This window comes from Fluviicoccus sp., from assembly GCF_030646115.1.
Lineage (GTDB): Bacteria > Pseudomonadota > Gammaproteobacteria > Pseudomonadales > Moraxellaceae > Fluviicoccus.
Genome location: NZ_JAUSMX010000002.1, coordinates 342298 through 457640 on the forward strand (window position 1 = coordinate 342298; position 115343 = coordinate 457640).

Consider the following 115343-nt stretch of genomic DNA (forward strand, 5'->3'; position numbering starts at 1 on the left):
ATAGCGGCATCCGTTGACGAATTTCAAGCAACTCGGACAGGTCACATCCGACATTGAGCAGACCGGGAGTCAGTTCTTCACGACAGCCCAGTACAACTCCCCAAGGATTAACCACCATGCTGTGCCCCCAGGTTTCTCGCGAGGCATTGTGCCAGCCTGCCTGAGCGGCACCGATGACAAAAGTCTGGGTTTCAATAGCCCTGGCCCTAAGCAGGATGTCCCAATGCGCCGCCCCGGTGACAGCCGTAAATGCTGCGGGCAAAGCCAGAAAATCGGCTCCGGCCTGCTGTAATTGCTGGAACAGGCTCGGGAAACGCACATCATAGCAAATAACCAGACCCAGTTTGCCCCAAGGGGTGTCCACCGTGACGACCTGATCACCCGGTTCAAAGACGGCGGACTCCCGATAACTGCCCTGACTATCCGCAACATCCACATCAAATAAGTGAATCTTATCGTATCGGGCGCGAAGCTGGCCATGATCATCCAGCACGAAACAGGCTGAACGTACCCGCCCGTCCGGAACTGGCTCACCCGAAGGCCTCTGCAAACAGGGCATGCTGCCCGCCACCATCCACAAACCATGACGGCGGCAAGCCTCTTGCAACCAATCCAGAATCTCCGGCATGACTTCGGCGGAGCGGTACTGGCTTTCAGCCCCGAATATCGCGAAGTTCTCCGGCAATACCACCAGTTGGCTTCCAGCATTCGAAGCTTGCTGCAACAGGCCTTCCAGCTGTTTCAGGTTAGCCTGCCGGTCATTGCCGCTGGTCATCTGGATTGCGGAGAGCATCACTTTCATGGCTTGGCCTTCCGGTTTTTTCCTGTTCTTCCCGGCAGGCGCCAGGGAATCAACGGTTTTTTCACCCGGTCAATGACCGGATTATTCCAGTCACCGGTAATTTGGTAGTTCAGCGCTGTCATCTTGCGTAAGGATGAATCCAGCACCGATTCAGCCGCCACCAAGGCCCCACCCACCAGTGGCCCGGCCACCAGTGCTGCCGCTACCGGCAGCGCACTGGCCAAGGGCACCGCAATTTGTACGCGTTGATCCAGCACCTTGCTGCGTAAGTTCACCGCCCCGCCCCCCTTGACGGTCATGGACGGGCTGTCCATGGCAAAATCATCCAGCAGCGTTCCATTGGTCAGAATGGCACTTAACCTGAAGTGGTCAAAAGCCATACCTTTACGGGTAATGTCACTGAAATCGAACTGCATGCGCCGTTTGATGTTTTCAGTATCCAGTACACCAAACAAACGCGACAGGCTCACGGTCCGGTTAAGTTTCATTATCCGTCCTTTCTCCAGATTCGCTTCGATTTCGCCCTCCAGATGCTCTATCGATAGCGCAGTAGGATCACCCGGCCAGTTCAGACTGAAGGTGGACTCTGCCTTGATACTATTTACTATGGGCGGATAGTCGAATGCTGAGAACAATTTGGCAATATCACCGGTTTTGATGTTGCCATTGAAAGAAGTCGTGATCCGGGGCTGACGATAGCGCCAATCAAGCCTGCCGCTCAAGGTCAATGCGTCATGCTTGAGCAAGAGATTGTCCAGTCGCAACCCTTCGACTGATGGCCGGATCATGGCTGTGAGAGCCCCATTTCCAAGCCCGGGCCAATCTGAATAAGATAACTGGCGGATATCCAGATTGACCGGCGGCAGTTCCCAGTCATTGTGTGGTGAGATCAACGCCGTCGATCCGGAGGCCTCCGGAAGCGGCAGAATCAAGCGATAAAGAGTCAGCGCCACCGGGCCGGTTCCCGTTCCCGACAGGCGGGCCTCTCCGGCAATGCGCTCGCTTTCCAGTTGCACGCGCCACCTGCCTTCCGCCGCTTCATCCGGTTCCGCCCCCAGTCGAACCTGATTAAGCCGGTAGCCGCCGGCTGTAAAATCACGAATAGTCATGGTGAAGCTTTCCAGCTCCGGGAAAACCGCTTCCTCCACTTCACGCTTGCCGGGACGCGGGCGCAGCCAAGGCATCCAGTCATCCAGATTCAGTTTATCCAGATTACCACGAACCCAAAGGCCATTGGGCGGCAGCTCGGCCAAACGCCCCTCTCCCAATTGCACCATTGCCCGGGATATCCGGCTGCCATGCACGGCAAAATTGCTTTGCAACCGCTTTTCAATGCTCAGGGAAGCCAGACTTTCCGAGGTCCCCATTTCCATTTCAAAATGCAGCGGCACTGCTTCGGCCTGTTTGCCAAAAGGTTGCGGCAAATCCATGTACCAACCCGCTAGGTTGGCATCCAGCGCCAGATGCACAGGATCATCCTTGACCGGTATGGCCAAGAACGCCTTGAATCCGGTTGAACCGCGCATATGGCCGGTCAAAGCACCCATCCACGGTTTGAGGCTGGCGGGCGTCAACTTGCCATCCGCCTGCACTTGAACCGCGACGACATTGCCTTCATCCAGCACACTGTGAAACTGCACAGTCAGCGGCTGCCCCAGGAAAAAGCCGCTCAGGGGGCGACTGGTCAGACCTTTGCCGGTTTCATAACGAACCATACCGTTTAGCCATAAGTCAAAAGGTTCAGCCTCTTTCAATATCACCGGGTTACCCGGCAATTCGGCCTCAACCGCCACCTTGACGTTATCGGTATTGGCCAATGGCATGGACATAGACAAATGCCCGCCTATTTCCCCCTTGACCGACATCAAGGAGGCCATGCGCCCGGCGTCATCCTTGAGTGGTGATTCGCGGAAAAGCCGGAAAATATCCTCGCCAGTGCTATCCACGTCCGCTTCTATCCGCAACACCGGTTCCATCAACTCCGGGATTACCGCCGTAATATTCCGGGCAATACTTTCGTAGATTTGCCCTTGGCTGGCCTTGACTTGCAGATGTCGATTATTCAAGGTTACTTCAGCCTTTAGCTTATGAATTTCTGGCCAGCCGGGGGCATAAGCCAGAGTCGCCTCTTCCAGCGCAAACCGCATCTGCATTTGAGAGGGAGGAAGTCCGGGCCGGTCAATCAGCGGGCCTTCATAGAGGAAATCGCCCTGCACCAGCCGGCCTTCACGCAATGCGCGCTGCAACCAGTCCAGCGTGTCGTCCCCGGCGGAGGGCCAGGGCACATACCGCCATACGCTGGCCACGTTTCCGTCATGGATGCCTGCCAGCAACTGCAACCGCGCATCGGCAGGATTTTGTCGCGGAATCCAGACACTGAGCAGTGCTTCACCCGCCGCATCGGGATTACGCAGCTGTATGCGGTCACTGCGCACCAGCCAGGCATCCGCAGTTTTCCGGATACTGAAGCGGGCATTGAGCGAGTCCACGGGGGTGGGCTGGCGGAAGGCCTGACGCAGGTCCAGCACGCCCTGCTCCATGCGGATACCGGCCTCACCTTTCCCGTTCTGCCATTGAACCCAGGCATTAACACCGGTGGCGCCAGGCAAATGGGTTGTTGCCGACCAGGATGCCTGCCGGATATCGGCTTTCAACGTGCTTAAGACCCGCTGACCTGCCGGGCCGTCAACAACCGCCATCAGACTGGAAATATAACCCTGGGGTTGAAGCTCGCGCAGTTTCGATTGGGTCTCTTCGCCCAAAGGCAGGGTTTGAACAACAATCGACAGGTTTTGCAAATGCACGGCTTGAGCCGCGATAGTATAACGTTCCCCAACCTCCCGGCGGACTATCAGCGTCTTCAGCGGGAACACCTGTCCATTCAGCTGCCCGGAATTAGGCATGAGGCCTACTTCCCAACCCTGGCCTCTTTTTTGAGCAGAAATATCGGCAGACACTTCCGTCAGGCTTAACGGAACATTGCGCCAGTTCAGGCTGATGCGGCTGGAGTGCACGCGGGCATATCCAGAAGAAGGTGCCCCATTCATCCAGTTTGTCCATAATTTCAGACCTGCCACCGCTTTTACACGATCAATGTCCGGCAACCCCGTCGGGATCCACGGACTCCAGTCTGCTTGAGGCAGACTTAGGTAGCTGCTGCCTTCCCAGTCCGAGGGCTCCAATACCCGCCTGGCCTTCATGTCGGCCATGAAGCTGAAGACCCCGATGCGGTCAATTTGACCTTGGACACGGAGTCGGTGAGCCTGTCGACTGTTGCGGTTGGTAATCTCCAGACCGGTCAAGGACAGCGCCGGTTTGCCATAAGGACGAATGCGCAAGGCAGCGGCAGCCAACTGCCATTCCCCTTGCTGCAACAGCCAGTGCAGGGTTTTCTGCCGGGACGCAGGGTCACTTGCCGGTAGTGAGGACAGCTCTTGCACACGCCATTGACCGGGAGCAGCTTCTTCCAGCGTCAGCGACAGTCCCAGAATCCTGACGGACAAACGAGGACTCAGGCTCAGCAGGGTTTGCCGCAAGGAAGGTTCGACGCGGATATGGGGAATGGCTAGCCAAGTGACATCAGGATTGGCCGGGTCGTGAATATGCAGGTCAAGCAAGCGGATTTCAGGTTTAAGTCCGCTCCACTCTCCCTCCAGCCGCCGGATACTGACCGGCGCCCCGACCGCCCGGGCAATTTGCGCCTCCAGCAGCGGACGATATTCATCCATGCGGGCGAATAACTGCAAGGCCAAAAGGTAAGTCACGGCCAGCAAAGCCAGCATCACAAGACACAGCCGGAGACCCCACCGCAGCCACGTCTGGATGCGCGGCCAGTGTAAGGTCTTGAGTCGGGCCAGCTTGGTCAATCTTGTTTCCGAATGCGGTAGGCTAAAGCGGCCCATTATCCGGTAACGGACGTTGGACGTCTGTTTGTCTCGGGTTATTGACGACGGCTAGAGCAGCACGATGTCGTATTGTTCCTGCGTATAGAGGCTTTCCACCTGGAAGCGGATCGGCTTGCCAATGAACAGCTCCAGATCCGCCACGGCTGGTGACTCCTCAGACAGCAGCCGGTCCACGACTTTCTGGTTGCCGACGACCATATAACCGTTGGCGGCATCGTAGGCGCGGGCTTCACGCAGAATTTCCCGGAAAATTTCGTAGCAGACGGTTTCCGCAGTTTTGACCGAACCGCGTCCCTGACAAGTCGGGCAGGCCTCACACAGCAGATGCTCCAGTGACTCCCTTGTCCGCTTGCGGGTCATTTCAACCAGGCCCAGTTCCGACACCTGGGTTATCTTGGTTCTGGCGTGATCCCGGGAGAGCATTTTTTCAAGGGATTTCAACACTTGCAGGCGATGCTCGGCTTCCTGCATGTCAATAAAATCAATAATGATGATGCCGCCCAGGTTACGAAGGCGCAGCTGCCGGCAAATCGCGTGGGTTGCTTCCAGATTGGTCTTGAAAACCGTGTCTTCCAGGGTTCGCGTACCGACAAAGGAACCAGTGTTGACATCCACCGTGGTCATGGCCTCGGTCTGGTCAATAATGAGATAGCCGCCTGACTTGAGCGCCACTTTCCGCATCAGGGCTTTCTGCAGGTCTTCCTCAATATTGTTCAGGTCGAACAACGGCCGCTCACCGGGGTAATGCTCTACCTTGTCTTCCACACCGGGAACAAATTCAGCGGCAAACTCCAGCACCCTGGTATGGGTTTCACGGGAGTCAATCAGGACACGATTGATTTCCGGCGTCACCAGATCACGGATGACACGCTGGTAAAGCGGCAATTCTTCATAGATCAGGCTGGGAGCGCTTTCCCGCATCTTGCGGTCACTGATGTGCTGCCAAAGCTTGATCAGGAACTGCATGTCGTGCCGCAGTTCCTCCTCACTGACCCCTTCCGCCGCCGTGCGGACAATGACACCCCCCATAAGGCTACTGGCGATTTCATCGCGCAAACGGCGAGTCAATGTTTTCAGGCGGTCACGTTCGCCTTCGCCTTCAATCCGTTGGGATACACCAATGTGTTCGCCATAGGGCATGTACACCAGATAGCGGGACGGGATGGATAGATCTGTGGTCAGCCGCGCGCCCTTGCTGCCCATCATGTCCTTCATGACCTGCACGGTCAGCGCCTGGCCTTCGTGAAGCACTTCCAGAATTCCGGGTGGGTCCTGGCTTTCCTGGCTCCGCTTCGGCCAGACTATGTCGCTGATGTGCAGGAAGGCGGTGCGACTGAGGCCCATTTCCACAAAAGCCGCCTGCATGCCCGGCAATACCCGCACCACCTTGCCTTTGTAAATATTGCCGACCAGACCGCGCTTGGCGGTTCGCTCAACAAACAACTCCTGGACAATGCCGTTCTCGACCAACGCGACTCGGCATTCCATGGGGGTGACATTGATCAGGAGTTCTTCGGACATGGTATTGTTCTGATTGAATTTTGCAGGCGTCAGGCCTGTGACCAGACACTATACCCAAAGCCGTCAAGCATTTCTGCGGTTTCCGCCAGCGGCAAGCCCACGACATTGCTGTAACTGCCGGAAATTCGGTCAACCCAGACCGCGCCGCGCCCCTGGATGCCGTAACCGCCAGCTTTGTCCCTGGGTTCGCCGGTGTGCCAATAGGCCTCCATTTCTGCTGGCAGCAACTCCTTGAAATGGACTTCGGTAGTCACTACCCGATGGGTCACCAACTCACCCCGGGCGAGCGCCACTCCGGTCAGCACCTGATGACTGCGCCGGCTCAGGCTCTGCCAGATGGCGACTGCCTCCTCCAGCGACTCCGGCTTGCCGATGATGCGGCCGTCGCAAACCACTGTGGTATCCGCCCCTAGTACTATGTCACCGGAGCTGACCAACTCCATGGCTGCGCGAGCTTTGGCCACCGCCAGGCGGGCCACATATTCCGCCGGGGTTTCGTCTTCCAGCGGCGATTCATCCACCGAAACTTTCAGCACCTCGAAAGTGAGACCGATCTGTTGCAGTAACTCCCGTCGCCGGGGTGAGGTGGAAGCCAGATAAAGCATCAGTATTTTCCCCATCGTTGCAGTGCAGCCATCACCAGCGGCCAGCACAGGGCGCTGCTGATGACGGGTAACCAAAAATCAGCGGTCAGCGGACGGCTTCCCGGCAGCAGCAGCTCCAGCCCTGCGCGCACAGCCAGCGCCAAGGCTGTCAGCACCGCCACGACGCCGGACGTGTTCAGCAAGGACAGGTTGCGCATGCGTCGTGGGGCTAACCGGGCCAGCCAGGCCACGGTAACCATTGACACCGGATAAACGCCAAAACGCGTGTTCATCATCAGGTCCAGCATCAGACCCAGTATAAAGGCCGTCCAGATGCCGACAATAGACGGTTGGTTCAGCACCCAGAATACCAGCAGCATCAACAGCCATTCCGGCCGCCACCAGATCAGAGCCTCCGGCAAGGGCATCAACGTCAGCAGGACTCCGGCCAAAAAACTGAGGGGAATCATCAACAGCGGTTCAGGGCGTTGCATCGGGCAACTCCTGCCAGTTCAGGCTGTCGGGCGGCGTGTCGGCCGCGTCCGGTGCAAAAGGTGACGGGAAGAGCACCACCACATGCCGGCTTCGCCCCAAGGCAGCCATTGGTCTGGCTTGAACCGCGGCAAACTCACCGCCTCCTGAGCGGAAGACCTCCGTCACGGTTGCGACCGGATATCCGGCGGGATAACGCGCACCCAATCCGGAACTCAGCAGCTTATCCCCTTTCTGGATATCGGCTGACTCGGGCACATAATCCATCTCAAGCCGGGCGTTTTCTCCCGTTCCCCGTAAAATACCACGTGTACCGCTGCGGGCGTTGCTGACGGCGATGCCATGGCGACGGTCGGAAATCAGCATGATATCCGAGCTTTTTTCATTTATTTCAATTACCTGCCCCATGATGCCGCTGGCATCCAGCACTGGTTGTCCGACCTGCAAACCGTCCATGCTGCCCTTGTCGATGGTCAGCACCAGCCGATCCGGATTGGGATCGGCGCGAATGATTTCCGCCAGCAGCATGCGGCCGGTGGTGACCAGGCCGGAGTCCAGCAAGCCCCGCAACCGGGCATTTTCCGCCGACAGTTCGGCCAGACGTTGCAGCCGCACTGCTGTCAATTGCTGTTCCGCCCGCAGTGCGGAGATTTCGCGGCGCAAACCGGTAGTGGTGCGCGCCTGATCCTGAAACCAGGAAAACAGTTGTCCCGGATACGTCACTGCAGCTTGCAGGGGTTGCAATCCGACACGGCCCTGTTCACGAATCATCCGGAAAGATTCGGGATAGCGACCTTCCGCCAGCAGCAGTACGGCGGCCAGCCCCAAGGCGGTCATGAACCGGAATCCACCCGTTGGATTCCGGGAAAAAATGCGGTCTTCGATGACAACCCCCGTGACGAGTCAGTGCACCTGCCGGAGCCTGTCAGCCGACATAAAGCATCTCATAGGCCGGGTCGTCCAAGAAATCCAGCGCCCGGCCACCGCCCCGCGCCACGCAGGTGAGCGGATCTTCAGCAGCAAATACCGGCAGGCCGGTTTCCCGGCTGAGCAATTTGTCCATATCCCGGATCAGGGCGCCTCCGCCGGTCAGAACCATGCCGCGCTCGGAAATATCGGCGGACAACTCGGCCGGGGTTTGCTCCAGCGCACTCTTAACGGCGGAAACAATGCCGTCCAGTGAATCGCGAATGGCCTCATAAACCTCATCGGAATTGACCATGAAGGAGCGGGGCACCCCTTCCGCGAGGTTACGGCCACGGACTTCGATTTCCTTGAACTCGCCGCCGGGCAACGCCGCCCCAACGGCAATCTTGATGCGTTCGGCGGTCGCCTCACCAATCAGGCTGCCATGATGGCGGCGGACATGGGTGACAATGCAGTCATCCAGCAGGTCGCCGCCAATCCGCACTGAATCGGAATAAACGCAGCCCGAGAGGGAAATCACGGCAATTTCGGTGGTGCCGCCGCCAATATCGACCACCATGGAGCCAATGGCCTGCTCAACCGGCAGACCGGCGCCGATGGCCGCCGCCATGGGTTCTTCCATCAGCCGGACTTCGCGGGCACCTGCGCCCAGCACCGATTCCCGGATGGCGCGCCGCTCCACCAGCGTCGATTTGCAGGGCACGCAAATCAGCACACGCGGCGCCGATGGCAGGAAGCCTCGCGAATCCACCTTGCTGATGAAATATTGCAGCATCTTCTCGGTGACTTCGAAGTCGGCGATGACGCCATCCTTCAAGGGCCGGACAGCCGTGATGCTGCCCGGTGTACGGCCCAGCATGCGCTTGGCGTCGGCGCCCACCGCAACCACCGTTCGCCGTGCGCCGTTGTGGCGAATGGCCACCACGGAAGGCTCGTCCAGCACGATGCCGCGGCCGGGTGCGTAAATCAGGGTATTGGCGGTTCCCAAATCAATGGCGAGATCGGAAGAAAACAGGCCAAACAGGCGTTTCAAAGAAATCATGGGTGAATCCGACGCTAACCGGCAAGGCGGCAAATGAAGGGGCAGTATAGCAAACAGGACCGCTGCTGCCGAAAGCGTCAGCAAACTTTCCGTTGTACTTTTTTGCTTTGGCCAAACCCGGAACTGTGTTAATTTTCTTCCCATTTTTTACGGCATTGCCTGCGAGCATTTTCATGTCACTGACCACGGAAAACATCGACAAGATCGCCCATCTGGCCCGGCTCGGGCTCTCCGGCGACGACCGCACCCGCTATACCGACAGCCTTAACAGCATCCTCGGGCTGATTGACGACCTGCAGGCCGTCAACACCCAGGGCATTGAGCCGCTGGCCCATGCCTTTGAAGTGAACCAGCCGCTGCGTAAAGACATGGTCAGTGAGCAAAACCGCCGCGACGATTACCAGAAGATAGCTCCCGCCGTGGAAGCCGGTCTGTACCTGGTGCCGAAGGTGATTGAATAACGGGATCTTCCCCCTTCTCCCGGCCCTCTCCCCCATGGGTGAGGGAGTTTCCCCGCAAGGAACGAATTGGAATAACGACGACATGTTGCATACCCTGACTCTGGCCGCGCTGCGCGACGGCCTGGCGCGCAAGGAATTTTCCGGCCGCGAACTGACCCAGCACTTCCTGGACCGCATTCAACGTTTTGACGGCGGGCTGAACAGCTTCATCACCGTCACGGCCGACCAGGCCCTGAAACAGGCCGACGCCGCCGACGCCGCCCGCGCTGCCGGTACCGCGCACGCCCTGGCCGGGATTCCGCTGGCCCAGAAAGACATTTTCTGTACCCAGGGCGTGAAGACCACCTGCGCCTCGAAAATGCTCGACAACTTCATCAGCCCGTATAACGCCCACGTTATCAGCCAGTGCGAAGGTGCAGGTCTGGTCATGCTAGGCAAGACCAACATGGACGAGTTCGCCATGGGCTCCTCCAACGAAACCAGTTATTACGGCGGCGTGAAAAACCCCTGGGACACCACCAAGGTTCCCGGCGGTTCTTCCGGCGGCTCGGCTGCTGCGGTTGCAGCACGTCTGGCGCCGGCAGCCACCGGTACCGATACCGGCGGCTCCATCCGTCAACCGGCCTCGTTGTGCAACCTGACCGGCCTGAAGCCGACCTATGGCCGAGTGTCGCGCTGGGGCATGATTGCCTTCGCTTCCAGCCTGGATCAAGCGGGTCCCATGACCCAGACCGCCGAAGACGCCGCGCTGCTGCTGAACGTGATGTCCGGCCACGACCCCAGGGATTCCACCAGCATCGACCATCCGGTGCCCGACTACACCGCCCCGCTGGGCAACGACATTCGCGGCCTGCGCATCGGCCTGCCGAAACAGTACTTCAGTGAAGGACTGGACAGCGGCGTTGAGCAAGTGGTGCGTGATGCGCTGAAAGAGCTGGAAAAGCTGGGGGCGCAACTGGTGGAAATCGATCTGCCGAACACCGGACACTCGGTTCCCGCCTATTACGTCATTGCCCCGGCAGAAGCGTCCAGCAACCTGTCCCGTTTCGACGGCGTGCGTTTCGGCTATCGTTGTGAAAGCCCGAAAGACCTGACCGATCTCTACAAGCGTTCGCGTCAGGAGGGATTCGGCAGCGAAGTGAAACGCCGCATCATGATCGGCACCTATGCCCTCTCCGCCGGTTACTACGATGCCTATTACCTGCAGGCCCAGAAAGTGCGCCGCCTGATCCAGCAGGATTTTGCCGAAGCCTTCAAGCACTGCGATGTCATCGCCGGCCCCACCTCTCCCTGCGTGGCCTTCGGTCTGGGTGAGAAGCAAAGCGACCCGATCGCAATGTATCTCTCCGACATTTACACCATCGCCACCAACCTGGCCGGCTTGCCGGGCATGAGCATACCGGCCGGATTCAGCCGCAACCTGCCCGTAGGCCTGCAACTGGTGGGCAACTACTGGCAGGAAGGGCAATTGCTGAATGTGGCGCACCGTTACCAGCAAGTGACGGATTGGCATCAGCGCATGCCGGAAGCTTATAAGTAAAACCCCCTGGCCCCCTTTCCAAGGGGGGAACTTTCCCTGGTGGCGCTGGGCGCGACAGGGATGTTTGTACATATTTGAGTGAGGAGCGGCTTTCATGTGGGAAACCGTCATCGGGCTGGAAATCCATGTCCAGCTGAACACCAACAGCAAGATTTTTTCGGGTAGCGACACCACGTTCGGCGCCGAACCCAATACCCAGGCCAGCCTGATTGACCTGGGCATGCCCGGCGTGCTGCCGGTGCTGAACAAGGAGGCCGTGAACATGGCCATCCGTTTCGGGCTGGGCGTGGATGCTGAGATCGGCCGCAAGAGCGTGTTTGCGCGTAAAAACTACTTCTACCCCGACCTGCCCAAGGGCTACCAGATTTCCCAGTTTGAACTGCCCATTGTCGGCAAGGGCTTTCTGGACATTACGCTGGATAATGGGGAAACCAAGCGCGTGGGCATTACCCGCGCCCATCTTGAAGAAGATGCGGGCAAGTCGCTGCACGAAGACTTTGCGGGCATGACCGGCATCGACCTCAACCGCGCCGGTACGCCGCTGCTGGAAATCGTTTCCGAACCGGACATGCGTTCCGCCAAGGAAGCCGTGGCTTATGTGAAGGCCATTCACTCCATCATCCGTTACCTCGGTATTTCCGATGGCAACATGGCCGAAGGCTCCATGCGCTGTGACTGCAACGTCTCCCTCCGCCGCAAGGGTGAGGAGAAGTTCGGCACCCGTCGTGAGGTCAAGAACGTCAATTCCTTCAAGTTCATTGAAAAAGCCATCAATGCCGAAGTTCAGTGGCAAATGGATGAGTTGGAGTCCGGCCGCAGTATTGTGCAATCCACGGTGCTGTACGACCCGGCCAAGAACGAAACCCGCGCCATGCGCAGCAAGGAAGAAGCCAACGACTACCGTTACTTCCCCGACCCTGACCTGCTGCCGGTGGTGATTACCGAACAGCAGATTGACAGCGTACGCGCCAGCCTGCCGGAACTGCCGACCGCCAAGAAAGCCCGTTTCATTGAAGCCTACGGACTGCCAGAATATGACGCTGGGGTGCTGGTAGCGGAACGCGATCTGGCGGCCTACTTTGAAGACACCGTCAAGGCGGCAAACGGTCAGGCCAAGCTGGCTTCCAACTGGATCATGGGCGAATTGCTGGGCGCCCTGAACAAGGCGGAAAAGGAACTGGCGGACTCACCGGTGACGGCGTTGCAACTGGGCGGGCTCATCAACCGCATCACCGACAACACCATTTCCGGCAAGATTGCCAAGCAGGTGTTTGAAGCCCTGTGGAACGGTGAAGGTGAAACGGCGGATGCCGTCATTGAATTGAAGGGTTTGAAGCAGGTGACCGATACCGGTGCCATTGAAGCCATGATTCGTGAAATCATTGACGCCAGCCCGGCCCAGGTCGCGGAATATCGCGGCGGCAAGGAAAAGGTGTTCGGTTATTTTGTCGGCGAAGCCATGAAGCGCTCCAAGGGCAAGGCCAACCCGGCGCAAGTGAACGAACTGCTGAAAAAGCTGCTGGCCGGTTGAAGCCGGTTTCGGGGAGAACAATCCGGTTCTCCCCGTCCTCATGCAAAGGAAGCATCAGGCATGAACAAGTCCTCTACCATTGCCACCCTGCTCTGTGCCCGCCTGCAATCGCTGGCCGGCAAGCTGATGGACGCCCAGTCCCGCCTCACCTCCCCTGATCCGGAAGCCCTGCACGATTTCCGCGTCGCCCTCCGTGAGTTGCGCAGTCTGGTGCAGCCGGTGCGCAAGGCCTTGTATGGGGCGGATGAGCTGGATGCCTTGGCCGCAACCTGCGCCCGCCCCACCAACCTGTTGCGTGACCGCGAAGTGCTGTGCCTGGAACTGACCCGCAAGGGAGAACATGCCCTGCACGACATCCTGCAAACGCTGATTCAGGAAGACCTGCAGGACCTGGCGTCTCGCCAGCCCGCCGAAGCCCTGACTCAACGCCTGCTGAGCCTGACGGTTTATTGGGAAAAGTATCTGGTAGGCAAGGACTGGGCGCGGGTGGACAAATGCCTGCGCAAATCCCGGGACAAGCAGCGGCGGCGGCTCAAGAAAGCCTTGCGTGCCGCTGACACCGACTTGCACCGGTTGCGCATCTGGATCAAGCGTTACCGCTACTTTCTGGAAAGCTACCGCAGCCTGTTCCCGAAGACACGTCCTGAGCTGATGAAATCGATCAAGGACGCGCAGGAGCTGACGGGCAATTGGCACGACCGGCATGTTTGGATTCAGGCCGTCAATGCCCATCCGGAACTGCAAGCGCTGGTGACCGGCTGGATGGATGAATCGCTGCAACTGCAGTTCCCGATTCAGGAAATCCGTTTGCAGTTGCGCAACTTGCTTTAGTGAAAGCGTGAGAAATCCGGCTGCCGCTTCTCGCGGAAGGCCTCCAGCGCCTCCTTGGCTTCCGGTGAGTGCAGCCGCGCCAGAAACAGTTCCCCTTCATGCCGCAGGGTTTCGGCAATCAGCGTCTTGTCGGCTTTCTTCAACAGCTGCTTGGTGAGGCGGATGGCGGGCGCCGGTTGCACGGCTATGGCCAGCGCCTGCCGGCGGGCATGCTCCCGCAAGGCGCTTTCATCCTCCAGCACCGCACACACCAACCCGATATTCTGCGCCTTGGCGGCATCAAACACCTGACCGGTCAGCAGAATTTCCGAGGCGCGCTGGAACCCGGCCAGTCGCGGCAACAACACGCTGGAGGCGGCCTCCGGGCACAGGCCCAACCGGGCAAAGGGCAGCTGGAACTTGGCGGTGGCATCGCAATAGACGATATCGGCATGCAGCAGCATGGTGGTGCCGATGCCAATGGCCAAACCGCTGACCGCCATGATGACCGGTTTGCTCATGTTACTCAGCCGGTCCAGGAAACGGAACACTGGGCTATCGAGGTTCTGCGGAGGGTTGTTGAGAAACTCGCCCATGTCGTTACCGGCTGTGAAGACACCCTGGCTGCCCATTACCACCACTACCCGGATTTCCGGCTGCGATTCCGCCTGTGCCAGCGCCTGTTCCAGTTCGCTGTACATGGCATGGGTCAGCGCATGCTTCTTGTCCGGGCGGTTGAAGGTGAGGGTCAGGATTCCTTGCTGAAGGTCGCTGAGGATAAGTGAGGACATGGTGAGGCTCCGGGCTGTTTTTTCAGGCCCGCATGATAAACAGTTCGGTGTCCGGTTGTAGACGGTTGTCTATAAAAAGGTGGGGAAATACACGCCCGCCATTAACGATATTGCACTCTGGCCTCAAGGCTGAAGCCCCACTTTCAGACCCGATTCTCAATCACCCTCACCAGACTGGAAAGCCGCTGCACCGGAATCGGCAACACTCCGTAATAAGACTCGGGAATATGCACCCGGCATTCCCCAAACCCCACCCCGGTAAACCCCTCCCGAATCGCCGCTTCCGACCCGAAATGCAGACTCACCCGGCTGCGGGTGACAAAAGCCAACCCATGCACAAAGGTATCCACAAACCGCGTCACCGGATGCCATTTAAAATCCGGGTACAAGTCGGTGATATAAAACCCCGCCGGAAACCCTTTCAGCACCGCCGCCAGCCGCTTCCAAAATCCACTAATCGTCGGCAAGTCGAAATAATTGATCAGCCCTTCCGTAATCACCAGCGTCTTGCGCGCCTGGTCCAATTCACGGCCAAAGACGCTCGCCAGAGCATCCGGCGTGTTTTCCTCCAGGATATTAATGGAACAAACCCGATGCCGCTGCGACAGCAACCTGTTTTTCTCCAGCAGAGTCTGCTTGTGCGCTGCCATGCCCGGCAAATCCGTTTCCAGATAATGCAGCTCCGGAAACTCCTCACAGAAGCGCGTGCCGCGTGGCGACAAGCCGCAAGCAATCTCGACAATCTGGGTCACGCCTTCTTCACGGATGGCCCGCCGCACAATGTCATCAATAATATGATGCCGCTGCAGCAACATGATGTCGTTGCTGACGCCCAGCACATGCTCGGCAAATTTCTCCACCGGGCGGCCCAGCCACCATAAGGTCTTGGCGGGAAGAAAATCAAAAGCCGGCGAGGACAAGCCGTGCTGCCGCCAGACCTGGCTGGTGTAATACGCGGTAAAACTGATGCCGGAGCTGTCAGTGTCAGCCATGGAAATCCTCGGGGATGAAAAGTCATGATTAGAAGCATAACGTTAAACAATGCCGCACGCACGGCATAGGGCTGAAGGGGACAATTCATCTGTCATCATGCTCCGCCCTGCCGCAAGGATCCCGGTTTCAGAACCAAGCCTCCTCCATATCCAGGCAGGTTGAATCCATCCGGTTCAGCAAATCGGCCATGGGCCCGGTTTCCGGTAATTCCCAGTGGAAGAAATAGCGCGTGGCGTGCAGCTTGCCCTGATAGAAATGCCGGTCCGCTTCCGGCAACCCTTCAACAGACAACCCGTTGGCCGCAACCACCGCCTGCTTCAACCACAGCCAGGCCATGGTCACTCTTCCAAACAGGTCCAGATATACCGTGGCGTTTGCCAAGCCCAGATCCGGATTCCCAGCCATAACGTTCAACAGGTTGCGGGTGACACCGTCCAGCATCGCCATGGCCGTTTGCAAGGGGGCCGCAAACTCGCGCACGGCCTCCACGCCCTCACTCTCGGCAATGGTTGCGCCCACGGTGTCCCGGAATACCTGATACCCGGCCATCTGCTGCTGGCCCACCTTGCGGCCCAGCAGGTCAATACCGTGAATGGCTTCAGCGCCTTCATGAATCGGGTTAAGGCGGTTGTCGCGGTAAAACTGCTCCACCGGATACTCGCGGATATAGCCCGAACCGCCCAATACCTGCATGGCCAACTCGTTGGCCTTGGTGCCGTATTTCGAAGGCCAGGATTTCACCACGGGCGTCAGCAAATCCAGCAACAAGGCGGCGCGTTGACGGGCTTCGGCGTCGGGAGCGGTGGACTGGTCCTCAAACAGGCTTGACGCCAGCAGGCACAGCGCCAGCGATCCTTCCGCATACACCTTTTGCGCCAGCAGCATGCGTTTGACATCGGCGTGGGCAATGAGGTTGACTTGCTTCGACAACGGGTCCTTGCTGGAGGGCAGACGGCCTTGCGGGCGGTTGCGGGCATAATCCAGCGAATGGTTGTAACCCTGATAGGCCAGCGCCGCCGCTCCCAAACCCACGGCAATACGGGCCTCGTTCATCATCTGGAACATGTAGTTGAGGCCTTTGTGCGGCTCACCGACCAGATAGCCCACGGCCCCGTCCTGCTCACCAAAATTCAGCACGGTGGAGGTAGTGTTACGCCAGCCCATCTTGTGCAGCAATCCGGCCAGGGCGACATCATTGCGATTGCCCGTCGTACCATCCTCATTAACCAGGAACTTCGGGCAGATGAATAATGAAATCCCCTTCACCCCCGCCGGTGCGCCCTTGATACGTGCCAGCACCATGTGGACGATGTTCTCGGTCAACGACTGGTCGCCGCCGGAAATGAACATCTTTTGCCCGAACAGGCGGTAAGTACCGTCGTCCTGCGGTACAGCATAGGTGCGGATATCGGCCAGCGCCGAGCCTTGCGCGGGTTCGGTCAGGGCCATGGTGCCGGCAAACCGGCCTTCCCGCATGGGCGGAAGGAACCGGGTTTTCTGTTCCGGTGAACCAAAGGCATGAATCAGGTTGGCCGCACCGATGCTGAGGAACAAATAGCCGGTAGTCGAGATGTTGGCGGCGTTGGTATAGGCCATGGCCGTACGCAGGATCACTTCCGGCAGCTGCAGGCCGCCTTCGTCATAATCGTAACCCGCTGCCAGAAACCCCGCGCCTGAAAACGCATCCCAGGCTTCCTTTGTTTCAGGAATCAGGTGAACGTTTTGGCCGTCAAATGTCGGTTCGTTGGCGTCGCCTTTGGCGTTGTGGTTGGCGAAGTATTTTTCGGCAATGGTGCGGGCGGTTTGCAGCGTGGCGTTGAAGATGTCACGGGAGTGTTCGCGGTAACGCTCACGCAGCGGCAGGCTGGCGGTGTCCAGCAGTTCATAAAGCAGGAAGGTGATGTCACGTTCGTTCAGCAAGGGGGTGTTCATGACAGTTCGATCTGGCAAGAGGCTAGTTTCGGTTTTACCGCCAACCCTCATGCTAATCAAGCGCCGACGTGACCGGAACATGGTACGGTCGGGCCAATTATCCGGATTCGTAGCCCGCATGCTAATGCGAGGCAACTCTCCGACCGGAGACAATCCCCGTGCTGCCACGCTGGGCTACAGACTCTTCTTCTTCCATCCTTCTTGCTGCAAGAACGTCAACCTGACCGCCACGCGCCACGCCAGCACATACAACACCCCGTAACCGGCATACGCCGCCAGCATCCAGTGCTGGCCCTGCAACCAGTCGCCCACCGTCACGGCCCTCTCCAGTTCCACTACCGCCATCAGCTTGCAGACATTGGCCGCAATCAGCGCGAAGGTACAGGCGGGAATGCTGTAACGCAGGGTGAGGTGGGCATGATCGGGATGGGCGCTGCCGTCAAACAACTCCCGCAACATGCGAGAGGCAGTCAGTAAACCGCGCGTGATCCGGGCCAAGATGCCGCGATCGTCTCCGGCCTCCCCGTTCATGGCCATCAGGTTTCGGAACGCCGCCAACAGCCAGCCGAAGCAGAAATACATCAGAAAGATGAGTGTCGCGGTGATCTGGAGCACCCGCAATTGCTTGTCGTTATGCAGTATCTGTTGTTGGTCTGCTGCCAGCTCCGCCAAAGGCTGCATGTCCGGAAATGTATTCAGCCAGTCACTGCTTTCCAGCCCATGCACCAGGCCGCGCACCGTCAGCAGCAACGGCGGCAGGATCAGCCAGCCCAGCATGCGGGTTGCAGGGGTCAGATCCTCATACCGCAACGGGGCGGCCATGCGTCAGGACAGCGTCAGATTAACGACATCCAGCCGGTTGGCAGCGGCCGGACTGCCATCGTCTTCCGACTTCGGGGTTACCTTCAGATTGACGAAATCGAACAGCTCGCGGTCGGCCAGCTGTGACGGCGCGACATTGCCAATAGCGGTGAAAATGCTTTCCAGACGGCCGGGATGTTTCACATCCCACTCGCGCAACATATCGTTGGTCAGGGCGCGCTGCAGGTTTTCCTGAGAACCGCACAGGTTGCAGGGAATAATCGGGAAAGCCTTGGCCTTGGCGTATTCAATGATGTCCTTCTCGTCACAATAGGCCAGCGGGCGGATCAGGATGTTCTTGCCGTCGTCCGACAACAGCTTGGGCGGCATCGCCTTCAGCTTGCCGCCATGGAACAGGTTCAGGAACAGCGTGGCGATGATGTCATTGCGGTGGTGCCCCAGCGCCACCTTGGTGGCCCCGATTTCCTGGGCAAAACCATACAGACTGCCGCGACGCAAGCGGGAACACACAGCGCAGTAGGTCTTCCCTTCCGGGGTCAGTTCCTTGACGATGCTGTAGGTGTCCCTTTCCAGGATGTAATGCGGAATACCGCGTTCGGTCAGGTATTTGGGCAGCACATCTTCCGGAAAGCCGGGCTGTTTCTGGTCGAGGTTGACCGCCACGATCTCGAACTTGACCGGGGCGCTGATCTGCAGGCTGAGCAGGATGTCCAGCATGGTGTAGCTGTCCTTGCCACCGGACAGGCAGACCATGATTTTGTCACCGTCCTCGATCATGTTGAAATCGGCAATGGCGCGGCCGACTTCACGCCGCAAGCGCTTTTGCAGCCGGTTGAACCCGGTGCGGCTCTTGGGATCGGTGGCGGATGATTCTTCCATGGGTGCGGGCTGGGCTTGCGGGGCAAAGGTTTCAACGGTCATGGCGGTGCAACTGCGGCGGCAAATCGGAAGCGGCGGATTTTACCCTATTTCCGGCCAGAAAATGAAAAAGGCGGACCGGAGTCCGCCTTTCATTACAGCATGCCAATCAGGTTGTCAGGGAATACAACTTTGGTTATTAACACCATCCAGAATCGAAGTGACTGTGGTTTTCAGCAGCTTTCCGGCCGAATTGATGCGGTAAGAAATCGAGTTTCCCACCGTATTGGCGGCAATCAGGCGATCGCCTCCGGCCAGTAGGCTCAAGCTGTCACCGGCTTCTGCATCGAGACTAGCGGTGATGCTTTTGCCATTCAGATTGATCGTGACATTGCCGCCGTTTTTGGTCAGCGTGCAGTCTGTGCCGCCGTTCTCCGTTTTGAGGTTGTTGATGCTAAAGTCATTGGTGGTCGTGACACCGCAGTTCTGACGCAAGGTGGAAATACTGCCGGAACAAGCGTTTTCATTCAGGGTGATGGTGACGCCCGCCGGAGGGGGGGCCACCACATTGCTGACGCTGACACTGTCATCGGCATTCAGCGTTATGTTCTTATCACCGGCAGTGACCGCCTTCAGCACTGCCACACAGTTGTTGGCGTTGTCATCAACCATCACCATTCTGTTGTGCATGCCGGTAGCAGTGAAACTGGTGCCATTGAGCAAGTCGCCACGCTTCAACTCGTTCCTGCCAGTGTTACTATTGAAGACGTAGATGGCGGATGACCTGGAATTACCACGCTGGTTGATGAAATTCAGACTGACGTTGGAGGTGGCACCGCCGCTGGGGATCTGCCTCCAGGTTGCGCAATTATAAAACTCAACACCGTTTTCAATGCGAATCGGGGCATTCGGGTCGACCGCGACCGGATGAATAACAGATCCGGATACCAGCGTCAGCGGTTGGGTGCCAGCCATTCCCGGTTTCGGATCCAGCACAGTGTTGCTGAAGACGAACTCCTTGTTGTTGACGCCATCCCGGAAGTCAATACCCGTACATGCGCGTTCGCCAAAGGCGCCGCACCCAAACGAATAATTCGAGCTTTCAGCCAGTACATTCTTCAGGACACCGTTCTCGTAATTAATGACCAGGAAGCGGATATCAGCATCTGCGGTTCTGAAGGAGTAGGTTTGGGTGCTGCCACTGGTGATGATCTCGGAAACGGCGCGGGTGAAACCGCAGAAATCATCCGGCGCATTGGCAAAGCCGATCTTGTTGTCAGCACCCTGCGAAGTACATCCTTGGGTTACGACTGCTTTGGCGAACTGGCCATAGTTCAGCCCAGCCTTGGAGGTGTCAAACAGGTTAATGGCCTGCAGGATACCGGTCGTGGCATCGGTCACGGCATATTCAACCGGGCCGTCAGTCCAGTAAATGACCGTGGGGCTGGCGGCGCGGATATTGGGGTTGGACAGGGTCTTGCCGTTGATCGTCAATTCACCGGTTGCCGAGATATTGCCCGCGACAGTGGCATTATTGGCAAACGGACCACCGGCATTGAACTCGCTGTACTTCAGGTTGTAATTGCCCACCAATCCGGCCGGGACGGAAATTCCCCCGCCGCCAGCACCGGCCAGCGTCGTCGTGCCATCGGCATTGAGGGTTATGGTTTTCTTGCCGGTGGTAGTAGCAGCGAAGATGCCCTTGCACTCCCCGGCGCCATTGGTCAGCAGCCAGGGATGCATCAGGAAGGTGCTGCCTTGCTGGTAGGTATTGCCAGTGGTCAATGCAGTGCGGTAGCGCACTGACTGGCCGGTAAAGTTGATCCAGTCGATGTTGATGGTCTGGCCACTGTTGTTGACGAAATCGATATCCAGCTGGGTATTCCCCTGCTGTGACTTTATCCGGTTACGGTCGGCGCAGGCATATTCCGCAATGCCGTTGATGATGCGCACTGGCGTGGCGCCGCCTACCGGCGGAGTGCGGTCCAGCTGCAGATTGGTGGCGAGGGTGTTAAACAGATTAGTCAGATCGGTCAGTTGTGCCTGCGTCAGTGCGCCCTCGCCCAGCCCCAGCTTAATCGCAGACAGTAACTGGGTCATGGCATTTCGCCATGCTGTCAGGAAGACATTGAAGTCGTAAGGAACTCCATCAATGCCGACACCGTTGCGCTTGCCGTCGAGAGCGTTGTCGCGCGACAAGTCTTCCGAAAGCGCCTTCATCATGGTCAGCGCCGGGGTGGGATCGGCTGCGTTGGCGGTGCGTGCCTGTTGCGCCAGCGCCGCGAGGCGCATGGCGTAGTCACGGGCGGCGGCATTGGAGGCGCCGATCAAGCGGTCGCGGTAATCGGTCTCGTCATCCAGCAACACAGGCACCTGATGGACGCTCGCAATCTTGAACACGCTCTCGATAAAGGCATTGGCCGCATCAATATAATCAGCCAGCGAGCCCGTTCCCGCCAGCGCCAGCGCGCGGCTCACAGCCGCCTCGGTCAGGGCGGTCATCGCCACCCGGCCCTGGGCATCCAGATCCGCCTGACGGAAGGCGACGCGCAGGGTCTGCGTCAACGGAAAGGCGGGATGGGATTCATCAATGCCAGCAGTGGCGGGGTTATCGGCAACCCCTTCATCAAAATAGGTGGTTTGGTTGGTCGGCTCCAACTCGGCCAGCAGCTCCGGGACAGTGGCGGGTACCTGGAAGGTTACGCTGCCATCGGCGCGAATCGGCAGGCTGTCGCCCAGCGTACCGCGCCGGTCGGCGGGATTGCGGGCATTGCGCAGCACCACGCGGCCGTTGGATATCTTGCCCAGCGATGGGACGATAGTGACTGATTTCATGGCTACGGCAGCGCCGGGCAGAGAACCGTCATCATCATTGGAATTACAGGCTGTCAGCCCGAGCGTTGCGGCCAGAATGGCCAAAGTAAGTGCATGCGGTTGTGTAAAGGTCATATCCTTTCCTCGTCAACACGGTTTAACAAATCAGTTGATCATGTAGATCAGGGCGGCTTCGGATATACCGCCCTATGATCACGTTGCTGTCTATTCTGCTTAAGGCTTCGTGATCGACTTCACTCCTCCGACACCCACAATAATGCTGGAAGAGCCTGCAACTCCGGCAACTGTTCCCTGCTGCCCATTGAGGGTTGACTGGTGTTCAAGTGTCCAGGAGATACCATCGGTGGAAGACATCATCATGCGGTTGGACTGACCGTTGTCCCCTCCCCCATAAAGCTTGCTGCCATCCCAGAACACTGAACGGAAGGAATTCAAGGCAGGAGCGTTGGCGACGGCATGCCGCGTCCACGTGACCCCGTCCGGAGACGTCATGGTGACGGCGCTGGCGCCAAAGTTAGCATCCGAGGAGCCGACAGCCACGAATTGATTGCCTGCCCAAACGACATCACGAGGAAGGAAGTCCGTCATGTCGCTGGCAACGGGAGTCCAACCGGTACTGTCATTGCGGATGATCATGCCCCGGAATGCACTGTTGCGGCCGACGGCGACCCGTATCGCGCCGTTGGCGGCCAATCCGAAGAACTCACTGACAAAAGTAGTGTTGTTGTTGATCTGGCTTTCGCTGACCCAAGTAATGCCACCGTCTGACGAGGTGATAATAGTGCCATTGGCTCCGCCGGCCGTCAGCAAGCCATTACTGAGCATGATGTCGTTCAGCCGGGTTTCCGGTAAATTAACAGGAACATTCCAGGGGCGCGTCGTCCAGGATGTGCCGTCCGGCGAGGTCGCAATCAGGGGCGAGGTCAGGCCTTGATTGAGGCCCGTGCCGCCAACCGTAATGAATTGCGAGCCATCGTAAATTACCGACCTCAATTCCGGCGAGTTTGCATTGCCGCTGTTCTCCGTAGTCCAGGAAATACCATCCGTGGAGCTAAAGATACCCTTGGCGGCCCCGACAACGACAAACTTGCCGTTCCCGAAGGTAATGGAATTCACTACGAACGCACCGGGCAACGTACGCTCAGTCCAGGTATTGCCGCCACCGCCACCGGCTTGCACGGTGAAATTCCCGGTGGAGTTGTTGGACAAGCCAGTCGTGCTGTTGGTCACGGTAATGGGACCTGTAACGGCATTGACAGGCACCTTGACCACCAGCTCGGTCGTCTTGGAGCTGACGATTTCGGCGGCAATATTGTTGCTGAACTTGACCACCATGTGAGACAGGTCTGCGTCAAAGCCGGTGCCGTTGATAGTCACTGTCGAACCGACGATGCCGCTATTCGGCGCAAAACCGCTCACAGCTACCGGCACGCTCACAACAGCCCCCTGCTTCGAGCCGAAGTATATCGTGTTCTCCGCGCCGGCAAAGCTCACCCCTTCCACAGACAGCACGCTGCTGTTGTTCTTGAACAGATTGACAGTGGCCCTAGCGGTTTTCCCCAACTCGTTACGATCAGTAATGATCAGATAACTGGTGCCGTTACTCTGCGCGTTCGGGCCGCAAATTTCTGTCGGATGCGCCATCTGGGCGTCGAGGGTTACATTGCCGTTGGCGGCAAGGCTGAACGTGGCCGTTCCCGTCTTCCCGGAAGATCCGTTAATATCCACGGTAAAGTTGCCGACAAACTCGGACAAGGCGGCCGCATTGGTCTTTGGCAATTGCAGGCTGGCGCAGGTAACCGGCGCGACAACCGCATTGGGATCAGGATTGAAATTGAGATTCTGGGCCAGCGCCGTAAACAGGCTGTTCAGTTCGGTGATCTGTTGCTGAGTCAGTCCACCCTGGATATTGCCCAGCACCGCCGTGACCAGCGCATTGACGGCAGCTGCCCAGCTCAGGGCGAAATCGGCGGCATAGGGAACGTCACTGGCCGGGAAACCGGCCCCGGCGCGATCCAGCTTGCCGTCAGAAAGGTCGCTGGCCACGGCATTCATCATAGCCACGGCCGGAGAGTTAGCGGCAGGCAAGGCATTGTGCGCCTGGCGGGCCAGAGCGGCCAATCGCATGGCGTAATCGCGACCGGCTGGGTTTGCCGCATTCAGCAGCTGGTTATAGTCGCTGTTACTGCCAATCAGTACCGGCGCCTGCAAGATGTTAGCGACGCCAAACGCCTGGTTGACCAGCGCATTGGCCTGAGCAATCTGCGCAGGGGTCAGCACCGGGTCTGCACCGCCGCCGGCCAGGAACTGGGCGCGACGCACAGCGGCTTCGGTCAACGCCGTGATACCCACTTCACTAACTGCATTGGCCAAGGTAAAGGCCGCGCGCAGATTGGTTCCAGCGGGTAAAGGCTGATTGGTGCCCGTACCTTCATCAAAATAGGTAGGAACCGGCCCCCCAATCAGGGGAACCACTTCGGCAATGACCGCCTGGACACTGGACGGGACTTGAAAGGTGGCGCGGCCGCTGCCATTCAGAGGAGCGTCGCCGATCGGTTGATGGTTGACGGCATTGCGCAACACGACACGGGCGTTGGAAATACGCCCCAGCGAGGGAGCCACGGTAACGGTTTTCAGCGTGGGGGCAGTTGGTGCAAGGCTGCCGTCATCATTGTTGCTGTTACAGGCGGTAAGACCGCCCAGGGAGGCCAGGATGGCCAGTGTCAGAATGCGGGGGCGCGGGAAAGTCATATCCTTAATTTCCTCAGTTTACTTATTTGAGTCGGGCGGGGAAAAACAAGGCAGCATTCCTCCGTCACCACAGCGGCATCGATATCATAATACCGATAATGACGGGATCAGGAACCCCACTCCGGTAGGGAAATGACTGAAATTCATCCCCGAATATTCTGCGTATAGGCGTCAGTTGCGAATCTGCTGACTCAAGACCAGTTCCAGTCGGTTGCGCACGGCAAAAATAGCCAGAATGGCCGTGACATGCTCCTTGACCGTATGCTCGCTGATGCCAAGAGTCCTTGCAATCTGCTTATTGGAGAGGCCAGCCAGCAGCGCATCAAAAACCGTGCGCTGCCGCTCAGTCAAAACGGGATTCCACGCCTGTTCGTCCCCCACCCGGTCAAACACCTGCTCCCCCTGCTGAATGCGCCGGAAACCCTCCAGCACATGTTCCACATCTGCGTTTTTCAACAACAGGCCGCGTACACCCCTACTGCGAGCCTGCGCCACCGCCGCCGGTTCCGGCGCAGCCGAGATCAGGATCACGCGGTTGATCCAGGGCGCCAAGTGTTCCAGCAAGCCTGAAAAGCCGATATCCGGAAAATGCATGTCCAGGAAAATATAATCCGCCAACCGGGCCGGGGCCTCTGCTCCCTTCACCGAATGGCAGGTGTCGATCACCGCGTCGGGATAACAGGCCTGAAGCAGGCTGCCCAGTCCGGCACAGGTCATGGGGTGATCATCAATTATCAACAGGCGCATGGTTAATCCTGTATCCGCAAGGGCCTTGGTGAGTTTCAGGCAGTATAGCCATATGCCCGTTGCCTGCACTCCCCCCTGAAGTAGGGAAGGCTCATCGCAGCAATCCGGACAGGGTTTGCAGCAACATGTCCGGATTGACCGGCTTTGTCAGCAGCAGAAGCCCCTCCTGTTCCGCCCGATCATGCGTTTCCGGCAGCAATTCTCCCGACATCAGTAAGCCTCGCGCGTCTGGCCAGTTCACCAGCCAGTCGCTTAACCAGTCAATGCCATCGCGTTCACCCGGTAAGCGGATGTCGCACAGAATCAGATCCGGTATCAGGCCGCTGCGGGCTACGGTTGCCGGGTCGGCATGATGCTCCACCCGCAAGCCCTGGCTTTGCGCCCAGGCAATCAGGGCGGCGGCGGCCATAGGGTCGTCTTCCACCAGTAATAATCGGCGGCCTTGAAGGTTTCCGGGAATGGGCATGATTCTCGCGGCCGGCAGCCGCCGGTCTTCTTGCGGCTCCCAGGCTGTTCCGGTCAACCTCAGTTCAAAATGGCTGCCGCGACCGACCATCGATTGCAGTTGCAGGCTAGCGCCCAGCAATCCAGCGGCCTGACGGACAATGCTCAGCCCCAGTCCGATGCCCTTGGCGCGGTCTCGGGTCGGGTTATCGAGCTGCACATAGGGTTTGAAGATGTTTTCCTGCTGGTCAAAGGGTATGCCCCGCCCCTGGTCATAAACGCCCAAGCTGATGCTTCCCTGACGAATACGGGCAGTCAACAGGATCTGCTTGCCGCCAGCCGTAAATTTGACGGCATTGGCCAGCCAATTATCCAGAATCCGCCCCAGCAATCCCGGGTCGGTGTAGACCACCTGCCCGCGCAGCCGGCGATCCATGCGTAAACGCAAGGTAATGCCGGTTTCCGCCGCCTGCTGGCGGTGGGGCGCGCAAACCCGGAGCAGGAACTCATCCAGCACCACCCCGGCCGGATTGAGGCGATAGGCCCCCCCTTCCAGCCGTGACAAGTCCATCAAGTTGTTGAACTGGTCGGACAGCGCGGCACCCGCTTCCAGAATCCGGTCCACCAACTCCCCGCTGTCCTCGTCCCGCACCCGAAGGCGCAAGGCATGACCCAGCAGCATCACCGCATGCACCGGTTGCCGCAGGTCATGGCTGGCCGAAGCCAAGAACACTGATTTATCCAGGTTGGCCTGATTGGCTTTCGCGACTTCGCCCAGTTGCAACTCCAGCAGCCGTTCCTTGTCAGCGCGCAGCACCATGTTGGCGGCAATGATACGGCTGCGCTCCCAGGCCATGCGCACAATCACGAAATGAAAAAGCAGGAACATGACACTCAGGAACAGCCAGCGCTGCGGGAAGATGATGGGGAAATGCGACGTAAACAGCAGTAGCGAACATGCCGATCCCACCAGCAAGTGACCCAGCCCGAAAATGGCAATAGCACCCGCCCCGGCGCACACCCCCAGATATATCATGGTCACGATCAGGTTGTGTTCAGCCTGCCCGGCCAGCATCAACTGGCTGCTGAAGCCCCAGAAAAGCCCCACCGTGGCGCTGTAGATCAGCCCGAAAATCTCACCGCTCCGCAACTCCGCACTTGTCATGTCCCGTTGATCGCAATTCCGGTAGCGATAACGGAAAGCAAAACCGATAGTGGCTGAAAACACACCGAACATCAGCCAGGGAACGGTCAGCCCCGGATTGAGCGGGGCGACACTGGTCAGCACCATCAACAGCGCCACCGCTACGGACAGATGAGGACGGGACTGGTTAGCGCCCAGCGCCAGCAATTCGGATTGCAAGCGCGGTTCGTAGACCTGATGATTGAATAACGGTGGCCGGTGAAACGTCATCGCCCTTCCCCTCCCCGCTTTTTTATAATGAACGCAGCCGCGGCTTTCTATTCTGGCCGCCGCAGGCCTGACCGAAAGCTAACCGTCACGGCCTAGTAAAAGAACCAGTACGCTACCGCAATAGCCGCTATGACACTGGCCAGATCCGCCAGCAGGCCGCATGCCAACGCCTGACGCTCATGCCGGATGCCGACTGAGCCGAAATATACAGCCAGCACATAAAACGTGGTTTCGCTCGATCCCTGTACAATGGCGGCCACCCGGGCCGGAAAGGAGTCAACGCCATAGGTCTGCATGGTTTCAATCATCATGGCGCGTGCACCGCTTCCTGAAAAGGACTTCATGATCGCCGTGGGCAAGGCCGGGACAAACTCCGTGTTCAACCCCATCCAGGCAAATCCCGACGCCAATCCCCCCAGCAAAACGTCCAGGATACCGCTGGCCCGGAACATGGCGATAGCCACCAGCATCGCCACCAAGAACGGAATCAGATTGACCGCCACCTCAAAGCCCTGTTTCGCCCCCACAATAAAGGAATCATAAAGCGGTACCTGCTTGCGCCATCCGGCCAGCAAGAACAGCACAATAATACCGAAGATCGCCAGGTTGCCAATCAGCGAAGAACGCTGGCCCAGTGCTTCGGGCGGCAAGCCGATCACCAGGCTGACCATGCCAGCCATCATCACCAGAAAAGCGGCCAGATAGGCAAACACCACCCTGTCCCACAATTTCAGTTTCTGCACCCAGGCCACGGCCATCAGGCCGGTCATTGTCCCGACGCTGGTCGCCAGCAAAATGGGAAGGAACACACTGGCAGGGTCAGGCGCCCCCAATTGCGCCCTGTAGACAAAGACGCTGACCGGAATCAAGGTGATAGAAGATGTATTCAGCACCAGGAACAGTACCTGGGCATTGGTGGCGGTATCGGGATGGGGGTTCAGGCTTTGCAGGTCCTTCATCGCTTTCAGGCCGAGCGGCGTGGCGGCATTGTCCAGACCCAGCATGTTGGCCGCCATGTTCATCGTCACCGACCCGATCGCCGGGTGCCCGGCCGGCACCTCAGGCATCAGCCGGCGGAACAACGGCGCCAGTACCCATGCCAAACGGTCGGTCAGCCCGCTTTTTTCGGCAATCTGGAACAGTCCCAGCCAGAAACACAGCACACCGGTCAGGCCGAGGGCTATCTCCACTGAAGTTTTGGCCGTTTTGAAGCAAGCCTCCACCGCAGACGCCAGCACTTCCGGATGGCCCATGATGGCTTGCCAGATGCAGGAAGCAAATGCGAGCAGAAAAAAGACTGGCCAGACACGATTGAGCATGATCACCTCCCCAAAGGCGGCAAGTGAACCGCAAACAGCGCCAAAGCTCAAGGCTGTGGATAACTTGACGATCACCGAGTTTTCCACAAAATATGTGGATAACCCTGTGGACAAACTGGGGATAACTGGGGGTGGAAGCTGGTTCCGCAAGGCTTTCACCTAGTCTGGTCATTTTTTAACCAATATAAATAATCCATTTAAAAACAATAAGTTATTTTTTTCAATAGCGTCACAATCAAATTTCAGCAAGAAAAACAGAGAGAACGCTTGACAGCAACCACGTCAACCCAAGCACCTGTGGATATGTTTATATTTTATTCTGAAATCACGTGTTTGCTGAGGATTTAATCTTGTCTGGGCGCGGATTGTTTGTCTTGTCATCCTGCCTGTCCGTGGTTCAAAATAGGCGAAAATAAGCCTATAAAAGTTAGCCGACAATGACCCGACGTTTACTGTGCACTGCCCTGTTTCTTTTTTCGGCTATTCCGGCCGAAGCGGGCAATGTTTACAAGTTCAAGGACGCCGATGGCAACATTCTGTTTACGAATGTCGTTGATGGCAAGACCCGTCCGCGCGGGGATGATTTCCGGCAATACAGTCGTCTTGAAAAGGTCACCTGGTACGCCGATACCAATGTCCATTCCTACCATGACTGGGGCAATAACGAAGCCGCCGTGCGTCCCAGCTTCAGTAAAATGCGCAATGCTTTTGACGGCCTGATTCAAGAGGCCGCCTCCACTTATGGCGTTGACAAAGGCTTGGTCAAGGCCGTGATTCATACCGAGTCCGGGTTTAATCCGGCGGCAAAATCCGGTCCGGGCGCACGGGGGCTGATGCAGTTAATGCCTGCCACCGCCCGTCGCTTTGATGTTACCGATTCATTCGACCCCAAGCAGAATATCCACGGCGGCACCCGCTATCTCAGCTTTTTGCTGGGTCGTTTCAAGAATCTGGAACTGGCGCTCGCCGCCTATAATGCCGGTGAAGGCAACGTCGATAAATACGGCGGCATTCCGCCCTTTGCCGAAACCCAGGATTATGTCCGCCGCGTGATGAGCCGCTACCGCAAGCTCTATGGCGGCGACACCCTGTCCATGAATTAAAGGCTGACAAACAGCCAATAAAAAGGGCGATCACTGATCGCCCTTTTTATTGGCTGTGCCCGGAGAATCAGGTCTTGGCCAACTCGCCAAACAGGGCCACAAACTCCTCCGTCAGCTTGTGCTTGGGGTTGAGATGCACCAGCGGCAGGTTCCGTTGGTGGGACTCACGCATCAGCACCGAGGATGACAAGTGTGTGTTCAGGATTGGCAGGCCTTCCGCTCTCAACTCGGCCACCAATTGCACCGGCAATGTGGCGCGCGGCTGGAACTGGTTGACGATAATCCCCTCCACCTCCAGCTCGGCATTATGGTCGGCGCGGGTCTCCCCCACATTCTCCAGCAACGTATACAGCGCACGCCGGGAGAAGGCGTCACAGTCAAAAGGTATCAGGCAACGCTGGGCGGCAATCAGCGCCGACAGCGTATAAAAGTTGAAGGCCGGCGGTGTATCGATAAAGATATTGTCATACTGTCTGTGGATTTCTTTCAGCGCCCCGGCCAGCTTGAATATCTTGTGCTTGCTTTGCAGCAAATGCTCGATTTCCCCCAATTCGGAATTGGAAGGAATTACATGCAGATTATCAAAGCGGGTCGGATGCACGTATTCCGACAACGGCTTTTCACGACCGGTCAGCTTGAGCGTCTGTGCAAAAAACTGACCGATATTCGGCTGCAGTTCCGCATCGCCGGCGGCGGTTTCCCCCAGCAGATATTGAGTGGCGTTACACTGCGGATCGAGATCGAGCACCAGGGTTTTATAGCCTTCACTGGCGCTGATGGCGGCCAGGTTAACGGTAATGCTGGATTTTCCGACGCCGCCTTTCTGATTGAAAATAACCCGCCGCATGGCCTGCCTCGCTTGTATTGATCGGGATCACGAAAGGGCAACATTCTAGCGGCGGAATGCCCTGAGGCAAAAGGCTTTTCACGGAATTGTTAAGCGGAGGTTTCAGTCCTGACTCCAGCGATCCAGTGCGGATTCATCGGAGACCTTGGCTTCAACCCAATGGCCTTGCCCGTCGACATATTCTTTTTTCCAGAATGGCGCCCGGGATTTCAGAAAATCCATAATGTACCCGGCCGCATCAAACGCCGCATGGCGATGGGCGCTGGAAACCACCACCAGCACAATCTGCTCACCAGCCGACAGATAACCGACCCGGTGGATCACCCGCACGCCCAACAGCGGCCAGCGGCTGCGGGCCTGTTCCACAATCGTTTCCAGCGAGCGCTGGGTCATGGCCGGGTAATGCTCCAGCTCAATCGCTGTCACGGCGCCATGACTGGCCATATCCCGCACCAGACCGGTAAAGCTCACCACCGCACCGATTGACCCATGTCCCTGCAAGGCCCGTATCTCGGCGCCGGTATCAAAGTCCGCCGTCTGGATCGAAATCATTGCCTAGCCTCCGGTAACCGGAGGAAACAACGCCACCTCATCGCCATCATGAATGGTGCTGTCCAGCGCAGCCATTTCCTGATTGATGGCCACCATAATGCCGCGCGGACAGTCAAAGACCTCTTGCCAGGCCCCTCCCCGCCCCGCCAGCAACGACATCAGCGCCGTCACGGTCATTGGCCCTTCCAGAGTCATGGATTCCTCGGCCGTGCCCAGTTTCTCGCGAAAGCGCGCAAAAAAACACAACTTGATCATGCCTGCCAAACTCCGGATTTGCCGCCTTCCTTGCGCAGCAGCCGCACCTGCTCAATGACCATGCCTTTATCCACCGCCTTGCACATGTCATACAATGTCAGCGCCGCCAATGATGCAGCCGTCAACGCCTCCATTTCCACCCCGGTCTGACCGGTCAAGCGGCAAACCGTGGTAATCCTTACCGCGTCGTTTCCCTCTGCCGCCAATTCCACCTTCACCGAGGACAAGGCCAGCGGGTGGCACAAGGGAATCAGCTCCCAAGTGCGCTTGGCGGCCTGAATCCCGGCAATACGGGCCACTGCAAAAACATCACCCTTCGCATGGCGTCCTTCGACAATCATGCTCAGGGTTTCGGGTTGCATGCGCACCAACGCCTCCGCCACCGCCTCACGAACGGTGTGCGCCTTGTCGCCCACATCCACCATGCGGGCCGCGCCTTTTTCATCCAGATGGGTCAGTCCCATGAAAATATCCTGTTCGGGTTTTGGTGTAGAATACACCGCATTCACGATAATCGTCATTGATGGAGTATCAAATGGCCTGGCAGTCACGGGTTACAGTTGCTGTGGTAGTTGAACGTGAAGGCAGGTTCCTGCTGGTTGAAGAAGATATTGAAAGTTGGGATGTCCCGGTCTTCAATCAGCCGGCCGGTCATGTCGAGAAGGGTGAAACCCTGATCGAAGCTGCCAAACGTGAGGCGCTGGAAGAAACCGGCTGGGAAGTCGAGATTACCGACTTGCTGGGTATCTACACCTACGCCCCGCACCAGTCGGTCAACGACTTCACTTATTACCGCTTCTGTTTTGTCGCCCAAGCCGTGCATCACTACAACCAGCCACTGGACGAAGGCATCATTCGGGCGGTCTGGATGAGTCTGGATGAACTGGAAAGCGGTCATCACGCCCGCAGCCCGCTGGTTGCCCGCTGCATTCGCGATTATATGGCCGGTAAGCGCTATCCGCTGGACATGATCTACGAGCATCCGGCTGGTGCAGTCTGGACCGGCTCCAGTCCGGCCACCCCCTCTTTTTGACCTCCAGCAACATGCCGGGTACTTCACCCGGCCTACAACGGTTGATTTATGTCTGAACGCCCCCGCAAAGTCATCGTCGGCATGTCCGGCGGTGTTGACTCCTCGGTTTCCGCTTACCTGCTGCTGCAACAGGGATATGAGGTGGAAGGCCTGTTCATGAAGAACTGGGAGGAAGACGACGGCACCGACTATTGCACCGCCAAAGAAGACCTCGCGGATGCACAGGCCGTTTGCGACAAACTGGGTATCCGCCTGCATACCGCTAATTTTGCCGCCGAATACTGGGACCGGGTCTTCGAACACTTCCTGGCAGAATATCAGGCCGGACGCACTCCCAATCCCGACATCCTCTGCAATAAAGAAATCAAGTTCAAGGCCTTCCTGGACTACGCGGTGGTGCTGGGGGCCGACTTCATCGCTACCGGCCACTACACCCGGCGCAGCGCTGATACCGAATGTGCACAATTGCTGAAGGGCCTGGACCCCAATAAAGACCAGAGCTACTTCCTGCATGCCGTCAGCGGCCGCCAGATTGCCCGCACCTTGTTTCCGGTCGGCGAGTTGCCCAAGCCGGAAGTCCGGCGCATTGCCGCCGAACAGGATTTCATCAACCACGCCAAAAAAGACTCCACCGGCATTTGCTTCATCGGTGAGCGACGCTTCCGTGACTTCCTGCAACAATACCTGCCCGCCCGTCCCGGTGATATCGTCACCGATACCGGTGAGAAAATCGGTGAACACCTGGGCCTGATGTATTACACGCTGGGCCAGCGTCAGGGCATTGGTATCGGCGGCATCAAGCATGCGGCGGAGGCCCCCTGGTTCGTGGTGGACAAGGATCTGGAACATAACCGGCTGATCATCGGTCAGGGCCACGAACACCCGTTACTGATGAGTCACCGTCTTTTTGCCGCAGCGCCGGATTGGGTTGCCGGTTCGGCCCCTACCCTGCCACTGCACTGCATGGCCAAGACCCGCTACCGCCAGCCCGATCAGGCCTGTACCGTTTTTGACGCTGGCGAGGGTGCGGTTCGGGTTGAGTTTGAAGAGCCTCAGCGCGCCGTAACACCGGGCCAGTCCGTGGTGTTCTATGACGGCAGTATCTGTCTGGGCGGCGGCGTTATAGAACGTACGGAGCGCTCGGTATGAGCAACAACCATCGTGACAAGACCCTGGCGCTGGCTGCCGTCTTTCAGGCTGCGGCTGTCGCCGATGCGCTTGCCTGGAAGGGCCAGGCGGATTTCGAAAGTCGCAAGACCATGCTGCAAAGCCTGTTTGTGTTTGAGTCTGATGACCCGGCCGTTATTTACACCAACCCGGCGCGCCTGCAAACCGGTTTGAAGGCGTTGGAGGAATGTCTGGTCGACACCGGTTCCGGCACGGGCGACAACCGGCAAGCCGACCGGTTGCGTTATGCCCTCGGCCTGATCCAGGCAGAGCGCAAGTTAGCCTCGAATCAGGAGTTATTGACGGTGTTGCGGCGACGGCTTGAGCAGGCGCAATCGCAATTACCGCATTTTGAAGAAGGGATTACCGGCAGCGGCATGACCCGTAACCTGGCCGCCATTTATGTCGACACCGTTGGCACGCTGCCCCGCCGCATCCAGATTCGCGGTAACGAGCAACGACTTAAGACCGACGGCATCCCGGAGCAGATTCGCGCCGTCCTGCTAAGCGGCGTCCGTGCGTCCTGGTTATGGCATCGTTTGGGCGGCCGCAGATGGCACATTATGTTTGGCCGTGGACAGATTCTGGGGGAAATCAGGCAGATTATCCGTGAAAACCGCGCATAAAAAAGCCCGTCATGATGACGGGCTTTTTTATGCTGTCTGGACAGGCGTCCAGAACTGCTATTTGGCGGAGGAGGTGGGATTTGAACCCACGGTAGACTTACGCCTACGCCTGATTTCGAGTCAGGTACATTCAACCGCTCTGCCACCCCTCCGGAAGGCCGCCAAGATACCCGTTTTAGCTGCGCTGATCAAGCCCTGTCAGCGGGTTCGCTCAAGGCTTGAACGACTGGCGCTCAATCAAAGTTGATACCGAGACGCTGACCGACTTCCTCATAAGCCTCGACCACATCACCCAGCCCTTGACGGAAGCGGTCCTTGTCCAGCTTCTTGCGGGTATCCTTGTCCCACAGGCGGCAACCGTCCGGGGAAAACTCATCGCCCAGCACCACCTCACCATGAAACAGACCGAATTCCAGCTTGAAGTCCACCAGTAGCATGTTGCCGGCCGCAAACAAGTCTTTCAGCACCGTGTTGACCTGGAATGACAACTCCTTCATCCGGGCCAGTTGCTCTTCCGTCGCCCAGCCGAAGGACTTCACGTGCGATTCGTTGACCATGGGGTCGCCCAGCGCATCGTTCTTCAGGAACAATTCAAAGGTCGGCGGCGTCAGTTCAAGCCCTTCCGTGACACCCAGGCGGCGCACCAGACTGCCTGCAGCGAAGTTACGCACTACGCACTCCACCGGAATCATGGTCATGCGCTTTACCAGCACTTCTGTCGGCGACAGCAAACGCTCAAAATGCGAGCTGATACCGGCTTCTGCCAGCTTGCCCATGATAAAGGCGTTGAAAATATTGTTGACCCGCCCCTTGCGGGCCAGTTGCTCAACCTTCTTGCCGTCAAAGGCGGAGGTATCGTCACGGAACACCATCACCAGAAAATCCGGGTGGTCGGTGGTATAGACCGATTTGGCCTTGCCGGTGTACAGCAGTTCTCTTTTTTCCATGATGATGGTCTCGTCAGGAAGGGTTTGTTCTGGAGCGCCCTAGCCGGGCCAGCTTTCCAGAAGCTTGGCAAACAGTTGCCGCGCAACAGCGGTATCGGCAACGGTATCTTCATTCAATTGCAGGGAGAGGATGCTGGTCCCCGGCGTGCGCGTCACTTTCAACTGCAGTTCAGGAACCGAACCTGCAACCGGTTGCTTGAGGTAATACACACCCAAGCTCTGATTGCGGTCCTCAATCCGGAACTTGCCGGCTTCCAGTGCCCGGCCCAAAGCATCCCAAACCTGTTCTGGATCACCGTCCACTTGCAGCAACGGATAGCCATTACCATCGGTCACCCATCGGGGAGGTGAAACGGAACCGGCGGCCGGGCCGGCCTTGCCGTCATCCGACACCTTACCCGGCCCGGCAGTCACCAGCGGTTCAGGTGCGGGGATCAGGAACTTCTCATGCTTACCGTCACGTTCGGTCAGCACCACCGTTGTACGCGCCGCCGCAATTTCCGGAATGGCGTACAAGGGCCGGGGAGTCCGCATGCCCTGCCCTTCCGGCAACTTCAGCGCCGGCAAGTCCGGCGCCTGGCGGTAATCCAGGGAATGATCCGGCATCAGGCCACAAGCGGTCAGGCCGAACAGGGAAACCGCAACTAGAATCGGCAGGCGAGTCATCAAACCAGACCCGCCTGTTGCATGGCCGTTTTGACGACCGGCCCGGATTCTGTCGTCAGCCAGGTCAGCGGCAAACGGATACCGGTCTGGATGCGCCCCATCTGCTGCAAGGCCCATTTAACCGGGATCGGGTTGGACTCGATGAACAATTGCTTGTGCAGCCCCTCCAGCGGCTCATTCAGCTGACGCGCCAGATCTGTCTTGCCGTCAAGAGCTGCTTCACATACCGCGCTCATCAGCCGGGGAGCCACATTCGCAGTCACGGAGATATTGCCGCGTGCGCCGGCCAGGATCAATTCCCAGGCAGTGGCGTCATCACCGGAATAGACCGCCATACGGTTGCCAACCAGTCCGATCAACTCCCTGCCTCGCTCCAGATTGCCGGTCGCATCCTTGATGCCGACAATGTTGGGCGTACCGGCCAGTCGGGCCACCGTAGCATTGCTCATGTCAACACCGGTGCGACCGGGAACATTGTACAAAATCTGCGGGATTTGGACGGCTTCGGCAATAGCGCGGTAATGACGGTACAAGCCTTCCTGAGTCGGCTTGTTGTAATAGGGAGTGACCAGCAGGCAGGCGTCAGCGCCAAGTTCCTTGGCGGAACGTGACAACTCGATGGCTTCGCGGGTGGAGTTCGCGCCGGTGCCGGCAATGACCGGAATGCGGCCACTGGCGGTTTCCACCACGAATCGGATGACATCGCAATGCTCGTTGACATCCAGCGTGGCGGATTCACCGGTGGTGCCGACAGCCACAATGGCATGGGTGCCTTCTGCAATATGCCATTCCACCAAAGCCTTGAGAGCGGGCCAGTCAATCGCACCGTCCGGATGCATGGGAGTGACGAGCGCCACAAGACTGCCGGTAATCATGCCGATTCTCCACTATCACGAAAAGCGATAATGGTAGCCGCAGGCTTGCCGTGATGACAAGACAAACAGCATGCCTCTCGCGCCGCGACTATAACTAAGCACCAAAAACAAAAAGCCGACTTAAAAGTCGGCTTTCGAAAATCTGGAGCGGGAAACGAGACTCGAACTCGCGACCCCGACCTTGGCAAGGTCGTGCTCTACCAACTGAGCTATTCCCGCGTCATCAGGCGATCTATTCTAGACGTTTTTTCCGGGCCGTCAAGCCTGATTCAGTCTGACTGCTTCAAATATGGCCAAGCCGCCTTCAGGTAAATGATCATGGACCACAGGGTCAGACCGACTGCGACATACAGCAGGATGTAGCCCGGCCAGTCCAGGCGCGGATCGCGCAGCAGCAATACGGTAATGGCCGCCATCTGGGCGGTGGTCTTCCATTTACCAATGGAGGATACCGCAACATTGGCGCGTTTGCCGATTTCCGCCATCCATTCACGCAAGGCGGAAATGGTGATTTCCCGGGAAATAATGACTATGGCGGCGATTACCATGAAGACATTGGGATGCCACTGCACCAACACCACCAGAGCTGCGGCCACCATCAGCTTGTCCGCCACCGGGTCCAGAAAACGGCCAAAGGCTGAGGTCTGGTTCCAGGCCCGCGCCAGATAACCATCAAACCAGTCGGTAATGGCGGCGATCAGGAAGATACCGGCCACCAGCAGGTTCTGGAATCCGAAAGCCACCGGCCAATAGGCCAGCATCACCAGCACCGGAATTAGCGCCACCCGCGCCAGTGTCAGCAGATTGGGTATATTCCACAGCGTCGGGGCAGGCAAGGCTTTGTCTCCGCCATCCATATAGGGTTCCTAGTGTAATGCAGCGTAAATCGTTTCGGCCAGAGCTGTTCCTATTCCCGGCACACCGGCCAGATCCTGGATACTGGCTTTTTCCATTTCCTGCAGCCCGCCAAAATGGTTCAGCAAGTCGCGACGGCGCTTCGGGCCCAGTCCGGGAATGGACTCCAGCGGGGATTCGCGCCGCTTCTTGTCACGCTTGGCGCGGTGGCGGGTAATCGCGAAACGATGCGCCTCATCCCGGATATGCTGGATTACATGCAGTCCGGGATGATCCGCCGGCAAGTGCAAGGGCTCGCGGCCATCGACAAAATGCAGGGTTTCCAGGCCCGGCTTGCGGCCTTCCCCCTTGGCAATGCCGACCAGCAGCACCGACCGGATGTCCAGCAGGTCCAGGACACGGATGGCTTGCGCCAGTTGTCCCTTGCCGCCATCAATAAACAGGATGTCCGGCAAGACGGCATCGCTGCTGTTGCGGCCGAAGCGGCGGGTCAGCGCCTGCTCCATCGCAGCATAGTCATCGCCGGGAGTAATATCACGGATCAGATACTGCCGATAGTCCCGCTTGCGCGGCCCTTCACTATCGAACACCACGCAGGAAGCCACGGTGGCCTCCCCCTGCGAATGACTGATATCAAAGCATTCCATGCGGGCAGGCAGTTGTTCCAGCGCCAGCGCTTCCTGCAGGGCCGCCATGCGCGCCGACAAATGAATGCGGTTCGCCAGTCGCGCCTTCAGTGATTCCGCCGCATTCAGCCGCGCCAGATCCACCCAGGCGGCCCGCGTTTCACGAACCCGGTGACGCACGGCAATCCGCTTGCCATAGCGTTGGTGGAACGCCTCAGCCAGCAAGTCGCCAGCCTCTTCCATGTCACGGTCCGCCAGAATTTCCTCGGGGAGATCCCGCTCCTGTTGCCAGTAAAAACCGGCCATGAACTCGGCGAGAATGACATCCGGATCCTCCTCCGCCGATTCCGGAAAATAAGCCTTGCTGCCCAGCACCCGCCCGCCGCGCACAAACAGTACCGTCACGGCGACAATACCGGCTTGGGTGGCAAGAGCGAAGACATCAGCTTCGCCCTGCTCGCAGTAAACCGCCTGCCGGGCCTGAATCTGCTTCAAAGCCTGCAAACGATCACGGAACAGGGCGGCCTGTTCAAATTGCCAGTTGGCTGAAGCCTCCTCCATCCTGACTATTAACTGTTCCTGGATTTCCGGATTGCGGCCCTGCAGGAATCGCACGGTATTCTGCACATCTTCCGCATATGCCTCCGGGCTGACCAGCCCGACACAAGGTGCCCGGCAACGCTTGATCTGGAATTGGAGGCAGGGTCGGTCACGGTTACGGAAGGTGTTTTCATCACACTGGCGAACCTGAAATACTTTTTGCAGCAACTCCAGTGTTTCATAGACCGCCTTGGCGCCCGGATAAGGACCGAATACCTTGCCGCCCTTGGCCGACCTGCCGCGTTGCCAGCCCAGACGGGGAAACGGACTATCTCCGGACATGACAATATAGGGATAGGACTTGTCATCCCGCAGCAGGATATTGAAGGGCGGCTTGTGAGTTTTGATCAGGGTCTGCTCAAGCAGCAGAGCTTCAATTTCAGAAGACGTGACGGTCAGTTCAATATCGGTAATCCGCGCCACCAGCGCCAGGGTTTTGGGGTGCGTGATATTCTTCTGGAAATAGGAACTGACGCGGGACTTCAGGGTCTTGGCCTTACCAACATAGAGGATTTCTCCCTCCGCACCCAGCATACGGTAAACGCCGGGCTTCAGCGGCAGGGTGGCGAGTATGGCGGCGATGCGTTCGGCGGCCCCGGTCATTCCTTACGGCCTGAAACAGTGTCCGGCAGCGGATCCGGACGGCAAATGTTATTTATCATTCTGCAGCAGGCCATGACGCAAGGCCATCAGGGTCAGCTTGACATCACTGTCGATACGCAGTTTTTCATAAATACGGGCGCGATAGGTACTGATGGTCTTGGGGCTGACATTCAACCGGTCGGCAATTTCCTGATTATTCTGGCAATTGACAATCATCAAGGCCACCTGCGCTTCCCGCTCGGAAAGGACATCAAACGGAGTTTCGGTTTTCTGCAGGGAATTGATTGCGATTTCCTGGGCCACATCGGAACTGAGATAAGGTTGCCCGACACTGACGCTGCGAATGGCCGCCAGCATATCGGGCAGCGGCGTACCCTTGGTGACATAGCCGGAAGCGCCGGCTTTCATTAACATGGAGGGCAAGGGTTCCTCGTTGCAGGCAGTCACTGCAAGGATATGGACATCCGGATGTGCCTGAAGTAACTTGCGGGTGGCTTCCAGCCCCCCGATACCCGGCATCTGGATATCCATCAGCACCACATGCGGTTTCAGCTCGCGCACCATCCGCAGGGCGTCCTCACCGCTGCAGGCCTCCCCCACTACACTAATGTCACGGACATCGGCCAGCATGCGGGAAATCCCCATGCGTACAAGGTCATGATCGTCAACCACCAACACCTTGATCAATGCTCACCCCGAAATCGGCTGGAAAAACGTGCGCCTTGTCGCAATTCGCACGCCTGTCATTACCATAATATACGAATTTACATTAAAACAGTCCTTTAGCGGCTGACTATCACACACAACCGGCCAAATAACTGCCAGAAATTCAGGCGGTATTTGCCGCCCGCCGTTTATCAGAAACTTTGTTACAAAATCTTGTTTTGCGCTGTCATGCTCTTTGCATACAGGCAAAAGTGAGCCATGCTTGGAATCAGGATGTACATTCGTGCAACAGGCATGTCGCAAAGCCCGGAGACCGGAGGTCTGGTCGGGGTTTTTGTTATTTTGAAATTAAGGTGCTCAACCATGAAAGCACGTTCGACCCTGTGGCAAGCCGTCGTGACCGGCGTATTGGCCTTGACCTTGTCCTTTTCTGGACAAGCCGCCAGCGACAATCACGACAAAAACAAAAACCGCAAACAGGCCGCCAAAGTCGTCCAGAAAGACAAGAGCAGCAGCAAGAAGGCCGTTACCGCAAAAAAAAGCCGTGACGGCAAGAATGACCGCGTGGTTTCCACCAAAAAGGCCAAGCCGGTTGTCGCCAAGAAACGCACCAAGGCTGATCGCGAACTGGCACGTCAGGAACGCAACAAGCAAAAACTGTCGCGTATTTCCCGCACCGGTAAGACTTCACGCGTTGCCAAGGCCTCCGGAAACCGCATCCCGGTCCGCAAACTAGCCACTTCAGGCCAGGTGCTGGCGCCCCGTGTCATCGCCGCTCCGCAGATTGCCCAGGCCGATGACGCCAAGACAGCCTTGAACCTGGAGTCCCGCGCCGCGCTGATCATGAATGCGGAAAACGGCCAGATTCTTTATGCCAAGAACACTAATCGCACCATGCCGATTGCCTCCATCACCAAACTGATGACGGCTATGGTGGTGCTGGACGCCAAACTGCCGCTGGATGAGCCGATCACGATCTCCAGTGAAGACGTCGATCACCTGCGCAACACGACTTCGCGCCTGGCCGTAGGCACCGTGCTCTCCCGCGCCGAATTGCTGCTGCTGGCGCTGATGTCTTCCGAAAACCGGGCTGCCCATGCCCTCGCCCGCTCCTATCCCGGCGGCGTGCAAGCTGCAGTTGCTGCCATGAACCGCAAGGCCAAGGCTATCGGCATGGAAAATGCTCGCTTCGAAGACGGCACCGGCCTCAACAGCGCCAATGTCGCCTCCCCGATTGATCTGGTCAAAATGGTGCAGGCATCCACGCGTTATCCCCTGATTCATCGTTTCAGCACCACAACCGAACACGCTGTCGCCATTCGCGGCCAGGTTCAACAGTTCCGCAACACCAATTCGTTGGTGAAAAACGATGACTGGGACATTGCCGTGTCCAAGACCGGCTTCATTAATGAAGCCGGTCGTTGTCTGGTGATGCAGGCCCGCATCAAGTCTCAACCGGTGGTGATTGTGCTGATGGACTCTTGGGGCAAATACACCCGCATCGGCGACGCCCAGCGGGTGAAGAAGTGGCTGGAGTCGGCTTTCTCCGCCAACCGCCCCAATAAAAACCTGCCGCCGGTTGTCTGAATTCCGGCATAATGAAAAGCCCCTCGCCGCAGGGGCTTTTTCTTTGGGAGACTCGCCAACATGCATGAACTCTATGCCCTGCCGGAATCGGCCCTGGTCCGTCTGGAAGACTTTCTGGACGGCGACGACAATGAACACGGTCTGGATTTTTGTGGCACCCACGGCTTTCTGTGTGCGGTGACCGTCGGCCCGGTTCGTGAATCCAGTGAATGGCTGGACGTGCTGTTTGAGGGCGAAGTCCCGGCCGATCTGGTGGCCGACCTGCTGGCTTGGCAGAAGAGCTTGCATGCCTGCCTCTATCACGAACAACCCCTGGAGCTGCCCTGCACCCTGCAATTCTCCTCCACCAAGGATGGCAATGAACTGACCGACTGGTGCATCGGCTTCATGGAAGGCGTTTTCAGTCAGGAGGAAGCCTGGTATGTCCGTGATGAGGAACATGTGGCTGAATTGACCCTGCCGATGGTGACTGTCAGCGGCTTGGTGGAGGATCCCGAACTGGAGCAAATGCGTCGCCAGCCGAAACTGATGATGCAACTGGTGCGGCAGATTCCTGAAATCCTCAGCGAGATTTACCTGCTGTTTCACGCTCCGCGCAATGTTTGAGGCCCGCCTGTAGGGCGCATGTCCCCTGCCCCTGCGGCCGGACGCCCCCTACACTGCCGCAAAACCTCTGCAGACAAGGCCGGTTCATGAAGGAAACCCGACGCTACAACACACCCTGTATCGGACAGTGCTCCACCGTCTTTGGTGACACGGTCTGCCGGGGCTGTCTGCGCTTTGTGCACGAGATCATTGACTGGAACCGTTACGGAGACGATGACAAATCCATCGTCTGGCAGCGCCTGGAACAACTGGTGTCGCAGATTGTGCCGCAATACGTGCAGGTGGAAGACGCGCAGGGTGTGGATAGCGCGGTACTCTACTATCGGTTGCCCTACCGTTCCGGGAATATCTGGCACAACATCTACAACTTGTTGCGACATGCCGAACGGCGTCACCTCAGCCTCGATAATTGTGGTTTCAGGCTGCTGCCGGGTTACCGGATCATGGATATCCAGACCCATCTTTATTCCCTGGCCGATGCCTATTACGAGCGCGACTTCCTGCGAGCCACCCGCATGACCACACCGGAAGGCTCATCGGACCTGTTTTCAAAATTTCCCGACGCATCCTGAGGCTGATTGCGTTTTACGGGTCAGCGGGGCAGTATAGACTTCAGACCTTTGACGGCACTTTTCCTCCATGGCACTGCGCACTTACCTGCATGTTCCCTTTCCCGAGAAAGACCAGGCCAAGTCCCTGGGGGCGCGCTGGGACCCCATGGAACGCAAGTGGTATGTGCAAGTCGATGACCTTGGCCCCTTTCGACGCTGGATCATCACCGAACTGCATGCCGAGTCCACCGCACCTTCTGCCGCGCCGCTTGGCACTGCCGACAACCATGCCGGTTACCAGGTTGAACGAACACCCTCCAAAGGCATGAGCCTGCTGGACTTCATGCTACGCATGCAAGCCACGGTCGAAGCCGTGTACGCGCAACCAGTGTGGGTGCGGGTGGAAATCAACCAGGTCAAGCAAAGCCAGGGGCACTGGTTTCTGGAACTGGTGGAGCACGATGTCAATGGCGTCGTTGTCGCCTCCTCTTCCGGAACGCTGTGGCGGAACAACCAGTCCGTGCTGCAGAAATTCCAGCTGGAAACCGGCGTCGCCCTCAGTGAGGGCATCAAACTGCTGCTGGCCGTGCAGCCGCGCTTCAATCCCCGTTTCGGCCTCAAGCTGGATATCCTGGGCATCGACAGCGCCTTTACCCTGGGTGACATGGCCGCCAAGCTGAACCGAATCCGTGACATCCTGAAAGGCGAAGGAATTTTCCTCAACAACAAACGCCTGCTGCTGCCCGCTGACTTCCAGCATGTGGCCGTGATCAGCCCGTCCGGGGCAGCCAGTCTGGGAGATTTCCGCGCTGAGGCGGATCGTTTGCAACGACTGGGCATCTGCCGGTTCAGCTATTTTGAGACCACGTTTCAAGGGCCGTCCGCCGCTGCCGATATCCGGCATGCCATGGATAAGGCCTTGCGACTGCACGACAAGAATCCGCTGGATGCGTTGGTCATCATTCGCGGCGGCGGTTCGGCGGCAGACCTGTTCTGGCTGAATGACGAAGACCTGGCGCGTCAAATTTGCCGCTATCCGCTGCCTGTCATCACCGGTATTGGTCATGAACCCGACAACACCATTCTGGACGAAGTGGCGGCGCGACGTTGCGATACACCCTCCAAGGTCGCGCAGTTGATCCTGACCACCATTGCTGACACCACCGGACAGGCCGAACACTGCATGCAGGCCATCCGCGAACACGCGGGGCATGTGCTGCAACATGCCGACCGCGATTGCCGCCGCCATCTGGACAACATCCGTTCACGGGCTTCGCTGCTGCTGGAACGACGCGAGTCACGGCTGGAACAGGACCAGCACGAAATCATCAGTATCGCCCGGCAATTGCTGGTGCGTCAGGAAGACCGCCTCGGTTATCTGATGCAGGGTTGCCGGGAGTCTGGCTTCCGCCATTTACAGTCGGCCTCCTCCGGCTTGCAGCAACAATGGCGGGTGGTTCAAGAGCGCACTGCCTTACACCTGCAAGATGCAGAAACCCGTTGTGAACATCTGATTCACGTGATTCTGGCCCTGGGGCCGGAGAAAACCCTGAAACGGGGCTACGGGATCCTGCGCACGGATGGGCGAGTCGTCACCACCCAAGGCCAAGTGGCGGTCGGGGCGGATTTTTCAGTACAGATGCAGGACGGCGTCCTGCACGCGCGGAGGACAACATGAGCAAGCCCAAGACAGCGTCAACCAGTTTCAACGAGAATTTCCTGGTGCTGCAACGCAATGCTGAACGCTTGCGCGAAGAAAAGGACCTGGACATTGACAGTCTGGTGCCGCTGGTTGAGGAGTCGGCCAAAGCCTATCAGGTATGCAAGGCCCGGATCGAAGCCGTCAAACAGGCGCTGGAAGCCCATCTGCAAGGCGAATCGGACACGCACGACGCCGATTCCCCCCTGTAGCCGCTGTCCCGGAGACCCTGAACGTCACAGGCTGTCGCCTCAAGCACAATCCTCCTTGTATGACCTGTTTGAATAGTGCAACACTGTTCAAAATACATCCGGTCATCGAGAACACATCATGCCTAGCGGAGGAAAACGTCCCGGCGCCGGTCGCCCGACCGGACAAGGACCTTACGGGGAGAAAACCACCACCCTGCGCATCCCGCTCAGCGCCGTAGCGGATATCCGGAACTATCTGGAAACGCGTAAACCTGCTCCCGGTCTGGACTTGGCTCCTGCTCATGGCCTCCCGTCGGAGGTCATTGATATCTTTCGGCCCGACTTGAACGCCATACCCTTGCTGCTGCCCCTCGCCGGTTCAAACGTGGTGGCCGGATTCCCCTCACCCGCCGACGATTACCTGGAAGATTATATTGACCTGAACCACCTGCTGATTTCCGAGCGGCAGAGTACCTTTCTGGTACGCGTCAAGGGGGAGTCCATGATCGATGCCGGCATCCAAACCGGCGACCTGCTGATTGTTGACCGCTCCCGGAATGCTCTGGACGGTGATGTCGTGATCGCCATTCTGGACGGCGAACTGACCGTCAAGCGGCTTGAAAAACGCGGCGCCCGCATCACCCTGATCCCTGAAAACCGCAAATTCCCTCCCATCACCATTCGCGAAGGACAGGATTTTCAGGTTTGGGGCATTGTCACGCACGCCATTCACCGCTTTGTCCGCTAGGAGTCACCCTCATGCAACCGTTGATGGCTTTGGTCGATTGCAACAATTTCTATGCCAGTTGTGAGCGCATCTTCCAACCGAAGCTGGAAGGCACCCCGATCGTGATTCTCAGCAACAACGACGGCTGCATTGTCTCACGCAGCAACGAGGCGAAGGCGCTGGGGATTCCCATGGGAGCGCCCTACCATGAATGGAAGCATGAACTGCAACGGCATCGGGTGGCGGTATTCAGTTCCAACTATGCGCTCTATGGCGACATGTCACGGCGGGTGATGAATATCCTGTCTCGCTATGCTCCGCATCAAGAGATTTACAGCATTGACGAATGCTTTCTGGATTTCACCGGCATTGCCAACCCGGAAGCCCATGCCGCGACGCTGCGGGCGGATATCCGCAAGTGTACCGGCATTCCGGTAGCCGTCGGCCTGGGCGCTACCAAAACATTGGCCAAACTGGCGAATTACTGTGCCAAGAAGCGTTCGCCTTGGCTGAATACAGGCATCTGCAATTTGTCCGCACTGACACCGGATAGCTTGGGGTTGTTGCTTGACAGCATTCCCGTCAGTGAAATCTGGGGGGTTGGGCATCGCACCGCCCCCAAACTGGAAGCTCGCGGCATCCGCACCCTCAGGCAACTCGCCAAAGCTGACAGCAAAGGGCTCCGGAAAAGTTTCGGGGTGGTCATGGAACGCATCATTGCTGAACTGAACGGCACTCCTTGCCTGGAACTGGAGGAAGTGTGCCCGGACAAGCGGCAGATTCTTTCCAGCCGCAGCTTTGGAGAACTGATCAGCGATTTGCCAAACCTGGAAGCGGCCATTGCCAACCATGTCAGCCATGGAGTGGAAAAACTGCGTCATCAGCACAGCAAGGCCACCCTGATTACGGTATTTATCCGCACCAGCCCATTCCGCCGCCGCGATCCCCAGTACTCGGCGCATTCAACCGTAACACTAACTGTTCCTTCAAACGACATCGGGGTTTTCCAGAAAGCCGCCAATCAGGGCCTGCAGCGCATCTACAAACCTGGCTTCCGCTATCAGAAGGCAGGCGTCATCCTGCAAGCCATTGAGCCGGAATTGATTCGACAGACTGATCTGTTTGCCGAACCTCCGGATGAGCGGCGTGAACAGTTGCTGAAGACGCTGGACCGGATTAACCGGCAATACGGACGGGAAACCCTGAGGACAGCAACTGAGTTGCTGGGCACAAAATGGCACATGCGCCAGGCGTTGCGTTCACCGAGGTATACCACCTGTTGGGAGGAGTTGCCGTGGGTTGGATAACAGGTAGTTGCGCTGACGGCTGTCTGATAGTCTTGGCGCTCACCTCCAGGAACCTGAGCCATGAATCTTTCAGCCCTTGATGACGTCTGGACTGTACACAGTCCCTATATCATTACCCTGCAAGTGGGACTTGAGCATCAGGATGAATATCAGCACACCAATAATGTGGCTTACCTGCAGTGGCTGGAAAAAGCCGCTTGGGCGCACTCCTGCCATTTGGGGCTGGACATGGCGGCATATCAACGGCTGGGGGTGGGCTGTGTGGTGCGGAAACATGAACTGGACTACTTGTTGCCCACCCATACCGGCGACCGCTTGCGGATAGGCACCTGGATCAGTTCAAATGACGGCAAGCTCAGCACCACTCGTGAGTACCAGATCGTACGCGAGCAAGATTGTAAAACCGTCTTGAGGGGAAAGACCCAGTTTGTCACGGTGGATTTGCAGACCGGAAAACCCAGGCGGATGCCCAGGGAATTTGTAGAGGCTTATCTGCCTGCCCAATGATTGATCATCAATACACTGAAAACGCTGGACAATTACCGCTAATTCGCTATTATAGCGGCCTGTTCGGGGCGTAGCGCAGCCTGGTAGCGCACTTGCATGGGGTGCAAGGGGTCGAAGGTTCAAATCCTTCCGTCCCGACCAACAGATTAAGCAAAAAGGCCAATCAGCAATGATTGGCCTTTTTGCTTTCCATGGTCGCTACCCTCTTTAATCCGCACAAATAGCTATCAAGACAGCTCGCGATCAAAAAAACCGCCGTAATGGCGGTTCTTCCTGAATCCAGGACGGCTTATTGCTTCAGCAATAACGCCACCGCCTCCAGCTCACGTAACATATCCTTGATGACAATACTCAGCATGTTCTGGCTGATTTGAGCCTGATACGCCAGCAAGGCTTCCGCCGGTGACTGCAACGGCTCCGCCGGTGAAACCTCCACTTCCTCAGCATCCGCAAAAGCACGGGTGGGGAGATCATGCAATTGCAGTCGCGCGCCGCTGATCGTGTAGCCCTGCTCATACAACAGGCTGCGGATATTGCGGATAATCAGTACATCTTCATGCTGGTAATAGCGACGGTTGCCACGACGCTTCACCGGCTTGAGCTGGGGAAATTCCTGCTCCCAATAACGGAGCACATGCGGCTTCACCAGACACAAGTCACCGACTTCACCAATGGTGAAATAGCGCTTGCCGGGAATAGCCGGCAGTTCGGCGTTATGACTGGGTTCTAGCATAAGCTTCCACTCGTTGTCTCAGTTTCTGTCCGGCCTTGAAAGTCACCACACGCCGCGCCGTAATCGGGATTTCCTCACCGGTCTTCGGATTACGGCCCGGACGCTGACGCTTTTCCCGCAAGTCAAAGTTCCCGAACCCGGACAGTTTGACAGGCTGACCATGCTCAAGGGCCAGCCGGATTTCTTCGAAGAAAATATCCACCAACTCCTTGGCTTCGCGCTTGTTCAGACCAAGCTCCTCAAAAAGATGCTCGGCCATCTCGGCCTTGGTCAGTGCAGTCATGCCCACCTCTTGTCGTTAACTAGCGCAGGACTGCTCCAAAGTCTTTTTCCAGCGCCTCCAGGATACCCTGCACACCGGCTTTGACTTCTTCATCCTGCAAAGTACGGTCGTTGTGCTGCCATTGCGTGCCAATCGCCAGACTGCGCTTGCCGTCCGGGATGCCGGCGCCTTGGTAGACATCGAACAACCACACACTTTGTAACAATTCTCCGGCTGCCGCGCGCGCGGTTTTCAGGACTTCCGCGCTCTCGATCACAGCATCCAGCACAATCGCCAGGTCGCGCCGCACGCCCGGGAAACGAGACAATTCCCGGAAGGATGGCACCCTGGCCGCCAGCAACGGGGCCAGCGACAACTCAAAAACAAAGACCGACCCTTGCAAATCCAAGCGTTGCTGGACTTGCGGGTGCAATTTCCCCACCCAACCGATCACGTTTCCAGACAGGTCAACCACTTGCGCGGACTGTCCCGGATGCAAAGCGGGGTGAGAACCTGCTTTGAATTCAACTCTATCAGAAGTGGCCGTAAGTGCAAGAATTCCTTGAACATTTGACTTGATATCAAAGAAGTCGGTTTTGGCCTTGCCGTTGGCCCAGCCTTCCGGCAACAGACTATCGGTAATGACCCCGGCCAGCATGGTTTCCTGATGCAGCGAACCGTCCTCCCTGGGCAGGAAACGACTGCCGACTTCGAAGAGGCGGACACGGGTCTGCTGGCGGTTCTGGTTCCAGGCCACCGCCGTCAGCAAGCCCGCCCACAATGTGGTGCGCATCACCGACAATTCACTGGACAAGGGATTGGCCAAGGGCAGCACGGCCTGCAGCGGGTCCAGAACCGCCTGAATCTTCGGATCGACAAAGCTGAAGGTAATGGCTTCCTGGAAGCCCTGCCCCACCAGATAGTCCTGCAGGGCGGCTGTCGGGCATGCCTCAGCACGGGGAGCCAGATCCACACTGATGCGCGGAGCGCGTGTCGGCAGGTTGTCATAACCATGCACCCGCGCCAGTTCCTCAATCAAGTCCGCTTCGATGCTCATGTCAAAACGCCAGCCGGGCGGCGTCACCAGCCAGTCAGTGCCTTCGGCGATAACCGTCATACCCAAACGACGCAGGATATCTTCAATATCAGCTGCAGCCATGCTGAAACCCAGTAACCTCTCAATCCGGGCGGAACGCAGGCAAATCGGTGCCCGAACCGGCAAGGCTGAGGCATTGACGGCTTCCAGCACTTCACCGGCCACACCACCGGCCACATCCAGAATCAGGCGGGTGGCTCGTTCAACTGCCAGTCGCTGCAACTCAAAATCCACGCCGCGCTCAAAACGGTGCGAAGAATCAGTATGCAGGCCATAGCTGCGGGCCTTGCCAGCCAGCGCCAAAGGTTGGAAAAAGGCACTTTCCAGCAGGATGTCAGTCGTGCTGTCAGTGACAGATGAACCCTCGCCGCCCATGATCCCGGCCATGGCCAATGCCTTGCCATGATCGGCAATCACCAGCGTATCGGCGCGCAATTCCACAGACTGGCCGTTAAGCAGCGCTAGGCTTTCACCGGCCGTTGCCTTGCGCACCACAATACCGCCATCAATTTTCGACAGATCAAAAGCATGCATGGGCTGGCCCAGTTCCACCAGCACATAGTTGGTGACATCAACCACCAAGCTCAACGGACGAATACCGCAACGCTCCAGGCGACGCGCCATCCAGACTGGAGTCTGAGCCGCCGGGTTGATGCCGCGAATGATGCGGCCGACATAACGGGGACAACCCTCATCTTCCAGACGAACAGACGGCACTTCAGGCGAAGTCGCGGCAACCGGCTCCATCGCCGGAACATTGACCGACAAACGGTTGAAGGTTGCAACTTCCCGCGCCAATCCGGCAATGCTCAGGCAGTCTCCGCGATTGGGGGTAATGCCCAGTTCAATCAGGTTGTCATCCAGATTAAGGTATTCACGGATGTTCATACCCACCGGCGCATCGACCGGCAGTTCCAGCAAGCCTTCGGTGGGAGGCTGCAAACCCAGCTCCTGCGAAGCGCAAAGCATGCCGAAGGACTCGACGCCGCGCAGCTTGGCCTTGCTGATTTCAAAACCACCGGGCAGTTTGGCGCCAATCGTGGCCACCATGGCTTTCAAGCCGACACGGACATTGGCCGCGCCGCAGACGATCTGCAATGGTTCGCCTTCACCGGTAGCGACGTGGGTAACGCGCAGGCGGTCGGCCTGGGGATGCGGTTCAACAGACAGCACTTCGCCCACGAACACGCGGTCAAAGGCAGGGGCGACAGGATTCAGGGCATCCACTTCCAGCCCGGCCATGGTCATTTGATGGCCCAAGTCTTGCGATGACAGGGAGGGATTCACCCACTCCCGCAGCCATTGTTCACTGATTTGCATGATATTTCCTGAATATCAAATCGTACTTTCGTGGCGACGCAGCGGTCGCCCCGTAATGAATGCCGACAGTTTTAATTGAACTGACCGAGGAAACGCAGGTCGTTCTCGAAGAACAAGCGCAGGTCGTTCACCCCGTAGCGCAGCATGGCGAAACGCTCCACGCCCATGCCGAAGGCAAAGCCGCTGTAACGTTCGCTGTCGATGCCGCAGTTTTCCAGCACTTGCGGATGCACCATGCCGCAACCCAGCACTTCCAGCCAGCCGGTGTGCTTGCAGACCCGGCAGCCCTTGCCGTTGCACATCACGCACTCCATATCCACTTCTGCCGAAGGCTCGGTGAACGGGAAATAGGACGGACGGAAACGGACGGCCAGATCCTTTTCAAAGAACACTTGCAGGAAGTTCTGGATGACATGTTTCAGTTCGGCGAAGCTGACGTTTTCGTCAATCAGCAAGCCTTCCACCTGATGGAACATCGGCGAATGCGTCAGGTCGGAATCGCAACGGTATACACGACCGGGGCAGACGATGCGCAGCGGCGGTTGCTGCTGTTCCATGGTGCGGATCTGTACCGGTGAGGTATGCGTGCGCAGCAGGCGATGGGCATCGAAATAGAAAGTATCGTGCATGGCCCGCGCCGGGTGGTGCGAGGGAATGTTCAGCGCTTCGAAATTATGGAAGTCGTCTTCCACTTCCGGACCGGAGGCCACCTCAAAACCGGAGCGGGTGAAGAATTCGGTTATGCGGTTCATGACACGGGTGACCGGGTGCAGACCGGCAGGCGGCTGTCCACGGCCAGGCAAGGTCACGTCAATGCGCTCAGACGCCAATTGCAGGTTCAGCGCCTCTTCAACCAGAGCGGCCTTGCGCGTATCCAGGGCGCCGGAAATAGCGTTGCGCGCCTCGTTCAGACGGGCGCCCTGCTCCTTCCGGGCTTCAGGATCCATCTGGCCCATGGCCTTGGACAGTTCCGTGATCAGGCTCTTCTTGCCCAGGTACTGGACACGCACCTGCTCCAGCATGGCCGCCTCATTGGCGGCCCCAATCGTTGCCAGTGCTTCACTGACCAGCGTCTGCAAGTCACTCATGTTGCTTTCCTGTCCAGACCGGAAGTCGTCCGGCCTGCGATCAATTCAATGAAATTCGAGGGTATTTCCGGGAAATCCCGTCCAACAAATAAAAAAGGGGAAGCGGCCTGAAGCCCTTCCCCCTTTTGACCCGCAGTGCGATCAGGCGGCGAGAGCGGCTTTGGCTTTTTCGGCCAAGGCAGCAAAAGCACCTGCGTCATGCACGGCAATATCAGCCAGAACGCGACGGTCGATCTCGATCGCAGCCTTCTTCAGGCCGTTGATCAGACGGCTGTACGACAGGCCGTTCATGCGGGAAGCGGCGTTGATACGCGCAATCCACAGGGCACGGAACTGACGCTTTTTCTGGCGACGGTCACGATAGGCATACTGGCCGGCCTTGATGACCGCCTGGAATGCTACGCGATAGACACGCGAACGGGCGCCGTAGTAGCCCTTTGCGCGATCCAGAATCTTTTTGTGACGACGATGTGCGATTACACCACGTTTTACACGAGCCATTTATTTCTCCTCCAAGTGTCAGGTGTTCGGCAGCATGCGCTGTACGGACGGGACGTCGCAATCGGCAACCATGGTGCAGCCACGGAGTTGACGAATACGCTTGGCGGACTTTTTGGTCAGGATGTGACGTTTAAAGGCCTGTTTGCGCTTGAAGCCGTTCGCCGTTTTCTTGAAACGTTTGGCGGCGCCGCGCAAGGTCTTGATTTTCTGTGCCATGTTAACCTCGATAGTAAATGAACCCTTTCAGCCCGGCAGCACACCTGGACTTGGGGGTAAGCCGTAATCACCGATCCTTCAGCGCTTACTTCTTTTTCTTGGGCCCGATGAGCATAGTCATCATCTTGCCTTCCATCTTCGGGTGCTGTTCCACAACCCCGAGCTCAGCCAGATCTGCTTCGATACGTTGCAATTGCTTCATACCGATGTCCTGGTGAGCCACTTCGCGTCCGCGAAAACGCAAAGTTACCTTCGCTTTGTCGCCTTCTTCGAGGAAGCGGATCAGGGCTTTCAACTTCACCTGATAATCGGCTTCCTCGGTTCCGGGACGCAGCTTGATTTCCTTGATCTGAACCTGGTGTTGCTTTTTCTTGGACTCTTTCTGCTTTTGCTTGAGTTCAAAAATGTGCTTGCCGTAATCCATGATACGGCAGACCGGAGGTTCACCATTGGGAACAATCTCCACCAGATCCAGTTGAACCGCTTCGGCGGCAGCCAGCGCATCACGAATGGACATGATGCCTTTCTGCTCACCGTCCTGGTCTACCAGACGGACTTCACGTGCTCGGATATCCCCGTTAATCGCAGTGCGCTGCTTGGCGTCTTTGGACTGCGGCTTTTCTGGCTTGTTAATACTTAATTCTCCACTGATGAACGACCGCGACGGGCAATATCCGCGCGTAATAGGTCGGCAAAGGCATCGAGGCTCATACTGCCCAGATCCTTGCCTTCGCGGGTGCGAACGGCCACGGTGTTCTGTTCTACCTCACGATCCCCGACCACCAACAGGTAGGGAATGCGCTCCAAGGTGCGTTCGCGAATCTTAAAGCCTATTTTCTCGTTTCTCAAGTCACCTTCGACACGGAATCCCATATCTCGCAAATTGTCGACGAATTGAGCAGTGGATTGTGCCTGATGATCGGTAATATTCATCACCACCGCTTGCACTGGCGCCAACCAAGGGGGCAGCAAGCCGGCATAGTGCTCAATGAGGATGCCGATGAAACGCTCGAATGAACCGAGAATGGCGCGGTGCAACATCACCGGCGCATGACGGGTGTTGTCTTCCGCCACATAACTGGCGTCCAGCCGGACCGGCATGTTGAAGTCGCACTGGATGGTGCCGCACTGCCAGACACGGCCGAGACAATCCTTCAGTGAAAACTCGATTTTCGGACCGTAGAAAGCGCCCTCACCCGGCTGCAGTTCCCATTTCAGGCCGGCGGCGTCCAAGGAATCCGCCAAGGCCTTCTCAGCCAGATCCCACAGTGCGTCGTCACCCACCCGCTTCACGGGACGGGTGGACAACTTCATTTGCACATCATCGAAGCCGAAGTCGCGATAGACCTGTAATGTCAGCGCAATGAAGTCAGCCACTTCCGGGCCGATCTGCTCACGGGTGCAGAAAATGTGGGCATCATCCTGGGTGAAGCCACGAACGCGCATGATGCCGTGCAGCGAACCCGAGGGCTCGTTGCGATGGCAGGAGCCGAACTCGGCCAGACGCAGCGGCAGGTCGCGATAGGACTTCAGGCCCTGGTTGAAGACCTGCACGTGGCACGGGCAGTTCATCGGCTTCACCGCGTAATGGCGATTTTCGGAATGCGTGGTGAACATGTTGTCGGCATAGTTGGCGGCATGCCCGGATTTTTCCCAGAGCGAAATGTCCACCACCTGCGGCGTCTTGATTTCCTTGTAGCCGTTGGCCTGCTGGATCTTGCGCATGTACTGTTCCAGCACCTGATACACGGTCCAGCCGTTGGGATGCCAGAAGACCATGCCCGGCGCTTCATCCTGCACGTGGAACAGGCCCAGTTGCTTGCCGATACGACGATGATCACGCTTGGCGGCTTCTTCCAGCCGGGTCATGTACGCCTGCAAGTCTTTCTTGTTGGCCCAGCAGGTGCCGTAGATACGCTGCAACATGGCGTTGTTGCTGTCACCGCGCCAGTAGGCGCCAGCAACCTTGGTCAGCTTGAAGGCCTTGATCTTGCCGGTGGACGGCACGTGGGGGCCGCGGCAGAGGTCGATGAAATCGCCCTGGCTGTAAAAGGACAGGTCTTCCTCGCCGGGAATGCTGGCGATGATTTCGACCTTGTACTTCTCACCCTTCTCTTCAAACAGGCGAATGGCATCCGGACGCGACATCACGGTGCGGGTCACGGTGAAATCCTTGGCGGCCAGCTCTTCCATCCGCGCCTCAATCTTGGCGAGGTCGTCGGTGGTGAACGGGCGCTCGAAGGCGAAGTCATAGAAGAAACCGTCTTCAATGACCGGACCGATGGTGACTTGCGCAGTGGGGAAGATGTCCTGCACGGCCATGGCCAGCAAGTGGGCGCAGGAGTGACGGATCACTTCCAGGCCGTCAGCATCCTTTTCAGTAATGATGCTGAGCGCGGTGTCTTCCGTAATCAAATAGGACGTGTCTACCAGCTGGTCTCCGATTTTGCCGGCCAAGGCCGCCTTGGCGAGTCCGGGACCGATGCTGAACGCAACATCAGCGACGCTGACGGGTTGTTCGAATTCTTTCTGGGCGCCGTTAGGCAGGGTGATGACGGGCATGATTATTCCTTCAGGCTGTCTTTTAGCAGTGGTGGCCGCTACCAATGGCCACGTAACCTCGAGAATCCACCATTCTGACTGTCCGGGGCTCCCTGCCACGCATACCGGTGCGCGGATTCGGGTCGAACAGTGCTGTCTGATGAGCGAAGCGCAGGATTTTACAGCATTTTCACCACAGAACAAGGGTTTACGCCGCTGGGCGTCTCCGGCTTTCAACCGCTCATCGCGCGGATGACCTTCCTGCCCCTATTGTTACGGTCAAACATCCGGCAATTGACCACGGCTGATGGCCAGTTCCATACGATGCACCATCATTTTCAATCCTTCGGACACGGCCATCATGCCCATGGTTGCCGTCACCGCCACCGCTGAGCCATACCCGGCGCAATTCAGGTTGGCGTCACAGCTTGCCCCTTCGGGTGTCGTGACTGGCTCGTTGGAGTAAACGCAGGCAATGCCGAATTTTTCCTTGAGCTTGGTCGGGAACTTATAATCGTGACGCAATTGACGACGGATCTTGGCGATCAGCGGGTCACGCTCGGTGTGGGCCAGATCGGACACGCGCAGTTGTGAGGTATCGGTCTTGCCACCGGCCGCACCGCAAACCACCAAAGGAATGCGACGACGACGGCACCACAGGATCATGGAAAGCTTGGCCTGGACGTCATCAGTGCAGTCCAGCACTAGGTGCGGCGTGTCGGCCATCAGTTGCGGCAGGTTGTCCCAGGTCAGAAAATCGTCCACCATATGCAGATCCAGCCGGGGATTGATCGCCTTGGCGCGCTCACCAAGCACATCAATCTTGTTACGGCCGAATGTGCCATCCAGTGCGGGCAGTTGCCGGTTGACGTTGGACGGAACCAGGACATCCATGTCGATCAGCGTCAGGCGGCCGATGCCGGTGCGCGCCAGAGCCTCGATGGCCCAGCTGCCGACACCCCCCGCCCCTGCGATAATGACATGAGCGCGCTCAAACAGGGTGAAGGTGCGCTCTCCGTAGAGGCGGCGGGTGCCGGCAAAGCGGCGGTCGTAGTCGTCGTCAGGGAGACTTGCGGGGGGGAGCGGATTATTCATGGCGCAAATTATACGGATTATGCTGTCTCACTGACGAGATGTGATTGCTTTAAATCCGTTTGTCATTACAATTGCGCCCTCTCTTCAAACCCGGAGCGATGCCGTGCTGACAGATTGTCCCATCCTGTTGGACGACGCGCATCTTCTGGTCATCGGCAAGCCTGAAGGTTTGCTGTCCGTGCCCGGCAAGGGCCCTGAAAAACTCGACTCACTGTATCACCGGCTGCAACAGATCTGGCCCGGCATCCGCATTGTGCATCGTCTTGACCGCGATACTTCCGGCTTGCTGGTGTTCGCACGCAGCCTGCCCGTGCAGCAAGACCTGAACCGGCAATTTGCCGAACGCACCGTCAACAAGCGCTATGTCGCTCTGGTTTACGGGCACCCCGCCGACATGCGCGGTGAAGTAAACCTGCCCATTTGTTACGACCCGGAAAATCCGCCTTTGCATATCGTGGATACGGTCAATGGCAAGCCCTCGCAGACCTTCTGGTCGGTACTGGAGCGCAAACCCGGTCAAACCCGGCTGTTGCTGGAACCGGTGACCGGCCGCTCGCATCAATTGCGTGTGCACATGCTGGCCCTGGGCCATCCCATTCTGGGGGACACCCTGTATGCGCGGGACTTTGATACCGGCGCTTCCCCCCGTTTGTGCCTGCACGCTGAAACCCTGGAATTTACCCACCCGGTTACGGGCGAACGCCTGAACTTCACCCTGCCCGCCCCTTTTTAGAACGATAGAAAACTGCCTATGAGTACTCCCACCCCTGCAATTGGCCAGCGCTGGCTGTCAGACGCCGAAACGGAATTGGGCCTGGGCATGGTTATTGAGGTGAATCAGCGCACCATTACCATTCTGTTTCCCAAGAGCGAGGAAACCCGGGTTTATGCACGTCAGAATGCACCGCTGTCTCGCATCCGTTTCGCCCAGGGCGACAGCATTGTCGATACCGACGGCGCGGAGTGGACCGTGTCTTCGGTTGTGGAGCGCCAGTTTGTGCTGCGCTATGAGGTCATGAATGCCGACGGTCATACCACCACCGTGGCCGAAACCAAGCTGTCGCCAAACATTCACTTGTCCCGTCCCTCCGAACGCTTGCTGGCCTGTCAGCTGGACAACAATGAATGGTATGAATTGCGGGTCATGGCCCTGCGCGCCCGTGAGAAGCTGGCGCATAGTCCGGTCGCGGGGCTGGTGGGGCCGCGTGTCGGCCTGATTCCGCATCAGTTCTACATTGCCCACGAAGTCGCCCAACGCATGGCGCCGCGCGTCCTGCTGGCGGATGAAGTCGGTTTGGGCAAAACCATTGAAGCCGGTCTGATCATTCACCAGCAACTACTGACCGGCCGCGCGCAGCGGGTGCTGGTGCTGGTTCCGGACAGCCTGCAATACCAGTGGCTGGTGGAAATGCGCCGCCGCTTCAATATCGATTTTTCACTGTTCGATCTGGGCCGTACCGCCGCCATCCGCGAGCATGACGAAGTCCAGAATCCGTTCAGCACGGAACAGTGTGTGTTGTGCAGCATCGACTTGCTGATTGACCATCCTTATCTGGCTGACGAAGCCCTGGGGGCGACCTGGGACTTGCTGGTGGTGGATGAAGCCCACCATCTGGCCTGGGATGAAGAGTCACCCAGCGAAGCCTATCAGCTGGTGGACCGGCTGGCGGCGCAAACTCCCGGGGTCCTGCTGTTGACAGCAACCCCGGAACAACTGGGCGTGGCAAGCCACTATGCCCGCCTGAAACTGCTGGATCCGAACCGATTTCCCAGCCTGGAGCAGTTCCTGGTAGAGGAAGAAGCCTTCCTGCCCGTCGCGGCTGCCGCCCGTCAATTGGCCGAGGGCGACGTCGACGCAGACACACTGTCAACCATTGGCGAATTCCTCGGCGCCGCACCGGATGTCAAAACGGCCGCCGGTCGCCAGGAAGCCTTGCGGCAACTGCTGGACCGTCACGGCACCGGCCGGGTGTTGTTCCGTAACACCCGCGACGCCATTCGCGGCTTTCCGCAGCGACTATGCCTGCCGGAACCGCTGACGCCTCCGGCTGACTGGCCGGTTACCGGCCCGGTGCGTTTTCAGTTGTGGCCGGAAGTGCAGAGCGAAGACGACGCCTGGATGGCCAATGACCCGCGCATTCCCTGGCTGATCAAACTGCTGAAGCAACTGAAGCAGCAGAAGGTGTTGCTGATCTGCCGCACCGCTCCGGTGGCCCAGGCGCTGGAAGAAAAGCTGCGGTTGAAGGAAGGTATCCGCACCACACTGTTTACCGAACACATGAGCCTGCTGGAACGCGACCGCGCTGCTGCGTACTTTGCGGAAGAAGGTTACGGTGCGCAAATCCTGCTGTGTTCAGAAATCGGATCGGAAGGCCGTAATTTCCAGTTTGCCCACCATATGGTGCTGTTCGATTTGCCCGCCAACCCGGACATCCTGGAACAACGTATCGGCCGTCTTGATCGCATCGGCCAGACCGACACCATCAACATCCACGTGCCATACATGGCCGGCACCGCTCAGGAACGGCTTTTCCGCTGGCACCATGAGGCGCTGGACGCCATTTCCCGCATTTCCCCCACCGCCCAGGTGGTGCAACAGTACCATCAGGACGCGCTGAAGGAATTACTGCAAGCACCGACGGCCCACCACGACCGCTTTGAACAGCTGATTGAAGAGGCCCGCAGCGATCTTGAGCAACTGGAAGCGGAAATGCAGGCCGGTCGGGACTACTTGCTGGAACTGAATTCCTGCCGCCGCGAAGTCGCCCTGAACCTGGTGGAAACCGTTGCCGATCAGGATGATGACCTGATGCTGGAAGACTTCATGGGCCGCGTCTGGTCTGCCTTCGGACTGGAGCACGACGACCAGGGGGACGGCAGTCACATCCTGCATCCCGGCGATCACATGACCGTGGAAGCCTTCCCCGGTCTGGATGCCGATGGCTTGTCCGTAACTCTGGACCGTGTCCAGGCGCTGAGCCGTGAAGAACTGCAGTTCCTGACCTGGGAACATCCGATGGTGCTGGGCGTGCTGGACTTGCTGACCCGTCAGCACTTCGGCAACGCCAATGTCGCGCTGATCCGCAACAAGGGCATCAAGCCCGGCACCCTGCTGGTTGAGTCATGGTTCCGGCTGGAGGTGGTGGCCCCCCGTTACCTCAACCTGCCGGCCACCTTGCCGCAATTGGTGATCCGCGTCCTGCTGGACGGTGAGGGTCGCGACCTGAGTGCCAAGGTGCTGCATGACAACCTGAACCGCCAGATTCTGCCGCTGGACCGCAATACCGCGCGGCAGGTGGTGAAGATGCAGGACGACATTATTGCAACCCGCACCCGGCAGGCCGAAAAAGTGGCAAATGAACAGTTGCCGGCATTGGCAGCGCAAGCCCGTGAAGTCTTTACGATAAATCTGACTCGGGAAATTGAGCGGTTGAAGGCGCTACAGGCCATTAATCCGGCGGTGCGCCCGCAGGAAATCGCGGCTCTGGAATTCCATCTGGAACAGGGGCTGAAGCACTTGCAGCACCTGCATCTGGTGAGCGATACCCTGCGGGTGATTGTGGCGGGCTGATGCGGACGACTGCCTGCCCGTCAGCGGCAGGCAGCCTGTTGGGTTACTTGACGGGATGCCCCGCTTCCTTGATGGCATCCTTGACCTGCGGCGGCATGTAGTTTTCGTCATGCTTGGCCAGGATTTCCTCCGCCTGTACCTTGCCGTTACTGAAGGTGCCTGTAGCCATGATGCCCTGCCCTTCCTTGAACAGATCCGGCAGGATTCCCGTATAGGAAACCGGCACTTGTTGTTTCAGGTCGCTGATCAGGAACTCCACCGCCAGTGAATCCGGCGAGCGCTTCAACGACCCCTGCACCACCAGTCCGCCCACCTGGATCTTTCGTCCTTCCGGCGCTTCCCCGTTCACCAGTTGGCTGGGGGAATAAAAGGCGCTGATGTTCTGGCGCAAGGCATAGGTCACCAGGCCGGTTGCCAATCCCAATCCGGCCACCAGGGCCAGAATCAACAGCAAAGTACGTTTACGCTTCGGATGCATCGTCACTTTCTCCGGAAACTGCAGGATTCTTGCGCGCATCCCGGCGCATCTGGGCCAATTGCTCACGCATGAAACGCTTGCGCTCGGCCCGGGCCTGCCACAGCAGACCAAACACCACCATAAAAGTCAGGCCGTAACACGTCCAAACATAGGGGCCATGCTTGCCCATGGCCAGGAAATCAGCCAACGATTCAAACGCCATGACGGCCTCCCTCGGCGCGGACAATTTCACGCACCCACTGGCTGCGGCGTTCACGCTGCAGAATGACATTGCGCGATTTCAACACCACCAACAAGGCAAACAGCGTGTAGAAGCCCAGGATCATCACCACCAGCGGCATCCACATTTCGGGCGGCATCTTCGGCTTCGCGGTCAGCGAAAAGGTTGCCCCCTGATGCAGCGTATTCCACCATTCCACCGAATACTTGATGATGGGCAGGTTGATGATGCCAACCACCGACAGGATCGCCGCCGCCTTTGCGCCGGTGGCGCTGCTCTCATAAGCGCCGTACAGGGCCACCACACCGACGTACAGGAACCACAAAATCAGCATCGAGGTCAGACGCGCATCCCATACCCAATAAGTTCCCCAGGTCGGCTTGCCCCACACCGCGCCGGTCACCAGCGCCAGAAAACAGAACCACGCGCCCAGCAAGGCAATGGCGCGCGCCACCATCTCGGCGGTCTTGACCTTCCACACCAGGCTGATGACGCCACACACCGCCAGGCCCAGATAACCGCTCATGGCGATGCTGGCGGCGGGCACATGGATGAAGATGATGCGGTAACTGTTGCCCTGATAGTAATCGGGCGGTGCGAATGCCAGGCCCCATACCGTGCCGATACCGATCAGCAGGCCGGAAATCACGGCCAGCCATGGAATGAAACGGCCGCTGATGAAATAGAAATGCTTGGGGCTGACGGTTTGCAGGAAAGTCTGCCAGACCCGGTTAAGCCAATTCATGGATGCTTTATCCTCCAGTCGCCAGGCGTAAGGAAGCCGCTACGGCCAAGGGCGCCAGCGTCAAGGCCAGCACGAGAAACGCCGCCAGTATGGCCAGATAACCCACGGCAGGCAGACCGGCCATGGAGGCCTGCACCGCCGCCGTGGCGAATATGATGACCGGAATGTGCAATGGCAGGCTGAGCAGCGGCACCAGCACGCCCCCTCGCCTTAACGATACCGTCAGCGCCGCGCCGATGGAACTGATCAAACTGAGGGTGGGCGTGCCCAACAGCAAGGTCAGGAACAAGGTGCCCATGGCTTCGGCGGGCAGGTTCAAGAGCAAGGCCGCCACCGGACTGAGCAAGGTCAGGCAGGCGCCGGTTTGCAGCCAGTGCGCCATCACCTTGGCCAGCACCACGACCGGCAAGGGCGATGGACTCAGCGCCAGCTGTTCCAGACTGCCATCGTCATAGTCCTGCCGGAACAGGCTGTCCATGGACAGCAAGACCGACAGCAAAGCCGCAATCCAGACCACGCCCCCGGCCATGGCGGCCAGTTTGGTGGGCGTGGTGTTGATGGCCAGCGGGAACAGGGTGATAACCATGACGAAGAAGCTGAGCGGATTCAGCCAGTCGCCGCCTTGCCGCGCCGCCAATCGCACGTCGCGACGCAATACCGCCCACAAGGCCCGCTGCATTCAGTGCGCCTCCGGGCAATAGTCCGAGAGATCCAGCCGCCTCAACGGGAACGTCCCCGGGAAAATATGATGCGTGGTCAGCACAATCATGCCGCCATTGCGGGCATGTTCCACCAACCAACCCTCCAGTGCGCGTACACCGGCCTGATCAATGGCGGTGAACGGTTCGTCCAGCACCCACAGCGGCGATTTTTCCAGAAACAGGCGGGCAATACCGACCCGGCGTTTCTGCCCGGCAGACAAATGCGCCACCGGGACGTCTTCGTAACCGGCCAGACCCACCCGTTCCAAAGCCGACATCAACTCATCGACGCCAACCTCCAGGCCGCGCAGCCGGATCAGGAACGCCAGATTTTCCAAGGGTGTCAGCAAGGCCTTCAGGCCCAGATTATGGCCCAGATAGCTGAAGCGGCGGCGGAAGGCCACGGGGTCATCATTGACGGGATGGTTGTCCCAGAGCACATCGCCTACATCAAACCCGCCCAGACCGACCAGACGGTTCAGCAGCGTCGTCTTGCCCGTGCCGTTGGGACCGGCAATCTGCAGGATGTCACCGGATTGCATGGCAAAGGACAGGCCGGTAAACAGCACACGGTCGTCACGGGCAGCCTGCAATCGGGATACGGCGAGCAAATCGGGAAACTCCGGAAGCCAGAACAAGAGAAATGCATTCAGCCACGAATTATAACCTGATTCGCGAGAGGAAAAGGCAATGAAAAAAGCCGCCCCTTGGGGAGGCGGCTATTAACGGAGAGAACGCGGTTTTATAGAGGCTGATTACAATCCGGCGGTCTTCAAGCGATTGGCATGCTCGCGGTACACCGACTTGGGATCGGTCGAGAAGATGTCGCGCAGACCGAACATCAGGTTCACTTCATCCAGATGATTCATGGAGTAGTTATCACGCAACACCACACCCAAATGACTGCTGCATTGCGACACCAACCCGTCATTGGCGCCCGGAATGAAAAGGCCGGTAAGACCCAGCAGCGCATCCGTCGGGTCCAGGACATTGGTCAGGCGCTTGGTGCCGCCCCAGGAATAGTACTTGATGCCATTGACGGTGGATGCACCGCTGCCGCAACTGGTGGTGGGTACACCGGCAGGATGACGGCTGGTGAAGGCCGCCGAGCCGGAGGTGGACAGCGCGGCTATGCTGTTCTTGGCGCTCTGGTTGAAACTGCCTGCCCCGTTGAACATTTCAATGATCCCGGCCAGTGCATTCAAGGCCCCATAGGCAACCGGACTAAGCGGGCCGGTGCTGACCACCAGATCCGCCACCGGCGAACCCTTGACCGGACTACCGATGGCTGTCACTGACGCCACTTTGGTTGGAATCGCATCCGCCACGTAACGGATGGAATGGCCGCCGTGACTGTGGCCCATCAGGTTGACCTTGGCTTTACCGCTGATCGCCAGAATGTCACGAACCTGTTTCAGCAATTGCTCGCCACGGACATCGGAACTTTCCAGAGCAGCCACCTGCGTCACATACACCGTTGCCCCGTTGGCGCGCAGATCACCGGGAATCTGGTACCAGTAGTCAATGGCGCCGCCCAGCAAGGACTTGAAGCCGAACATGCCGTGCGCCAGCACGATGGGATATTTGGTCTGGGAGTAGGTTCCGGCAGTCGCCATGGTGGAAACGGAGGCAGTAGCGGCAATAAGGGCCGTCAAGAGCAGCTTGCGCATTGGGTTTGTCCTTTGGTCAGTTTTTGTTTTTGCAGTTGACTTCTACGAGTCACTGCTTTGTTAGTTGCTTGCCGACTCAATCCTGTGTGTGAGCGACAAATGCATACTATCTGACCAACTTGCCGACGAATAGCACCAAAAGCCGGATAAACGGTGTTTTCCGACGAATGGCAAGCATAAACCCGCTTTCCGTCTTGAAGGAAAACGACTGCTTTTTGATATTTGACGCCTCTGAAAAAGGCGGTTTTACACGTAATATCGGGGACTTACCCCCGGATCAAGGCTATACATCACTCCGGAAACGCCGCTTACAACAGGTAAACGGTCTTCTACGCGCTCATAATATGCACACCCGTATATTTGAGGAATATCAATAACGGCCAGATTCTTTGCCAATTCGGCCATAACTTCTCCCTGCCGGTGGCCAATTACGGTTTTCCCACCATTGGAGCATGGCTTGAGCGGGAGCTAATTTGCTAGCATCAAGCCCCTTTCCCCGTACAGCAACTTCACCGCCATGTTCATCATCGATTTCATTCTGCACATTGACCAGCATCTGGCGGAATTTGTCGCCAATTACGGTTTGTGGGTGTACGCCATCCTGTTCCTGATTGTGTTTACCGAAACCGGGGTGGTGGTGATGCCGCTGCTGCCGGGCGACAGCCTGCTGTTTGCCGCCGGGGCGCTGGCCGCCATCGGCTCCATGAACCCGTGGCTGGTGGGTCTGGTGCTGTGCGCCGCCGCCATCAGCGGCGACTCCTGCAATTACTGGATTGGCAACAGGCTGGGAAGGCGGCTGATTACCAACACAAAGCTGATCCGCATGGACCATCTGCACAAGACCGAAGCCTATTTTGCCGAGCATGGCGGCAAGACGGTGATTTTCGCGCGTTTCGTGCCGATTGTGCGCACCTTTGCCCCCTTCGTAGCGGGTATGGGCGCCATGGTCTACCGCCGCTTCCTGAGCTTCAGTGTCTTCGGTACGCTATGCTGGGTCAGCCTGTTTGTGGGCTTGGGCTATTTCTTCGGCAACCTGCCGGTGGTGCGCAAGAACTTCACGCTGGTGATCTTTGCCATTATCGGCATCAGTTTCCTGCCGATGGTGGTGCAGATGGTAAAAGGGAAAATGGCCGCTAAAGAAGCGAAATGACTCTTTCGACCACTAATAAAAAGGCCTCCTATGTGGAGGCCAGTTTATCGGCGAAGCATACTTAGCCCGGAAACTGGTACGTCCTTTCCAGATAGGCCAAAATGTCCTTCGACTCGAACATCTCCACGCCATGATTGGGGTCAATCAGGAACGGCACCTGCACCCGCCCCTTTTCGGCCAGCATGTGCGAACGTTTGGTATCGGGTAAAGGTTTGTATTCTCCGAAGTGCAAACGCTGTTTGGCCGGGCCGACATCAGCCAGTTGCTGCTTGCCGAGATTGATCAGAGTATAAGGCAATTCCAGTTCGCACAGCTTCTCACGCACGGGGCGGGAATAAGGGCTGGATTCAAAACTGTACAGGGTCAACGGCAGTTCCGGCGTTACCGAGGGCTGGGCCAGTATGCGGCGGCCGCGGACGGTTCCGGCCAAACGCGAAGTCAGCAGATTCCATTCATTGATATTCAAATGACGCGGCGCAGGCTTTTGGCGGTACTGTCGGAACAGATATTCGACAATGGCCTGCGCCCCGCCATGACGCTCACCGCTATTGGGGTCCATCAGGTACGGAACACTGCCCTGCCCGCCGGACAGTTCATTTAGTTTGCTCTTGAAACGATTACCGGACAACGGGCAAGGATAAATCATCACATCCAGGTTCAACTCGGTCAGCGCCTCGCGCACCAGACGGCATTCGGCGTCATCCTCGCGGTCGAACAGGATGGGCCGTTGCGACGGTTGCACAACCTGTTTGCTGCCTGCACTGCCATGCCAGCCGCGCAATGTGGAGCTGACAACGGAGGATACGATGTTAAGTAAATGATTTTTCATGCCTTTTCCTGACTTTCAGAGTAACGGACGTCCAATACCAGAAACACGGCCTTCCCTGCGGGCCGCTCGACCGGCACTTCATCATCAATTGCCTTTTTTAGCAAGGCTCTGGCCATGGGGGCATCGATGCTGATCCAGTTGCGCTTGGGGTCGATTTCGTCGGGGCCGACTATCCGCACCCGTAACTCCTCGCCGGTTTCCAGATCTTCCAGTTCCACGGTTGCCCCGAAGTAGATACGGGCGGGGTCGGAGGGATGTTCCCGCACCACACGCAATTCCGGCAGGCGTTTTTCCAGAAAGCGGACACGACGGTCGATTTCGCGTAGCAGTTTCTTGCCGTAGATGTATTCGGCGTTTTCCGAGCGGTCGCCCTGGGCGGCGGCTTCACTGACGGAACGGGTGACTTCGGGGCGTTTGACCCGCCACAGGTAGTCCAGTTCGTCGACCAGCACCTGATAGCCTTCGGGAGTGATCAGCGGGGTTTTGGGTGGCGCCGGTGGACGGTAGTGGGACATCAGGCTGGTATCGTGATTTGGGTGGGGGGGATAGTAACGGGTTGGGGGGTGTGGGAAAACCCCGCAGGTATTTGCCCAGCTTGGGCTATTCTTCGCGCCAGACGTACTCGTTGCCATACTACCCAGTTTCAGCGGCTAATCGGTGTCCTTCATTTTACTTGTTTGCCGTGACACCGACTTTGTAATACTTGATTTCCCCTGCAGCGGCTAATGCACAAGCCTTTGTGAATCACGTCGCCATTGACCGGGAGTGACACCAAACTGCTTCCTGAAGGCGAGCTGGAACGCGCTTTGTTCAGAGTAACCCAGCAGCATGGATACGGCTACAAGCGGCATGCTTTTATCACAGAGATACTCCTTGGCCAAATGCATTCGCACTCTCCCGATCGCACCGCGCAGCCCATCCGGAATGGCAGATAACCTCCGCTGGACCGTTCTTGGCGACATGACAAGTTTTTCTGCAACCAATGCCAGGTTTGCCTCCCTTTGCGGAAGCGCGGCCGTAATCACGTAGTAGAGTCTTGACGTCAGCTCTGCATCATTGATTTCGGGAAACAGTCTTCTCAACAAAGCAGAACGATCACTTTTGTTAGTGCACACATGGACTTCTCTGCCAAGGAATTCCCTGCGAACGGTGACTCCCAGAACTTGGCCAAAGACGATTGTGTTGCAATGAAGAATTTCAGCATAAACACCGGCTGCGGATTCATCATTAAACGGGAGGGAAACGGCAGCCATACACTCCGCCGGAATACCGGAACGCCTCACTACGTTAACCACGCTGCTGATGGAAAAGCAGGCAAATTTCCTGTATTCATCGCGCGTATTCCAGTACAGGGTCAAGCTTCCCGGGTCACGCTGGAGGTTGGCTATATTCGATCCATAAAAAAGAGCCTCGTAATAGACGTAGCTGTTCAGCAGGTCTTCCAGCGTTTGAGCATTGGAGAGCATGTGGCCCAAGGCGCCCAGATTTGACCAGCTACTCTGTTGCCCGATCCGCAATGCGGCATCTGGATCGCCTGTGAGCAATGAAGCTTCGTTAAGCAGGCCTTCGGCCTCGTCGAGCATTACAGATTCGTTGGAGCTAATGCGTCGAATGCGTGCGCATAGCAAAGTTGAACCATAGCCACATAGCTGCAACCAGTCGGCTATGGCGGATAGAAATGCACCCGGTACACGAAACATCTGGCTGACCCCTCATGCAAATGGCGCATTATATTACATGGTTGGCGCATTTTAATAATATATTGCCGAACCGCCTGCATACGATACTCATATCCAAACAGGAGGAACCTACCATGAACATGAACGCCAAACACACCAGAAGCACTCCAATTGCCCTTGAAGTGCGTAAAGAAACCCGTTTTGACTTCTCCACCGTACCAGCAATTCATACCGAAGATAACTTGTATATCAGCCATTTGTTCAATGCTCTTTCGCTGATAGCACCCATTACGGAAGGAATGCTGATTCGAGCAATCCGGGACGCTCAACCGCTGTTGCAAGGGTCCGTTCTTGCGGCTGACGCTCAAGCATTCATTGGGCAGGAAGCAATTCACACCCGCGAGCATCGAGAATTCAATCGCCGCCTTGGCGAACTCGGATTCAGTATTGAAAAAATGTCGGAGGTAATGGAATCCATAACCAAAAAGAATGAGTCCACGATGAGTCTCAAACAAAGGCTTGCTGTGGTAGTAACGGGTGAGCATGTCATCTACTCACTCTCGCGGGCATTTCTGGCGGCGGATCTCAAGGGCTTCCAGCAACACCCGGAAGTAACCCGTCTTTTGAAGTGGCACGCACTTGAGGAAATGGAACACCAATCAGTTTGCCACGACATATACACACATCTGTACGGTAACAGTGTGGCAAACCAGTTGGTGTATAATCTGACTTTTGTTGGTATCAATAGGTCGCTATACCAAGGCGTAGCACAACTAATGAAGGCGCTGCTCGCGCAGGACCGTGCACCACGTAAAGGCGAATTTCTTGCATTTTTGCGCTGGATGCTCCGTGACCCGGCCATCGGCAAAGATATTGCGCGTGAACTTCTGGCATATTTTTCACCGGTATTCATGCACTGGCGTCGCAGCAATGATGATCAACGACTGATTCGGGAAAACCTTGATTTTGTGTACCAAATGCCGCCCGAGTCTGCCCGGAACCTTTATGCTGTTTGAACGGAATAGAGGCCGATATGAATCTGATAATGCCCAAATCACTGACTAATGCCGTCGAGCGCTCGCTACGTCTCAACGGCAACCCTTTCGATCCGGGCACATCGGTGGCTCCCCCACAGGGCCGATACACCTGTGTGCACTACGGCATCATGGTGCCCAACCTGCCACCACCGTATAACTTTTTGAACCTGATTACGGTTATTGGTCAACCGAAAGTCAAACTTTTCCGCAACTCCCACCTGATCAAGACCACCGCCTTGGACACGGCCAATGTGTTGGTAGGCACCGCGATCGGCACACCTGATCACTTCAACGGCTACAGTGTGGCAAGGGATTGCGAACTCCGCCCTGATGGAAGCTACCTGCGCTTCGGGGACGACTTGGTGATCGAAGGGAGGTATCCGAACTTCACCGCGCGGCGCAGTGGCAAGGCCTTCAATTTCGTGTTGGAGTTGCGGGCCACTAGCAAGATCGCTCATTTCGCCAAAATGCTTGGCGGAGTCTACGATCACTGGGCGCTGCTGTGTGAATATACAGGCCATATCGAGCATGATGGTTTGAAAACACCGCTGCAAGGACTGTGCACGTTCGAATATGCGCGAGTAATCAACTTGTCGCTGCCCCTACGCTTTTTCACTTACCAAATACTCAACATTGATGCGCGAACGCAGGTGCTGATGGTCGTGGTGCTTGGCCCGCTGAACGCGGAATTACAGCGTCGTGTTTATGTACGTTCGCTGGATGACCACGGCGGGACATACACACACGGCTTCGATTTCATAGTTCATGAACATGAAGCCGAATCAGTGGTCACGCCAGATGGAACCGCCATGCGATTGCCTAAGAAATTCTCATGGCGTGTCGATGATGAGTCCGGCAATGAGTTGATTTCCATTGGCGGCTCCGCCAACGGAGACTTCAAGTACGGCATGGCGGGGGGTTATGCCGGTAGCTACGGCTATCGTGGTCGATTCAAGGGGCGTCCAATTGATGGCACTGGCTATATTGAGTACATCGACTGCAGGTAGTCGTCGGTTGATGCCCAGCGTTCAATAAGGATCCTCTTCAGTCAAACCTTTTTCTCCACGTTTTCTCGCCGTATTCCCCGCAGTACCGGATGCAGGCTCGTCACGAATATCGATGCACGGCAGGTGCTTTACAGCACCACGTGCAGGCCCGGGGCGACATGACGAACAGCCTGCGTCCGCTTGACTGGCACCACAGTCAGTGGCGGGAAGTGAGTGTTTCTACTAAACGTCGCTATTTACTCAAACCAGAATTACAAGTTTTCAAGTCGATTGATAATCATCGGAATCCGTCTTGCATCTTGATGCAGTTGTGCAATTACACAGCCCCACGCACCTGTTTGTCCCCAACCCATCCCCGCAACCAAAAAATGACTCATTACCCCTCAAAATAGACAGTGACAAGATACCACTCTTCTGCTATTAATTGGTCATCCGCCCAATTAATACCGGACGATCCGCATCCAGTCATGACCACACCCCTCCGCCAGCGCGGCCGCCCCGCCCGCCAAGACAGCGCCATGACCCGCGAGCAAATAGTGCGGCGGGCCTTCAACGCCTTTGCCACGCAAGGCTTTGACGGAGTCTCGCTGCGCCAGCTGGCCACCCATTGCGGCGTCAGTGACAGCCTGCTTCACCATCACTTCGGCAGCAAGCAGGAGTTATGGCAGGAGGCCGCAGATCAAGTGATCGGCCCGCTGATGAACCGGCTCTACGCCACACTGGAAGACCTGGCGCGCGACCGTGATGCCGCCGCCACCATCCGCCATAACCTGCCGCAATCGCTGAAACTGGTGCTGGCCGAACCCCATGCCGTTGAATTCATGTTTCGCGAAGGCGAAGCCTCCAACGAACGCGGCGAATACATGCGCAGCACCTACATGCGTCCCTACCTGCAACGTCTGGATGCCCTGTTCCAACAAGCGGTGCAGGAAGGTCATTTCAACCCCTTTCCCACGGTCTACCGGGATGTACTGGTGATGGGCTTCCTGCGCTCACTGGTGATTCCCGGCGTGCTGCAAACGGAACTTGCCCCCCATCTGGCCACCCCGGAAACCGTCTCCGCCTTTATCGACAATATGGTTGAGACACTGTTTACCGGATTCGCCCGTCGTCCCTTGTCCGTTGCTCCGGAGTCCTGACATGCATCCCCATTTCCGTTATGCCGCCGCATCCCTGATGCTGGGCTCCGCCCTGACCCTGAGTGCTTGCAGTAAACCACCTGCACCCGTGGAAAAGCCCCGTCCGGTCAAACTGATGACCGTCACCGCCGGTTCCGTTCAGGGGCAGGTGGAACTGGCCGGCGAAGTGCGAGCCCGTGTGGAATCGCCCCTGGGTTTCCGGGTGGGCGGCAAGATTGTGTCGCGTCAGGTGGAAACCGGACAGCGCGTGAAGCGCGGCCAAGTACTGGCGCAACTGGACCCGCGAGATTTCACCCTGGCGAAGTCCGCCGCCGGGTCACAGGTTGCCGCCGCCAAGGCCGATCTGGATCTGACCCGCGCGGAATTCAAACGCTTTCAGGAATTGCGTACCCAGCAATTTGTCTCTGATCTGGATCTGGACCGCAAGCGCGTCGCGGTCTCGGCGGCGGAGGCGCGGCTCTCCAGCCTGCAAAGCAGTTCCTCGCTGGAGTCCAACCGGTTGGAAGACGCTGTGCTGCGGGCGGATGCGGATGGCGTCATTACTGCGTTGCAGGCCGATGTCGGTCAGGTGGTGGCGGCCGGTCAGCCGGTTGCCACCCTCGCCCAGGAAGGCCCGCGTGAAATTGCAGTCGAGTTTCCGGAAGATCGCCCCGCCCTTTCCAAACTGAACGGCGCCACCGTGACCCTGTGGGCGCAACCCGGCAAGCACTACCCCGCCACGCTGCGTGAACTGTCCGCCTCCGCCGATCCCGCCACCCGCACCTTCCGCGCCCGCTACAGCGTGGAAGCCCCCGTTGGCGCTCTGGCGCTGGGTCAGTCCGCCACCTTGTCCATACCGCTGCCGGCCCAGCAAGGCGGCATCAAAGTGCCCACCACCGCGCTGGTGGGGGACCACAGCCAGACCAAGCTCTGGCAATTCGACGACAAGAGCGGTCAGGTGCATGGTATTCCGGTGCAGGTGCTGGGTATTGACGGTAATGAAGTGCTGGTCGGCGGCGTTCCGGACGGCGCGCGCATTGTGGTCGCCGGGGTGCATGTGTTGATCGAGGGCCAGAAAGTACGCCCGCTCGAAACCGCCGCGCCTTGAACCCGACCAGAATCCGGAGCCATCATGACCAAGCCCAATCCTGACGAACGGTTCAACCTTTCGCGCATCGCCATCCAGAACCCGGCGATCACCACCTATCTGCTGATCGTGCTGACACTGGCCGGGATCGCATCCTACTTCCAATTGGGGCAGGACGAAGACCCGCCCTTTACCTTCCGCATGATGGTGGTCCGCGCCTTCTGGCCCGGCGCCACCGCCATGCAGATGGCCGAACAGGTCACCGACCCGTTGGAACAAACGCTGCAGGAAGTCCCGAACACCTACCGCATCCGCAGCTATTCCAAGCCGGGCGAAACCACCATCTTTGTCGAGGTCAAGGATTCGACTAAGCCGCAGGAAGTGTCCAACCTGTGGTACACCATCCGCAAAAAGACCGGTGACATGCGCGGCAAGCTGCCGCAAGGGGTGCAGGGACCGTTCTACAACGATGAGTTCGGTGATGTGTTCGGGGTGATTTATGCCCTTTCCGCCGACGGATTCTCTTATGCCGAACTGAAGGACTACGCCGACCGTGTGCAGCAGGAAATGCTGCGGGTGCCGGGCGTGGCCAAGGTGGAGCAATATGGTGTGCAGCAGGAACGGATCTATGTAGAAGTTTCGCAGAAGAAGCTGGCCCGCATGGGTATCGATCTGCGGCAGGTAATCAACGCCCTGAACCAGCAGAATGCCGTGGAATTTGCCGGGGTGCTGCGCACACCCGGGGATGACATCCAGATCCGCATCAGCGGCCAGTTCGACAAGCTGGACGACCTGCGCGCCCTGCCGCTGCGCTTCAACAACCGCGCCTTCCGGTTGGGCGATATCGCCACGGTACAGCGCGGCTATCAAGACCCGCCCGCCGCGAAAATGCGCTTCAACGGCCGTGAAGTCATCGGTCTGGGGGTGTCCATGGTGCGCGGCGGCGACATCATCGTCCTCGGCAAGCACCTGCAAACCGCCACCACACAGCTGCGCGGCACCCTGCCCGCCGGTATCGAACTGAGCCAGGTGCAGGACCAGCCGAAATCTGTCGCCTTCTCGGTGCGTGAGTTCCTGCGCGTGCTGGCGGAAGCGCTGGTCATTGTCCTGGGCGTCAGCTTCATGGCGTTGGGCATTCACACCAAGCCGTTCCGTATCGACATGCGCCCCGGTCTGGTGGTGGCGCTGTCCATTCCGACCGTGCTGGCCATTACCTTCCTGGTCATGGAACGCTGGGGCATCGACCTGCACAAAATATCGCTGGGGTCGCTGATCATTGCGCTGGGCCTGCTGGTGGACGACGCCATCATCATCGTCGAGATGATGGTGCGCAAGCTGGAAGAGGGTTACGACCGGCTCAAGGCCAGCACATACGCCTACAGCAACACAGCCATGCCCATGCTGACCGGCACGCTGATCACGGCGGCGGGCTTCCTGCCCATCGGCCTGGCCAACTCGGCTACCGGGGAATACACCTTTGCCATCTTTGCCGTCACCACCACGGCCCTGATCGTGTCTTGGTTCGTCTCGGTCTATTTCGTCCCGTTCCTGGGTTACCGCCTGCTGAAGGAGCATCCCCACAGCACGGGTGAAGTGCAGGAAGTTTTTGACTCCGGCTTTTATGTCATGGTGCGCAAGACCGTTAACTGGTGCGTGGGCCATCGCTGGATCACCCTGTTCGCCACGCTGGGAGCGCTGGGAGTGGGCATTGTCGGCATGCAACTGGTGGAAAAACAGTTCTTCCCCGACTCCAACCGCCCGGAAATCCTGGTGGATCTGTGGCTGCCGGAAGGCTCGTCAATCGCCAACAGTGAAACACTGGCGAAGCGGGTGGAAGCCGAGTTGCTGAAAATCCCGGATGCCGGCACCGTCACCACCTTTATCGGTCAGGGAGCTCCCCGTTTCTACCTCCCGCTGGACCAGATTTTGCCGCAGAACAACGTCTCGCAAATTGTACTGGTGACTCCGTCGCTGGAGGCCCGCGAACGCATGCGCAAGCAGCTGCCGGCCATGCTGCACCAGCAGTTCCCGGAAGCCCGCGTCCGCCTGCGTCTGCTGCCCAACGGCCCGCCCGTGCCCTATCCAGTGATGTTCCAGGTGATGGGTGAAGACCCAAGCAAACTGCGGGTGCTGGCGGACAAGGTGCGCGCCATCGTCCTCGCTGACAAGTCCACTACCGGCGTCAACGACAACTGGGCAGAACAGATCAAGGCGTTGCATCTGGACATTGACCAGAATCGCGCCCGCGCCCTCGGCGTCACCACGGAGACACTGGCTACCGCCGGTCAGACCATTCTCTCGGGCCTGCCGATCGGTCTGTACCGCGAGAACAATGACCAGATCAGCATCATGCTGCGCCAGCCTCAGGAAGAGCGTGACACGATGACCGCGCTGACCAATGCCTACCTGCCCACCGCCAACGGCCAGTCCATCCCGATGTCGCAGATTGCACGGCCGGCCTTTGTCTGGGAGCCGGGCGTGGTGTGGCGGCAGAACCGTCAGTTCTCCATCACCGTGCAAGCGGATGTAGTGGAAGGCATTCAGGGCGCTACCGTAGCCTTGCGCCTTGACCAGCAACTGGAGAAGCTGCGCGCCGACCTGGAGCCGGGGTATCACATCGAACTGGCCGGTACTGTCGCCGAGTCGAAGAAGGGTTCCGACTCCATCGCCGCCAACGTGCCGTTGATGCTGTTCATCATCTTCACGCTGCTGATGCTGCAACTGCGCAGCTTCCCGCGCGCGCTGCTGGTGTTCCTGACCGGTCCGCTGGGCATTGTCGGCGCTTCAATGATGATGCTGATACTGGGACGACCGATGGGCTTCGTGGCGATGCTGGGCGTGATTGCGCTCAACGGCATGATCATCCGCAACTCAGTGATCCTGATTGACCAGATTGAACAGGATATTGCCTTGGGTGTGGATCGATGGACGGCGGTTGTTGAAGCGGCGGTGCGCCGTTTCCGGCCGATCATCCTGACCGCCGCCGCCGCCGTACTGGCCATGATTCCGCTGCTGGAAAGCCCGTTCTGGGGCCCCATGGCCTGCGCCATCATGGGCGGGTTGATTGTGGCGACAGCGCTGACCTTGCTCAGCTTGCCAGCCATGTATGCGATTTTCTTCCGGGTGAAGAGGAACGAAGCGGCCATTTGAGAGCATGAAAAGGACAGGGATGTCCCGTTTTGAGCTAACCAAGCATCGGATTGCTTGTCAGGCTGTCCCCGCCGTATCAAAATCCCCACCTCGAAACACCGACATTAGCCCGCCCCGGCGGCCGCACTGTCCCGGACTCTCACCATGAAGCAACTCGAAGGCACCCTTTCGCAGTGGGACAACGCCAGCGGAACCGGCATCATTACTCCGGTACACGGCGACCAACGCTACGCAGTCGCCCTCGCCGACTTTTCTTTGGGCAAAAGCAAACCTCAACTGGGCGAAGAATTGCTATTTGAAGCAGGCGTCGACGCCAACGGCCAACCCTGCGCCCGGTCAGTCACCCGGCCCGTCCATGCTCTGCCACCACCGCCGGACGAAATGCGAGACTATATTCCGGCCCGGATATCCAGGCCTGCAAGCTCCAGTTCGGGCTTTCTTCCGCTGATTATCATGCTTGGGCTGGGCGCATACGGCTACCATGTTTTTTTTGAAAACACCCCGGATTCGTCACTCAGAAAACCCGACGATGTCATGTCAAAAGTTGAAAGCATGGCGCCCAAGGTGATGGAGAAACTGCGTACCACACTCAGTACATCCAGTTACAAATGTGACGGGCGAACTTATTGTTCGCAAATGACCTCATGCGAGGAAGCTCAGTACTTCCTGGAGAATTGCCCCAACGTCAATATGGACGGCAATCAGGATGGTGTACCTTGTGAGAAGCAGTGGTGCGGTAATGACAGCGATAATAGTTTTACTTCGCACGATGACGATTCTCACGAATCCAGAATGAAATCAAGAAGGTGATGGCATGATTGAAGTCGTGAACACGGAAATTTTCGAAGATTTATTACCCTTGATCCGGAAATATCAGGAGTTTTATCAGGTTGCCAATATCTCTGATGAACACAACCGCACTTTCTTCAGCCGTTTCTGCTCTGACAATCCTTTCGGCCGCCAGTTTCTCTTCCGCACAGCAGATGGCATCGCGGCAGGCTTTGCCACCGTCTATTTTTCATTTTCCTCAACATTGGCGGCCAAGGTGGGCGTGATGAACGACCTTTACACCTTGCCGGACTTTCGCGGCCGGGGCATCGGCAAAGCCCTGATTGAGCATTGCCTCGAATTCGCCAAACAGCAGGATGCGGTGCGACTCCAGTGGACCACCGCCACCGACAACCAGACCGCTCAACGGCTTTACAACTCGCTGAATACGGACCACAAGCCTTGGCTGATCTACACGTATCACGGCGGTACCCCGGCCTGACACTCCAAAAGCAAAGGGCAGGTTTTACCCTGCCCTTTGGCTTGTTCACAACCGTGGAGATCAGCCCGCCAGATTGGCGTTCACGAAATCCCAGTTCACCAGGCTTTCCAGGAAAGTACCAATGTACTTCGGGCGCAGGTTGCGGAAATCGATGTAGTAGGCATGTTCCCAGACATCGATAGTCAGCAGCGCTTTCTGGCCATGAGCCATCGGCAGGTCGGCGTTGGCGGTCTTGGTGACAGCCAGCTTGCCGTCAGCGCCCAGCACCAGCCAGGCCCAGCCGGAACCGAACTGGGTGGTGGCGGCGGCGGTGAACAGTTCAACAAACTTTTCATAGCTGCCGAAATCGGCATTGATCTTGTCGGCAATAGCGCCGGTAGGCTTGCCGCCGCCGTTCGGCTTCATGCAGTGCCAGTAGAAGGTGTGGTTCCAGATCTGGGCGGCATTGTTGAAAATGCCAACCTTGGCGGCATCACCGGCGGAAGCCTTGATGACTTCTTCCAGCGACTTGTCAGCCAGGTCGCTGTCCTTGGTCAGGTTGTTCAGGTTGACCACATAGGCGTTGTGGTGCTTGCCATGGTGATAGTCAATGGTTTCGCCGGTAATGTGCGGCTCAAGGGCGGTACGGTCATACGGCAGGGCGGGCAATTCAAAGGCCATGATGCAACTTCCAAAAATGAGAACTAAAAAGAACGGGAGCCGGGTGGAGGCCCGACCCCGGATACGTCATTACAGCTTGTCAGCGTTGGCGGTCAGGTAAGCAGCTACCCCTTCCGGAGAAGCAGTCATACCCTTGTCACCCTTCTTCCAGTTGGCCGGGCACACTTCGCCATGCTCTTCGTTGAATTGCAGGGCGTCAACCAGACGCAGCAATTCTTCCATGTTGCGGCCCAGCGGCAGGTCATTGACGATCTGCGAGCGCACGATGCCGTTGGTGTCGATGATGAACGCACCGCGGAAAGCGACGCCGCCGGCAGACTCCACGTCATAGGCCTGGCAGATTTCGTGCTTCAGGTCGGCGGCCAGGGTGTACTTGACGGGACCGATGCCGCCTTCGTTCACCGGGGTGTTGCGCCAGGCATTGTGGGTGAAGTGCGAGTCGATGGACACACCCACCACTTCCACATTGCGGGCCTGGAAGTCAGGAATGCGGTGGTCCAGGGCAATCAACTCGGACGGGCAGACAAAGGTGAAGTCCAGCGGGTAGAAAAACACCAGGGCGTATTTGCCCTTGATGGCGGAAGCGAAGTTATAGCTATCGACGATTTCGCCATTGCCAAGAACGGCGGGAACGGTGAAATCCGGGGCGGGTTTGCCAACGAGAACGGCCATGTTGAACTCCTTTTGACGAGGGACAGGCGGCAGATGCACCTGAAGGTGTATGAAATCAGACAGAAACAGTAGGGTATCTGTTCGGCAGGGAAAAGATGAGGCTTTAGCACGAAGAATTCAAGGTATCAGAACGCTGGATTTCAGCCTTTCTTACATTTTTGGATGTCTTTTCCGGGCCAGCGCCCAGCCGGATATCGCGAGCATAATGACGCTGAGGCCCAGCGCATCTACTACCCACGGTCCATATCGACCGAACAGGCGTCCGGAATGCAGATCCTGCAGCAGGCGTTCACCGGTCAGGCCGGCTGGTGCGGCGACAGGCTGCGACCACAGCGCGTCGGGAACAATGATATCCGGCACCGGCTTCAGCGACCCGGCCAGCGTGTCCAGCTCCAGCACCGCACTCGTCGCGGACTGTCGCAGGAACACCCGTTGTTCCAGTCCTGCCATGGCGTTGAAAGGTCCGGGCAAACCGCGACCGGCATCAATCTGCTCAATCAGTTCACCTTGGGTGGTCAACAGCAGTATGCGGTTATCACAAGCCAGCACCTGGCTGTCTGCGGTTGGCATGACGCCTAGAAACAGCGCGCATTCGCCCAGAAAATCGTTACCGGACATCAAGCCATGGGCGCTTAACAGGAAATCATGCTCTCCCACACGCAATTCCAGCGGCGCTGACACGCCGTAACGATTCAGCCAGAACCGCCCTTCCAGAAATTGCTTGTCCAGCCCCAGGCCACCGGCATGATTCAGCAATATCCCGCTACCGGCCATCCATAGCAGATACAAGCCCAGCACCACCCCGATCCGGCGATGCCAGCGCAGCAGGAAGAACCGCCAGTGGGAACGTTTGCTCATCGGTTTCAGGTCGCCTTGGCGCTATCAAACAGGAGGGCCAGTCTCGCCATCCTTTCCATGGCCCGTACGGACAGCGTGGCGCCGGTAATGCCATCAACACGCCGGTTCAGGCTGTCTGCCGACGTCAATGCCGCTCCGCTGAATTGACGGGTGAAAAAAGCCTGCTGCACCTCCCCGCCCCGGCTTTCGCGGTAGGCCAGCACCTGTATATCCATGATCCTGCCCTGCTCCACCAGAAATCCGGCTGTAATCGGCTGCTCCTTGCCGATTTCATCCAGCACCCAGACGCTGCGCCCTCCCTGTTGCCAATAGCGCACCCGAAGGCCTGCATACGAGTGGCCCAATATCGCCTCGGCCCGCTGCTTCAACACCGGGGTCAGCCACAACACCCGCATTTCAGGAGCGGGGAAATGGCGTGCGATATAGCTGTCAACCGGCGTCAATGCCGGCGCCTGCCCCGAGAGGCCAAAGAACAACACCAGAACAAAACAGAGATTTCTCATGAATCAGAACGAAAAACCAAGACCGACATTGAAGCCATCCTGATCGGGATTAGCCGGATTGGGATCATCCCTGCGCTGCAGATCCGCCTTGAGCACGGCGCGCTCATGCAACCACCAATTGACGCCCACCGAGCTTTCCTGCCATTCGGAATCGGCGGCATCTGCCGCCTCGTTATCCCAGACACTGTAGCGTGCAAAGATCCCGACTTCAGGCAGCACCTTGAAGGACGGTTCGACATACCACCCCTTCTGCCCGCTGCGCTTGCGGTCGGCCGCCGCCATGGCCGCATCATTCAAATCCCATTCCGCATACAGGGCGCGCAGGCCGAACGCGCCGCGCTTGAGGGCGACATGAGCCTCCGCCAGACTGGCATTCATATCCGTCCCGGCTACCTTCGCCCCCCCTTGCGACATATCGGCCTGCTGATGCCAGGTGACACCGAACTCTACACCCGGCAAGCCGGTGTACTTAAGCCGCGCCGTATATGCCAGATCACTGCCGTCGGCCTTGGAACCGCGTTGACGGCCATCCTTGATCTTGCCTTCCGAAGACTTGAGGCCACTGGAAAACATGGCGTCGTACGACAGGCCGGGCGCGATGGATCCGGAGGCCATCACACCGGTCTCATACCAGGTGCCGGGCACAATCTCGCGTTCAACAGGCGCCCGGAACACCCCGTAAAAAGTATCCGGCTCATGCGTTTCGTTGAGAATACCAACCGGCACAAGCATTTGCCCGACTGCAGCGCGATGGTTTTCAGCATAGCGATATTCAAGGAACAACTGTTCCAGCGCGACATAGCCATTGGTCTTGGCGGTGGAAGCGCAGCTTAGCTCGGCGGCATCCACCACCCCATCCCCATCCTTGTCCGTAAAGGTACAGGTATTGCTGGTGTCCTGTACCAGGGCATGCTCCACTTCCAGTTCACTCGCAAATCGCAGTTTGTCGCTGAACTGGTGCCCCACGAACAAAACCAGCCGATAGGCGTCGAATTCATCTTTACTGCCGTCAATGTGCTTGAAATAAGTCTCACCGTAGCCGCCCAGCGTGGTTTTACCTGCTGAAAGCCCAGTATTGCCGGATTGCTGCTTTTCGAGTGCTGTCGCCAAGGCATCAATCTGCTGCTGTTGCAGTTGAAGCTGCTGCCTCAGGGATTCCAGATCTGTCCCTTCCGCTTTCGAGACGGCAGGAAGCACCAGTGTAGACAAGATGGACAAAGCGATAAACGACTTGCGAGACATGAGACCCCCGGGACAAACAACATGAGTGGCATGACTCGTATCATACACAATCACATTTCGTAATGCAAACCATTCGCATTTGCTTTACGGGTTCACTTGCCGTTTCCCAAGCTGGCGGATTCCTGAAGATCATCAAAACGGAGTGACATATCGTTTGGAAACAGCGGATACCTCCCTTTACTTTTGGCCAAATGCAGGTAGTCTTCTATGTTAAGCCGTACTACCGTCCTGTAATTTACCAGCAGAGTTCGGTTACAATGCACCAAAACAACACCGATGACGGCAACAACTACAACAACGTATCCCGCTACAACCACGGATAACTGGGGTTAAACATGCATGTTCCGGATTTTCTGGCCCGACCCAAAGCCCTGATAACCGCCATGGTCAGCTTCTGGCTGGCCGGTCTGGCCTATGGTGAAACGGCCGGACGGGTTAATTTCGTGTCCGGCGACGTGGTCGCCGTCAAGTCCGACAACACCCGCCGGACTCTGCATCGCGGCGATCTGGTCAACAGCGGTGAACGGCTGGAAACCGGCGATAAATCCCGGGTGCAGATCCGCTTCACCGATGGCAGTTTTCTGGCTTTGCAAGCCAAGACCGTCTTCAGCATCGATACCTATACCTATACACGTGACAAGCCGGAACAATCCTCGCTGGTCTTCAACTTCCTGCGCGGAAGCATGCGCACCATCAGCGGCGCCATCGGAAAGGCCAACCGTCAGGCTTACCAGATCAAGACTCCAACCGCCACCATCGGCATCCGTGGCACGGATTACGCCGGCGTGATGCTGGATAACGAATTGTTGCTGAAGGTATTGGGCGGCATCGTCAACCTGAGCAATGCCCTGGGCAATGCCGATGTCCTTAGCGGCCAGACCTTTAATGTCCGTCTGGGCTCTGCCCCCGCCCCTTTCAACGGCAAGTTTCCCGCCGACGTGGATGCCATTGAACCGGATGTGGATGCAGCGACTGGTGAGAATGGCCTGACGAACGCGGCATCAGGCACCGGCGGCGAAGACATGCCTGAACGGCCACGGCTTGAAAATTACGATAATTACAATCAATTCCTGCAGGCGATGTACGCCTTCAAGAAAGCCGAAGCGGCGCGGGCTGCGCTGACGACCCCGGCAACCCCGGCGGCACCTTTGCTGGATCTGGAAAAATTCAAGAACATGGCGCCTATCGAGGCCGATATGGACACCGAAACCGTGGAGGCCGCATCAACGCCCTCTTTGGTCACGGAAGGTCCGGAAACTATTGATGAAGCCGTCGCCATGGCGGAGAAGTTGAAATTTCCCCGCTATACGCCCGGAGAAAACTATCATCGCTCTACTTTCAAGGATTTTCCCTTGATGCCGGTTGAGCAACCCACACTTGAAAACGCATCCATCAACGACACCTTCAAGCTGGGGCAGACTACCAACAATATGCTGTTGAACGCAGCCGCCGTTCGCGAAGACGAAAACGGCAGCAATAATTTGTTCTCGAAGGCGGATCTGCTCAATAAGAAAATCACCCTGCAAATTGAGCGTGGCGATCATGTGCTGAGAATCTTCGGCAATGTTGTTCAAATTCAAGGACTGGATGACATTTCAATCACCATCCTCGATCGCCGGAACAACTAACAGCCTCAGACGCATCTCCCATGTCCTTAGTCGCACCAGCTCCTGAGCCATCAACCAGGAGCAGTTCCGCATAGCCCCGCCACGATTCCCTTTAAAGCCAGGACCGGGTCGGCTGCTTGCGTCACCGGCCTGCCAATCACCAAATAATCAACACCTGCACTCATTGCCTGCGTGGGGGTCATAATCCGCTTCTGGTCATCCTTGGCGGCTCCTTCCGGACGAATACCAGGCGTAACCAGAGCAAATGGCGCCCTGTGCCTCTCACGCAATACCAGGGCTTCCTGAGCAGAACACACCACACCGTGCAAGCCACACTCTTCTGTCAAAGCCGCCAATCGCAATACCTGCTGGATAGGGTCGACATCAAGACCGATATCCGCCAGATCGTTCCTGTCCGAGCTGGTGAGCACCGTGACGGCGATCAGTAATGTCCCATAGCCTCCCTGCTCCAGTCGCTCCCGGGCAGCATTCATCATACGGCGGCCGCCACTGGCATGGACATTGACCATCCATACGCCCAAATCGGCTGCGGCCTGAACGGCTGAAGCTACTGTGTTGGGAATGTCATGGAATTTCAGATCCAGGAAAACATCAAAGCCTTGCTGTTGCAGCGAACGGACAACGGACGGACCTTCCCGGGTAAACAGCTCCTTACCCACCTTCAGACGGCAAAGCGCTGGATCAAGCCCCGATGCCAACTCTAGGGCTGCACGGGCATCCGAATAATCAAGGGCGACAATGACGGGCGAGGAACAGGTATTCATGGGGGAAAGTCATCTCAATGGAAACTGGTTCCCATTGTAATGCATGAGTATCGCTGGATGACAGTTCAGTCGCCGCCGGGAGCCCGGCTTTGTTGTTGACGAAGAAGATCAAGCTCACGCCGGGAGCGCCGGAGTTGCAGATGCATGGGCAATACCCGGAATGCAATCAGGGAGGTGATGATCCCCGCCACTGCACCCGCTGCAAAACTGAGCAGAGTGATAACCCCCACGCTGGCCCCGGTGAATTCAACAAACACCAGATTGAGCGTCACCTGATGCTGAGCATTAGCGACCACAATCCAGACGCCGGCTATAAAGAAAGCCAGCAACACCAAGGTCAGGAAAATCTTGCGGACGCTTTTCAGCGTCATGATTTTTCGTCTTCATAGTTGACCCGGTCCTTGAGCTCCTTGCCGGGTTTGAAATGGGGGACATATTTCGGGCCGACCTCAACCGTTTCGCCAGTCTTGGGATTCCGACCGGTACGGGGAGGACGAAAATGCAGACTAAAGCTCCCGAATCCACGGATTTCAACCCGTTCGCCCTGGGCCAGGGTTTCCACCATCTGTTCAACCAACGCTTTGACAGCCAGTTCAACGTCTTTTTCAGTCAATAATTGCTGACGGGCGGCGATACGACTGATCAGGGCGGACTTGGTAAGGGCCATAGTGTGATCCTCAAAATCTATGTTCCTGATTTAGCATAAAAAAACGGGAGAGGCAAAGCCTTCTCCCGTCTTTTTTACAACCGATTGCGTCGCTTACTTCATTTGCGCCTTGATCAGGTCGCCAATGGTGCGCGGACCGGCAGCCGTCGGCTCCTGCGGCGCATTGCGCAGGGTGCTGATGGCTTCACGCTCTTCGGCTTCATCCTTGGCCTTGATCGACAGGCTGATGACACGCGACTTGCGGTCAATGCTGATGATCTTGGCTTCGACTTCCTGACCCACGGTCAGATGCTTGGAGGCATCTTCCACACGGTCACGGATGATTTCAGAGGCCTTCAGGGACGCTTCCACGCCGTCAGCCAGCTCAACGGTAGCGCCCTTGGCATCAACAGCCTTGACGATACCCTTCACAATCGCGCCCTTTTCATTGACGGTCGTGTAATCGCTGAACGGGTCCTTCTGCAGCTGCTTGACGCCCAGGGAGATGCGGTTGCCTTCAGCGTCCACCGCCAGGATGACGGCCTCAACCAGATCACCCTTGCGGAACTTGCGGATGGCTTCTTCACCCGGCTCGTTCCAAGCGATGTCGGACAGGTGAACCAGTCCGTCGATTCCACCGGGCAGACCGATGAAGATACCGAAGTCGGTGATCGACTTGATGTTGCCGGAAACCTTCTGGCCCTTCTCGTGATGCTTGGCGAACTCTTCCCAGGGATTGGCCTTGCACTGCTTGATACCCAGGGAGATACGGCGACGCTCTTCGTCCACTTCCAGCACCATGACGTCCACTTCGTCACCGATCTGAACGACCTTGGACGGATGGATGTTTTTGTTGGTGTGATCCATTTCGGAGACGTGCACCAGACCTTCCACGCCTTCGGCGATTTCGGCAAAGCAGCCGTAATCGGTCAGGTTGGTGACGCGGGCGCGGGTGACGGTACCCTTCGGGTACTTGGACATGATAGCCAGCCACGGATCTTCGCCCAGTTGCTTCAGGCCCAGGGAGACACGGTTGCGTTCGCGGTCGAACTTCAGCACCTTGACTTCCAGTTCCGTGCCCACTTCCACCACTTCGCTCGGATGCTTGACGCGCTTCCAGGCCATGTCGGTGATGTGCAGCAGACCGTCGATGCCGCCCAGGTCCACGAATGCACCATAGTCGGTCAGGTTCTTGATGACGCCCTTGACCACTTGGCCTTCTTGCAGCTGGCCCAGCAGCGCTTCGCGCTCGGCAGAGGATTCGGCTTCCATCACGGCGCGGCGGGACACCACGACATTGTTGCGCTTCGGATCCAGCTTGATGACCTTGAACTCGAGTTCCTTGCCTTCCAGGTGGGTCGTGTCGCGGATGGGGCGGGTGTCGACCAGGGAACCCGGCAGGAACGCGCGGACGGGGCCGATTTCGACGGTGAAGCCGCCCTTGACCTTGCCGGAGATGAGACCGCGAACGATTTCGGCATCGTTGAAGATCTTTTCCAGACGGGTCCAGGTTTCGGCGCGCTTGGCCTTCTCGCGGGACAGGACCGTTTGCCCCATGCCGTTGTCGAACGCATCGACGACCACTTCAACAGTGTCGCCAACCTGCACTTCCAGTTCGCGCTGGTCGTTCAGGAATTCTTCGCGGGGAACAACCCCTTCGGATTTGAGACCGGTGTCCACAGTGACCCAATCGGAGTCAATGGCGACAACGATACCGGAAATGACAGCGCCGGACTCAAACTGAAGTTCGCTTTCGGCAAATAGGGAGGCAAATGATTCGCTCATGAATAAACCCTGGATGCAAATGCATCGTTTTTTTGGCCGCACACAACCAGCTTGTGGCGGGCAGATAGATTAGACGCACGTTCCGGCCTTGCTGGTGACGCCGGAATGCCGCCTTTCCCAACAGCAAAAGCCGGTTGTACCCGGCTTTTGCGTCAAAATACTGTCTTGCTCAGGCGCCCAGTTGGGCCCTGAACGCTTTCAGTTGTTCCGCTTTTTGTGCAGCGGCGATAACCGCCTGCAGCACCGCTTCAATACCGAGCGCCGTGCTGTCGAGCACCAAGGCGTCGGCGGCAGGCTTCATCGGGGCCACGGTGCGCTGCGTGTCACGCAGGTCGCGGGCGCGGATGTCCTCTAAAATGGCGGCTAAATTAGCATCAAAGCCCTTCTGTAGCAACTGTTTGTATCGCCTTTCCGCCCGGGCTTCCGCCGAAGCGGTCAGGAAGATTTTTACACAGGCATCCGGGAAGACGATGGTGCCCATGTCCCTGCCGTCCGCCACCAGTCCCGGCAGTTCGCGGAAAGCATGCTGGCGTTGCAGCAGTGCGGCTCGGACACCCGGCAAGGCGGCGATCCGGGAAGCGGCGGCACCGACTTCTTCGGTACGGATGGTCTGGGTGACATCCTCTCCTTCAAGGATCAGCATCGATTCGCCCTGATTGTCCTCGAACTGGACATCCAGATAAGCTGCGAGAACTTCCAACCCCTTTTCATTATCCGTCTGCACACCGTGCTGTTGCGCAGCCTGCGCCAGCAAACGATATAACGCGCCGGAGTCAAGGACGCGGAAACCCAGCTTCAGTGCCAAGCGGTGGGCAATAGTGCCCTTTCCTGATCCGCTGGGGCCATCGATGGTGATGACCGGCGGAATCTGCAATTCGCGGACGACGGGTTCAAGATCTGCACTCATGCGTGCCTCCAGCAAAGTGATGACAGGTCTGCCTGGGATTCTGATTGTTATGGGGCAGGCGCGTGCTTTTTATAGAAGTCCGGACTGAAAAGCAACCGCCACCAGACACAAATTGCTTCTGAAGGCGTATTTGGCGGCTAACAGCAGCATTTCAGATGAGTGGCGCTAGCGAAACAGGTCCTGCAACTCTTCGCTGGAAAAAATACGCTCGTACCATTCCTTACGGATTTCACGGCTCTGAATATCCGTCTTCACACGCTTGATGAAGTCATGGAAGTCCTGATTGATGGTGGCCATCTTGTTGAGCACATCCCAATCCAGAGTTTCCGTCCGTGCGGCGGGGAAAATGATGCTGGAGGCGTCGGGTTCATTGGTGTTCAGTTCAATGATGCCGATGCCGAACGTGGCGGACAGCCGGCTGAGTTCAGCGATGAACTCTTCATCGTCGGAAATACGCGCCGCCACCAGATAACCTTCATTAGCCCAAGAGGAATTTGAAACTGCCTGGAAAAAGGTTTCACGAAGGTTGGCAAAATTCAGCTCGCGCTTTACTTCGAAGGAATAGAAACGAACGGCTGTATTACCCAGCGTAGAGTTCAACTCATAGACATCGGTCTGCCACTCCTCCATCGGAAAGTAGCAGCCGACCATGTCCGGATGAAACCACTCGCCGTAATCCTTGTTGTCGGTCTGGCTTAGGCGGATGGTGCGGGAGTAAACACGCAGGTGCAGGGAAGCAAAATAACTGAGCAGCGGATACAAATCCTTTTCCAGGAAATTGCCGCGCGCCACCGGCCGCTTGGTTCCCGGTTTGCTTTCTCCGGCCGCTTCCTGCAATAACGGCAAATCAAAGGGAATCGGCAGGCTCTTCAGGAAGAACCGCACCGGGCGCGACCCGACCTTGCAGAACGGGCTGGCCACGTTGTCACGCATGTCGATATACAGCCGGGCGCCCAAGGTGCGCACCGGGGTCTTGCCCCGGGAACCCACCTGCTTGTCATAACCGGTTTGTTTTGCCAGCTCCCAGATTTCCTCGGAGGAAAGCGGACGTTTTTGCTCGGCCAGCAACTTCTTGGCCAATTCCAGAAAACCCAGTTTTTCCATAGCCAATTATTGTTCCACCACGCGGATATTCAGACCCGCGCCACGCGCCAGTTCCACAAAGCCGGGAAAGCTGGTGGCGACGTTGGCGCAATCGTTGATTTCAATAGGACCCAGGGCTCGCAAGGCGGCCATGGCGAAAGACATGGCAATGCGGTGATCGCCGTGACTGACCACCGAACCGCTGCCGATAGGACCGCCTTCGATGATCATGCCGTCAGGCGTCGGTGTGGCCTTGACGCCCAGGGCAATCAGGCCGTCCGCCATCACCTGGATGCGGTCGGATTCCTTGACCCGCAGTTCTTCAGCACCAGTCAGCACCGTGGTGCCTTCCGCGCAGGCGGCTGCAATGAACAGGGAGGGAAACTCATCAATGGCCAGCGGGACATCGGCTTCGTTGATGCGGATGCCCTTCAGCTTGGCGTAGCGGACACGGATATCAGCCACCGGCTCGCCACCCACTTCCCGCTCGTTCATCAGGGTCAGATCACCGCCCATGTCGCGCAGGATGTTGATGATGCCGATACGGGTCGGGTTGATGCCGACATGCTCCAGCACGATGTCGGCGCCGGGCGCGATGCTGGCGCCCACCATGAAGAAGGCAGACGAAGAAATATCGGCGGGCACGTCAATGTTGGTGGCCGTCAGTTTGCCGCCGCCACGGATACGAATGGTGGAGCCTTCCGTCTTAACATCGTAGCCGAAACCGCGCAGCATCCGTTCGCTATGGTCGCGGGTGGGTGCGGGCTCGGTAATCACCGTCTCCCCTTCCGCCCACAGGCCTGCCAGCAGCACGCCCGACTTGACTTGGGCGCTGGCCACCGGCATGTCATAGACGATGCCCTTCAGCGATTGGCTGCCCTTGATGCTGACAGGCGGGGTACCCTTTTCGCCGGTGGTCTGGATCACGGCCCCCATGCTGCGCAAGGGCTTGGCGATACGCTCCATGGGCCGCTTGGTCAGTGAAGAATCGCCGGTCATCACGGTATCGAACTTCTGGGCGGCCAGGATGCCGGACAGCAGGCGCATTGAGGTGCCGGAGTTGCCGCAATAAATGGCGTTGGGAGGGCTCTTCAGCCCGTGCAGGCCGACGCCGTGAATACGGACTTCCCCGTTTTTCGGGCCTTCAATGACCACACCCATGTCGCGGAATGCCTGCAGTGTGGCGAGCGCATCTTCCCCTTCCAGAAAACCGGTAACTTCGGTCACGCCCTCGGCGAGCGAGCCGAGCATGATGGAGCGGTGGGAAATGGACTTGTCGCCGGGAACGCGGATCTGACCGGTCAGGCTACCGCCGGCTTCTACGATAAATTGCAGGTTTTTCGGATTCATGGTCTTGGCATAGGCCGTACCGGCCAACATGTGGGTGAAATGGTGACGGGCGGCCTGGGCGCGGGTAAGGATTCCGAGCACAGCCTCGCTGTCATGGGCTACCACGGCGGCGCGTAAACGCTCTACGCCCTGGCTGAAACCTTCGAGGGCGGCAAGGATACCACGCTCGTTGGCAAAAAAGATGTCATGCCACATCAAGGGGTCACTGCCGGCGATACGGGTGAAATCGCGGAAGCCCCCGGCGGCATAACGGAAAATATCGAGGTTTTGCGATTCACGTGCCAGTGAATCCACCAGCGAGAACGCCAGGAAATGCGGCAGGTGGCTGGTCTTGGCCAAGACTTCGTCATGGCGTTCAACGGTCATCTGCAACACTTCGGCGCCGGCGGCCTCCCACATCCGGCGGACCTTGGCCGTGGACTCGGGGGCCGTATGCGCCAGCGGTGTCAGAATCACCTTGTGGCGCTGGAACAGATCCACCTTACCTGCCAGCACCCCGCTCTGCTCGGAACCGGCAATGGGATGCCCCGGCACAAAATGCACCGGCACCCGGCCAAACACCCGTGCGGCGGCTTCCACGACATTGCCCTTGGTGCTGCCGACATCGGTCAGGATCGTCTCCGGCCCCACCGCATCACGGATACTGTGCAGCACACTCTCCGTGGCGCAAACCGGCATAGCCAATACCACCAGATCCGCACCCATTACGGCGTCAGCCGCTTCCGCATAACCGGCATCAATCAAGCCAATGGATTGCGCCGTCTTCAACGTGCGCTCACTACGGCTGCTGGCGACAATGGTATCCGCCAGCTTTTCGGCACGCAGCACGCGCGCCAGGCTGGAACCGATCAGGCCAAGGCCGATAAAGGCAACACGGCTGAACATGATTCAGCCCAACACGTTGGTCAGGGCTTCGAGAAAGCGCGCATTCTCGCTCTCCAGCCCGATGCTCACCCGCACCCAGGTGGGCATGCCGTAGTTGGCGATGGGACGCACAATCACGCCCTCTTTCAACAGCGCCTGAAACACTTCCATGGCCGGACGCTTGGCATCAAAGGCAATGAAGTTGGCACGGGAGGGAATGAAATCCAGTCCGAGCGCTTTAAGCCCGGCTTCGATCTGGCGCATCCCGGCGGCATTCAATTCACGACTGGCGCTGACAAAGGCGTCGTCCCCCAGACTGGCGGTTGCAGCGGCCAGGCCAAAGCTGTTGACGTTGAACGGCTGGCGAACACGGTTGAGGATATTGGTCACATCGGGATGGGCAATCGCATAGCCGACGCGCAACGAAGCCAGGCCATAAGCCTTGGAAAAGGTGCGGCTGACCAGCAGGTTCGGGTACTGATCCACGTAATCAAAGCCATTCATGAAACCGGCTTCCGTTACGTATTCCACATAGGCTTCGTCCAGCACCACCAGTACCTGCGCCGGAATCTTCGCCATAAAGGCCTCAAAGTCCGCGCTTTCAAACCAGGTGCCGGTCGGGTTGTTCGGATTGGCGATGAAAACGACCTTGGTGTTTGCGTTCACGGCGCGGGCCATGGCGTCCAGATCATGGCCATAATTCACGGCAGGCACTTCCACGCCCTTGCCGCTGGCGGCCAGTACGGCCAGCGGATACACCGCAAAGGCATGCTGGCTGTAGACCGCTTCCTCACCCGGATTGATGAAGGCGCGCGCCACCAACTCCAGAATGTCATTGGAACCGTTTCCCGGTGTGATGCGGTTATGCGCAAAGCCGAACTTCAGGCGAATGGCTTCTTTCAGGGCAAAGGCGTTACCGTCGGGATAACGACCGATCTGGGTCATTTCAGCCTGGATGGCGGACACGGCCAGTGGCGAGCAACCCAGCGGGTTTTCATTACTGGCCAGTTTGACGATATCGTCCAGTCCCAGCTCACGCTTCAGTTCATCAATCGGCTTGCCCGGCTGGTACGGGGTAATTTGCTGCACGCCCGGAGTGGCGCGGTTAAAAAAATCGCAGGACATGGCTATGTTTCCTGTTGAAAGCCCCGCCACGGTCAATCCGTTCAGCGGGGCTATGACCCCATTAGATGACGGCTTTCGGATAAGAACCCAGGTTCTTCAGTTCACGCACGCGGTCGTGCAATTCGTCCAGCACCAGTTTCACCTGCGGCTGCAACTGATGACCTTCAAAATCGATAAAGAAGACGTAGGACCAGATATCCGACTGCGACGGGCGGGTTTCAATTCGCGTCAGCGACAAACCGTTGCGGTAGAACGGCTCCAGGATACGGTACAGCGCCCCGGCTTCGTTGTGCGCAGCAACGATGATCGATGTCTTGTCGTCACCGCTGGACGGTGTGGTTTCCGTGCCTATGATCAGGAAGCGCGTGGTATTGCTGGGGTTGTCTTCGATGTTCTCGTGCAGTTTCTTCAAACCGTAGAGTTCGGCGGCGGTTTCCCCGGCAATGGCGGCGGAATGCCACTCGCCCTTCACCAGCCGCGCGGCCTCGGCATTGCTGGAAACGGCAATACGCTCCACTTTCGGGAAATGGGCATCCAGCCACTTGCGGCATTGCGCCAGCGACTGTTGGTGCGAGTACACCCGTGAAATGTTCTTGAGCTGCGTGCCTTCCGCCACCATCAGGTTGTGGTGGATACGCAACTCCACCTCGCCGATGATCTTCAGCCCGGAATTGATGAAGCAATCCAGCGTATGGTTGACCACACCCTCGGAGGAATTCTCGACCGGCACCACGCCGTAATGGGCGCTGCCCGCCTCCACCTCACGGAACACTTCGTCAATGGTGGCCATTGGGCGCGTGATGGCGGCATGACCGAAATGCTTGAGCGCGGCGGCATGAGTAAAAGTGCCGTTGGGACCGAGGAAGGCAATCTTCAGCGGTGATTCCAGCGCCAGGCAGGCCGACATGATTTCACGGAACAGCCGCGCCACGGTTTCCCCGGCCAGCGGCCCCAGGTTGCGCTGCATCACCATTTGCAGCACCTGCGCCTCGCGCTCGGGGCGGTAGAAGCTGGTGATGGTCGGATCTTCAGCCTTCTTGACCTCGGCGACCAGTTGCGCGCAATGCGCCCGCCGGTTGATCAGCTCGTGAATCTGCACATCAATGGCGTCAATCTGCTGGCGCAGTTCGGGCAGGGTCGGCAAACGGGAATCAGTCATAAGCGTGTGAGTCAGACAAAGGTTATGAACAGACAAGCATGCTAGCGCACCACGATGAGGCCAAAGCCCACGCGGGACGGCTGCTTGCGATTGTAATCCAGAATGGTTTCACCGTAGCCATTGAAATACTGCAGATACAGGGAACCGTTCAGATTTCGTAACAAACCGCGAAACGGATAGCTGGCATCCAGCCGGATGCTGCCATGATTTTTCATGCCTTGGCGAACCATGGCCGACCAGGCCCACGAGTCCTTCCGACTGACCTGAAACTCAAAGTCGCCATAACCCCGGTAGTCGGCAATATCGGGGTTATCGGACTTTTCCAGATAGCCGTAGACTTTGGGCGAGAAGCTCCATACCTGTCCATGATTGCCCAGCAAGCCGCTGAAAACCGGACGGACATAGGCAATATTGATGCTGCGTGAGTCCAGGCTCGCCTTGCCATTGGATTCATGCCCAAAACCCAGCCGCATGCCTTCAAAGGTCTTGAAGCGAGGGAAAATAACCACCGGCAATTGCTCCCAGAACACTTCTGGGCGATAGGCAGAGTCATGAAAAGGCGACGACTTGGTTGTCAAATCCATCAGCGAACTCTGGGTGTAGCCCAGATAAAAGCGCTCCCACCACACCGAATGGGCGGCATTGTCCGGATTCAGCAGGCGATACTTCAGGCTGAACTGGAACTTGAGTCCGTAACTGCCCTTGCCCCGCCAGTTGCCGGAAAGCAAGGCATATACCGGCTCGTGACCGCTGATGCCGCGAACGGAGTCCGGGGTTTCTGTCATGGTGCTGAGCGCTTGCGGCTCAGCCGCCAAAAACGGTTGGCCGGTTGGCGCGGACGATAGCAAGGGCTGATTCTCGTCTTCCTCCGCCAAGGCATCCAGAGACGCCAGATTCCCCAGCAACAGGGCGCTGCTTGACCATGACGTCCATCCGCTGACCATCGCACTACCCCGTTGTTGACGCTTTTGCTGGATGGACTCAGCCGTTTCGACGGGAAAAATCCGTCATGAAGGCAATCAGGGCGTCCACACCCTCTTCCGGTACGGCATTGTAAATGCTGGCGCGCATGCCGCCCACCGAGCGGTGACCGGCCAGATTCAGCAGCCCGGCGGCTTCGGCTTCCTTGAGGAAGGTCTTTTCCAGTTCCGGCTTGGCCAGGGTGAACGGCACGTTCATCATCGAACGGTTGGGCAGCGCCACCGGGTTGCCATAGAACTCATTACCATCAATAGCGGCATAAAGCTTGGCAGCCTTGCGGCGGTTGATCTCGCCCATCTTTTCCACGCCGCCCTGGGCCTTCAACCACTGGAATACCAAACCGGACAGGTACCAGGCATAGGTCGACGGCGTGTTGTACATGGAACCGTTGTCAGCTTGCACCTTGTAGTCAAGCATGGTCGGCGTACCGGGGATAACCTGCCCCAGCAGGTCTTCACGCACAATCACCACCACTAGACCGGCCGGGCCAATATTTTTCTGCGCACCGGCGTAGATCAGGCCGAACTTCGAAACATCCAGCGGCTCAGCCAGGATAATTGACGAATAGTCGGCCACCAGCGGCACATTGCTGTCGGGGATGAAGTCGAACTGCACACCGTGAATGGTTTCATTGGGCGTGTAATGCAGGTAGGCGGCATCCGGATTGACCTGCCAAGACGCGACGTCCGGCACCTTGCGGAAACCGTTGGCTTCGTCCGAGGCGACGACATTGACCTGGCAGAACTTCTTCGCTTCCTTGATCGCCTTGTCGGACCACATGCCGGTGTTGACGTAGTCCGCCGTGGTCTTGCCGCGCAGCAGGTTCATCGGGATCATCGCGAACTGTTGCGACGCGCCGCCCTGCAGGAACAAAACCTTGTAATTGGCGGGGATGTTCATCAGGTCGCGCAGGTCCTGCTCGGCCTGTTCAGCAATGGCGACGTAGTCGGCGCTGCGATGGCTCATTTCCATCACGGATAAACCCTTGCCGTGATAGTCCAGCATCTCGGCCTGGGCTTGTTTCAGAACGGCTTCGGGCAGCGCGGCGGGGCCGGCGCAGAAATTGTAGGCTCGCATCTGGATTTCCTGCGGTTTCAAAGAAATAAGGGGGAAAACCCCGGCCCGATGGGCCGCCCCCTTTCCAAGGGGGCTATTAAGGGGTCAGGCTTCGTCAGGTGATTCGTCGCCGGCGCCGTCATCGGTTTCAGGCTCGTCAGCCGCGTCGTCAGCAACCGCTTCGGGTTCGTCGGCAGCGGAATCAGCCGCAGGCGCGGACACCGCCTCACCCGCCTCGCCAAGGAACTCGTCCTCTTCTTCGGGCTCATCCAGACAGACGACACCCACCAGCTTCTCTTCATCAGACAAGCGGATCAGCATCACGCCCTGGGTGTTGCGCGACATGGTCCGGATTTCGGAAACCCGGGTGCGCACCAGCGTGCCCAGATCGGAAATCAGCAGCAGTTCATTGCCGTCACGCACCACCACCGCACCGACCAGCTCGCCGTTACGCTCGCTGGTCTGTACGGCGATAACGCCCTGACCGCCGCGCAGGCGGTGCGGGTAGTCGCTGACCTTGCTGCGCTTGCCAAAACCGTTGGCGCAGGCAGTGAGGATATCGGCATCTTCCGGCGCCACGCACAACGACACGATACGGGCGGCGTCAGGAATACGCATGCCGCGCACGCCCATGGCGGAACGTCCCACAACACGGACATCGGACTCGTGGAAGCGGATGGCCTTGCCTTCATTACTGAACAGCATGATGTCCTGATTACCGTCGGTAATCTCGACACCGATCAGCTGGTTGTCGCCCTGCAGTTCAATGGCAATCAGGCCGCTGCTGCGGGGACGAGAGAACGCAGCCAGATCGACGCGCTTGACCGTACCGTCGCTGGTGGCCATGAACACGTAATTGCCTTCGGCATATTCGCGCAACGGCAGGATGGCCGACACCTTCTCGCCTTCCTGCAACGGCAGGATATTGACCAGCGGCTTGCCCTTGGCGCCACGCCCGGCCTGCGGCAATTCATACGCCTTCAGCCAGTACACTTTACCCAACGAAGTGAAATACAAAATGGTGTCGTGCGTGCTGACTACCAGCAGATGCTCGATGTAATCCTCATCTTTCATGGCCGTGGCCGACTTGCCGCGACCGCCGCGTTTCTGGGCGCGGTAATCGCTGAGCGGCTGAATCTTGGCGTAACCGGTGTGCGAAATGGTCAGCACCACCGATTCCTCCGTGATGAGGTCTTCCATGCTCAGGTCGAGGCGGGAAGCGATGATCTCGGTGCGACGCTTGTCGCCGTAGGAATCCAGCACCTGACGCAACTCACCGCGAATCACATCCATCAGCAGCTTGGCGTCGGCCAGAATGGCCAGCAGACCGGCGATCTTGACCAGCAGCTCTTCGTACTCACCCAGCAGCTTGTCCTGCTCCAGACCGGTCAGGCGTTGCAGCTTGAGGTCGAGGATAGCCTGCGCCTGATCCAGTGACAGCCGATAGCCGTTTTCCTGCATGCCCAGGTAGTCTTCCAGCGTTTCCGGACGGCAGGCGTTCATGTCGCCGGCGCGTTCCAGCAAGGCCATCACACCGCCTTCCTTCCACAGCTTGGCCATCAGCTTGTCGCGGGCCTCGTTGCCGGTAGCTGAGGACTTGATCAGTTCGATAACTTCATCAATATTCGCCAGTGCAACCGCCAAGCCTTCCAGGATATGGCCGCGTTCACGAGCCTTACGCAGTTCATAGACGGTGCGACGGGTCACCACTTCACGGCGGTGACGCACAAAGGCGGAAATCAGATCCTTCAGGTTAAGAATGCGCGGTTGGCCATCCACCAGCGCCAGCATGTTGAAGCTGAAGGAGCTTTCCAGCGGTGTCTGCGCGAACAGGTTGTTCACCACCACTTCCGCCACTTCACCGCGCTTCACTTCAATAACGATGCGCATGCCGTCCTTGTCGGACTCGTCACGCAGTTCGCTGATGCCTTCCAGCTTCTTGTCTTTCACCAGCTCGGCGATCTTTTCAATGACGCGCGCCTTGTTCAGCTGGTAGGGAATTTCGGTAAAGATGATCGACTGGCGGCCGGTCTTGCCATCCACTTCAATGTGGTGCTTGGCGCGGACAATGATGCGGCCGCGACCGGTACGGTAGGCTTCGACAATACCGGCACGGCCGTTGATGATGGCGCCGGTGGGGAAATCGGGGCCGGTGACAAATTCCATCAGCCCTTCAATGCTGATTTCTTCATCATCAATGAACGCCAGGCAGGCGTTGACCACTTCCGTCAGGTTGTGCGGCGGAATATTGGTGGCCATGCCGACCGCGATACCGCTGCTGCCATTGACCAGCAGGTTGGGAATGCGGGTGGGCATCACCGCCGGAATCATTTCGGTGCCGTCGTAGTTGGGCACCCAATCAACGGTTTCCTTTTCCAGGTCGGCCAGCAGGTCGTGGGCCAGCTTGGTCATGCGCACTTCGGTGTAACGCATGGCGGCCGGGGCATCGCCGTCCACCGAGCCGAAGTTGCCCTGGCCGTCCACCAGCAGGTAGCGCAGGCTGAAGGGTTGCGCCATGCGGACGATGGTGTCGTACACCGCCGAGTCGCCGTGCGGGTGGTATTTACCGATGACGTCACCAACCACACGGGCCGATTTCTTGTAGGGCTTGTTCCAGTCGTTACCCAGCTCGTGCATGGCGAACAGCACGCGCCGGTGCACGGGCTTCAGGCCGTCGCGCACATCGGGCAGTGCACGGCCGACAATCACGCTCATGGCGTAGTCGAGGTAGGACTGACGGAGTTCGTCTTCAATATTGACGGGAACAATTTCTGCGGCAAAATCGGTCATACAAGCTCTCGGATTCGGGACGGCGCCGTCGGTATTCTGTCTTTGTACCGGCGCTTTTCAAGCGCGGAAATATACCATATCCGGAGGGTGTGTGGGGGGCCTCTGCACCCTCTCCCGCCTCCGCGTCAAACAGCTGTATGCAAAACAGTCTGGCGTTGTGGCAGTGCACTGCTTTCCCGTTATACTTCGGTCAGAAAAATTCAGGACACCCCCGATGACCACGCTCAATGTTGATCCCGCCGAAATTGCCAAGTTTGAAGCCCTGGCCGCCCGCTGGTGGGATGCCGACTCCGAATTCAAGCCGCTGCACCAGATCAACCCCCTGAGACTGAACTGGATTGATGAACGTTCCGCCCTGAGCGGCAAACGGGTGCTGGATGTCGGTTGCGGCGGCGGCATCCTTGCCGAATCCATGGCTCGCCGAGGGGCACAAGTGCTGGGCATCGACATGGGAGAAGCACCGCTGGCCGTGGGCCGCCTGCACGCCGCACAGGCGGGAGTTGAGAATCTGGAATACCGCCAAGTCCCGGTTGAACAACTGGCTGAGGAGCAACCCCAGTCCTTTGATGTCGTCACCTGCATGGAAATGCTGGAACACGTGCCCGACCCGGCTTCCATCATCCGCGCCTGCCGGCAACTGGTTAAACCGGGCGGTCATGTATTTTTCTCCACCATCAACCGCAACCCCAAGTCCTACCTGTTTGCCATTGTCGGCGCGGAATATGTGCTGCGCATGCTGCCCAAGGGCACCCACGAATACGCCAAGTTCATCCGCCCCTCGGAGCTGGCCTCCTGGATTCGCGCCGCCGGATTGAACCTGCAGCAAAGTACCGGCCTGCATTACAACCCGCTGACCAAATATTACTGGCTGGCGCCAAATGTCGATGTCAATTACATGGTCCATACCACCAATTAACCGGCGTTTAGCCCATATCCCGATTGAGTCCGGTTCGGGGTGGCTGTAATATTCATTACAACCATCACGAGCCTGCAACCATGCATCCCATTCCCTCCATTCAGCAAGCCGTCTGGCAGGCGGCCGACGAACTGATGTCGCAAGGCCAGCGCCCCACGGTCGCCAGTGTCCGTGAAATCACCCGTCGCGGCAGCGCCGGCACCATCAACGATGCCCTGAAAGTCTGGTGGGAGAATCTGGCCGAACGGCTGAGCAATCGCATTCCGCAACCCGAAGTTCCCGAACCGGTGGTTGAACTGACCCGGCAATTATGGGAACGGGCTCTGGAACACGGTGAAAAGGCCTTTGAGCAGTTGCGTACCGATGCCTTGGAACAGGTACGAGTCGCGGGTGAAGACCGTCACGACGCCCTCTCCGCCCTGGAGCAATCCGGCCTTCGTTATCAGGAACTGGAGCAACGCTATGCGGCGCTGGAAGCCGGCGAACGGGACATGCTGGCGCGGTTGTCCAGCGAAACCGCCTTGCGGCAGGAGCTGGAAGTCCGGCTGGAAAGCCGACAGCAGGCGTTCAATGAACTGGATCAGGCGCGCGGCCAGTTGGAAAAAGAGCTGGCGTTACTGGCAGCGCAATACCGGAATGTGGAGTTGGAACAGCAGCGTCAGTCAGACTCCCTGACCCGGCAGCTGACGGAACAGCGGGAACATTACGAAGCCGTGCTGCGCATGCAGCAGCAAGGTCTGGAAGACAGTGAAGGCCGATTGGCGCTGACGGAAATGCAACTGATGGAGACCCAGACCCTGCTGCGTCTGGAACAGCAACGGCTGGCGTCACTGCAGGAAGAGAATACGCGGCTTAAAATCGAATCAAGGCATCCATTGTCCAAACGCGACAACCTGAAGGCGCGGTTGCGGCGGGTCTAGCGGCAACTCAGCCGACAATCACCGGTTCAATTTCCAGCGCGACTCCGAATTTATCAGAAACATCCCGCTGGATGGCCGCTGCCAGAGTCAGTATGTCGCAGCCGGTGGCTTTGCCCCGGTTCACCAGAACCAAGGCTTGCTTGTCATAGACCCCGGCTTCCCCCAGAGTTTTGCCCTTCCAGCCTGCCCGCTCAATCAGCCAACCGGCAGCCAGTTTCACCCCGGAGGCTTGCGGATAGGCTGGAAGTTCGGGGAAATCCTGCCTAAGCCGATCGAATTGGGCGGTTGGCACCACCGGGTTCTTGAAGAAGCTCCCGGCATTTCCAATCTGCGCCGGGTCGGGCAACTTGCTGCGGCGGATGGCGATAATGGCGTCGGCCACCTGCCGTGGCGAGGGCCGGTCCACGCCGGTCGCCTGTAGCTGTCGGCGGATATCACCGTATTCGGCATGGGCCAAGGGCCGCTGTGACAGCCGGAAGCGGACACGGGTGATAATCCACTGTCCGGCCGCATCCTGCTTGAAAATACTGTCACGATAGGCGAAACGACATTCAGCGGCGGTGAAATCTCTGGTAACTCCGGTTTCGCGATGCATGGCCGTCAGACCACATAGACTGTCCTTCACCTCCACACCGTAAGCCCCGATGTTCTGCACCGGCGCCGCCCCGACCGTGCCGGGAATCAGCGACAGGTTTTCCAGCCCGTACCATCCCTGAGCCAGGCAGTACTGAACGAAGTCATGCCAGATCTCCCCGGCAGCGGCCTCAACCACAACCTCATCCTGAGTGGCTGACAGCCGTTGGATGCCTTTTTGCCGCATCACAAGAACCAGCCCCGGAAAATCGCCCCGCAGCACCATGTTGCTGCCACTTCCCAACACCATCAACGGCAGGTTGCGGGCCGTCACTGACAGCAACAGGAAGCGCAATTCGGCATCACTATCAACCAAGGCCAGAAACCGGGTCTGCGCCTTGATGCCGAAGGTGTTGTAACGGGTTAAAGGCTGACTCTCAAGAAACATGGGCATCTGTCCGGACAATCAGCAAGCGCAGTTGATCAGGCCTTTTTCCTGAAGCAGGGTTTTCAGCAGGTTTTCAACTGCTGTCTCCACCAGGTCGAGCACGGCCTCAAAATCCTTTTCATCACCGCCATAGGGGTCCGGCACTTCGCCACCCTTGTTGACCGGATGATAATCCAGCAGATATTGCAGCCGGGCTTTCGGATTACGGCAATATTGCCGCACCTTTTCCATATCCCGCATGTTGCGGCGATCCATCACCAACACATAGTCGAAGTTTTCAAAGTCCGTGGGCTTGATGAAACGCGCACGCAATTTCGACAGGTCATATCCCTTGGCCTTGGCGTACTTCTGCGCCCGGCGGTCAGGCGGCTCCCCCACAAAATGGGCTGCCGAACCAGCCGAATCTATCTTGAACAGATCCGTCCAGCCGGATTTCTCCACCATTGAACGAAAAACCCCCTCCGCCGTGGGAGAGCGGCAAATATTGCCCGTACATACGAACAATATCGAAATCTTGTCACTCATGCTGAAAACCTGATTATGAATAAATTTGCCGGACCCGTTCCAGGTCTTCGGCCGTATCCACCCCTGGAGGGAGATTGGCAGACGCCAGATCGACATGAATACGCGCACCGTAGTACAGCGCCCGCAACTGCTCCAGCGCCTCCAGTTGCTCCAGCAAGGCCGGGGGCCACCCCACATACTGATGCAGAAACCGCACCCGGTAGGCATAAATACCCAGATGTCGCAGGTAAAGGTCGGGGGTCGGGAACGCTGTCACGCCGTCGCGGAAAGCATCCCTGGCCCAGGGAACACAGGCGCGACTAAAGTAGAGCGCCATATTCTGATGGTCACGGACCAGTTTGACGATATTAGGGTTGGTGAATTGCGTAACGTCATGTAACGGTTCCGCCAGCGTTGCCATGGATGCCTGAGGATGGGCCGCGAGGTTATCGGCCACCTGATTGATGACCTCGGGCGGAATCAACGGCTCATCGCCCTGGACATTGACGATAATGGCGTCGGCGGCCCACCCAAATTTGGCGGCGACCTCCTGCAAGCGATCGGTGCCGGAAGGATGATCCGGGGATGTCATCACCCACGGCGCTCCCGCCTTGTCAGCAGCTTCGGCAATGCGGCTATCATCGGTGGCGATGACGACAGACTGTGCGCCGCTCTGCACAGCTCGCTCATAAACCCGGATCACCATCGGTTTACCGGCAATATCCAGCAAGGGCTTGCCGGGAAGGCGGGTTGAACCGAACCGCGCCGGAATTACAGCGTGGAAAGCGGTCATAACGGCATACCACCGGCATCATGTGACAGCTTTTCATCAAGGCTCAGCGGGCGGGCCTCGTTTTCCAGCATGACCGGAATTTCATCACGCACCGGGAAGGCCAAGGCGTCAGCCCGGCAGATCAATTCATTGCGTTCCCTGACGTAATGCAAGGGGCCCTTGCACAAGGGACAAACCAGAATTGCGAGCAGTTTTTTATCCAGCATGAGCATTCTTCTCCCGACAACGGCCCAGAAAGGCCTGCATGAATTCCACAAATTCCTGATCCGGTCTGGCGGTGACAGGCAGTTGCCAGACCTGCTCTCCGGCAAAGTCACGACACTTGACGGCGTCCTTGGAGGTCATGACCACCGGCAAGCCATCGTCAAATGCCAAATCCGAGGGCACAAAACGGTGATGGTCCGGGAACGGATGGCGGATGACCCGAAACCCGGAATTCTCCAGTGTCGTGAAGAACCGCTCGGGGTTGCCGATACCCGCCACCGCATGCACTGTATCCGGTGATGCGGGAGGTGACTCCGGAGATGCAACGCCGACAGGCATCAAGCCGGCGGACGCCAATGTGAAGAGGAAACGCGGCACCGGATCGGGAATCACGCCCTTCAATGAAGCCATCTCGTGGGCGGAGCCGTTGACGATGACCGCATCGGCCCGCTTCAGCCGAGTCAGCGGTTCACGCAACGGCCCGGCTGGCAGTTGCATGCCGTTGCCGAACAAACGCTTGCCATCCACCACCACCAACTCCAGATCACGGCCAAGGGCATAATGCTGCAAACCATCATCACTAATGACGATATCGCACAAATTGTGTGCCAGCAGGTAGTCAACGGCTTGGGGGCGGTTGGGGTCAACCACCACCGGCACCCCGGTTTCCCGGCATATCAATAACGGTTCATCACCCGACGCTTCGGGACGGGTTGCGGATGTTACCCGCAACGGATAGTCGGCTTTCCCGCCATAACCCCGGCTGACCACCGCAGGCCGGAAGCCTTCACCCTGCAACAGCCGAACCAGATACAGCGTCAGCGGCGTCTTGCCCGTACCGCCAACGGTGATATTGCCGACAACAATGACCGGCACCGGAAAGCGGGTTGACTTCAGCCAGGCCAGCCGGTAAGCCATGCGTCTGAATCCGGTCAGCAGCGCATACAACCACGAGAACGGCCGCAAAAGCTGGAGAAAGCCGCTATTGCGGTACCAGGCCTCCGCCAGATCGGGCCTCATACCCGAAAGCCGTCGTCTTCTTCAACAAACTGGCGACTGTGAAGCTGGGCGTAAACGCCCCCTCTGGCCAACAAATCTGCATGGGCGCCGGATTCGACTATCTGGCCGTTCTCCATGACCAGGATCAGGTCGGCTTTTTCAATCGTCGACAAGCGGTGTGCAATCACCAACGTCGTCCGGTTTTTCATTACGGTTTCCAGGGCTGACTGGATATAGAACTCGGATTCATTGTCGAGGGCGCTGGTGGCTTCATCCAGAATCAGGATGGGTGCATCCTTGAGTATCGCCCTTGCAATGGCAAGGCGTTGCCGCTGGCCTCCAGAGAGCTGGGCGCCATCTTGGCCAATCCGGGTCCGGTAACCGTCAGGCAGCTTGATGATAAACTCATGTGCATAAGCCGCAAGGGCGGCAGCTTCAATATCTGTCTGGCTGGCGCCGGACAGTGAACCATACGCAATATTCTCGGCGATGGTGGTATCGAACAACATCACCTTCTGGTTTACGATAGAAATCTGGCGACGTAGTGAATCCAGTGTGTAATCCTGCAACGGCCTTCCATCCAGCAAAATCCTGCCGGGGTCGCAGTCATAAAAACGCGGCAACAGGTTGACCATGGTGCTCTTGCCGGAACCAGATCGCCCTACCAAGGCGACTGTCTGACCGGGTTGAATATGCAGATCGATATTTGTCAGAACCGGGCCGGTTTCGGGATATGAAAAAGTCAGCCCCCTATATTCCAGTTCACCCCGTGAACGCCCCATGACAGTTTTACCAGAGTCGGTTTCACCTGGAACATCAAGCATGGTAAATACAGATTCAGCGGCAGCAATGCCGCGCTGTATCTTTTCATTAATGTCAGTCAGTGCACGCACCGGCTTCGACAACAGACCGGCTGCTGTAATGTACGCCACGAACTCTCCGGCACTGACATCACCCAGAATGTGCGGTTGCAGCGCCATGTAAACCACAAAGCTCATGGAGACCGCCATGAGCAACTGCACCAGTGGCGTATTGAGGGATGCCGTTACCACCATTTTCATGCTTTGCCGCAAGTTTTCCATGGAGGCCTTTTCGAAACGCGCTTTCTCAAAGGCTTCGCCGCCATAACTTTTTACGACCGAGTACCCATTGATTACCTCATTAACGGTATGGCTGACATCACCCATGGTGTTCTGGATGCGATGAGAAAGCTTTCGGAACCGCTTGCTTGCCGTCCTTACCATCAAAGCCGCCAAGGGTCCGATCAGCAGCAGCGATAACGACAACCGCCAATTGGTCCAGAACAGGTAGACCAGCAGTCCAGCGACAACCGCACCTTCACGCACCAGTGTTTTCAGTGCATCTGTAGCGGCGCCGGTCACTTGTTCGACATCATAAATGAGCTTGGCGCTGATATGGCCGGGCGAATTGTGGAGAAAAAAATGGCTGGGCAGGGTCAGCAGCTTGTTGAACAACTCAGTCCGCAGGTGATAGACCACATTCCGCGCCACCAGCGACAGAAAATAGTTACCCATGAACGTACCAATGCCGCGAAACAGGAAAATGATCACAATCAGAAACGGGAACCAGTCCTTGGCGTGCTGATCCTTGTTCTGGATGGCATTGATGATGAACTTGACCAACTGGGCGGCGGCCCACTCGGTCTGGGCATTGATGAAAAAGCCCAACAGCCCCAGGGCAAAGGCCACCCAGTAAGCCCGGGTGTACTTGAGAAGCCGTTTATAGACCTGGATACCGGTGCTGGAGGACATTAACGGGGCTCGCTGCTGATGCGCGTACTGATATTAAGATTGACAAAGCCCATCTGCCCCGCCACATCCATGACCGTCACCACGGACTGATGCGGCGCCTTGCCGTCTGCGGCAATCACGAAGGGCAGGTCACGGCGGCCGTTGCTGATCTTTTCGATGGCGCTTTGGAGTTGGACGGCATTCTTGATGGCCAGTTCCTGACCGTTCACCGTGTAACCCCCTGTCTGGCTGACTCCGATTTCAATGGTGCGTCCGCCGGATGTCCGGGCGGGCTCACCCTTTGCTTCAGGCAACACAATCTGCACCTTGCCGGACTTGTTGAAGGTTGTGGAGATCATCAGGAAAATAATCAGGAACAACAGGCAATCAATCAGCGGCGTCAGGTTGATTTCCAGCGAATCTTCCCGGGGACGGCGAAACTTCATGGATTGATTTCCTGGAAGTCCACTTCCCGGTCACCATGAACGATATCCACCAGCTTGATGGCTTGTTGCTCCATATCCACTGCCACAGAGGTTATGTGCCGGACAAAATAGCGGTGCATGATCATAGCGGGAATGGCAACAAATATGCCCCCGGCCGTGGTGACCAGCGCCTTGGAAATGCCGTTTGCCAGCAGGGATGGGTCGGCCATGCCGCCGCCTGTAACTGCCATGAAGGCCTCGATGATGCCGAGCACGGTTCCCAGCAGCCCCAGCAAGGGGGAAATCATGGCCAATGTGCCCAACAAGGAAAGATACCGTTCCATGTGGTGAATGACCACCGAAGCGGACTCTTCAATGCTTTCCTTCATGATTTCCCGGCCGTGACGCGAATTCAGCAGGCCGGCCGCCAGGATTTCGCCCAGCGGCGAACCTGCCTTCAGCTCGCGAAGACGCTCAGCGTTCAGCTGCTTGCTGCGAATCCAGTTCCAGACTTCGGGCAATAACTCCGGCGGTGCAACCCGGCTGGTTCTCAAGGCCCAGGCACGCTCCAGACAAATCGCCAGAGCCAGCACCGAAGATACGATAATCGGCACCATCAGCCATCCACCGGCTTTAACTAACTCCCACACGCTGAAATCCCCTACATGAAGGCAAAAATGGTGATTACTTTACTCATTCACGGTGAATTGTGCCAGTAATGTCCAAGGCCACGCCACTGTTCCCGTGTTAATTCCCCCGTACCGCTCCATTGATATGTCAGTGTGCCGCCAGCGACCGTACTGTCCAGTGCAATTCCGGCTGTCTGGTAACGCTGCACCACCTTCGGATGGGGATGTCCGAAACGGTTGCGATAGCCGGCGGAAACTATGCCCAACTCCGGGTGCACCCGCTCCAGAAAAGCCGGCGTGCTGGAGGTTTTACTGCCATGGTGAGGTAAAACCAGCACTTCAGAAGCCAGTTCCGCCCCTGACTCCGCCAGCATTTGCTCAGCCTGTTTCTCGATGTCGCCGGTCAGCAAAATGCTGAATCCCCGGCCGGATACCCGTAACACACATGAGCGGTTGTTGTCCGTCATCGGCGCCATGCCAGGAACCGGTGACAAAAACGTAAAATCCACACCGTCCCACTGCCAGCGTTGACCGGCCCGGCAAAACTGCTGACGGGTTCCGGCTGAAGGCTGATAATTCTCCGGCAAGGAGCTGTATAGCAGTTGGTCGACCGGGAGGCGCTGCAACACCGGCTGCGCGCCACCGGTATGATCCAGATCATTATGGCTCAGCACCAGACGCTCGATCTTGCGGATTCCCGCCCCGTACAGAAAAGGCAGCACCACACGCTCACCGGTCATGGGCGAAGCACCCGTATCATAAAGCAGGTTGTGATGCCGGGTCTGCAAGACGACGCTAAGTCCCTGCCCCACATCCAGCACCGACATCCGTACAGCGCCGGCTTCCAGACTGGTTCGTAAAAAAAATACCGGCAGCAACAGCACCAATCCCAGTTCACGCGGGGCAAAGCGCGACGGCGCCATCAGCACCACCAGGGCCAGCGACAGGAAACACAGTGACACGGGGGCCGGTTGCCACATCAGGACCGAATCCCCCCAAGAGATCAGCCACTCCAGGAAGCGACCCAGCCACTCCAGCAGGCACCCGGCCCAATACCAGCAAGCCATTCCGGCATGTTCCCACAGTTGCCCGGCCAGCAACCCGGTCATGGCCAGCGGCACCACCACAAAGCCGATCAGCGGCACCGCCACGGCATTGGCCAAGGGTGAAACCAGGCTGATTTGCCCGAAGAACAACAGACTGAGCGGCATCAGCGCCAGAAAAAGGTACAACTGCAATCCTGCCGCCTGCAACAAAACCGGCTGATGCCGGGCCCTGGCGCTCCACAGCATGATCAGAGCCACGGCTCCGAACGACAACCAGAATCCGGCGGCATGCACGCTCAGTGGTTGCCAGAACAATACCAATGCCAGGGCCCGCCATAACACGCCCCAAGGGTCGTTCACCCTGGCGGCCAAGGCCGCCAGGGTACAGACCGCCAGCATCACCAGGGTACGCTGGGTGGGTAAGGACCACCCGGCCAGTGCGCCATACAACAACGACGCCAGCAACATTAACGGCCACTGCAGGCGGTAAAACGGGATGCGTCTGTACCAGGCCGGCCGCAATCCCGAGGCTTGCCGGACCAGCCAAACCACGGCAGACGCAAACAGAATGACGTGCGGCCCGGAAATGGCCATCAAATGAATAATGCCCGAATCCTGATACAAGTGACTGATGCTGTCTGAAACCTGCGCCCGATCCCCGGTCAGCAAGGCCAGGGTCACGGCAGCCTCCGGCTTGTCTGCGATCAGGGGTTCGAACTGACGGCGAATATCCAGACGCCATCCATCAAACGACCAATCGGCGCCTTGCAGTCTCTCGGCACGGCGAATTGCACCTGTAGCCGTGACACCTTCGGACATCCACCACTCTTCCAGATCAAAAGCATGGGGTGAAGCGGGCCCGTACGGTCGCTTCAAATTGACGTTGAGCCGCCAGACTTCACCCGGACGATATCCGGCGGGCGCACCGTTCAAGTCCCAATAACGGTGTCGGGGATAATAATGACCGGTTGAGAGGTTCTGCAGCGGCTGTACCCGGATATGGATGCGCCCGTGCTCGGCGGGAGCAGGTAAGCCTTCAATGCGGACTTCAACCGGCATCTCGCGGCCTTCATCCGCCTTGGGTATCCAGTCCTGCAAATACAGTCCGGCTTGCCAGACACCCCAGGCCAGCCCCAACAGCAGCCATCCCGGCCAGCGCAAAACCGGCATCTTGATTCCTGTCAGCAGTAGCGCCACACCAGCCAGAGCGGGCCAAAGCGGGTCAGGAAGTGAGGGTAGAAGCAGCAAAATGGAAACACCGGCGGCAAAAGCCGGCCAAACCGCGTTTGACATGCGCACATCCGTGTGGTCAAGGTCTTGGGAGGTGCGAGGTTAAAGGGATATTTCCAGTCAAACAAGCACTCAGCTCCTACCTCTGGCTGAAACCTTCTATCAGGAAATCCTGATTTGCGACCGGGCTGAACCGCATTTTGTCGCTTTCTTGTGCTTATCTTGTCGGACAGTCTTGTTCCGGATTGCAGAAGCCATTCAAATAGGAAAGAATGTCGCGCCCTTTGACCTGGAAAGCGGGATGCCCAAGCACATCATTCGCCGATACCTCCCGAACCCGGAGAAGATTGCCAAAACGCCCGGCCTGGGCTTCCTCCGACACCGGCTGGAAGATCCGAACCTATGGCATCTCAACCGTCGTTCGGCATCTGGCGCCATGTTCTGGGGCTTGTGGTGCGCTTTCCTTCCCATGCCTTTCCAGACCTTGCCGGCCGCCATAGCCGCGCTGGTGTTCCGGGTCAACCTGCCGCTGGCCATTGTCCTGTGCTGGATTTCAAACCCGCTGACAATGCTGCCAGTCATTTTCGTCGGTTACGATATTGGCGCGCTTATTCTGCAAAAACCCCTGCTCAATATGGCCGAGATCAGCAAGCTGATCGTGCATTTGGGCAACCTGTTCGACTCAACCCCGGAAGCGGCCGCCAACCGCCTTAACATGGCTGAACATATTGAGCCGTTTCTGCTGGGCATGCTGGTAAGCGGCTTTCTTGCTGGCGGCGTCGGCTATCTGGGCATGAACTGGTACTGGCGGCATCATGTCACCCGCGCCTGGCTGCTGCGCAGCAAACGTCAAAGCCAAGCCGGGAACACTCACGATTCCGGAACAGACCCGAAACCCTAGTTCGTCATTAGCGGCAGCTCAGACGAGCCTGCCGCTGCGCATCGTCAGCACCCGGTCAGCGGTATCAGCCAGCCGCTGATCATGTGTCACCACCACCAGACTCATACCCAGTTCGGTACGCAACTCTGCAAGCAAAGCCTGAATTTCCTGGGAGGTTTCAGCATCCAGATTGCCGGTCGGCTCGTCGGCCAGCACCAGATCCGGGCGGGAAACCAGGGCTCGGGCCAGCGCCACACGCTGACGCTCCCCTCCGGACAGTTCGGATGGTTTGTGATCCAGTCTTGGACCCAACCCCACCCTTTCCAGCAAACTGACCGCCGCCTTGCGGGCATCCGGAATACGGCTGTCCTTGCGTAACAACAACGGCATGCAGACATTTTCCAGAGCCGTGAATTCCGGCAACAAATGGTGAAACTGGTAAACGAAACCCAAGTGCCGGTTCCGCAAGTCCCCCCGGCGGATTTCATCCATATCACTCAAGGGTTGTCCCAGAATCTGAACTTTCCCGGCCGTAGGCAAATCCAGCCCCCCCAACAAATGCAGCAGAGTGCTCTTGCCGGAGCCGGAGCTGCCTACAATAGCCACAAATTCACCCCGGAATACCTCAAGGTTGACGTCATGCAACACCTCGACCGTGCGTGCGCCATCCTCAAAACGCTTGCTCAGGCCCTGGGCCTGCAAAACAGGATTACTCATAACGCAGCGCCTCGGCGGGTTGGACTTTCGCCGCCTTGCGGGCGGGGTAAATGGTGGCCAGGAAACTGATCAGCCCGGTCAGCAGGCTGACCCAGGTGACATCGCGCCAGCTCAGCTCGGACGGCAGGTAATTCACGAAATAAGCGTCAAACAACGATTGTCCGGAAACTTTCTCAAACCAGGTAATGACATCGGTAATGTTCAGGGACAAGACAATCCCCAGCAACACACCCGCCACGGTTCCGGCCAGGCCGATGACGGCGCCTTGCACCATGAAAATCCGGGTAATAGTTTGCGGGCTGGCGCCCAAGGTGCGAAGAATCGCAATATCCGCTTTCTTGTCGGTCACCACCATGACTAAGCTGGAAACAATATTGAAAGCCGCTACCGCCACAATCAACATCAGCAGCAAGCCCATCATGGCTTTCTCCATCTGGATGGCGCTGAACAGGTTGCCATGGGTCTGGGTCCAGTCAGTGGCGTAATAACGCTCCGGGAGCTGGTAAAGTAGTTCGTGGCTGACCGCCTGCGCGTCAAACAGATCCTTCAGCTTCAAACGGACACCTTGCACACTGTTGCCGATGCGCAATAGTTTGCCTGCATCCGCGATATGCACATAGGCCAGCAAACCGTCAACATCGGCACCAACCTGGAAAATACCGACAACCGTCATGCGTTTGAAGCGGGGAATGACGCCTGCCGGAGTGACAGCCGCCTCGGGCAGCACCAGCGTCACCTTGTCGCCGGTATTCACCCCCAAACTGGAAGCGAGTGCCGCGCCAAGAACGATACCGTAGCCATCCGCCACCAGAGCCTCAAACCGCCCCTGCTGAATATGACGGGAAATGATCGACACCTGCTTTTCATAGGCCGGTTCAATCCCGCTGATCATGGCGCCGGTCACCTGGCCGTTGGCCGTCAACATGCCCTGCAGTTGGGTGACCGGCGCAACCGCCAAAACCTGTGGATTTCTTTTGGCAAACTCTGCTAAGTTCTGCCAATCCGGAATCGGTTCACGGGAAGACAGGGTGGCATGGGGTATCATGCCCAAAATCCGGTTTTTCAATTCCCGGTCAAAACCGTTCATTACGGACAAAACAGTGATCAGCACAGCCACCCCGAGCGTCAGGCCAAGAATTGACGTCAGGGAAATGAAGGAAATAAAGTGGTTACGGCGTTTGGCGCGGGTATAGCGCAGGCCGATCAGCAGGGAAACGGGCTTGAACATGGCGGGATTTGGACCATAATCTTAACTAGGCGGCATAGGCCACAAGGGTTGGAAATCATGACAAGAATGACAAATTCGGATAATCCTTTTGAAAGAAGACTTCTTTCACGCGTCGACTCGACACTATCCCTGCATTACCAACCCATCAGTAGTGCAGAATCGTTAAAGGATCCTTACGATACCTGTTTTTCCTTGCCCCGCTATTTTACGCTGTTCGCTGAAATGGAACAGATTGACAGTGTGCAACGCAGTCAGATGAACATGGTGGATCGGGAAAACCCCCGGCTCAGCGGCTTGTTCCAGGCGATGAACCTGAAAATCGAATTGCTGACCGGCGCCATTTATGACGGACTGGCCAAGTTGCTCTCCCCCATTCCGCAACGCGTCAACCTGAGTGAAAGTGGTCTGTCCTTTCACGCAACGGAAGCACTGACTCCGGGCACACACCTGCATCTGGCCATCAGCCATCTGGAACATCACTATCACATTGCCGCTACTGCGCGCGTGGTGTACTGCGAAGACGAAGATCTGGAAGGTTTCCGGACCGGCCTGTACTTCATCAACATCAACCCCAGCGACCGCGCCCGCCTCTCCCGCGATATTTCACTCAAGGAAGAGGAACACGCCTCGCTGGAGCCGTTTGAAAATCCGGATATCTGAATCGAAACGTCCGGGAGCGGCCTGACCCGACCGCCCCCGGCTTGAATCAGGCCCCGCCCCAGGAATCCCGCAGCCCCACGGTACGGTTGAATACCGGCTTGCCGGGCTTGGTGTCCACCAGATCCGCCACGAAATACCCCTCGCGCTCAAACTGGAACCGGTCTTCCGCAGCGGCATTGGCCAACGAAGGCTCCACCATCGCCTGCACCACCTTGAATGCCTCCGAATTGATGCAGCCCAGGAAGCCGTCATCACCCGCTTCCGGATCCGGCTGGGTGAACAAGCGGTCATACAGGCGCACTTCGGCCGGCACACCGGCGGAAGCGGACACCCAGTGAATAACGCCCTTGACCTTGCGGCCTTCGGGATTCTTACCCAGGGTATCGAGATCGGCCGAGCAGCGCAGTTCCACCACGTCTCCGGACTCATTGCGGATCACTTCATCGCAGCGGATGACGTAGCTGTGGCGCAGGCGAACTTCCCCACCCGGCACCAGCCGCTTGAAGCCCTTCGGCGGGTTATCGCTGAAGTCGGCAGCGTCAATAACGATCTCGCGGGTGAAGGGGATTTCACGCTCGCCCAGTTCCGGCAGGTTGGGGTGGCAGGCTGACCGCAGCATCAACACCTCGTCGATGTTCGTGACCACCACCTTCAAGGGATTGAGCACGGCCATGGCGCGCGGCGCGGTGTTTTCCAGATGGTTGCGGATGCAGAATTCCAGCATGCCGACATCGACCACGCCTTCACTCTTGGTGATGCCGATGCGGTCACAGAAATCCCGCAGTGACTCGGGGGTGTAACCGCGACGGCGCAGACCGGCAATGGTCGGCATCCGCGGGTCGTCCCAACCATGGACATGACCTTCGTCCACCAGCTTTTTCAGCTTGCGCTTGCTGGTCACGGTGTAATTCAGGTTCAGACGCGAGAATTCGATCTGTTGCGGATGCGCGGGCGTGGCCAGCGTGTCGAGCAGCCAGTCATAGAACGGGCGGTGATCCTCGAACTCCAGCGTGCAAAGCGAATGCGTAATGTATTCCAGGGCATCGGAGATGGGGTGGGTGTAGTCATACATCGGGTAGATGACCCACTTGTTGCCGGTCTGGTGATGCTCCACCTTCTTGATGCGGTAAATGACCGGATCGCGCAGGTTGATGTTGGGCGACGCCATGTCCACCTTGGCGCGCAGCACGCATTCACCTTCGTTGAAGTCACCGGCGCGCATCTTTTCGAACAGGCTCAGGTTTTCCTCAACCGTGCGGTTACGGAACGGCGATTCCAGTCCAGCCCCGTTCAGGGTACTGCGGCCCTGGCTGATGGCCTCGGCGCTTTGGGAGTCCACATACGCCTTGCCCATGCGGATCAGTTGCACGGCATAGTCGTAAAGTGCGTCGAAATAATTGGAGGCGTACCGTGTATCGCCCGCCCAGTCAAAGCCCAGCCAGTGCACATCGCGCTTGATGGCGTCGATGTATTCCTGTTCTTCCTTTTCGGGATTGGTGTCGTCGAAACGGAGGTTGCACTCGCCGCCCGCCTCGGCCGCCACGCCGAAATTCAGGCAGATCGACTTGGCGTGACCAATATGCAGGTAGCCGTTGGGCTCCGGCGGAAAACGGGTGATGATACGGGAGTGTTTGCCGGAGGCCAGGTCTTCAACAACCTGGGTGCGGATAAAATCTTTAGCTTCCATGGTAAACGGGAACTCGCATGACAAGCGTGGAATCTGCCTTTATGATTAGAGGCCGGAAAAAACGGCCAGTCTAGCGCGCACGCCGGACGGTCACAAGCCTTTTACCTTTGATTACAGGATGATGCCCATGCAAGTTGCCCTGAACACCAACTACGGCCGTATTGTGCTCGATCTCAACGCCGAGAAAGCCCCCAAGACGGTTGCCAATTTTGTGTCCTATGTTCGCAGCGGCCATTACAACGGCACCATTTTCCATCGCGTGATTGACAGCTTCATGATCCAGGGCGGCGGTTTTGACGCCAACATGAACCAGAAGCCGACCCAGGCCACGATCGAGAACGAAGCCGACAACGGCCTGAAGAACGACGAAGGCACCATTGCCATGGCCCGCACCCAGGACCCGCACTCTGCTTCCGCTCAGTTTTTCATCAACATCAAGAAGAACGACTTCCTGAACTACACCGCCAAGACCACCCAAGGCTGGGGCTATGCCGTTTTCGGCAAGGTTGCCGAAGGCATGGACACGGTTGCCAAGATCAAGGCCGTGCAAACCGGTCGCTCCGGCTACCACAGTGATGTTCCGGTCAAGCCCGTGATCATCGAAACCGCTGAAGTTATCGGCGAATAAGCCAATAATTCCGGGCCGACCGGCGGCCCGGAAACCCTCCCCCATTTTTATCAGATGTTGTTGCCGCATGAAGCCGACCTATTTCATTTCCGACCTGCACCTTTCACCCGACCTGCCGCGAGTTACGGCGGGCTTTTTGGCTTTGGTCGATAATCTGGAAGGTAACGCCGAAGCGCTGTATGTGCTGGGCGACTTGTTCGAGGCCTGGGTCGGGGACGACAACCTGAACGACTATAACCGCTCCGTCATCGATGCTTTCGCCCGGCTGGGTGCACGCGGAACGGCGGTATATTTCCTGCACGGAAACCGCGATTTCCTGCTGGGCGACGAATTTGTGAAATCCTGCCGGGGCTTCATGCTGCCTGAGTCCCAGGTCATCCAGTGCTACGGCTATCAGGTGCTGGTGGAGCATGGCGATGCTTTGTGCACGCTGGATGAAAAATACCAGGCCTTCCGCGCCCAGAGCCGTCACCCGCTGTGGCAGCAAGGCATGCTGGCCAAACCCTTGGCCGAACGGGTGCAGATTGCCGAAGCCTGGCGCGCCCAAAGCCGCATGGCCAACAGCAACAAGCCGGAAAACATCATGGATGTGACGCCGCAAGCCGTGATTGACACCATGATCGCCAAGAACGTGACGCTGATGGTGCACGGCCACACCCATCGTCCGCAGGTGCATGAGTTGAATCTGGGTGACAAGACCGGGCAACGGCTAGTGCTGGGCGACTGGCGTGAAGACGAAGGCAAGGCCGTGATTGCCGTGGCTGACGAGAAAGGCATCCGCCTGACCGACTGGACATTTTGAACCCGGAACTCGACCACCCGCTGAAGCAATAACCATAAAAAAAGCGACCCGAAGGTCGCTTTTTTTCATCTTGAAACCGCTCAGGCAGCCGGTTTCTCGATGATGGCCACCACACCCTGACCACCGGCGGCGCAGATGGAGATCAGGCCGCGACCGCTGCCCTTCTCGTTCAGCATCTTTGCCAGCGTGGCGATGATGCGGCCACCGGTGGCTGCGAACGGATGGCCGGCCGCCAGCGAGGAGCCGTTGACGTTCAGCTTGCTGCGGTCGATCTTGCCCAGCGGCTTCTTCAGGCCCAGACGCTCCTTGCAGAACGCCGGATCTTCCCAGGCCTTCAAGGTAGACAGCACTTGTGCGGCAAAGGCTTCATGGATTTCATAGAAATCGAAGTCCTGCAGCTTGATGCCGGCGCGGTCCAGCATGCGCGGCACGGCATAGGCCGGAGCCATCAGCAGGCCTTCCTTCTTGTGCACGAAGTCAATGGCGGCGACTTCGCTGAAGGTCAGGAATGCCAGCACCGGCAGGTTGTTGGCTGCAGCCCATTCTTCCGAAGCCAGCAACACCACGGACGCGCCGTCGGTGAGCGGTGTGGAGTTGGCGGGCGTCATGGTGGCGCCTTCACCCTTGCCGAAGCAGGGCTTCAGGGTGGCCAGCTTTTCCAGCGAGAGCTCGGCGCGCATGTTGTTGTCGCGGCTGAGGCCCTGGTACGGGGTCACCAGATCGTTGAAGAAACCGCGCTCGTAAGCGGCGGCCATGTTCTTGTGGCTGTTATACGCCAGCAGATCCTGATCTTCGCGGGAAATATTCCATTCCTTGGCGGTGACGGCGCAGTGGTCGCCCATGGACAGGCCGGTGCGCGGCTCGCCGTTGCGCGGCTGTTCCGGCATCAGGTGCTTGGGACGAATCTTCAGGGCGATCTTAAGGCGCTCTTGCGTGGTCTTGGCGCGGTTGAGCTCCAGCAGGATCTTGCGCAGCTTGTCATTGACGCCCAGCGGTGCGTCAGAGGTGGTGTCAACGCCACCGGCGATACCGCACTCGATCTGGCCGAGAGCGATCTTGTTGGCGACAAGAATGGCGGCTTCCAGGCCGGTGCCGCAGGCTTGCTGGATGTCATAAGCCGAGGTTTCCGGGGCCAGCTGGGTGCTGAGCACGGCTTCCCGGGTCAGGTTGAAGTCGCGGCTGTGCTTGAGCACGGCGCCGGCAACCACTTCACCCATGCGCTTGCCTTGCAGGTTGAAACGCTCAATGAGGCCGTTCAGGGCGGCGACCAGCATGTCCTGGTTGGACACGTTGACGTAAGCACCGTTGGAACGGGCAAAGGGAATGCGGTTACCACCAATAATTGCGACACGACGAACAGTCATAACATCCTCCGGGATTTTTCTACCATGTCAGCTTAACAATGCCGATACAAACCGGCATTGGCTGAGGCGCGGCGCGTAGTCTGCCACAAGGCAAATGCAGTCACGAGAGGGTTTTGCTAGTCTTCACCCGTCAAAGTGGCGAAAGCTGACCAACGGTGTAAATTTTGAGGGGTGGCTTGACCGCATACTCTCGCCAAAAGCCGTGTTTTGGTCTAGTCTCGCGCCGCAAAAGCCCCTCCCGCCGGGGTCTTCACTGTTTTATTGTCCACTACCAGGGGAACGTCATGAGTGACCGTTATCAAGTATTTGCGAATTCCGCCCTCGGCCGTATGCTGATCCGTAATCTGGGCCTGCCCGCTCCGTTGTCCCTGGACCGTTTCGATGCCTCCAAGCCGCTGGTCAACGGCCCGGTGCTGCTGGGCGCCGCTCCTGGCAGCGAATTGGTTGCTCCGTTGTCGCTGGTGCTGAAGAACATCCACGCTGAGGCCTATGCCGGCGCCCAAGATCACGTGCACCGCGCCGCCGCCGATGCCGGTCTGAACCTTCGCATGTACAACCGCGAAGACAAGGGCCAGAAGTTCAAGGCATTCGTGTTCGACGCCACCGGCATCATGAACAGCGAACAACTGGTCGAGCTGTACAATTTCTTCAACCCGATTGCCCGCCAGTTGCTGAACAGCGGGCGCGTACTGGTGATCGGCCGCACCCCCGAGCTGTGCAGCTGCACCAAGCACGCCACCGCCCAGCGTGCCCTGGAAGGCCTGACCCGCGCCATCGGCAAGGAATTCAAGAAAGGCATGACCTCGCAAGTGGTCTATGTGGCTCCGGGTGCTGAAAACCAGATTGAATCCTCGGTCCGCTTCTTCCTGAGCGCCAAGTCCGCCTATGTGTCCGCCCAGGTGGTTCGCGTTTCCCCCAGCGATATCCAGCTCAATATCGACTGGACCAAGCCGCTGGCCGGAAAGACCGCCTTGGTGACCGGCGCCAGCCGTGGCATTGGTGAGGCCATTGCCGACGTGCTGGCCCGTGACGGCGCGCACGTGGTGTGTCTGGACATTCCCGCACAGGAAGCAGACCTGCAACGTGTCGCCGCCCGTATCGGCGGTTCCGTGCTGGGTCTGGACATCACCTCTGCCGAAGCTCCGCAGAAGATTGTCGATCACTTCAAGGGCAAGGGCCTGGACA

108 protein-coding genes, 3 tRNA genes and 2 pseudogenes (2 of these 113 only partly in view) are annotated in these 115343 nt (G+C 57.9%); 35 read left to right on the forward strand and 78 right to left on the reverse strand.

All coding sequences use genetic code 11. From position 1 onward, the window contains the following. The 8 genes from Q7T36_RS01630 to Q7T36_RS01665 form a co-directional block, all read right to left on the reverse strand. A protein-coding gene (locus Q7T36_RS01630) for a carbon-nitrogen hydrolase family protein (protein ID WP_304843303.1) crosses the window boundary here: on the reverse strand, positions 1–802 show its 5' portion. The gene continues 23 nt to the left of window position 1, outside the view; the window shows 802 of its 825 coding nt (coding positions 1–802); the start codon lies at positions 800–802; its stop codon lies off the left edge, out of view. Next, on the reverse strand, positions 799–4668 hold the full coding sequence (locus Q7T36_RS01635) for a YhdP family protein (RefSeq protein WP_304843305.1): 3870 nt from the start codon (positions 4666–4668) through the stop codon (positions 799–801). Before Q7T36_RS01635 ends, Q7T36_RS01630 begins: the two co-directional genes overlap by 4 nt. An 87-nt stretch (positions 4669–4755) precedes the next feature. Beyond that, complete coding sequence (rng, locus tag Q7T36_RS01640; RefSeq protein ID WP_304843307.1) at positions 4756–6228, reverse strand: ribonuclease G; 1473 nt, start codon at positions 6226–6228, stop codon at positions 4756–4758. A 29-nt stretch (positions 6229–6257) separates the two neighbouring features. Continuing rightward, positions 6258–6839: a nucleoside triphosphate pyrophosphatase gene (locus Q7T36_RS01645; RefSeq protein ID WP_304843588.1), complete on the reverse strand. Its 582-nt coding sequence runs from the start codon at positions 6837–6839 to the stop codon at positions 6258–6260. Further along, the gene (gene mreD, locus Q7T36_RS01650; protein ID WP_304843309.1) at positions 6833–7306 is read right to left on the reverse strand and encodes a rod shape-determining protein MreD; all 474 of its coding nucleotides are present in this window, start codon (positions 7304–7306) and stop codon (positions 6833–6835) included. The genes Q7T36_RS01645 and mreD overlap by 7 nt, the downstream gene beginning before the upstream one ends. Further along, positions 7293–8189, reverse strand: coding sequence for a rod shape-determining protein MreC (gene mreC / locus Q7T36_RS01655; RefSeq protein ID WP_370690032.1), 897 nt, complete (start codon positions 8187–8189; stop codon positions 7293–7295). The genes mreD and mreC overlap by 14 nt, the downstream gene beginning before the upstream one ends. Before the next feature lie 40 nt (positions 8190–8229). After that, positions 8230–9273, reverse strand: a complete 1044-nt coding sequence (locus tag Q7T36_RS01660) for a rod shape-determining protein (RefSeq protein ID WP_370690022.1) — start codon at positions 9271–9273, stop codon at positions 8230–8232. Beyond that, a complete protein-coding gene (locus Q7T36_RS01665) occupies positions 9221–9448 on the reverse strand; it encodes a hypothetical protein (protein WP_304843311.1) in 228 nt (75 codons plus the stop codon). The genes Q7T36_RS01660 and Q7T36_RS01665 overlap by 53 nt, the downstream gene beginning before the upstream one ends. Between Q7T36_RS01665 and gatC the strand changes: the two genes are divergently transcribed. From gatC to Q7T36_RS01685, 4 genes are all read left to right on the forward strand, one after another. Next, positions 9447–9734: an Asp-tRNA(Asn)/Glu-tRNA(Gln) amidotransferase subunit GatC gene (gatC, locus tag Q7T36_RS01670; protein WP_304843313.1), complete on the forward strand. Its 288-nt coding sequence runs from the start codon at positions 9447–9449 to the stop codon at positions 9732–9734. The two genes, Q7T36_RS01665 and gatC, sit on opposite strands and share 2 nt — an antisense overlap. Before the next feature lie 82 nt (positions 9735–9816). Beyond that, positions 9817–11274 (forward strand): Asp-tRNA(Asn)/Glu-tRNA(Gln) amidotransferase subunit GatA, encoded by a 1458-nt coding sequence (gene gatA, locus Q7T36_RS01675; protein ID WP_304843315.1) that lies wholly within the window; start codon positions 9817–9819, stop codon positions 11272–11274. Positions 11275–11368: 94 nt separating this feature from the next. Further along, positions 11369–12805 (forward strand): Asp-tRNA(Asn)/Glu-tRNA(Gln) amidotransferase subunit GatB, encoded by a 1437-nt coding sequence (gene gatB / locus Q7T36_RS01680; protein WP_304843317.1) that lies wholly within the window; start codon positions 11369–11371, stop codon positions 12803–12805. 60 nt (positions 12806–12865) lie between these two features. Beyond that, the gene (locus tag Q7T36_RS01685) at positions 12866–13636 is read left to right on the forward strand and encodes a CHAD domain-containing protein (RefSeq protein ID WP_304843319.1); all 771 of its coding nucleotides are present in this window, start codon (positions 12866–12868) and stop codon (positions 13634–13636) included. On the opposite strand, the gene Q7T36_RS01690 is transcribed toward Q7T36_RS01685, so the two are convergent. From Q7T36_RS01690 to Q7T36_RS01735, 10 genes are all read right to left on the reverse strand, one after another. Then, on the reverse strand, positions 13633–14406 hold the full coding sequence (locus tag Q7T36_RS01690; protein WP_304843321.1) for an enoyl-CoA hydratase: 774 nt from the start codon (positions 14404–14406) through the stop codon (positions 13633–13635). The two genes, Q7T36_RS01685 and Q7T36_RS01690, sit on opposite strands and share 4 nt — an antisense overlap. Before the next feature lie 143 nt (positions 14407–14549). Next, positions 14550–15398, reverse strand: coding sequence for a class I SAM-dependent methyltransferase (locus tag Q7T36_RS01695; protein WP_304843323.1), 849 nt, complete (start codon positions 15396–15398; stop codon positions 14550–14552). Between the two features lie 127 nt (positions 15399–15525). Beyond that, positions 15526–17331 (reverse strand): acyl-CoA dehydrogenase, encoded by a 1806-nt coding sequence (locus Q7T36_RS01700; RefSeq protein WP_304843325.1) that lies wholly within the window; start codon positions 17329–17331, stop codon positions 15526–15528. A gap of 174 nt (positions 17332–17505) precedes the next feature. After that, positions 17506–18153, reverse strand: coding sequence for a hypothetical protein (locus Q7T36_RS01705; RefSeq protein ID WP_304843327.1), 648 nt, complete (start codon positions 18151–18153; stop codon positions 17506–17508). A gap of 3 nt (positions 18154–18156) precedes the next feature. Next, on the reverse strand, positions 18157–19032 hold the full coding sequence (gene ttcA / locus Q7T36_RS01710) for a tRNA 2-thiocytidine(32) synthetase TtcA (RefSeq protein WP_304843594.1): 876 nt from the start codon (positions 19030–19032) through the stop codon (positions 18157–18159). Between the two features lie 156 nt (positions 19033–19188). After that, a complete protein-coding gene (locus Q7T36_RS01715; protein ID WP_304843329.1) occupies positions 19189–21960 on the reverse strand; it encodes a hypothetical protein in 2772 nt (923 codons plus the stop codon). A 99-nt stretch (positions 21961–22059) separates the two neighbouring features. Next, positions 22060–24597 carry an IPT/TIG domain-containing protein gene (locus tag Q7T36_RS01720; RefSeq protein WP_304843331.1) on the reverse strand — a complete coding sequence of 846 codons (2538 nt, stop codon included), beginning with the start codon at positions 24595–24597 and terminating at the stop codon, positions 22060–22062. A 171-nt stretch (positions 24598–24768) separates the two neighbouring features. Further along, the gene (locus Q7T36_RS01725; RefSeq protein WP_304843333.1) at positions 24769–25344 is read right to left on the reverse strand and encodes a response regulator transcription factor; all 576 of its coding nucleotides are present in this window, start codon (positions 25342–25344) and stop codon (positions 24769–24771) included. Between the two features lie 91 nt (positions 25345–25435). Beyond that, positions 25436–27202, reverse strand: a complete 1767-nt coding sequence (locus Q7T36_RS01730; RefSeq protein ID WP_304843335.1) for an ATP-binding protein — start codon at positions 27200–27202, stop codon at positions 25436–25438. Positions 27203–27294: 92 nt separating this feature from the next. Then, positions 27295–28521, reverse strand: coding sequence for a nucleoside recognition domain-containing protein (locus tag Q7T36_RS01735; protein ID WP_304843337.1), 1227 nt, complete (start codon positions 28519–28521; stop codon positions 27295–27297). 437 nt (positions 28522–28958) lie between these two features. On the opposite strand from Q7T36_RS01735, the pseudogene Q7T36_RS01740 reads away from it, so the two are divergent. After that, positions 28959–29618 (forward strand): annotated as a pseudogene (locus Q7T36_RS01740) (transglycosylase SLT domain-containing protein); the annotation flags it as partial. Between the two features lie 73 nt (positions 29619–29691). Here Q7T36_RS01740 and Q7T36_RS01745 read toward each other — a convergent pair. The 4 genes from Q7T36_RS01745 to moaC form a co-directional block, all read right to left on the reverse strand. Then, complete coding sequence (locus Q7T36_RS01745; RefSeq protein ID WP_304843339.1) at positions 29692–30471, reverse strand: ParA family protein; 780 nt, start codon at positions 30469–30471, stop codon at positions 29692–29694. 102 nt (positions 30472–30573) lie between these two features. Beyond that, positions 30574–31023, reverse strand: coding sequence for a molybdenum cofactor biosynthesis protein MoaE (locus tag Q7T36_RS01750; protein WP_304843340.1), 450 nt, complete (start codon positions 31021–31023; stop codon positions 30574–30576). Between the two features lie 3 nt (positions 31024–31026). Then, positions 31027–31278, reverse strand: a complete 252-nt coding sequence (gene moaD / locus Q7T36_RS01755; protein WP_304843342.1) for a molybdopterin converting factor subunit 1 — start codon at positions 31276–31278, stop codon at positions 31027–31029. Further along, positions 31275–31742, reverse strand: coding sequence for a cyclic pyranopterin monophosphate synthase MoaC (moaC, locus tag Q7T36_RS01760; RefSeq protein WP_304843344.1), 468 nt, complete (start codon positions 31740–31742; stop codon positions 31275–31277). Before moaC ends, moaD begins: the two co-directional genes overlap by 4 nt. Positions 31743–31813: 71 nt before the next feature. Between moaC and Q7T36_RS01765 the strand changes: the two genes are divergently transcribed. Genes Q7T36_RS01765 through hflD form a run of 3 tightly spaced genes read left to right on the forward strand, consistent with a single transcriptional unit; the run spans position 31814 to position 34104 of the window. Then, entirely contained in the window at positions 31814–32311 is a 498-nt protein-coding gene (locus tag Q7T36_RS01765) for an NUDIX hydrolase (RefSeq protein WP_304843346.1), read from the forward strand. A 48-nt stretch (positions 32312–32359) separates the two neighbouring features. Next, positions 32360–33460 carry a tRNA 2-thiouridine(34) synthase MnmA gene (mnmA, locus tag Q7T36_RS01770; RefSeq protein ID WP_304843348.1) on the forward strand — a complete coding sequence of 367 codons (1101 nt, stop codon included), beginning with the start codon at positions 32360–32362 and terminating at the stop codon, positions 33458–33460. Further along, positions 33457–34104 (forward strand): high frequency lysogenization protein HflD, encoded by a 648-nt coding sequence (gene hflD / locus Q7T36_RS01775; protein WP_304843350.1) that lies wholly within the window; start codon positions 33457–33459, stop codon positions 34102–34104. The genes mnmA and hflD overlap by 4 nt, the downstream gene beginning before the upstream one ends. Positions 34105–34166: 62 nt before the next feature. Here hflD and Q7T36_RS01780 read toward each other — a convergent pair. From Q7T36_RS01780 to Q7T36_RS01815, 8 genes are all read right to left on the reverse strand, one after another. Next, positions 34167–34256: transfer RNA gene (locus Q7T36_RS01780), tRNA-Ser, on the reverse strand. Between the two features lie 81 nt (positions 34257–34337). Continuing rightward, positions 34338–35051, reverse strand: coding sequence for a phosphoribosylaminoimidazolesuccinocarboxamide synthase (gene purC / locus Q7T36_RS01785; RefSeq protein ID WP_304843352.1), 714 nt, complete (start codon positions 35049–35051; stop codon positions 34338–34340). A gap of 39 nt (positions 35052–35090) precedes the next feature. Then, the gene (gene bamC, locus Q7T36_RS01790) at positions 35091–35717 is read right to left on the reverse strand and encodes an outer membrane protein assembly factor BamC (protein ID WP_304843354.1); all 627 of its coding nucleotides are present in this window, start codon (positions 35715–35717) and stop codon (positions 35091–35093) included. Next, on the reverse strand, positions 35717–36592 hold the full coding sequence (gene dapA, locus Q7T36_RS01795; protein WP_304843356.1) for a 4-hydroxy-tetrahydrodipicolinate synthase: 876 nt from the start codon (positions 36590–36592) through the stop codon (positions 35717–35719). Before dapA ends, bamC begins: the two co-directional genes overlap by 1 nt. Before the next feature lie 143 nt (positions 36593–36735). Beyond that, positions 36736–36811, reverse strand: a tRNA-Gly gene (locus Q7T36_RS01800). Between the two features lie 50 nt (positions 36812–36861). Then, complete coding sequence (gene pgsA, locus Q7T36_RS01805) at positions 36862–37428, reverse strand: CDP-diacylglycerol--glycerol-3-phosphate 3-phosphatidyltransferase (protein WP_370690033.1); 567 nt, start codon at positions 37426–37428, stop codon at positions 36862–36864. A gap of 30 nt (positions 37429–37458) precedes the next feature. After that, complete coding sequence (gene uvrC / locus Q7T36_RS01810; protein WP_304843360.1) at positions 37459–39276, reverse strand: excinuclease ABC subunit UvrC; 1818 nt, start codon at positions 39274–39276, stop codon at positions 37459–37461. A gap of 48 nt (positions 39277–39324) precedes the next feature. Continuing rightward, a complete protein-coding gene (locus Q7T36_RS01815) occupies positions 39325–39963 on the reverse strand; it encodes a response regulator (RefSeq protein WP_304843362.1) in 639 nt (212 codons plus the stop codon). A 342-nt stretch (positions 39964–40305) separates the two neighbouring features. Between Q7T36_RS01815 and pbpG the strand changes: the two genes are divergently transcribed. From pbpG to Q7T36_RS01860, 9 genes are all read left to right on the forward strand, one after another. Next, positions 40306–41529: a D-alanyl-D-alanine endopeptidase gene (gene pbpG / locus Q7T36_RS01820; protein ID WP_304843364.1), complete on the forward strand. Its 1224-nt coding sequence runs from the start codon at positions 40306–40308 to the stop codon at positions 41527–41529. A 60-nt stretch (positions 41530–41589) separates the two neighbouring features. Next, positions 41590–42135, forward strand: coding sequence for a YecA family protein (locus Q7T36_RS01825; protein ID WP_304843366.1), 546 nt, complete (start codon positions 41590–41592; stop codon positions 42133–42135). An 86-nt stretch (positions 42136–42221) separates the two neighbouring features. Continuing rightward, the gene (locus tag Q7T36_RS01830) at positions 42222–42707 is read left to right on the forward strand and encodes a DUF1289 domain-containing protein (protein ID WP_304843368.1); all 486 of its coding nucleotides are present in this window, start codon (positions 42222–42224) and stop codon (positions 42705–42707) included. 67 nt (positions 42708–42774) lie between these two features. Further along, a complete protein-coding gene (gene xseA / locus Q7T36_RS01835; RefSeq protein WP_304843370.1) occupies positions 42775–44364 on the forward strand; it encodes an exodeoxyribonuclease VII large subunit in 1590 nt (529 codons plus the stop codon). Beyond that, the gene (gene xseB / locus Q7T36_RS01840) at positions 44361–44597 is read left to right on the forward strand and encodes an exodeoxyribonuclease VII small subunit (protein WP_304843373.1); all 237 of its coding nucleotides are present in this window, start codon (positions 44361–44363) and stop codon (positions 44595–44597) included. The genes xseA and xseB overlap by 4 nt, the downstream gene beginning before the upstream one ends. Positions 44598–44715: 118 nt before the next feature. Then, positions 44716–45324 carry a LexA family transcriptional regulator gene (locus tag Q7T36_RS01845; RefSeq protein ID WP_304843375.1) on the forward strand — a complete coding sequence of 203 codons (609 nt, stop codon included), beginning with the start codon at positions 44716–44718 and terminating at the stop codon, positions 45322–45324. Positions 45325–45335: 11 nt separating this feature from the next. Beyond that, complete coding sequence (locus tag Q7T36_RS01850; protein ID WP_304843377.1) at positions 45336–46610, forward strand: Y-family DNA polymerase; 1275 nt, start codon at positions 45336–45338, stop codon at positions 46608–46610. Between the two features lie 60 nt (positions 46611–46670). Next, positions 46671–47117 (forward strand): thioesterase family protein, encoded by a 447-nt coding sequence (locus tag Q7T36_RS01855; protein WP_304843379.1) that lies wholly within the window; start codon positions 46671–46673, stop codon positions 47115–47117. A gap of 64 nt (positions 47118–47181) precedes the next feature. After that, a tRNA-Pro gene (locus tag Q7T36_RS01860) sits at positions 47182–47258 on the forward strand. 148 nt (positions 47259–47406) lie between these two features. On the opposite strand, the gene Q7T36_RS17950 is transcribed toward Q7T36_RS01860, so the two are convergent. From Q7T36_RS17950 to Q7T36_RS01905, 9 genes are all read right to left on the reverse strand, one after another. Then, the gene (locus Q7T36_RS17950; RefSeq protein WP_370690024.1) at positions 47407–47850 is read right to left on the reverse strand and encodes a MerR family transcriptional regulator; all 444 of its coding nucleotides are present in this window, start codon (positions 47848–47850) and stop codon (positions 47407–47409) included. Next, positions 47831–48133 carry an integration host factor subunit alpha gene (locus Q7T36_RS01870; RefSeq protein ID WP_304843381.1) on the reverse strand — a complete coding sequence of 101 codons (303 nt, stop codon included), beginning with the start codon at positions 48131–48133 and terminating at the stop codon, positions 47831–47833. The genes Q7T36_RS17950 and Q7T36_RS01870 overlap by 20 nt, the downstream gene beginning before the upstream one ends. A gap of 19 nt (positions 48134–48152) precedes the next feature. Further along, on the reverse strand, positions 48153–50528 hold the full coding sequence (gene pheT / locus Q7T36_RS01875) for a phenylalanine--tRNA ligase subunit beta (protein WP_304843382.1): 2376 nt from the start codon (positions 50526–50528) through the stop codon (positions 48153–48155). Positions 50529–50599: 71 nt separating this feature from the next. Beyond that, positions 50600–51616: a phenylalanine--tRNA ligase subunit alpha gene (gene pheS / locus Q7T36_RS01880; protein ID WP_304843385.1), complete on the reverse strand. Its 1017-nt coding sequence runs from the start codon at positions 51614–51616 to the stop codon at positions 50600–50602. Positions 51617–51757: 141 nt separating this feature from the next. Continuing rightward, positions 51758–52117: a 50S ribosomal protein L20 gene (gene rplT, locus Q7T36_RS01885; protein ID WP_304843387.1), complete on the reverse strand. Its 360-nt coding sequence runs from the start codon at positions 52115–52117 to the stop codon at positions 51758–51760. An 18-nt stretch (positions 52118–52135) separates the two neighbouring features. Beyond that, positions 52136–52333 (reverse strand): 50S ribosomal protein L35, encoded by a 198-nt coding sequence (rpmI, locus tag Q7T36_RS01890; protein ID WP_304843389.1) that lies wholly within the window; start codon positions 52331–52333, stop codon positions 52136–52138. A gap of 85 nt (positions 52334–52418) precedes the next feature. Further along, positions 52419–52967 carry a translation initiation factor IF-3 gene (infC, locus tag Q7T36_RS01895; RefSeq protein ID WP_304843596.1) on the reverse strand — a complete coding sequence of 183 codons (549 nt, stop codon included), beginning with the start codon at positions 52965–52967 and terminating at the stop codon, positions 52419–52421. 2 nt (positions 52968–52969) lie between these two features. Next, the gene (gene thrS, locus Q7T36_RS01900; protein ID WP_304843391.1) at positions 52970–54895 is read right to left on the reverse strand and encodes a threonine--tRNA ligase; all 1926 of its coding nucleotides are present in this window, start codon (positions 54893–54895) and stop codon (positions 52970–52972) included. A gap of 258 nt (positions 54896–55153) precedes the next feature. Further along, positions 55154–55969, reverse strand: a complete 816-nt coding sequence (locus Q7T36_RS01905) for a tRNA threonylcarbamoyladenosine dehydratase (RefSeq protein WP_304843393.1) — start codon at positions 55967–55969, stop codon at positions 55154–55156. Positions 55970–56072: 103 nt separating this feature from the next. On the opposite strand from Q7T36_RS01905, the gene Q7T36_RS01910 reads away from it, so the two are divergent. After that, on the forward strand, positions 56073–56702 hold the full coding sequence (locus tag Q7T36_RS01910) for an RluA family pseudouridine synthase (RefSeq protein ID WP_304843395.1): 630 nt from the start codon (positions 56073–56075) through the stop codon (positions 56700–56702). 18 nt (positions 56703–56720) lie between these two features. Continuing rightward, positions 56721–59540 (forward strand): RNA polymerase-associated protein RapA, encoded by a 2820-nt coding sequence (gene rapA, locus Q7T36_RS01915; RefSeq protein ID WP_304843397.1) that lies wholly within the window; start codon positions 56721–56723, stop codon positions 59538–59540. Between the two features lie 43 nt (positions 59541–59583). On the opposite strand, the gene ccmE is transcribed toward rapA, so the two are convergent. From ccmE to Q7T36_RS01945, 6 genes are all read right to left on the reverse strand, one after another. Continuing rightward, positions 59584–60018, reverse strand: coding sequence for a cytochrome c maturation protein CcmE (gene ccmE, locus Q7T36_RS01920; RefSeq protein ID WP_304843399.1), 435 nt, complete (start codon positions 60016–60018; stop codon positions 59584–59586). Next, complete coding sequence (gene ccmD, locus Q7T36_RS01925) at positions 60002–60220, reverse strand: heme exporter protein CcmD (protein ID WP_304843401.1); 219 nt, start codon at positions 60218–60220, stop codon at positions 60002–60004. The genes ccmE and ccmD overlap by 17 nt, the downstream gene beginning before the upstream one ends. Next, a complete protein-coding gene (locus Q7T36_RS01930; protein WP_304843403.1) occupies positions 60210–60983 on the reverse strand; it encodes a heme ABC transporter permease in 774 nt (257 codons plus the stop codon). Before Q7T36_RS01930 ends, ccmD begins: the two co-directional genes overlap by 11 nt. A gap of 7 nt (positions 60984–60990) precedes the next feature. Continuing rightward, on the reverse strand, positions 60991–61662 hold the full coding sequence (gene ccmB, locus Q7T36_RS01935; protein WP_304843405.1) for a heme exporter protein CcmB: 672 nt from the start codon (positions 61660–61662) through the stop codon (positions 60991–60993). Then, the gene (gene ccmA, locus Q7T36_RS01940) at positions 61663–62295 is read right to left on the reverse strand and encodes a cytochrome c biogenesis heme-transporting ATPase CcmA (protein WP_304843407.1); all 633 of its coding nucleotides are present in this window, start codon (positions 62293–62295) and stop codon (positions 61663–61665) included. A gap of 144 nt (positions 62296–62439) precedes the next feature. After that, entirely contained in the window at positions 62440–63354 is a 915-nt protein-coding gene (locus Q7T36_RS01945) for a triacylglycerol lipase (protein ID WP_304843409.1), read from the reverse strand. 517 nt (positions 63355–63871) lie between these two features. On the opposite strand from Q7T36_RS01945, the gene Q7T36_RS01950 reads away from it, so the two are divergent. After that, positions 63872–64504 (forward strand): DedA family protein, encoded by a 633-nt coding sequence (locus tag Q7T36_RS01950; protein WP_304843411.1) that lies wholly within the window; start codon positions 63872–63874, stop codon positions 64502–64504. A gap of 61 nt (positions 64505–64565) precedes the next feature. Here Q7T36_RS01950 and Q7T36_RS01955 read toward each other — a convergent pair whose 3' ends face one another. The 3 genes from Q7T36_RS01955 to Q7T36_RS01965 form a co-directional block, all read right to left on the reverse strand. Then, entirely contained in the window at positions 64566–65333 is a 768-nt protein-coding gene (locus tag Q7T36_RS01955) for a glutathione S-transferase N-terminal domain-containing protein (protein ID WP_304843413.1), read from the reverse strand. Next, positions 65330–65848 carry a transcription elongation factor GreB gene (gene greB, locus Q7T36_RS01960; RefSeq protein ID WP_304843415.1) on the reverse strand — a complete coding sequence of 173 codons (519 nt, stop codon included), beginning with the start codon at positions 65846–65848 and terminating at the stop codon, positions 65330–65332. The genes Q7T36_RS01955 and greB overlap by 4 nt, the downstream gene beginning before the upstream one ends. 207 nt (positions 65849–66055) lie before the next feature. Next, entirely contained in the window at positions 66056–66916 is an 861-nt protein-coding gene (locus Q7T36_RS01965; protein WP_304843417.1) for an AraC family transcriptional regulator, read from the reverse strand. Between the two features lie 230 nt (positions 66917–67146). On the opposite strand from Q7T36_RS01965, the gene Q7T36_RS01970 reads away from it, so the two are divergent. From Q7T36_RS01970 to Q7T36_RS02000, 7 genes are all read left to right on the forward strand, one after another. Next, positions 67147–68028, forward strand: coding sequence for a metal-dependent hydrolase (locus Q7T36_RS01970; protein WP_304843420.1), 882 nt, complete (start codon positions 67147–67149; stop codon positions 68026–68028). 17 nt (positions 68029–68045) lie between these two features. After that, positions 68046–69056: a DUF6670 family protein gene (locus Q7T36_RS01975; RefSeq protein ID WP_370690025.1), complete on the forward strand. Its 1011-nt coding sequence runs from the start codon at positions 68046–68048 to the stop codon at positions 69054–69056. Positions 69057–69523: 467 nt separating this feature from the next. Then, complete coding sequence (locus Q7T36_RS01980; protein ID WP_304843424.1) at positions 69524–70195, forward strand: TetR/AcrR family transcriptional regulator; 672 nt, start codon at positions 69524–69526, stop codon at positions 70193–70195. 1 nt (position 70196) lies between these two features. Next, complete coding sequence (locus Q7T36_RS01985) at positions 70197–71282, forward strand: efflux RND transporter periplasmic adaptor subunit (protein ID WP_304843426.1); 1086 nt, start codon at positions 70197–70199, stop codon at positions 71280–71282. A 24-nt stretch (positions 71283–71306) separates the two neighbouring features. Further along, positions 71307–74411 carry an efflux RND transporter permease subunit gene (locus Q7T36_RS01990; protein WP_304843428.1) on the forward strand — a complete coding sequence of 1035 codons (3105 nt, stop codon included), beginning with the start codon at positions 71307–71309 and terminating at the stop codon, positions 74409–74411. A 144-nt stretch (positions 74412–74555) separates the two neighbouring features. Next, positions 74556–75221, forward strand: coding sequence for an excalibur calcium-binding domain-containing protein (locus Q7T36_RS01995; protein ID WP_304843430.1), 666 nt, complete (start codon positions 74556–74558; stop codon positions 75219–75221). A 4-nt stretch (positions 75222–75225) separates the two neighbouring features. Next, positions 75226–75681, forward strand: coding sequence for a GNAT family N-acetyltransferase (locus tag Q7T36_RS02000; protein WP_304843432.1), 456 nt, complete (start codon positions 75226–75228; stop codon positions 75679–75681). Between the two features lie 60 nt (positions 75682–75741). On the opposite strand, the gene Q7T36_RS02005 is transcribed toward Q7T36_RS02000, so the two are convergent. From Q7T36_RS02005 to Q7T36_RS02025, 5 genes are all read right to left on the reverse strand, one after another. Continuing rightward, positions 75742–76341, reverse strand: coding sequence for a superoxide dismutase (locus Q7T36_RS02005; RefSeq protein ID WP_304843434.1), 600 nt, complete (start codon positions 76339–76341; stop codon positions 75742–75744). Positions 76342–76410: 69 nt separating this feature from the next. Further along, positions 76411–77013 carry a peroxiredoxin gene (locus Q7T36_RS02010; RefSeq protein WP_304843436.1) on the reverse strand — a complete coding sequence of 201 codons (603 nt, stop codon included), beginning with the start codon at positions 77011–77013 and terminating at the stop codon, positions 76411–76413. 150 nt (positions 77014–77163) lie between these two features. Then, entirely contained in the window at positions 77164–77871 is a 708-nt protein-coding gene (locus Q7T36_RS02015; protein ID WP_304843438.1) for a PepSY domain-containing protein, read from the reverse strand. A 5-nt stretch (positions 77872–77876) separates the two neighbouring features. Then, positions 77877–78374: an FMN-binding protein gene (locus Q7T36_RS02020; protein WP_304843440.1), complete on the reverse strand. Its 498-nt coding sequence runs from the start codon at positions 78372–78374 to the stop codon at positions 77877–77879. 3 nt (positions 78375–78377) lie between these two features. Next, the gene (locus Q7T36_RS02025) at positions 78378–79616 is read right to left on the reverse strand and encodes a hypothetical protein (RefSeq protein ID WP_304843442.1); all 1239 of its coding nucleotides are present in this window, start codon (positions 79614–79616) and stop codon (positions 78378–78380) included. A gap of 335 nt (positions 79617–79951) precedes the next feature. On the opposite strand from Q7T36_RS02025, the gene Q7T36_RS02030 reads away from it, so the two are divergent. Beyond that, entirely contained in the window at positions 79952–81244 is a 1293-nt protein-coding gene (locus Q7T36_RS02030) for a FecR family protein (RefSeq protein ID WP_304843444.1), read from the forward strand. Positions 81245–81294: 50 nt separating this feature from the next. Here Q7T36_RS02030 and pyrF read toward each other — a convergent pair whose 3' ends face one another. From pyrF to gyrA, 12 genes are all read right to left on the reverse strand, one after another. Next, positions 81295–82008 (reverse strand): orotidine-5'-phosphate decarboxylase, encoded by a 714-nt coding sequence (gene pyrF, locus Q7T36_RS02035; protein WP_304843446.1) that lies wholly within the window; start codon positions 82006–82008, stop codon positions 81295–81297. A 65-nt stretch (positions 82009–82073) separates the two neighbouring features. Then, complete coding sequence (locus tag Q7T36_RS02040) at positions 82074–82379, reverse strand: LapA family protein (protein ID WP_304843448.1); 306 nt, start codon at positions 82377–82379, stop codon at positions 82074–82076. Then, positions 82376–82675 carry an integration host factor subunit beta gene (ihfB, locus tag Q7T36_RS02045; RefSeq protein WP_304843450.1) on the reverse strand — a complete coding sequence of 100 codons (300 nt, stop codon included), beginning with the start codon at positions 82673–82675 and terminating at the stop codon, positions 82376–82378. Before ihfB ends, Q7T36_RS02040 begins: the two co-directional genes overlap by 4 nt. Positions 82676–82768: 93 nt before the next feature. Continuing rightward, positions 82769–84439: a 30S ribosomal protein S1 gene (rpsA, locus tag Q7T36_RS02050; protein ID WP_304843452.1), complete on the reverse strand. Its 1671-nt coding sequence runs from the start codon at positions 84437–84439 to the stop codon at positions 82769–82771. Positions 84440–84608: 169 nt separating this feature from the next. Next, on the reverse strand, positions 84609–85346 hold the full coding sequence (gene cmk, locus Q7T36_RS02055) for a (d)CMP kinase (protein ID WP_304843454.1): 738 nt from the start codon (positions 85344–85346) through the stop codon (positions 84609–84611). A 165-nt stretch (positions 85347–85511) separates the two neighbouring features. Further along, positions 85512–86450, reverse strand: a complete 939-nt coding sequence (locus Q7T36_RS02060; RefSeq protein ID WP_304843598.1) for a COG2958 family protein — start codon at positions 86448–86450, stop codon at positions 85512–85514. 6 nt (positions 86451–86456) lie between these two features. After that, positions 86457–88664: a bifunctional prephenate dehydrogenase/3-phosphoshikimate 1-carboxyvinyltransferase gene (locus tag Q7T36_RS02065; protein WP_304843456.1), complete on the reverse strand. Its 2208-nt coding sequence runs from the start codon at positions 88662–88664 to the stop codon at positions 86457–86459. 3 nt (positions 88665–88667) lie between these two features. Beyond that, entirely contained in the window at positions 88668–89768 is a 1101-nt protein-coding gene (gene hisC, locus Q7T36_RS02070) for a histidinol-phosphate transaminase (RefSeq protein ID WP_304843458.1), read from the reverse strand. 61 nt (positions 89769–89829) lie between these two features. Then, the gene (gene pheA, locus Q7T36_RS02075; protein WP_304843460.1) at positions 89830–90927 is read right to left on the reverse strand and encodes a prephenate dehydratase; all 1098 of its coding nucleotides are present in this window, start codon (positions 90925–90927) and stop codon (positions 89830–89832) included. 41 nt (positions 90928–90968) lie between these two features. Further along, positions 90969–91871, reverse strand: coding sequence for a phospholipase A (locus Q7T36_RS02080; RefSeq protein ID WP_304843462.1), 903 nt, complete (start codon positions 91869–91871; stop codon positions 90969–90971). A 37-nt stretch (positions 91872–91908) separates the two neighbouring features. Continuing rightward, positions 91909–92985, reverse strand: coding sequence for a 3-phosphoserine/phosphohydroxythreonine transaminase (gene serC, locus Q7T36_RS02085; RefSeq protein WP_304843464.1), 1077 nt, complete (start codon positions 92983–92985; stop codon positions 91909–91911). Between the two features lie 84 nt (positions 92986–93069). Beyond that, positions 93070–95754 carry a DNA gyrase subunit A gene (gene gyrA / locus Q7T36_RS02090; RefSeq protein WP_304843466.1) on the reverse strand — a complete coding sequence of 895 codons (2685 nt, stop codon included), beginning with the start codon at positions 95752–95754 and terminating at the stop codon, positions 93070–93072. A 214-nt stretch (positions 95755–95968) separates the two neighbouring features. On the opposite strand from gyrA, the gene ubiG reads away from it, so the two are divergent. Further along, a complete protein-coding gene (ubiG, locus tag Q7T36_RS02095) occupies positions 95969–96670 on the forward strand; it encodes a bifunctional 2-polyprenyl-6-hydroxyphenol methylase/3-demethylubiquinol 3-O-methyltransferase UbiG (RefSeq protein ID WP_304843468.1) in 702 nt (233 codons plus the stop codon). An 80-nt stretch (positions 96671–96750) separates the two neighbouring features. Continuing rightward, entirely contained in the window at positions 96751–97590 is an 840-nt protein-coding gene (locus Q7T36_RS02100) for a DNA-binding protein (RefSeq protein WP_304843470.1), read from the forward strand. Between the two features lie 7 nt (positions 97591–97597). On the opposite strand, the gene murB is transcribed toward Q7T36_RS02100, so the two are convergent. The 9 genes from murB to Q7T36_RS02145 are packed head-to-tail and all read right to left on the reverse strand — an operon-like array spanning position 97598 to position 106255. Then, positions 97598–98611 (reverse strand): UDP-N-acetylmuramate dehydrogenase, encoded by a 1014-nt coding sequence (gene murB, locus Q7T36_RS02105; protein ID WP_304843472.1) that lies wholly within the window; start codon positions 98609–98611, stop codon positions 97598–97600. A gap of 18 nt (positions 98612–98629) precedes the next feature. Next, positions 98630–99136: a low molecular weight protein-tyrosine-phosphatase gene (locus tag Q7T36_RS02110; RefSeq protein ID WP_304843474.1), complete on the reverse strand. Its 507-nt coding sequence runs from the start codon at positions 99134–99136 to the stop codon at positions 98630–98632. Between the two features lie 13 nt (positions 99137–99149). Then, on the reverse strand, positions 99150–99908 hold the full coding sequence (gene kdsB, locus Q7T36_RS02115) for a 3-deoxy-manno-octulosonate cytidylyltransferase (protein ID WP_304843476.1): 759 nt from the start codon (positions 99906–99908) through the stop codon (positions 99150–99152). Then, positions 99905–100111 (reverse strand): Trm112 family protein, encoded by a 207-nt coding sequence (locus Q7T36_RS02120; protein WP_304843601.1) that lies wholly within the window; start codon positions 100109–100111, stop codon positions 99905–99907. Before Q7T36_RS02120 ends, kdsB begins: the two co-directional genes overlap by 4 nt. Next, positions 100104–101132 (reverse strand): tetraacyldisaccharide 4'-kinase, encoded by a 1029-nt coding sequence (lpxK, locus tag Q7T36_RS02125; RefSeq protein ID WP_304843478.1) that lies wholly within the window; start codon positions 101130–101132, stop codon positions 100104–100106. The genes Q7T36_RS02120 and lpxK overlap by 8 nt, the downstream gene beginning before the upstream one ends. After that, positions 101129–102883 carry a lipid A export permease/ATP-binding protein MsbA gene (msbA, locus tag Q7T36_RS02130; protein WP_304843480.1) on the reverse strand — a complete coding sequence of 585 codons (1755 nt, stop codon included), beginning with the start codon at positions 102881–102883 and terminating at the stop codon, positions 101129–101131. Before msbA ends, lpxK begins: the two co-directional genes overlap by 4 nt. Continuing rightward, positions 102883–103308, reverse strand: a complete 426-nt coding sequence (locus tag Q7T36_RS02135; RefSeq protein WP_304843482.1) for a biopolymer transporter ExbD — start codon at positions 103306–103308, stop codon at positions 102883–102885. Before Q7T36_RS02135 ends, msbA begins: the two co-directional genes overlap by 1 nt. After that, positions 103305–103937 (reverse strand): MotA/TolQ/ExbB proton channel family protein, encoded by a 633-nt coding sequence (locus tag Q7T36_RS02140; RefSeq protein WP_304843484.1) that lies wholly within the window; start codon positions 103935–103937, stop codon positions 103305–103307. Before Q7T36_RS02140 ends, Q7T36_RS02135 begins: the two co-directional genes overlap by 4 nt. A gap of 47 nt (positions 103938–103984) precedes the next feature. After that, positions 103985–106255 (reverse strand): DNA internalization-related competence protein ComEC/Rec2, encoded by a 2271-nt coding sequence (locus Q7T36_RS02145; protein ID WP_304843486.1) that lies wholly within the window; start codon positions 106253–106255, stop codon positions 103985–103987. A gap of 238 nt (positions 106256–106493) precedes the next feature. Here Q7T36_RS02145 and Q7T36_RS02150 point away from each other — a divergent pair, with 238 nt between their 5' ends. After that, a complete protein-coding gene (locus Q7T36_RS02150) occupies positions 106494–107093 on the forward strand; it encodes a DUF2062 domain-containing protein (RefSeq protein ID WP_304843488.1) in 600 nt (199 codons plus the stop codon). Between the two features lie 18 nt (positions 107094–107111). On the opposite strand, the gene lolD is transcribed toward Q7T36_RS02150, so the two are convergent. Together lolD and Q7T36_RS02160 are read right to left on the reverse strand one after the other, a co-directional pair. Continuing rightward, positions 107112–107789, reverse strand: a complete 678-nt coding sequence (gene lolD, locus Q7T36_RS02155) for a lipoprotein-releasing ABC transporter ATP-binding protein LolD (protein WP_304843490.1) — start codon at positions 107787–107789, stop codon at positions 107112–107114. Beyond that, positions 107782–109017: a lipoprotein-releasing ABC transporter permease subunit gene (locus Q7T36_RS02160; RefSeq protein ID WP_304843492.1), complete on the reverse strand. Its 1236-nt coding sequence runs from the start codon at positions 109015–109017 to the stop codon at positions 107782–107784. The genes lolD and Q7T36_RS02160 overlap by 8 nt, the downstream gene beginning before the upstream one ends. 192 nt (positions 109018–109209) lie before the next feature. Between Q7T36_RS02160 and Q7T36_RS02165 the strand changes: the two genes are divergently transcribed. Further along, positions 109210–109677: a PilZ domain-containing protein gene (locus Q7T36_RS02165; RefSeq protein ID WP_304843494.1), complete on the forward strand. Its 468-nt coding sequence runs from the start codon at positions 109210–109212 to the stop codon at positions 109675–109677. A gap of 46 nt (positions 109678–109723) precedes the next feature. Here Q7T36_RS02165 and Q7T36_RS02170 read toward each other — a convergent pair whose 3' ends face one another. Next, complete coding sequence (locus tag Q7T36_RS02170) at positions 109724–111364, reverse strand: glutamine--tRNA ligase/YqeY domain fusion protein (RefSeq protein ID WP_304843497.1); 1641 nt, start codon at positions 111362–111364, stop codon at positions 109724–109726. 118 nt (positions 111365–111482) lie between these two features. On the opposite strand from Q7T36_RS02170, the gene Q7T36_RS02175 reads away from it, so the two are divergent. Continuing rightward, entirely contained in the window at positions 111483–111992 is a 510-nt protein-coding gene (locus Q7T36_RS02175) for a peptidylprolyl isomerase (RefSeq protein ID WP_304843499.1), read from the forward strand. A gap of 67 nt (positions 111993–112059) precedes the next feature. Continuing rightward, positions 112060–112794, forward strand: coding sequence for a UDP-2,3-diacylglucosamine diphosphatase (locus Q7T36_RS02180; protein ID WP_304843501.1), 735 nt, complete (start codon positions 112060–112062; stop codon positions 112792–112794). A gap of 80 nt (positions 112795–112874) precedes the next feature. On the opposite strand, the pseudogene Q7T36_RS02185 reads toward Q7T36_RS02180, so the two are convergent. Next, a pseudogene (locus Q7T36_RS02185) lies at positions 112875–114155 on the reverse strand (acetyl-CoA C-acetyltransferase); the annotation flags it as partial. 287 nt (positions 114156–114442) lie between these two features. Between Q7T36_RS02185 and Q7T36_RS02190 the strand changes: the two are divergent. Then, positions 114443–115343, forward strand: partial view of a 3-oxoacyl-ACP reductase gene (locus Q7T36_RS02190; protein WP_304843503.1) — the 5' portion only. Its footprint extends 494 nt past the window's final position; the window shows 901 of its 1395 coding nt (coding positions 1–901); the start codon lies at positions 114443–114445; its stop codon lies beyond the right edge, outside the window.

Bases quoted from the DNA above. Each gene is read 5' to 3' on its own strand.
- rapA (WP_304843397.1), top strand. From the start codon at position 56,721: ATGAGTACTCCCACCCCTGCAATTGGCCAGCGCTGGCTGTCAGACGCC.
- Q7T36_RS01735 (WP_304843337.1), bottom strand. From the start codon at position 28,521: ATGCTCAATCGTGTCTGGCCAGTCTTTTTTCTGCTCGCATTTGCTTCC.
- uvrC (WP_304843360.1), bottom strand. From the start codon at position 39,276: ATGACCGGGGCCGCCGAACGCATCGCCGCCATACTCGCCACCCTGCCG.
- bamC (WP_304843354.1), bottom strand. From the start codon at position 35,717: ATGACTCGCCTGCCGATTCTAGTTGCGGTTTCCCTGTTCGGCCTGACC.
- Q7T36_RS01665 (WP_304843311.1), bottom strand. From the start codon at position 9,448: ATGAAAATGCTCGCAGGCAATGCCGTAAAAAATGGGAAGAAAATTAAC.
- Q7T36_RS17950 (WP_370690024.1), bottom strand. From the start codon at position 47,850: ATGCTAGAACCCAGTCATAACGCCGAACTGCCGGCTATTCCCGGCAAG.
- Q7T36_RS01930 (WP_304843403.1), bottom strand. From the start codon at position 60,983: ATGAATTGGCTTAACCGGGTCTGGCAGACTTTCCTGCAAACCGTCAGC.
- Q7T36_RS01855 (WP_304843379.1), top strand. From the start codon at position 46,671: ATGAATCTTTCAGCCCTTGATGACGTCTGGACTGTACACAGTCCCTAT.
- Q7T36_RS01700 (WP_304843325.1), bottom strand. From the start codon at position 17,331: ATGAACACCCCCTTGCTGAACGAACGTGACATCACCTTCCTGCTTTAT.
- pheA (WP_304843460.1), bottom strand. From the start codon at position 90,927: ATGACTGATTCCCGTTTGCCGACCCTGCCCGAACTGCGCCAGCAGATT.
- thrS (WP_304843391.1), bottom strand. From the start codon at position 54,895: ATGCCCGTCATCACCCTGCCTAACGGCGCCCAGAAAGAATTCGAACAA.
- Q7T36_RS01705 (WP_304843327.1), bottom strand. From the start codon at position 18,153: ATGGCCGCCCCGTTGCGGTATGAGGATCTGACCCCTGCAACCCGCATG.
- pbpG (WP_304843364.1), top strand. From the start codon at position 40,306: ATGAAAGCACGTTCGACCCTGTGGCAAGCCGTCGTGACCGGCGTATTG.
- Q7T36_RS01945 (WP_304843409.1), bottom strand. From the start codon at position 63,354: ATGCGCAAGCTGCTCTTGACGGCCCTTATTGCCGCTACTGCCTCCGTT.
- Q7T36_RS01690 (WP_304843321.1), bottom strand. From the start codon at position 14,406: ATGTCCTCACTTATCCTCAGCGACCTTCAGCAAGGAATCCTGACCCTC.
- Q7T36_RS02030 (WP_304843444.1), top strand. From the start codon at position 79,952: ATGCATGTTCCGGATTTTCTGGCCCGACCCAAAGCCCTGATAACCGCC.
- xseB (WP_304843373.1), top strand. From the start codon at position 44,361: ATGAGCAAGCCCAAGACAGCGTCAACCAGTTTCAACGAGAATTTCCTG.
- Q7T36_RS01990 (WP_304843428.1), top strand. From the start codon at position 71,307: ATGACCAAGCCCAATCCTGACGAACGGTTCAACCTTTCGCGCATCGCC.
- Q7T36_RS02010 (WP_304843436.1), bottom strand. From the start codon at position 77,013: ATGGCCGTTCTCGTTGGCAAACCCGCCCCGGATTTCACCGTTCCCGCC.
- ubiG (WP_304843468.1), top strand. From the start codon at position 95,969: ATGACCACGCTCAATGTTGATCCCGCCGAAATTGCCAAGTTTGAAGCC.
- rng (WP_304843307.1), bottom strand. From the start codon at position 6,228: ATGTCCGAAGAACTCCTGATCAATGTCACCCCCATGGAATGCCGAGTC.
- Q7T36_RS01730 (WP_304843335.1), bottom strand. From the start codon at position 27,202: ATGACGTTTCACCGGCCACCGTTATTCAATCATCAGGTCTACGAACCG.
- Q7T36_RS01845 (WP_304843375.1), top strand. From the start codon at position 44,716: ATGCCTAGCGGAGGAAAACGTCCCGGCGCCGGTCGCCCGACCGGACAA.
- Q7T36_RS01725 (WP_304843333.1), bottom strand. From the start codon at position 25,344: ATGCGCCTGTTGATAATTGATGATCACCCCATGACCTGTGCCGGACTG.
- ihfB (WP_304843450.1), bottom strand. From the start codon at position 82,675: ATGGCCCTTACCAAGTCCGCCCTGATCAGTCGTATCGCCGCCCGTCAG.
- Q7T36_RS02145 (WP_304843486.1), bottom strand. From the start codon at position 106,255: ATGTCAAACGCGGTTTGGCCGGCTTTTGCCGCCGGTGTTTCCATTTTG.
- ttcA (WP_304843594.1), bottom strand. From the start codon at position 19,032: ATGGAAGAATCATCCGCCACCGATCCCAAGAGCCGCACCGGGTTCAAC.
- Q7T36_RS01830 (WP_304843368.1), top strand. From the start codon at position 42,222: ATGAAGGAAACCCGACGCTACAACACACCCTGTATCGGACAGTGCTCC.
- Q7T36_RS02080 (WP_304843462.1), bottom strand. From the start codon at position 91,871: ATGGTCAGCGGATGGACGTCATGGTCAAGCAGCGCCCTGTTGCTGGGG.
- murB (WP_304843472.1), bottom strand. From the start codon at position 98,611: ATGTTTCTTGAGAGTCAGCCTTTAACCCGTTACAACACCTTCGGCATC.
- Q7T36_RS02160 (WP_304843492.1), bottom strand. From the start codon at position 109,017: ATGTTCAAGCCCGTTTCCCTGCTGATCGGCCTGCGCTATACCCGCGCC.
- Q7T36_RS01975 (WP_370690025.1), top strand. From the start codon at position 68,046: ATGAATCTGATAATGCCCAAATCACTGACTAATGCCGTCGAGCGCTCG.
- Q7T36_RS02065 (WP_304843456.1), bottom strand. From the start codon at position 88,664: ATGTTCAGCCGTGTTGCCTTTATCGGCCTTGGCCTGATCGGTTCCAGC.
- Q7T36_RS01965 (WP_304843417.1), bottom strand. From the start codon at position 66,916: ATGCTCGACGAGGCCGAAGGCCTGCTTAACGAAGCTTCATTGCTCACA.
- Q7T36_RS01970 (WP_304843420.1), top strand. From the start codon at position 67,147: ATGAACATGAACGCCAAACACACCAGAAGCACTCCAATTGCCCTTGAA.
- Q7T36_RS02170 (WP_304843497.1), bottom strand. From the start codon at position 111,364: ATGGAAGCTAAAGATTTTATCCGCACCCAGGTTGTTGAAGACCTGGCC.
- lolD (WP_304843490.1), bottom strand. From the start codon at position 107,789: ATGAGTAATCCTGTTTTGCAGGCCCAGGGCCTGAGCAAGCGTTTTGAG.
- ccmE (WP_304843399.1), bottom strand. From the start codon at position 60,018: ATGCATCCGAAGCGTAAACGTACTTTGCTGTTGATTCTGGCCCTGGTG.
- serC (WP_304843464.1), bottom strand. From the start codon at position 92,985: ATGCGAGCCTACAATTTCTGCGCCGGCCCCGCCGCGCTGCCCGAAGCC.
- Q7T36_RS02100 (WP_304843470.1), top strand. From the start codon at position 96,751: ATGCATCCCATTCCCTCCATTCAGCAAGCCGTCTGGCAGGCGGCCGAC.
- Q7T36_RS02150 (WP_304843488.1), top strand. From the start codon at position 106,494: ATGCCCAAGCACATCATTCGCCGATACCTCCCGAACCCGGAGAAGATT.
- Q7T36_RS01745 (WP_304843339.1), bottom strand. From the start codon at position 30,471: ATGCGGCGGGTTATTTTCAATCAGAAAGGCGGCGTCGGAAAATCCAGC.
- Q7T36_RS01750 (WP_304843340.1), bottom strand. From the start codon at position 31,023: ATGATTTCGATCCAGACGGCGGACTTTGATACCGGCGCCGAGATACGG.
- Q7T36_RS02025 (WP_304843442.1), bottom strand. From the start codon at position 79,616: ATGTCTCGCAAGTCGTTTATCGCTTTGTCCATCTTGTCTACACTGGTG.
- Q7T36_RS02135 (WP_304843482.1), bottom strand. From the start codon at position 103,308: ATGAAGTTTCGCCGTCCCCGGGAAGATTCGCTGGAAATCAACCTGACG.
- Q7T36_RS01715 (WP_304843329.1), bottom strand. From the start codon at position 21,960: ATGACCTTTACACAACCGCATGCACTTACTTTGGCCATTCTGGCCGCA.
- kdsB (WP_304843476.1), bottom strand. From the start codon at position 99,908: ATGACCGCTTTCCACGCTGTAATTCCGGCGCGGTTCGGTTCAACCCGC.
- rpsA (WP_304843452.1), bottom strand. From the start codon at position 84,439: ATGAGCGAATCATTTGCCTCCCTATTTGCCGAAAGCGAACTTCAGTTT.
- moaC (WP_304843344.1), bottom strand. From the start codon at position 31,742: ATGGGACTGACCCATCTGGATGAAAAAGGCGCGGCCCGCATGGTGGAT.
- Q7T36_RS01870 (WP_304843381.1), bottom strand. From the start codon at position 48,133: ATGACTGCACTGACCAAGGCCGAGATGGCCGAGCATCTTTTTGAGGAG.
- dapA (WP_304843356.1), bottom strand. From the start codon at position 36,592: ATGATTACCGGCAGTCTTGTGGCGCTCGTCACTCCCATGCATCCGGAC.
- hisC (WP_304843458.1), bottom strand. From the start codon at position 89,768: ATGTCCTGCGATTTTTTTAACCGCGCCACTCCGGGCGTGCAGCAAATT.
- Q7T36_RS02000 (WP_304843432.1), top strand. From the start codon at position 75,226: ATGATTGAAGTCGTGAACACGGAAATTTTCGAAGATTTATTACCCTTG.
- Q7T36_RS02060 (WP_304843598.1), bottom strand. From the start codon at position 86,450: ATGGAAAAACTGGGTTTTCTGGAATTGGCCAAGAAGTTGCTGGCCGAG.
- pyrF (WP_304843446.1), bottom strand. From the start codon at position 82,008: ATGAATACCTGTTCCTCGCCCGTCATTGTCGCCCTTGATTATTCGGAT.
- Q7T36_RS01955 (WP_304843413.1), bottom strand. From the start codon at position 65,333: ATGAAAAATCATTTACTTAACATCGTATCCTCCGTTGTCAGCTCCACA.
- pheS (WP_304843385.1), bottom strand. From the start codon at position 51,616: ATGAGTGACTTGCAGACGCTGGTCAGTGAAGCACTGGCAACGATTGGG.
- Q7T36_RS02020 (WP_304843440.1), bottom strand. From the start codon at position 78,374: ATGAGAAATCTCTGTTTTGTTCTGGTGTTGTTCTTTGGCCTCTCGGGG.
- gatA (WP_304843315.1), top strand. From the start codon at position 9,817: ATGTTGCATACCCTGACTCTGGCCGCGCTGCGCGACGGCCTGGCGCGC.
- purC (WP_304843352.1), bottom strand. From the start codon at position 35,051: ATGGAAAAAAGAGAACTGCTGTACACCGGCAAGGCCAAATCGGTCTAT.
- Q7T36_RS01985 (WP_304843426.1), top strand. From the start codon at position 70,197: ATGCATCCCCATTTCCGTTATGCCGCCGCATCCCTGATGCTGGGCTCC.
- Q7T36_RS01685 (WP_304843319.1), top strand. From the start codon at position 12,866: ATGAACAAGTCCTCTACCATTGCCACCCTGCTCTGTGCCCGCCTGCAA.
- Q7T36_RS01950 (WP_304843411.1), top strand. From the start codon at position 63,872: ATGTTCATCATCGATTTCATTCTGCACATTGACCAGCATCTGGCGGAA.
- gatC (WP_304843313.1), top strand. From the start codon at position 9,447: ATGTCACTGACCACGGAAAACATCGACAAGATCGCCCATCTGGCCCGG.
- mnmA (WP_304843348.1), top strand. From the start codon at position 32,360: ATGTCTGAACGCCCCCGCAAAGTCATCGTCGGCATGTCCGGCGGTGTT.
- gatB (WP_304843317.1), top strand. From the start codon at position 11,369: ATGTGGGAAACCGTCATCGGGCTGGAAATCCATGTCCAGCTGAACACC.
- lpxK (WP_304843478.1), bottom strand. From the start codon at position 101,132: ATGAGGCCCGATCTGGCGGAGGCCTGGTACCGCAATAGCGGCTTTCTC.
- Q7T36_RS02040 (WP_304843448.1), bottom strand. From the start codon at position 82,379: ATGACGCTGAAAAGCGTCCGCAAGATTTTCCTGACCTTGGTGTTGCTG.
- Q7T36_RS02015 (WP_304843438.1), bottom strand. From the start codon at position 77,871: ATGAGCAAACGTTCCCACTGGCGGTTCTTCCTGCTGCGCTGGCATCGC.
- hflD (WP_304843350.1), top strand. From the start codon at position 33,457: ATGAGCAACAACCATCGTGACAAGACCCTGGCGCTGGCTGCCGTCTTT.
- Q7T36_RS02005 (WP_304843434.1), bottom strand. From the start codon at position 76,341: ATGGCCTTTGAATTGCCCGCCCTGCCGTATGACCGTACCGCCCTTGAG.
- ccmD (WP_304843401.1), bottom strand. From the start codon at position 60,220: ATGGCGTTTGAATCGTTGGCTGATTTCCTGGCCATGGGCAAGCATGGC.
- Q7T36_RS01765 (WP_304843346.1), top strand. From the start codon at position 31,814: ATGGCCTGGCAGTCACGGGTTACAGTTGCTGTGGTAGTTGAACGTGAA.
- gyrA (WP_304843466.1), bottom strand. From the start codon at position 95,754: ATGACCGATTTTGCCGCAGAAATTGTTCCCGTCAATATTGAAGACGAA.
- Q7T36_RS02175 (WP_304843499.1), top strand. From the start codon at position 111,483: ATGATGCCCATGCAAGTTGCCCTGAACACCAACTACGGCCGTATTGTG.
- ccmB (WP_304843405.1), bottom strand. From the start codon at position 61,662: ATGCAGCGGGCCTTGTGGGCGGTATTGCGTCGCGACGTGCGATTGGCG.
- Q7T36_RS01720 (WP_304843331.1), bottom strand. From the start codon at position 24,597: ATGACTTTCCCGCGCCCCCGCATTCTGACACTGGCCATCCTGGCCTCC.
- mreD (WP_304843309.1), bottom strand. From the start codon at position 7,306: ATGCAACGCCCTGAACCGCTGTTGATGATTCCCCTCAGTTTTTTGGCC.
- moaD (WP_304843342.1), bottom strand. From the start codon at position 31,278: ATGATCAAGTTGTGTTTTTTTGCGCGCTTTCGCGAGAAACTGGGCACG.
- Q7T36_RS01660 (WP_370690022.1), bottom strand. From the start codon at position 9,273: ATGATTTCTTTGAAACGCCTGTTTGGCCTGTTTTCTTCCGATCTCGCC.
- Q7T36_RS01905 (WP_304843393.1), bottom strand. From the start codon at position 55,969: ATGAATAATCCGCTCCCCCCCGCAAGTCTCCCTGACGACGACTACGAC.
- Q7T36_RS02180 (WP_304843501.1), top strand. From the start codon at position 112,060: ATGAAGCCGACCTATTTCATTTCCGACCTGCACCTTTCACCCGACCTG.
- Q7T36_RS01825 (WP_304843366.1), top strand. From the start codon at position 41,590: ATGCATGAACTCTATGCCCTGCCGGAATCGGCCCTGGTCCGTCTGGAA.
- msbA (WP_304843480.1), bottom strand. From the start codon at position 102,883: ATGTCCTCCAGCACCGGTATCCAGGTCTATAAACGGCTTCTCAAGTAC.
- rplT (WP_304843387.1), bottom strand. From the start codon at position 52,117: ATGGCTCGTGTAAAACGTGGTGTAATCGCACATCGTCGTCACAAAAAG.
- Q7T36_RS01995 (WP_304843430.1), top strand. From the start codon at position 74,556: ATGAAGCAACTCGAAGGCACCCTTTCGCAGTGGGACAACGCCAGCGGA.
- greB (WP_304843415.1), bottom strand. From the start codon at position 65,848: ATGTCCCACTACCGTCCACCGGCGCCACCCAAAACCCCGCTGATCACT.
- Q7T36_RS01695 (WP_304843323.1), bottom strand. From the start codon at position 15,398: ATGGCTGACACTGACAGCTCCGGCATCAGTTTTACCGCGTATTACACC.
- Q7T36_RS01980 (WP_304843424.1), top strand. From the start codon at position 69,524: ATGACCACACCCCTCCGCCAGCGCGGCCGCCCCGCCCGCCAAGACAGC.
- Q7T36_RS01850 (WP_304843377.1), top strand. From the start codon at position 45,336: ATGCAACCGTTGATGGCTTTGGTCGATTGCAACAATTTCTATGCCAGT.
- Q7T36_RS02110 (WP_304843474.1), bottom strand. From the start codon at position 99,136: ATGAGTGACAAGATTTCGATATTGTTCGTATGTACGGGCAATATTTGC.
- xseA (WP_304843370.1), top strand. From the start codon at position 42,775: ATGGCACTGCGCACTTACCTGCATGTTCCCTTTCCCGAGAAAGACCAG.
- rpmI (WP_304843389.1), bottom strand. From the start codon at position 52,333: ATGGCACAGAAAATCAAGACCTTGCGCGGCGCCGCCAAACGTTTCAAG.
- pheT (WP_304843382.1), bottom strand. From the start codon at position 50,528: ATGCAAATCAGTGAACAATGGCTGCGGGAGTGGGTGAATCCCTCCCTG.
- cmk (WP_304843454.1), bottom strand. From the start codon at position 85,346: ATGAGTGCAGATCTTGAACCCGTCGTCCGCGAATTGCAGATTCCGCCG.